The 90,556-nt window shown below is 71.9% G+C and carries 78 protein-coding genes and 1 pseudogene; 28 read left to right on the top strand and 51 right to left on the bottom strand.

The window, feature by feature from the left end; translation table 11 throughout:
• Positions 1-240 precede the first annotated feature (240 nt).
• Positions 241-1,866, top strand: a complete 1,626-nt coding sequence (locus tag ACH4FX_RS37165) for an alpha/beta fold hydrolase (RefSeq protein WP_398485898.1) — start codon at positions 241-243, stop codon at positions 1,864-1,866.
• 23 nt (positions 1,867-1,889) lie between these two features.
• Here ACH4FX_RS37165 and ACH4FX_RS37160 read toward each other — a convergent pair whose 3' ends face one another.
• The 4 genes from ACH4FX_RS37160 to ACH4FX_RS37145 are packed head-to-tail and all read right to left on the bottom strand — an operon-like array spanning position 1,890 to position 5,082.
• Positions 1,890-2,753 (bottom strand): amino acid ABC transporter permease, encoded by an 864-nt coding sequence (locus ACH4FX_RS37160; protein WP_398485897.1) that lies wholly within the window; start codon positions 2,751-2,753, stop codon positions 1,890-1,892.
• Complete coding sequence (locus ACH4FX_RS37155) at positions 2,750-3,394, bottom strand: amino acid ABC transporter permease (protein ID WP_398485896.1); 645 nt, start codon at positions 3,392-3,394, stop codon at positions 2,750-2,752. The genes ACH4FX_RS37160 and ACH4FX_RS37155 overlap by 4 nt, the downstream gene beginning before the upstream one ends.
• 15 nt (positions 3,395-3,409) lie before the next feature.
• The gene (locus tag ACH4FX_RS37150; RefSeq protein ID WP_398485895.1) at positions 3,410-4,324 is read right to left on the bottom strand and encodes a glutamate ABC transporter substrate-binding protein; all 915 of its coding nucleotides are present in this window, start codon (positions 4,322-4,324) and stop codon (positions 3,410-3,412) included.
• Positions 4,325-4,338: 14 nt separating this feature from the next.
• Positions 4,339-5,082 carry an amino acid ABC transporter ATP-binding protein gene (locus ACH4FX_RS37145; RefSeq protein ID WP_398485894.1) on the bottom strand — a complete coding sequence of 248 codons (744 nt, stop codon included), beginning with the start codon at positions 5,080-5,082 and terminating at the stop codon, positions 4,339-4,341.
• Between the two features lie 216 nt (positions 5,083-5,298).
• Here ACH4FX_RS37145 and ACH4FX_RS37140 point away from each other — a divergent pair, with 216 nt between their 5' ends.
• Positions 5,299-6,054, top strand: a complete 756-nt coding sequence (locus ACH4FX_RS37140) for a GntR family transcriptional regulator (protein WP_398485893.1) — start codon at positions 5,299-5,301, stop codon at positions 6,052-6,054.
• A 43-nt stretch (positions 6,055-6,097) separates the two neighbouring features.
• On the opposite strand, the gene ACH4FX_RS37135 is transcribed toward ACH4FX_RS37140, so the two are convergent.
• Positions 6,098-6,520, bottom strand: a complete 423-nt coding sequence (locus tag ACH4FX_RS37135; protein WP_398485892.1) for a DUF6278 family protein — start codon at positions 6,518-6,520, stop codon at positions 6,098-6,100.
• 158 nt (positions 6,521-6,678) lie between these two features.
• Here ACH4FX_RS37135 and ACH4FX_RS37130 point away from each other — a divergent pair, with 158 nt between their 5' ends.
• On the top strand, positions 6,679-8,475 hold the full coding sequence (locus tag ACH4FX_RS37130) for a GDSL-type esterase/lipase family protein (protein ID WP_398485891.1): 1,797 nt from the start codon (positions 6,679-6,681) through the stop codon (positions 8,473-8,475).
• A 57-nt stretch (positions 8,476-8,532) separates the two neighbouring features.
• On the opposite strand, the gene ACH4FX_RS37125 is transcribed toward ACH4FX_RS37130, so the two are convergent.
• From ACH4FX_RS37125 to ACH4FX_RS37110, 4 genes are all read right to left on the bottom strand, one after another.
• A complete protein-coding gene (locus ACH4FX_RS37125; RefSeq protein ID WP_398485890.1) occupies positions 8,533-9,312 on the bottom strand; it encodes an exodeoxyribonuclease III in 780 nt (259 codons plus the stop codon).
• 46 nt (positions 9,313-9,358) lie between these two features.
• Positions 9,359-10,012 carry an MBL fold metallo-hydrolase gene (locus tag ACH4FX_RS37120; protein WP_398485889.1) on the bottom strand — a complete coding sequence of 218 codons (654 nt, stop codon included), beginning with the start codon at positions 10,010-10,012 and terminating at the stop codon, positions 9,359-9,361.
• 96 nt (positions 10,013-10,108) lie between these two features.
• The gene (pcaC, locus tag ACH4FX_RS37115; protein WP_398485888.1) at positions 10,109-11,401 is read right to left on the bottom strand and encodes a 4-carboxymuconolactone decarboxylase; all 1,293 of its coding nucleotides are present in this window, start codon (positions 11,399-11,401) and stop codon (positions 10,109-10,111) included.
• A 303-nt stretch (positions 11,402-11,704) separates the two neighbouring features.
• The gene (locus tag ACH4FX_RS37110) at positions 11,705-12,994 is read right to left on the bottom strand and encodes a PAS domain S-box protein (RefSeq protein ID WP_398485887.1); all 1,290 of its coding nucleotides are present in this window, start codon (positions 12,992-12,994) and stop codon (positions 11,705-11,707) included.
• A 400-nt stretch (positions 12,995-13,394) separates the two neighbouring features.
• Here ACH4FX_RS37110 and ACH4FX_RS37105 point away from each other — a divergent pair, with 400 nt between their 5' ends.
• Genes ACH4FX_RS37105 through ACH4FX_RS37095 form a run of 3 tightly spaced genes read left to right on the top strand, consistent with a single transcriptional unit; the run spans position 13,395 to position 18,261 of the window.
• On the top strand, positions 13,395-14,873 hold the full coding sequence (locus ACH4FX_RS37105; protein ID WP_398485886.1) for an acetyl-CoA carboxylase biotin carboxylase subunit family protein: 1,479 nt from the start codon (positions 13,395-13,397) through the stop codon (positions 14,871-14,873).
• Positions 14,870-16,882: a PEP/pyruvate-binding domain-containing protein gene (locus tag ACH4FX_RS37100; protein WP_398485885.1), complete on the top strand. Its 2,013-nt coding sequence runs from the start codon at positions 14,870-14,872 to the stop codon at positions 16,880-16,882. The genes ACH4FX_RS37105 and ACH4FX_RS37100 overlap by 4 nt, the downstream gene beginning before the upstream one ends.
• Positions 16,879-18,261: an MFS transporter gene (locus ACH4FX_RS37095; RefSeq protein WP_398485884.1), complete on the top strand. Its 1,383-nt coding sequence runs from the start codon at positions 16,879-16,881 to the stop codon at positions 18,259-18,261. Before ACH4FX_RS37100 ends, ACH4FX_RS37095 begins: the two co-directional genes overlap by 4 nt.
• A 1,162-nt stretch (positions 18,262-19,423) precedes the next feature.
• On the opposite strand, the gene ACH4FX_RS37090 is transcribed toward ACH4FX_RS37095, so the two are convergent.
• From ACH4FX_RS37090 to ACH4FX_RS37045, 10 genes are all read right to left on the bottom strand, one after another.
• Positions 19,424-20,278 carry an ABC transporter ATP-binding protein gene (locus ACH4FX_RS37090; protein ID WP_398485883.1) on the bottom strand — a complete coding sequence of 285 codons (855 nt, stop codon included), beginning with the start codon at positions 20,276-20,278 and terminating at the stop codon, positions 19,424-19,426.
• Complete coding sequence (locus tag ACH4FX_RS37085) at positions 20,275-21,309, bottom strand: FecCD family ABC transporter permease (RefSeq protein WP_398485882.1); 1,035 nt, start codon at positions 21,307-21,309, stop codon at positions 20,275-20,277. The genes ACH4FX_RS37090 and ACH4FX_RS37085 overlap by 4 nt, the downstream gene beginning before the upstream one ends.
• Entirely contained in the window at positions 21,306-22,073 is a 768-nt protein-coding gene (locus tag ACH4FX_RS37080; protein WP_398485881.1) for a class I SAM-dependent methyltransferase, read from the bottom strand. The genes ACH4FX_RS37085 and ACH4FX_RS37080 overlap by 4 nt, the downstream gene beginning before the upstream one ends.
• Positions 22,074-22,104: 31 nt before the next feature.
• Positions 22,105-23,109, bottom strand: coding sequence for an ABC transporter substrate-binding protein (locus ACH4FX_RS37075; RefSeq protein WP_398485880.1), 1,005 nt, complete (start codon positions 23,107-23,109; stop codon positions 22,105-22,107).
• A 406-nt stretch (positions 23,110-23,515) separates the two neighbouring features.
• Positions 23,516-25,696, bottom strand: coding sequence for a hypothetical protein (locus ACH4FX_RS37070; protein WP_398485879.1), 2,181 nt, complete (start codon positions 25,694-25,696; stop codon positions 23,516-23,518).
• Positions 25,697-26,180: 484 nt separating this feature from the next.
• Positions 26,181-27,005, bottom strand: coding sequence for a SigB/SigF/SigG family RNA polymerase sigma factor (locus ACH4FX_RS37065; protein ID WP_398485878.1), 825 nt, complete (start codon positions 27,003-27,005; stop codon positions 26,181-26,183).
• 175 nt (positions 27,006-27,180) lie between these two features.
• Positions 27,181-29,106 carry a hypothetical protein gene (locus tag ACH4FX_RS37060; RefSeq protein WP_398485877.1) on the bottom strand — a complete coding sequence of 642 codons (1,926 nt, stop codon included), beginning with the start codon at positions 29,104-29,106 and terminating at the stop codon, positions 27,181-27,183.
• Positions 29,103-29,918: a hypothetical protein gene (locus ACH4FX_RS37055; protein WP_398485876.1), complete on the bottom strand. Its 816-nt coding sequence runs from the start codon at positions 29,916-29,918 to the stop codon at positions 29,103-29,105. Before ACH4FX_RS37055 ends, ACH4FX_RS37060 begins: the two co-directional genes overlap by 4 nt.
• 155 nt (positions 29,919-30,073) lie before the next feature.
• A complete protein-coding gene (locus ACH4FX_RS37050) occupies positions 30,074-30,733 on the bottom strand; it encodes a signal peptidase I (protein ID WP_398485875.1) in 660 nt (219 codons plus the stop codon).
• A gap of 93 nt (positions 30,734-30,826) precedes the next feature.
• Positions 30,827-31,513: a hypothetical protein gene (locus tag ACH4FX_RS37045; RefSeq protein ID WP_398485874.1), complete on the bottom strand. Its 687-nt coding sequence runs from the start codon at positions 31,511-31,513 to the stop codon at positions 30,827-30,829.
• 299 nt (positions 31,514-31,812) lie between these two features.
• Between ACH4FX_RS37045 and ACH4FX_RS37040 the strand changes: the two genes are divergently transcribed.
• Positions 31,813-32,688, top strand: coding sequence for a MurR/RpiR family transcriptional regulator (locus ACH4FX_RS37040; protein WP_398485873.1), 876 nt, complete (start codon positions 31,813-31,815; stop codon positions 32,686-32,688).
• 198 nt (positions 32,689-32,886) lie between these two features.
• On the opposite strand, the gene ACH4FX_RS37035 is transcribed toward ACH4FX_RS37040, so the two are convergent.
• Together ACH4FX_RS37035 and ACH4FX_RS37030 are read right to left on the bottom strand one after the other, a co-directional pair.
• Positions 32,887-33,366, bottom strand: a complete 480-nt coding sequence (locus ACH4FX_RS37035) for a hypothetical protein (RefSeq protein WP_398485872.1) — start codon at positions 33,364-33,366, stop codon at positions 32,887-32,889.
• A gap of 602 nt (positions 33,367-33,968) precedes the next feature.
• On the bottom strand, positions 33,969-35,441 hold the full coding sequence (locus tag ACH4FX_RS37030) for a PucR family transcriptional regulator (RefSeq protein WP_398485871.1): 1,473 nt from the start codon (positions 35,439-35,441) through the stop codon (positions 33,969-33,971).
• 533 nt (positions 35,442-35,974) lie between these two features.
• Here ACH4FX_RS37030 and ACH4FX_RS37025 point away from each other — a divergent pair.
• Both ACH4FX_RS37025 and ACH4FX_RS37020 read left to right on the top strand, forming a co-directional pair.
• Complete coding sequence (locus ACH4FX_RS37025) at positions 35,975-37,363, top strand: MFS transporter (RefSeq protein ID WP_398485870.1); 1,389 nt, start codon at positions 35,975-35,977, stop codon at positions 37,361-37,363.
• Between the two features lie 63 nt (positions 37,364-37,426).
• A complete protein-coding gene (locus ACH4FX_RS37020; RefSeq protein ID WP_398485869.1) occupies positions 37,427-39,079 on the top strand; it encodes an amidohydrolase in 1,653 nt (550 codons plus the stop codon).
• Between the two features lie 235 nt (positions 39,080-39,314).
• Here ACH4FX_RS37020 and ACH4FX_RS37015 read toward each other — a convergent pair whose 3' ends face one another.
• A complete protein-coding gene (locus ACH4FX_RS37015) occupies positions 39,315-40,541 on the bottom strand; it encodes a peptidoglycan-binding protein (protein ID WP_398485868.1) in 1,227 nt (408 codons plus the stop codon).
• Between the two features lie 1,556 nt (positions 40,542-42,097).
• Between ACH4FX_RS37015 and rph the strand changes: the two genes are divergently transcribed.
• On the top strand, positions 42,098-44,701 hold the full coding sequence (gene rph, locus ACH4FX_RS37010; protein WP_398485867.1) for a rifamycin-inactivating phosphotransferase: 2,604 nt from the start codon (positions 42,098-42,100) through the stop codon (positions 44,699-44,701).
• A 147-nt stretch (positions 44,702-44,848) separates the two neighbouring features.
• On the opposite strand, the gene ACH4FX_RS37005 is transcribed toward rph, so the two are convergent.
• Entirely contained in the window at positions 44,849-46,585 is a 1,737-nt protein-coding gene (locus ACH4FX_RS37005; RefSeq protein WP_398485866.1) for a nitrilase-related carbon-nitrogen hydrolase, read from the bottom strand.
• Between the two features lie 14 nt (positions 46,586-46,599).
• On the bottom strand, positions 46,600-48,030 hold the full coding sequence (locus tag ACH4FX_RS37000) for a cobyrinate a,c-diamide synthase (RefSeq protein ID WP_398485865.1): 1,431 nt from the start codon (positions 48,028-48,030) through the stop codon (positions 46,600-46,602).
• Between the two features lie 194 nt (positions 48,031-48,224).
• On the opposite strand from ACH4FX_RS37000, the gene ACH4FX_RS36995 reads away from it, so the two are divergent.
• Entirely contained in the window at positions 48,225-48,899 is a 675-nt protein-coding gene (locus ACH4FX_RS36995) for an SCO2322 family protein (protein WP_398485864.1), read from the top strand.
• A gap of 76 nt (positions 48,900-48,975) precedes the next feature.
• On the opposite strand, the gene ACH4FX_RS36990 is transcribed toward ACH4FX_RS36995, so the two are convergent.
• Positions 48,976-49,485 (bottom strand): ATP-binding protein, encoded by a 510-nt coding sequence (locus ACH4FX_RS36990; protein WP_398485863.1) that lies wholly within the window; start codon positions 49,483-49,485, stop codon positions 48,976-48,978.
• Between the two features lie 195 nt (positions 49,486-49,680).
• Here ACH4FX_RS36990 and ACH4FX_RS36985 point away from each other — a divergent pair, with 195 nt between their 5' ends.
• Together ACH4FX_RS36985 and ACH4FX_RS36980 are read left to right on the top strand one after the other, a co-directional pair.
• Complete coding sequence (locus ACH4FX_RS36985; RefSeq protein WP_398485862.1) at positions 49,681-49,923, top strand: DUF397 domain-containing protein; 243 nt, start codon at positions 49,681-49,683, stop codon at positions 49,921-49,923.
• Positions 49,924-50,012: 89 nt separating this feature from the next.
• Positions 50,013-50,921 (top strand): helix-turn-helix domain-containing protein, encoded by a 909-nt coding sequence (locus ACH4FX_RS36980; protein ID WP_398485861.1) that lies wholly within the window; start codon positions 50,013-50,015, stop codon positions 50,919-50,921.
• An 18-nt stretch (positions 50,922-50,939) separates the two neighbouring features.
• Here ACH4FX_RS36980 and ACH4FX_RS36975 read toward each other — a convergent pair whose 3' ends face one another.
• Positions 50,940-51,755 (bottom strand): SAM-dependent methyltransferase, encoded by an 816-nt coding sequence (locus tag ACH4FX_RS36975; protein WP_398485860.1) that lies wholly within the window; start codon positions 51,753-51,755, stop codon positions 50,940-50,942.
• Positions 51,756-52,031: 276 nt separating this feature from the next.
• The gene (locus tag ACH4FX_RS36970; RefSeq protein WP_398485859.1) at positions 52,032-53,087 is read right to left on the bottom strand and encodes a hypothetical protein; all 1,056 of its coding nucleotides are present in this window, start codon (positions 53,085-53,087) and stop codon (positions 52,032-52,034) included.
• Positions 53,088-53,198: 111 nt separating this feature from the next.
• Here ACH4FX_RS36970 and ACH4FX_RS36965 point away from each other — a divergent pair, with 111 nt between their 5' ends.
• Positions 53,199-53,843 (top strand): TetR/AcrR family transcriptional regulator, encoded by a 645-nt coding sequence (locus ACH4FX_RS36965; RefSeq protein WP_398485858.1) that lies wholly within the window; start codon positions 53,199-53,201, stop codon positions 53,841-53,843.
• Between the two features lie 49 nt (positions 53,844-53,892).
• Here the strand turns inward: ACH4FX_RS36965 and ACH4FX_RS36960 are convergent, their stop codons facing one another.
• The 11 genes from ACH4FX_RS36960 to ACH4FX_RS36910 all read right to left on the bottom strand — a co-directional run bounded on the left by ACH4FX_RS36960 (position 53,893) and on the right by ACH4FX_RS36910 (position 65,158).
• The gene (locus ACH4FX_RS36960) at positions 53,893-54,525 is read right to left on the bottom strand and encodes a hypothetical protein (protein ID WP_398485857.1); all 633 of its coding nucleotides are present in this window, start codon (positions 54,523-54,525) and stop codon (positions 53,893-53,895) included.
• A 20-nt stretch (positions 54,526-54,545) separates the two neighbouring features.
• Positions 54,546-55,667, bottom strand: a complete 1,122-nt coding sequence (locus ACH4FX_RS36955) for an ROK family glucokinase (protein WP_398485856.1) — start codon at positions 55,665-55,667, stop codon at positions 54,546-54,548.
• Positions 55,668-55,956: 289 nt separating this feature from the next.
• Entirely contained in the window at positions 55,957-56,874 is a 918-nt protein-coding gene (locus ACH4FX_RS36950; RefSeq protein WP_398485855.1) for an ATP-binding cassette domain-containing protein, read from the bottom strand.
• Positions 56,871-57,926: an ABC transporter permease gene (locus ACH4FX_RS36945; RefSeq protein ID WP_398485854.1), complete on the bottom strand. Its 1,056-nt coding sequence runs from the start codon at positions 57,924-57,926 to the stop codon at positions 56,871-56,873. Before ACH4FX_RS36945 ends, ACH4FX_RS36950 begins: the two co-directional genes overlap by 4 nt.
• Positions 57,923-58,936: a sugar ABC transporter substrate-binding protein gene (locus tag ACH4FX_RS36940; protein WP_398485853.1), complete on the bottom strand. Its 1,014-nt coding sequence runs from the start codon at positions 58,934-58,936 to the stop codon at positions 57,923-57,925. The genes ACH4FX_RS36945 and ACH4FX_RS36940 overlap by 4 nt, the downstream gene beginning before the upstream one ends.
• A gap of 124 nt (positions 58,937-59,060) precedes the next feature.
• A complete protein-coding gene (locus tag ACH4FX_RS36935; RefSeq protein ID WP_398485901.1) occupies positions 59,061-60,092 on the bottom strand; it encodes a sugar ABC transporter substrate-binding protein in 1,032 nt (343 codons plus the stop codon).
• 131 nt (positions 60,093-60,223) lie between these two features.
• A complete protein-coding gene (locus ACH4FX_RS36930; protein WP_398485900.1) occupies positions 60,224-60,943 on the bottom strand; it encodes a GntR family transcriptional regulator in 720 nt (239 codons plus the stop codon).
• Between the two features lie 223 nt (positions 60,944-61,166).
• Positions 61,167-62,018: a transporter substrate-binding domain-containing protein gene (locus ACH4FX_RS36925; protein WP_398485852.1), complete on the bottom strand. Its 852-nt coding sequence runs from the start codon at positions 62,016-62,018 to the stop codon at positions 61,167-61,169.
• A 226-nt stretch (positions 62,019-62,244) separates the two neighbouring features.
• Positions 62,245-63,456: a cytochrome P450 gene (locus tag ACH4FX_RS36920; RefSeq protein ID WP_398485851.1), complete on the bottom strand. Its 1,212-nt coding sequence runs from the start codon at positions 63,454-63,456 to the stop codon at positions 62,245-62,247.
• Between the two features lie 199 nt (positions 63,457-63,655).
• A complete protein-coding gene (locus tag ACH4FX_RS36915) occupies positions 63,656-64,324 on the bottom strand; it encodes a bifunctional 4-hydroxy-2-oxoglutarate aldolase/2-dehydro-3-deoxy-phosphogluconate aldolase (RefSeq protein WP_398485850.1) in 669 nt (222 codons plus the stop codon).
• Positions 64,325-64,714: 390 nt separating this feature from the next.
• Positions 64,715-65,158, bottom strand: a complete 444-nt coding sequence (locus tag ACH4FX_RS36910; protein ID WP_398485849.1) for a ribonuclease — start codon at positions 65,156-65,158, stop codon at positions 64,715-64,717.
• Positions 65,159-65,328: 170 nt separating this feature from the next.
• Here ACH4FX_RS36910 and ACH4FX_RS36905 point away from each other — a divergent pair, with 170 nt between their 5' ends.
• The 5 genes from ACH4FX_RS36905 to ACH4FX_RS36885 all read left to right on the top strand — a co-directional run bounded on the left by ACH4FX_RS36905 (position 65,329) and on the right by ACH4FX_RS36885 (position 69,686).
• Complete coding sequence (locus ACH4FX_RS36905; protein WP_398485848.1) at positions 65,329-65,958, top strand: helix-turn-helix domain-containing protein; 630 nt, start codon at positions 65,329-65,331, stop codon at positions 65,956-65,958.
• A 20-nt stretch (positions 65,959-65,978) separates the two neighbouring features.
• A complete protein-coding gene (locus ACH4FX_RS36900) occupies positions 65,979-66,155 on the top strand; it encodes a DUF6126 family protein (RefSeq protein WP_398485847.1) in 177 nt (58 codons plus the stop codon).
• Between the two features lie 163 nt (positions 66,156-66,318).
• Positions 66,319-68,298: a beta-N-acetylglucosaminidase domain-containing protein gene (locus ACH4FX_RS36895; protein ID WP_398485846.1), complete on the top strand. Its 1,980-nt coding sequence runs from the start codon at positions 66,319-66,321 to the stop codon at positions 68,296-68,298.
• Positions 68,299-68,423: 125 nt separating this feature from the next.
• Complete coding sequence (locus tag ACH4FX_RS36890) at positions 68,424-69,119, top strand: transcriptional regulator (RefSeq protein WP_398485845.1); 696 nt, start codon at positions 68,424-68,426, stop codon at positions 69,117-69,119.
• 123 nt (positions 69,120-69,242) lie between these two features.
• Complete coding sequence (locus ACH4FX_RS36885) at positions 69,243-69,686, top strand: DUF732 domain-containing protein (protein WP_398485844.1); 444 nt, start codon at positions 69,243-69,245, stop codon at positions 69,684-69,686.
• Positions 69,687-69,739: 53 nt separating this feature from the next.
• Here the strand turns inward: ACH4FX_RS36885 and ACH4FX_RS36880 are convergent, their stop codons facing one another.
• On the bottom strand, positions 69,740-70,225 hold the full coding sequence (locus ACH4FX_RS36880) for an RraA family protein (RefSeq protein ID WP_398485843.1): 486 nt from the start codon (positions 70,223-70,225) through the stop codon (positions 69,740-69,742).
• Positions 70,226-70,232: 7 nt separating this feature from the next.
• Positions 70,233-70,448: a hypothetical protein gene (locus ACH4FX_RS36875; protein WP_398485842.1), complete on the bottom strand. Its 216-nt coding sequence runs from the start codon at positions 70,446-70,448 to the stop codon at positions 70,233-70,235.
• Between the two features lie 111 nt (positions 70,449-70,559).
• Between ACH4FX_RS36875 and ACH4FX_RS36870 the strand changes: the two genes are divergently transcribed.
• On the top strand, positions 70,560-71,948 hold the full coding sequence (locus ACH4FX_RS36870; RefSeq protein ID WP_398485841.1) for an inositol monophosphatase family protein: 1,389 nt from the start codon (positions 70,560-70,562) through the stop codon (positions 71,946-71,948).
• Between the two features lie 16 nt (positions 71,949-71,964).
• Here ACH4FX_RS36870 and allB read toward each other — a convergent pair whose 3' ends face one another.
• Complete coding sequence (allB, locus tag ACH4FX_RS36865; RefSeq protein WP_398485840.1) at positions 71,965-73,329, bottom strand: allantoinase AllB; 1,365 nt, start codon at positions 73,327-73,329, stop codon at positions 71,965-71,967.
• Between the two features lie 410 nt (positions 73,330-73,739).
• Between allB and ACH4FX_RS36860 the strand changes: the two genes are divergently transcribed.
• Entirely contained in the window at positions 73,740-74,543 is an 804-nt protein-coding gene (locus tag ACH4FX_RS36860) for an IclR family transcriptional regulator (RefSeq protein WP_398485839.1), read from the top strand.
• Between the two features lie 49 nt (positions 74,544-74,592).
• Here the strand turns inward: ACH4FX_RS36860 and ACH4FX_RS36855 are convergent, their stop codons facing one another.
• Positions 74,593-74,910, bottom strand: a complete 318-nt coding sequence (locus ACH4FX_RS36855) for a DUF5955 family protein (RefSeq protein ID WP_398485838.1) — start codon at positions 74,908-74,910, stop codon at positions 74,593-74,595.
• Between the two features lie 215 nt (positions 74,911-75,125).
• Here ACH4FX_RS36855 and ACH4FX_RS36850 point away from each other — a divergent pair, with 215 nt between their 5' ends.
• The 3 genes from ACH4FX_RS36850 (at position 75,126) to ACH4FX_RS36840 (ending at position 78,547) form a co-directional block, all read left to right on the top strand.
• Positions 75,126-75,788 carry an NTP transferase domain-containing protein gene (locus tag ACH4FX_RS36850; RefSeq protein ID WP_398485837.1) on the top strand — a complete coding sequence of 221 codons (663 nt, stop codon included), beginning with the start codon at positions 75,126-75,128 and terminating at the stop codon, positions 75,786-75,788.
• A gap of 225 nt (positions 75,789-76,013) precedes the next feature.
• The gene (gene aceB, locus ACH4FX_RS36845) at positions 76,014-77,642 is read left to right on the top strand and encodes a malate synthase A (RefSeq protein WP_398485836.1); all 1,629 of its coding nucleotides are present in this window, start codon (positions 76,014-76,016) and stop codon (positions 77,640-77,642) included.
• Between the two features lie 128 nt (positions 77,643-77,770).
• On the top strand, positions 77,771-78,547 hold the full coding sequence (locus ACH4FX_RS36840) for a VOC family protein (RefSeq protein ID WP_398485835.1): 777 nt from the start codon (positions 77,771-77,773) through the stop codon (positions 78,545-78,547).
• 13 nt (positions 78,548-78,560) lie between these two features.
• Here the strand turns inward: ACH4FX_RS36840 and ACH4FX_RS36835 are convergent, their stop codons facing one another.
• Entirely contained in the window at positions 78,561-80,114 is a 1,554-nt protein-coding gene (locus ACH4FX_RS36835; protein WP_398485834.1) for a YfcC family protein, read from the bottom strand.
• A gap of 235 nt (positions 80,115-80,349) precedes the next feature.
• Here ACH4FX_RS36835 and ACH4FX_RS36830 point away from each other — a divergent pair, with 235 nt between their 5' ends.
• The 3 genes from ACH4FX_RS36830 (at position 80,350) to ACH4FX_RS36820 (ending at position 82,835) form a co-directional block, all read left to right on the top strand.
• Complete coding sequence (locus tag ACH4FX_RS36830; RefSeq protein WP_398485833.1) at positions 80,350-80,928, top strand: TetR/AcrR family transcriptional regulator; 579 nt, start codon at positions 80,350-80,352, stop codon at positions 80,926-80,928.
• 68 nt (positions 80,929-80,996) lie between these two features.
• Positions 80,997-81,866, top strand: a complete 870-nt coding sequence (locus tag ACH4FX_RS36825) for a GNAT family N-acetyltransferase (RefSeq protein WP_398485832.1) — start codon at positions 80,997-80,999, stop codon at positions 81,864-81,866.
• A gap of 102 nt (positions 81,867-81,968) precedes the next feature.
• Complete coding sequence (locus ACH4FX_RS36820; protein ID WP_398485831.1) at positions 81,969-82,835, top strand: chitosanase; 867 nt, start codon at positions 81,969-81,971, stop codon at positions 82,833-82,835.
• A gap of 62 nt (positions 82,836-82,897) precedes the next feature.
• On the opposite strand, the gene ACH4FX_RS36815 is transcribed toward ACH4FX_RS36820, so the two are convergent.
• The 8 genes from ACH4FX_RS36815 to ACH4FX_RS36780 form a co-directional block, all read right to left on the bottom strand.
• Positions 82,898-84,313 (bottom strand): nucleobase:cation symporter-2 family protein, encoded by a 1,416-nt coding sequence (locus tag ACH4FX_RS36815; RefSeq protein WP_398485830.1) that lies wholly within the window; start codon positions 84,311-84,313, stop codon positions 82,898-82,900.
• Positions 84,314-84,599: 286 nt separating this feature from the next.
• Entirely contained in the window at positions 84,600-86,003 is a 1,404-nt protein-coding gene (locus tag ACH4FX_RS36810) for an 8-oxoguanine deaminase (RefSeq protein WP_398485829.1), read from the bottom strand.
• Between the two features lie 76 nt (positions 86,004-86,079).
• The gene (locus ACH4FX_RS36805) at positions 86,080-87,486 is read right to left on the bottom strand and encodes a nucleobase:cation symporter-2 family protein (protein ID WP_398485828.1); all 1,407 of its coding nucleotides are present in this window, start codon (positions 87,484-87,486) and stop codon (positions 86,080-86,082) included.
• Positions 87,487-87,570: 84 nt separating this feature from the next.
• Complete coding sequence (gene pucL / locus ACH4FX_RS36800; protein ID WP_398485827.1) at positions 87,571-88,494, bottom strand: factor-independent urate hydroxylase; 924 nt, start codon at positions 88,492-88,494, stop codon at positions 87,571-87,573.
• Positions 88,495-88,501: 7 nt separating this feature from the next.
• The gene (gene uraH / locus ACH4FX_RS36795; protein ID WP_398485826.1) at positions 88,502-88,918 is read right to left on the bottom strand and encodes a hydroxyisourate hydrolase; all 417 of its coding nucleotides are present in this window, start codon (positions 88,916-88,918) and stop codon (positions 88,502-88,504) included.
• Positions 88,915-89,457, bottom strand: a complete 543-nt coding sequence (gene uraD, locus ACH4FX_RS36790; protein ID WP_398485825.1) for a 2-oxo-4-hydroxy-4-carboxy-5-ureidoimidazoline decarboxylase — start codon at positions 89,455-89,457, stop codon at positions 88,915-88,917. Before uraD ends, uraH begins: the two co-directional genes overlap by 4 nt.
• A 171-nt stretch (positions 89,458-89,628) precedes the next feature.
• Positions 89,629-90,009, bottom strand: a complete 381-nt coding sequence (locus ACH4FX_RS36785) for a helix-turn-helix domain-containing protein (protein ID WP_398485824.1) — start codon at positions 90,007-90,009, stop codon at positions 89,629-89,631.
• A complete protein-coding gene (locus tag ACH4FX_RS36780; RefSeq protein ID WP_398485899.1) occupies positions 90,006-90,266 on the bottom strand; it encodes a hypothetical protein in 261 nt (86 codons plus the stop codon). The genes ACH4FX_RS36785 and ACH4FX_RS36780 overlap by 4 nt, the downstream gene beginning before the upstream one ends.
• Before the next feature lie 183 nt (positions 90,267-90,449).
• On the opposite strand from ACH4FX_RS36780, the pseudogene ACH4FX_RS36775 reads away from it, so the two are divergent.
• A pseudogene (locus ACH4FX_RS36775) lies at positions 90,450-90,556 on the top strand (hydroxypyruvate isomerase); the annotation flags it as partial.

The raw sequence follows: 90,556 nt of genomic DNA, 5'->3' as shown, positions 1-90,556 counted from the left end.
GGCCCGCGCGGGGGGGGGGGCGTCCGGGGGGCGGACACCCCCTCCGGGGTGGGGGGGCGGGCCGGGGGCCTCTGAGCCCGCGGGGCGCCGGGCCCGCGGGCGGGGCCCACCACCGGACGGCCCGGTCCCGGACCGCACCACGTTACCCATCCGTAACCTACCGACGGGTTACCAGCGGTAAGAGCGACACCTTACTCTCCAGTCACTTCAGTCCCCCTCCTGGAGCACCTGGAGCAGTAGATGTCGCCCTCCCGCACCACGCTGCGCACCGCCGTCGGCACCGTATCCGCGGCCGTGCTCGCCACCTCCACCCTCGCGGGCGCCCCGGCGGCGAACTCCGCCGCGACCGCGCCCCCGGCCGGCGCGCGCGGCGGCGCCACGACGCAACAGGACCTCGCCGCCCGCTTCCCCGACGTGCGGTTCGTCGACATCACCGGCGACGGCGGCATCACCCTCAAGGCCAACGTCTTCACCCCGGGCGACGCCGTACCCGGCCGCCGCTACCCGCTCGTCGTGCTGCCCACCAGCTGGGCCATGCCGCAGATCGAGTACGTCGCGCAGGCCAAGAAGCTCGCCGACGCCGGGTACGTGGTGGTCGGCTACAACTCCCGGGGCTTCTGGCAGTCCGGCGGGCAGATCGAGACGGCCGGTCCCGCGGACATCGCCGACGCCTCCAAGGTCATCGACTGGGCGCTGGCGCACACCCCGGCCGACCCGGCCCAGGTGGGCATGGGCGGCGTGTCGTACGGCGCCGGGATCAGCCTGCTGACCGCCGCCTTCGACCGGCGGGTCAAGGCGGTCGCGGCGCTGAGCGGCTGGGCCGACCTGATCGACTCGATCTACAGCGGACGCACCCAGCACCTCCAGGCGGCGGCGATGCTCGGCGGCGCGGGCGCGCTCACCGGGCGGCCCGGCCCGGAACTGACCGGCATCCTCAAGGACTTCCTCGGCTCCAACCTGGCCAAGGAAGGCGAGATGATCAAGTGGGGCGCCCAGCGGTCCCCGGTCACCTACCTCGACAAGATCAACGCCAATGGCGCGGCGATCATGCTGGGCAACGCCTGGGGCGACTCGCTCTTCCCGCCCAACCAGTACGCCGACTTCTACGAGAAGCTCAAGGGGCCCAAGCGGCTGGAGTTCCGGCCCGGTGACCACGCCACCGCCGAGGGCCTGGGCCTGCTCGGCCTGCCGAACGACACCTGGGACCACACCAGGCGCTGGTTCGACCACTACCTCAAGGGCGCCGACAACGGCGTGGACCGGGAGGCCCCCGTACAGCTGAAATCCCGCTCCACCGGCGCCTATGAGGGCTACAAGAGCTGGCAGGACGTCCCCTCCGGGAACCGCCGGATCGAGCTGAACGGCACCCACCGCATCCGCACCGGCCGGGACTCCGGCGCCAACGGCGGCACGATCTTCCTCTCCAGCCTCCTGGACCAGTTCCTCCGGCTGCCGCCGATGGCCTCGATCCCGCTGCTGCCGCGCTCGGCCGCCGCCGTGTGGCAGTCCGAGCGGTACGCGAGCGCCCAGCACGTACGCGGCACGGCGAAGCTGCACACCACCGTCACCAGCACCGCCGGGAGCGGCACCGGCATCGCCTACCTGTACGACGTCGGACCGCTCGGCGTCGGCAAACTGGTCTCGCACGCGCCGTTCACGTTCCACGGCAAGACACCGGGCACACCGTTCGGCGTGGACCTGGAGCTGTTCTCGACGGCGTACGACGTCCCGGCGGGCCACCGGCTGGCGGTGGTCGTGGACTCCGTGGACCCGCTCTACATCGAGCACAACCCGTCCGGCGCCGAACTCACCTTCTCCTCCCCCGCGAGCGACCCGTCGTGGGTGTCGGTGCCGGTGCGCGACTGAGCGCGGGCCGGGCGGCCGGGGCGTCAGCGCTGCTGCTGCGCCCCCGGCAGCAGGGTCCCCGGCTCCGGCGCGTTCACGTCCACCGCTTTCGTCTTCAGGCTGCGGCGCTGCCACTTGGCGACCCGGTACGCGCACCACGACAGCAGCATGCACATGCCGATGTAGATCGGCGAGATGATCAGGACGACCGGGATGAACGGCAGGTCGTAGTCGAGGTTGGAGGCGATCAGCTTGCCGGCGTGCAGGAACTCCTCGTAGGTGATCAGGAAGCCGAGCGAGGTGTCCTTCAGGGCCACCACGAGCTGACTGATGATCGTGGGCAGCATGGCCCGGACCGCCTGCGGCACCAGGACGTGCGTCATCACCTGCGTCTTGCGCATGCCCAGCGCGTACGCGGCCTCCCGCTGCCCGCGGTCGACCGAGTGGACGCCGGCCCGGAACACCTCGGCCAGCACCGAGCCGTTGTACAGCGTCAGCCCGGCGACCAGCGCGTACAGCGGCTCGGCCTTCAGGGCCACGTAGATGAAGAAGATCATGACCAGTACGGGCATCGCGCGGAAGAACTCCACCAGCAGCGTGCTCACCCGGCGGACCGGCGCATGCTCCGAGAGCCGGCCGGCGGCCAGCACCGCGCCGAGGACGAGCGACAGCACCGCGGCGCAGGCGAACGCCTTGAGCGTGTTGGCCAGCCCTTCGAGCAGCAGTTCCTGGATGCCCTTGTAGGCGAACGGCGACCACTTGCGGGCGCTGAACTGCCCGGTGTCGATGAGCAGGTACACGGCCCAGGCCAGGACGGCCAGGATCACCACGGTCGCGGCCGCCCCGTAGAGCCGGTGCCGGCGCCGGGTCTGCGGGCCGGGGACGTCATAGAGGGCGGTGGCGGTCATCGGGGAACCCCCCAGCGCTTTTCCAGCACGTTGAACAGCGCGCTGATGGACAGGGTCACGATCAGGTAGCCGACGGCGATCCAGACGAACGACCAGATGATGCTGTAGCCCAGCTCGTTGAGCGTCTTGTAGGTGCCGAGGAGTTCGACGACGCTGAAGGAGCCGGCGATCGCGGAGTTCTTGGCGAGCGCGATGAGCGTGGAGCCGATGGGCGGGATGACGGTGCGGAACGCCTGCGGCAGCACCACGTCGCCCAGCGTCTGCGCGAAGGTCATGCCGAGGCTGCGGGCCGCCTCGCCCTGCCCCACCGGGACGGTGTTGATGCCGGAGCGCACCGCCTCGCAGATGAAGGCGGAGGTGTAGCAGCCCAGCGCCAGCACGGCGAACACCTTGAAGGGCAGCACGACGCCGAAGCGCGGCAGCCCCAGCAGCACCGCGAAGAACAGCAGCGTCAGCGGGGTGTTGCGCAGCACCATCACCCACACGGTGCCCAGCGCCCGCAGCGAGCCGACCGGCGCCACCCGGAAGCCCGCCATCAGCACCCCGACGACGAGCGCGAGCAGCGAGGCGAAGACGGTCAGTTCGACGGTGCCGAGCAGGCCCTTCCCGTAGAGGGAGAAGTTGTCCAGGAGCACGTTCATGGGCGGTCCTCGTCCTCAGCCCGCCGGGTAGCGGTCGATGGCGGGCGGTTGCGGGGCGGGGACGCCGGACAGGCCCAGCGTCGCGTCGTACGCCTTCTTCCAGTCGCCGTTCTTCTCGTGGGCGGCGAGGGCGTCGTCCAGCGCGAGGCGCAGCGCGGTGTCCCCGCGCGGCACGCCGATGCCGTACGGCTCCTCGGAGAACGGCTTCCCGGCCAGCTTCAGCTCGTCGGGCACCTTGGCCGCGTAGCCCATCAGGATCGCGTCGTCGGTGGTGACGGCGTCCACCTGGTACGTCAGCAGGTTGTCCACGCACACCGAGTACGTGTCGTAGGCGACCAGGTCGGCCTCGGGGTAGTCAGCCTGGATGCGCTGGTACGGCGTGGAGCCGGCCGCCGAGCAGACCTTCTTGCCCGCCAGGTCCCGCGGCCCGTCGATGCCCTTCTGGTCCTTGCGCACCAGCAGGCCCTGCCCCGCCATGTAGTACGGGCCGGCGAAGCCCACCTGCTGCTTGCGCTTGGCGTTGATGGTGTAGGTGCCGACGTAGTAGTCGATCTGGCCGTTCTGCAGGGCGGTCTCGCGGTTGGCGGAGGCGATGGTCTTGAACTGGACCGTCTTCGGGTCGAAGCCGAGGGAGGCGGACAGCATCCTGGCGATCTCGATGTCGAAGCCGGTGTACGTCCCGGAGGCCGGGTCCCGCTCCCCCATGTACGGCTGGTCCTCCTTGGCGCCGACCACCAGCCGGCCCCGGCTCCTGGCCTTGCGCCAGGTCGCGGAGGCGGGCAGCTGGAATCCCGTGGCGGTCGTGTAGCGGGGCAGCTGGCTGCCCTTGGGGCCTTTGACGGGCGGGCTGCCGGACTTGCCGCAGCCGGCGGCCAGCAGCGCGACGGCGGTCAGCGCGAGCGCCGCGAGGGCGGTTCGGGTCTGGTGCATGGCGGCGCCCCCGGTCAGTGCTTGAGGATCTTGGAGAGGAAGTCCCTGGCACGGTCGCTCTCGGGCGCGGTGAAGAACTCCTCCGGCGTACGGTCCTCGACGATCCGGCCGTCGGCCATGAAGACGACGCGGTTGGCGGCGGAGCGCGCGAACCCCATCTCGTGGGTGACGACGACCATCGTCATGCCCTCCTGCGCCAGCTGCTGCATGACCTCCAGCACCTCGTTGATCATCTCCGGGTCGAGGGCGGAGGTCGGCTCGTCGAAGAGCAGTGCCTGCGGTTCCATGGCGAGCGCGCGGGCGATGGCCACCCGCTGCTGCTGGCCGCCGGAGAGCTGCGCCGGGTACTTGTCGGCGTGCGCCGCCAGGCCCACCCGTTCCAGGAGTTGGCGGGCCCGCCGCTCGGCCTCCTCCTTCTTGCGCCCCCGGACCTTGACCGGTGCGAGCATCACGTTGGCCAGCACGGTCTTGTGCGCGAAGAGGTTGAAGGACTGGAAGACCATGCCGACTTCGGCACGCAGCCTGGCCAGTTCCCGCCCCTCCTCGGGGAGCGGGTGGCCGTTCAGGGTGATGGTGCCGGACTCGACCGGTTCGAGGCGGTTGATGGTGCGGCACAGGGTGGACTTGCCGGACCCGGAGGGCCCGATGACGACCACCACCTCGCCGCGGCCGACGGTCAGATCGATGTCCTGGAGGACATGCAGTTTCCCGTAGTGCTTGTTGACCCCGCGCAGCTCGATCAGCGCATCACCGGCCATGTGCAGCCCTGCTCACTCTCATCCGTCCAGCCAGGACACCGCAACCTACCCGCACGAAACCGGGCCTTCTCCGCTGACACGCACAGATGGCATGACAACCCCCGATTACCGGAGAAAATGTCCACGCGTGCCGGGTACGGGGACGGCCGGGCGGACGGCCGCCCCGCCGCCCTTCCCTAGGTACACAGAGCCTGCCTGCGTACCTAGCCTGTGGTCATGGGTGACAACCGACCTGTCTTCCAGCGCATCGCCGACGACCTGCGCCGCCAGATCGACGAAGGGGTGCTCCCCGTCGGCGCGCGCATCCCGTCCCGCTCCGAGCTGAAGCGGGCGTACGAGGCCAGCGACCAGACGGTGGACCGGGCGGTCCGCGTCCTGAAGGCCGCCGGCTACGCGGAAGGCCAGTTCGGTCGCGGGGTGTTCGTGGCCGACCGGGCGCCGATAGGCACCCTGCTGCGGTCCACGGGCGCCGTCGACTCCCCGTTCGCCGCCCGGATCACCCTGGAGGGCTCGCCCGACGGCGCGCCGCTGACCTGGGAGGCGTCCTCGACGACGGACGCCGCGTCCGACCGGGTGGCGCGGCGGCTGTGCATCGTGCCGGGCACCGGCGTGGTCCGGTCGGTGTACGAGTACCTGGCCAACCGGCAGCCGGTGCAACTCGCCACGAGCTGGGAGCCGCTCGCCATCACCGAGGGCACGGACGTCGTCTTCCCGGAGTGCGGGCCCTATGCCCGGCGTGGCGTCCGGGGGCGCATGGCGGCCATCGGCATCCGGGTGGTGCGCGCCGAGGAGCGCGTGGGGTCCCGGCCCGCTTCCAGTGCCGAGGCGGAGGCACTGGGCTGTTCACCCGGACAGTGCGTGACGGTCGTGGAACGCACCCACTTCGACGCGGACGGACGGGCCGTGGAGACCTCGGACATCGTCGTCCGGGCCGACCGGTGGCGGCTCGCGTACGACATCGGGTTCGTCTAGGCCGGGTCTTCCGAGATCGCAAGACCCGGGGCCGGGCGGCCGGTCAGTCCTCGGCGGCCTCCGCGTAGAGCTGGCACAGCTCGGGCGCGCCGGTGGCCGCCCAGTCCCGGCCCGCCGTCACCACGTCCACCTCCCGGCCGGACGCGAGCCGGACGACCGGCTCGCCGCCCGGCCACACCTTCCAGCTGGCGCCGGGCACCGTGCGCACCAGCACCGTGCCCAGGTAGAAGCCCGCGTCGTTGCCGAGCCAGGTCACCACCTCGGGGTCGTCGCGCCAGGCGGGACGCAGTTGGTCCAGGGCTTCCAACGAGTGCACCGTGTCGTCCAGTTCCACGCCTTCGGTCTGGGCCTGGGCGCGCAGCAGCTCGCACTCCGCGAGCAGCTCGGCCGCGCCTTCGGGGTCGCCTTCGACAGCAGGGATCGCTTCCGGCCGCTTGCGCCACTTGTCCAGGAAAGACATGTTCATGGGCGTAGCGTCCCACCCGGGCCGGGGCGGTGGCCACAGGCGCGCGGCAGGCCGGTGACCGGATCGCCGCTCCGGGCCGCCGGTTCCGGCCGGTCCTCGCGCCCGGCCTCGGGCCGGCCCTCGTGCCCGTCCTCGGTGTCCGCGGAAGGAATGACCGTATGCGCGTACGACTGTGGGGCGTGGCCCTCGCCCCGGTGCTCGCCCTGCCCCTGACGACCACGGCCGCCCCGGCGGCGCCCCAACAGGGCGCGTCGCCCGTGCCGTTGGAGCGGCTCTTCGACAACACGGCGGTCAGCGAGCCGTCCGCCCCGGAGTCGGCGGACTTCGACGGCGCGGGCAACTCGCTGTCCGCGCGGGACCTCGCCGCGGCGGGCTGGACGCCGGGGCGGGTGCTCACCCTCGACGCGGCCCGGCTCCGGTGGCCGCGCGCCGCCGCGGGCCGGCCGGACAACGTACGGGCCGACGGCCAGGCCGTACGGCTGCGCGGGCGCGGCGACGCCCTGTCGCTGCTGGTGGCCGCGACCGGCGGCACGGTGACCGGGACCGGCACGGTCCGCTACCGGGACGGGACGCGCAGCACGTACCGGCTGACCGCGCCGGACTGGCGCACGGGCCCGCTGAGCACCAAGGCCGTGGCGCTGCCGCACATCAACACACCGGGCGGCCAACGGGCGGAGCGCGCGCGGCTGTACGCGGTGGGCGTGCCGGTGGCGCGCGGGCGCGAGGTGGCCGCCGTCGTCCTGCCCCGGGACCCCGGGCCCGGGGCCGACCTGCATGTATTCGCTGCGGCGGTGCGCGACAACGGCGTCGGCTGGACGGGCAGTTGGGGTGCGAGTACGGGCGGGTACGCGAAGGCCGGGCCATGGCGCGACCAGACGCTGCGGCTGGTCGTGCACAGTGGCGCGGGCGGGTCGCGGGTCCGGATCCGGCTGGCGAACACGTTCGCCTCGGCGCCGGTGGACTTCGGGGCGGCGAGCGTGGCCGTACAGGGCGCGGGCGGCGGAGCCGGGGCCGCGGGGAAACCCGTGGCGCTGACGTTCGGCGGTCAGCGGGGCGTGCGCATCCCGGCCGGCGCCCAGGCGTACGCCGATCCGCTCCGCCTCACCGTGCCCGCGGGCCGGAACCTGCTGGTCAGCCTGTATCTGCCGGGGACGGTGACGGCCGCTCCCGTGCACCGGGAGTCCCGGCAGGTCTCCTACGCCGGCGTGCCGGGCGGCGGCGACCGTACGGGGGACGCCGGTGCCGCGTCGTACCCCGGCACGCTGACCGGCTGGCCGTTCCTGACCGGGGTGGAGGTGGCGGGCGGGCCGGGGACGGTCGTGACGCTCGGGGACTCGATCACCGACGGCTCGGGCTCGACGGCGGGCGCCGACCGGCGCTGGCCGGACGTACTGGCCCGCCGCCTCCGGGCACAGCACGGGGTGCCGCGCTACGGGGTGGTCAACAGCGGCATCGCGGCGAACCGGGTCGTCACCGACCGCTATCGGGGTGACGGGGTGAGCACCGACACCGGCGGCGTCAGCGCCGGGCACCGGCTGGAGCGGGACGTCCTGGCGCAGCCCTTGGTCCGTACGGTCGTGGTCTTTGAGGGGATCAACGACGTACGGGCCGGTACCCCGGCACACGAGGTCGTGGCGGGGCTGCGGGCCGTCGCCCGGCGCGCGCACGGGCGTGGGCTGCGGGTGGTGGCCGCGACCCTCGCGCCGTGCGAGGGCTTCGCGGACTGCACGGCGGCGGTCGAGGCGCGGCGTACCGCCGTGAACGCCGCCCTGCGGGCGCGCGGCGCGGACTTCGACGCCGTCCTGGACTTCGACGCGGTGCTGCGGGACCCCCGGCGCCCGCAGCGGCTGCGGCCCGCGTACGACAGCGGCGATCACCTGCATCCCGGGGACGCGGGCCTGCGGGCGCTCGGGGAGTCGGTGGACCTGCGCACGCTGGTGCCCACCGCCCCCTGAACCGGACCGGCGCGCGGCCTGCCGGGCCCCGGGCTCGGCCTGCCGCGCGCCCCCGGCTCAGACGTCCAGGTCCACGACCACCGGGGCGTGGTCCGAGGCGCCCTTGCCCTTGCGCTCCTCGCGGTCCACGTAGGCGTCCGAGACGGCCTTGGCGAACGGCTCGTTGCCGTAGACCAGGTCGATGCGCATGCCCTTGTTCTTCGGGAAGCAGAGCTGGCGGTAGTCCCAGTAGGTGAACGGCTTGTCGTACTTCAGCGGGCGCGGCACCACGTCCGACAGTCCGGCCTCCCGCAGGGCGCCCAGCGCCGCGCGCTCGGCGGGCGTCACATGCGTCATGCCCTCGAAGACGGAGGTGTCCCAGACGTCCTCGTCGGTCGGCGCGACGTTGAAGTCGCCGAGGACCGCGAAGGGCCGGGGGCCCGCCGCGTCCTCGGCCACGGCCGCCTTCAGCGCCTCGAACCACTGGAGCTTGTAGGCGAAGTGCGCGTGGTCGATCTCCCGGCCGTTGGGCACGTACACGGACCAGAGGCGGACCGGGCCGCAGGTCGCGGAGACGGCGCGGGGCTCCTGCACCCCTTCGTAGTCCGGGCCGCCGGCCAGGCCGGGGGTCACGTCCTCCAGGCCCACCCTGGACAGCAGCGCGACGCCGTTCCACCGGCCGGTGGCGTGCACCGCGGCCTCGTAGCCCAGCTCGCGCAGCTGGTCGTGGGGGAACTGCTCGGCCGAGCACTTGGTCTCCTGGACGCACAGCACATCCGTGCCGGTGTTCTCCAGCCAGGCCAGCAGCCTCGGGAGGCGGGCGGTGATCGAATTGACGTTCCAGGTCGCGATGCGCATATCCGTAAACCTACAGCGGGGGTGTGACAGTCGGAGCCGGTGGCTCTCAGTTCAGACCGGTGCGGTCACCGGGGGCCAGGCGGGTGTGATCGGTGCCGCCCAGCTTGTCGATCATGCCGTCGTAGACCGGGCGGGCGTGGTCCCGGAGCAGGCTGTCGTGCACGTCGACGGCGCGGCGCGGGCGGACCTCACGGAGGTAGTCGATGACCTCGGCGACCTTGTTCCAGGGCGCGTGCACCGGCAGCAGCAGCGTGTCGACCGTACGGCCCTCGGGGACGGTGAGCGCGTCACCCGGGTGGAAGACGGTGCCGCCGTCGTCCTCGGTGGTGATCAGGTAGCCGACGTTCGTGACGCGCGGGATGTCCGGGTGGATCACGGCGTGCAGCTGGCCGTGCACCTCGACGTCGAAGCCGGCGGCGGTGAACGTGTCGCCCTCGCCGACCGTGTGCACCCGCCCGGGGAAGGCCGCGGAGATCTTCTCGGCGACACTGGCCAGGGTCCAGATCTCGGCGCCGCGGTGGGCTTCCATGCCCGCGCGCAGCCGCTGCTCGTCGAAGTGGTCCGGGTGCTCGTGGGTGATCAGTATGGCGTCGGCGCCGACCGCCGCGTCCTCCTCGCTGAAGACACCGGGGTCGATGACGAGCACCTGCCCGTCCTTCTCCAGCCGGACACAGGCGTGGGTCTTCTTCGTGAGTTCCATGGTTCCCATCTTGCCGCGCGGGCGGGCGGCGGGCCCTGGAGGGCGCGCGGGCCCCACGGCGTACGGTCCGGGCGGGACGGAGCCCGGCCCCGGGGATCACGCCTCCGGGGTGGTCTCCTCACGGATGACACGCTGGGCCACGGCGAACGCGGAGTTGGCCGCGGGCACGCCGCAGTAGACCGCGGTGTGCAGCAGCACCTCTTTGATCTCCGTGGGCGTGAGCCCGTTGCGCAGCGCGGCACGGGTGTGCAGCGCCAGCTCGTCCTGGTGGCCGCGGGCGACCAGCGCGGTGAGCGTGACGATGCTGCGGGTACGCCGGTCCAGCCCCGGGCGGGTCCACGTCTCGCCCCACGCGTAGCGGGTGATGAACTCCTGGAAGTCCCCGGTGAAGTCGTCGGTCCCGGCCTCCACCCGGTCCACGTGCGCGTCGCCGAGCACCTCGCGGCGCACCTTGCTCCCCCGCTCGTACGCCCCGCCGCGGACCGCCTCCGGCTGGCTGAGACCGGACTCGATGGCCGGGGGCGCCGCGGGCGGGGGCGGCGCGGCGGTCAGCACCGGCTTGGGCGCGGCGGTGCCGATGGCGGTCTGCGTGGCACCGCCCGGCTTGTCGTGCCAGGCGGCGGTGAAGTGCCGGATGAGCAGTTCCGTGACGGCGGCGGGCTGCTCGACGGGCGCCAGATGAGAGGTGCCGGGCACGAGCGCGAGGCTCGCGTCCGGGATGCCGGCCACCAGGGTACGGGCGTCGGTGGTCGGAGTGACCTGGTCCTCGGAGCCGACGACGACGAGGGTGGGCACACCGATCCGCTGGAGCGAGGAGCGGACGTCGAAGGAGGCCATCGCCTCACAGGCGGCGATGTAGCAGCCCGGGTCGGTGGTACGGACCATCTGGACGGCCCACTCGACGATGGCGGGCTGGGCCCCCGCGAACCCGGGGGTGAACCAGCGCTCGGGCGAGGTGCGGGCGATCGGGTCCAGCCCGTTCGTACGGATCACCACGCCGCGCTGGCGCCAGGCGTCCGCGGTGCCGTAACGCGGCGAGGACGAGACCAGGGCCAGCGAGGTGACGCGCTGCGGCCGGGTGAGCGCCAGCTGGGCACCGATCGCACCACCGATGGAACAGCCCACGTACCCGAAGCGGTCCACCCCCAGCGCGTCGAGGGTGGCCACCAGCCGGTCCGCCAGCTCGGCGATGGAGGAGGCCGGATAGGCGGGCGACCCACCGTGCCCCGGCAGATCGAACCGCACGACACGCCAGTGGCGGGTCAGCTCGGGTATCTGCCGATCCCACATATGCCAAGTGGTCCCGAGCGCCGCACCCAAAACCAGACAAGGCGCGTCTTCCGGCCCGTCAGAGCGGTATTGCAGGGTCTTCACCGTCGTCTCACTCACCCGCCCGACCCTCTCATCTGTCACGACAGCCCCCATGAGCAGGGGTCTGACTGAACCTGTCCGACCACGTGGAAGACCTCCCGGGCAGCGTAGCGCTTGAGGCAACGGACGATTTCGCGCCGGGTCTTGTCCTCCAGGACCAGAAGAGTTCGGCATGGCCGGTCCGGCCGGTTGCGGGGTGGCCGGAGGGCAAGGGCGGGAGCGGGGAGCGGAGTCGGCGCGGGACTGACGCGGTGGCGGCGAGTCGCCGGCTTCGCTGCCTCCCGGCGGGCGGGCCCCGGCCACGGGCGCGGCCCGCGCGTCTCAGCGTGAGCTGAGCGGGTCGCGGGTCGCGGCCGGGCGCGGCGGCCAGGCGCGGGGGGCGAGGATGCCGAGGACGTAGGCACGGGCGACGAGGGCGGGCCTGGTCTCGGCGCCCAGCAGGTCCCGGAGCCGGCTGAGGTGGTAGTCGACCGCCTGCCGGGAGAGCTTGAGCGAGGTGGCGATCTCGCCGTTGGTGCGGCCGCCGGCGAGGAGGGACAGTATGCGGATCTGCGCGGCGGTGAGCGGCGGGTGGGCCTCGTGGGCGATGCTCTGGTCGGTGACGACGGCCCACACGTGCGCGACACGGCCGACGGGCCCGCTCACCGTGGACAGGTGGAGCTGCGCGCGGCGCTGGCGCCCCTCGGCGTCCAGGAGTACGGCGGAGGTCTCCGCCCGCCTGATGCGGCGGGTGATCAGCCCCTCCCAGGCGCGACGCAGGGGACGGAGGTCGGACGTGGCGGAGAGCAGGGTGTGCGCACGGCGGCCGACGAGGTCGGACAGGCGCGTCCGGAACAGTTCGGCGGCGGCCGTGCCCGCCTGTTCGATACGGCCGCCGACCGAGAGCAGCGCGCAGGGCAGACCGCTGTGATCCCGCAGCGCGCGCAGATTCTCCTCGGCCTCCCGGCGCTGGCTCGTCGCGCGGACGTGGTCGGTGATGTCGACGTAGATCCCGGCCACACAGGCCCGGCCGTTCTCCTGGACCGGGAAGCGGTGGCCGGCCGCCTGCCCTGTGCTGCCGTCCGAACGGTGATACCGCAGGTGGTGGCGGACCGGCTTGCCGCGGCGGAGGATCTCCTGGTCCAGGGCCCGGAACTGGGCGGCGTCGGAGGGGGTGTCGAGGTCCTCGATACGGCTGCCGACGATCCGCTCCGGTGTGGTGCCGTAGAGATGCGCGTAGGCGTGATTGGCCCATAAGTAGCAGCCGTCGCGGTCGCGGAGGAAGGCCGCGGCCGGCGCGAAGTCGGCGAAGTCCGCGAAGGCGGCGTACGGCCGGCCGCCCGCGGGCTGCGCACCGGCCTCCATCGCGAGCCCGCGCGTCCAGCCCCGGCTCCCGACCTGGGGCCATCTCACGGTAAAGGTCCGGCCGTCGAACCGGACCAGGCGGTGGCCGCCTTGGAGGGCTTCTCCCGGAGCGGACAGCTCTTGGCGCGCGCGGTCCAGGAAGCGCTGCGCGGTGGGCAGATCGGCGAGGGCCCCGCCGCCCCACTCCGTGACGCGCCCCTGCTCGTCGGCCTCCCACCAGGACACGGGGAGATGCTCCAGCAGTGCTCTGAGACCGGGATCGTCCACGACGGCCTTTCCGTCCATGTTCCCGTCGGGCGGCGGGAGGTGACATGGCGATGCCTATCCCGTGCGGCGGCCGGCCATGCTCGGTTATCGGCCGACTGCGAGACGTGAGCGCGTCGCCGGGGCAGCTTGCCATAGGTGATCGAAAACCTTCGCCGGCACTCCAACGATGTCCACGACTTTGGCATTTGCCTGATTGGCCCCCGCCTTCGGTGGCACTTTCGCCCTCCGCCTTCTGTTTCCCTTGTGTGTGTCACCGGTTACCCGTCGTGTTCTACGCGGGTTGCGTCACCGTGTCCCGGTCACGGCCGACGGGCGGCGCTGGGCCGGGCAGCGGGGCCGGACCCCGGCCCGACGCCCCGGACGGACGAGCGAACAGTCAAGCGATGGGAGACGAATTTCAGTGAGCACGGTGCTGTTGGTGCACGCCAAGGGCGGTCCGCCGCTCGGCCATGTCCTGTCCCGGGCAGCCGAGCGAGCGGACGTGCACCTGCTGGCGCTCAGCGCGCTTCCGCCGTCGGTCGCCGCGTCCGCGGAGCGTCTGTGCGCCTCGGTCGTGCTGCCCACCGACGCGGAGCGGTCCGATCTGGTCTCGTTGATCGTCTCGCGGGCCGAAGCCGTCGGCGCGGACGCGGTTCTCACCTTCTCCGAGTACGCGGTCGTGGCCGTCGCCGAGGCGTGCGAGGCGCTCGGTCTCGCCGGGGCGGGAGACGCCGCCGCGCTCGCCCGCGACAAGCGGATGATGCGGCACACCTGGCATCGGCACGGCCTGCCGCAGCCCGCGTTCCGCCCCGTCACCACGCAAGCGGACCTCCACGAAGCCGTCGCCACCCTGACCGCTCCCCTGCTGCTGAAGGCGGCCTGGAGCGCCGGCTCCACCGCCCATCAGATCATCGGCTCCCCGCAGGAGGCCGACACCGCCTGGCGGCGCTCGCGCGAGACCATGGCCCTGTCCGCCCGGCTGGGCTTCGCCGAACTCCATGTGGCCGAGGCGGCGGGACACTTCGTGGTCGAGGAGATCGTGACCGGCGACACCGCGGGGTGGTTCGACGAGCCCGGCTGGGGCGACTACGTCAGCGTCGAGGGCGTGGTGACCGGCGGCGTGTTCCGGCCGGTCTGCGTCAGCGGCCGGATGCCGACGGTGCGGCCGTTCACCGAGCGCGCCGGCATCACCCCCGCGCTGCTTCCCGCGGACCTCCAGGACCGCGTCGTGGCCCTGGCCCGGGAGGCCGTGGACGCCCTCGGCCTGCGCGACTGCGGCACCCACACCGAGATCAAGCTCGGCGCCGACGGGCGCATGTGGCTGATCGAGACGGCCGCCCGGTTCGGCGGCGCGATGACCGTCCCGCAGATCGAGGAGGTGTTCGGGCTCGATGTCGTCGGCATGCTCGTGGACCATCTCCTGGGCCGTCCGGTCGCCTGGCCCGAGCGGGTCCTCGGTCCGGAGCAGGCGCGGGGCGCCGCTGGTTCCCTCGTCGTCCTCGCGGTGGACGGCCACGGCGCGGCCTGGCGGGACCGCAGGCTCTGGGACTTCCCCGTGGTGCAGGAGACCGTAGCGCTGAGCGCGGGCAGCACCCTCTCGGTCGTACCGGAGAGTTCCCTGCCCGACGGCAGCACCGTGCCGGTCTACGACCCCGCCGGCGGGGCCAACACGATGGCGGCCCTGTGCCTGCTCTCCGCCACCGACGCGCGCACCGTGCTGCGCGACTTCACGGCTCTGGTGGACGCGCTGCCCGACGTGCTGCCACCCGCCGTACCCGCCGCGCCACGGCCCGGGCCCCCGGCCGGCCGGCCCCCGGCCACGGCCACGGCCACACCGTCAGCGTCCCCGGTCCGGCAGCGCCTCCGGCCGGCCGCACCGTCCGAGGGAGTCGCCGTATGACCGCCACTCCGCCCACCGTCGGCGTCGCGGACCCCACGACCGACCGCACGGTCGTCGGGGAGAACCTCTCGCTGCCGCTGTTCCGTACGCTGTCCGGGGTCCTGGCAGGCCACCCGTACCTGAAGGTCGTCGTCGACCGCGCCGAGGCCACCTGGCACCTGCTCGACACGGCCGCCCACCCCTTCCACGTCAACTACATCGCCACCCGCGTCCTCGGCATGGACCTCTCCGAACTCGACGCCCGGCTGGACGAGTTCAACGCCTCCGTCTACATGGACCCCGAGCGCCGCTTCCTGCTCGGGGTGCTGTCCCTGCACACCGACGAGGAACGGGAGGACCGCGAGCGCACCTTCCTCGTGCTGGAGACCACCGAGGCCGACACCATGCACGGGGAGTTGCTGGAGTTCTTCTACACCTTCGTCCGGGAGCGCGTCGACGGCAGGCTGCCGCTCCTGCTCAAGCCCGCCAACCACGGTCAGGAGGAGGCACTGGCCTCGGTCAGTGAGCAGCGGGTGCCGCGCATCCTCGGCCACCAGCTCTTCGGCTCCAGGGTCCGCGTGCCGCTCAACGCCGGGGAAGCCACCGGCCGGCTGCGCTGCTTCACGACCGTGGCGGAGTACGAGGCGGCGGCCGACGGGCTCGGCTGGTCGGACATCGTCGCCATGCCATGCCTGCCGGACGGCGTGCAGAGGGTGGCCGGGTTCATCAACACCGCGCCCATCACCCCGCTGTCCCACACCAACGTCCTCGCCTCCGGATGGGGCATCCCCAACGCGATCGTCCGCGATCTGGACCAGCTCGTCCAGAAGGACGGTCTGGACGGGGCCTGGGTCCGCTACCGGGTCCGCGAGGACGAGATCACCCTGGAGCGGCTGGAGCAGGCCCCCGAACTGCGGGCCCCGGCCTGGCACCAGCAGCGCATCCGTCTGGAACCACCGCTCCTGGAGGACGCGCCCGTCCTCTCCCTGCACCGGCTGCGCAGCGCCGACCGGGACCGCTACGGCACCAAGGCGGCCAACCTCGGAGAGCTGCACCACGTGCTCGACAGCCGCACGGCCGATCTCACCACGTTCTACGGCCGCCCCCGCCCGCCCCGTAAGCACCTGTACGGGCATCTCGCGGCCCGGCTCGGCCTGGACGCGCCCTCCGCCGCCGAACTCCGGGCGGCCGCGTCCTCCTTCGTCGCCGGCACCGTCGCGGCCCCCGAAGGGGTGGCCCTGCCGTTCTCCCTCCTGCACCGCTTCCTCACCTCCTCCCCCGCGCTCCAGCAGGGCATCGGCAAGCTGAAGATGGCGCTCGAACTCGACGCCATGGACGTCCTCGACCCGCTCTGCCTCCAGCTCCAGCACCTGATCCGGCACACCGCGCTGCCCGAATCCGTCGCCGGGGAGATCACCCGGTCCTTCCCCGCCCCGCTCGCCGCGGGCGGCCGTCTCGTGGTGCGCTCCTCCTCCAACGCCGAGGACCTGCCTGGCTTCTCCGCGGCCGGTGTCTACGACTCCGTCACCACCGTGCGCGGCACCGGCGAACTCCTGGACGCCGTGCGGCAGGTGTGGGCCTCCCTGCTCTCGCCGCGCAGTGTGCGGCTGCGCCACCAGGTGGGCATATCCCTGGACGACACCTACATGGGCGTGATCATCCAGAAGTACGTCCCCGCCGCGCTCGGCGGCGTCCTGGTGACCTGCGACCCCACCCGGCGCGAGGACTTCCGCAACGTCTACCTCAACTGTTCGCCGGGCTCGCCCGAACAGGTCGTCGAGGGCGAGGTGCTGCCGCAGCAGTACCTCTACAACACCGTCGAGGGCGGCGGGCGCACCCTCGCCCTCGGCTCCTGGAGCGAGGGCCTGCCCGCCGCCACACGGGCCCGGCTGGCGGACCTGTCCCTGACCGGCCGGCTGCTGCAGTCCCACTTCAGCGCCCCCGAGGTGGACGCTCCCCTGGACATCGAGTGGCTGCTGACCGACCAGGGCGACTTCCGCCTGGTCCAGATCCGCCCCTACGCGCTGTGAGCCCCCGCCCGCCGCGCTCTGCGGCACGGCCCGCGGCCACGCCCCCGACCGGCACCGCCCGCCGGATCATCCGCCTCAACTACGGCTTCCAGCTGCTGTTCAACCTGCTGTGGTGGATGCCGGTGTTCTACGCCTACCAGAAGGACGCCGGCCTCTCCGACGGGCAGATCTTCGGTATCCAGAGCATCTACTACGTGGCCTTCTGCCTCTTCGAGATCCCGACCGGACTGATCGCCGACCGCATCGGTACCCGCAACTGCCTGCGGGCCGGCGCCGTCGTGATGACCGCGGCGAACCTCGCCCCGGTGGTCAGTTCCTCGTACTCCGGTTTCCTCGTCCACTTCCTCGCCATCGCCGCCGGCCGCTCCCTCACCTCGGGTGCGGCCAGCGCCTACCTGTACGACGGGCTGCGGGCCGAGGGGTGCGAGCAGCACTACCTCAAGGCGGAGGGGACCGCCCGGGCCCTGGGACTCGCCGCGAAGATCCTGTGCTGGCCCCTGGTCGGGCCGCTGATGGTCCTCGTCCACCCGGCCCCGTACCTCCTGAGCGCCCTGAGCGCGGCGGGTTCCCTGCTCTGCGTCATCGCCCTGCCCCGGTCCGCAACGCCCTCCAGGATGCGCGCCACGACCGCGCCGGGCCGGACCCGAAAGCCCCGGGCGCCACGAGGCGGGCGCGGCACCTCGCTGGGCGAGGCGAAGGCCGCGCTGCGCTGCGTCGTCTCCTCGCCGTGGCTGGCGCTGGTCATGGTGCAGGGCGTGGCCGTGTTCACCCTGTCCAGGATCTGTCAGGTCAACCTCTTCCAGCCGATCCTGCTCGACCACGGCATCGGCGAGTCCGCGCACGGCGGGGTACTCGCCGCCATGACGGTGGCGGAGGCCGTGGGCTCGGCCCGCCCCCAGTGGCTGGGCCGCCGCCTGACACCGGTGGCCTGGGTCTCCGTCCTCACCCTCGTCCTCGCGGGCACCCTGGCGGGCATCACCCTCGGCGGTCCCTGGGCGGTCGTCGCTCTCCTCTGCGTCTTCGCCGCCGCGGCCGGCTTCGCCTATCCCATCCAGCGCAAGCTGGTCAACGATGCCGTACCCGTCGGCGCCCCGCGAGCGACGCTGCTGTCGGTCGAGTCGATCGTGGACCGCGCGGTGTGCGCGCTGGCGGCCGTCGCCGTGGGCGCCTACCTCTCCGCAGGCCGACTGGACGCCCTGCTCTGGCACAGCGCCCTGGCTACGGCGGTGCTGCTCGGCGTCCTGCACCTGGTGCTGCGCGGCAGGAGGGCGCGGCGCGGTGCGGATGGGATGACGGAGGGGGGTACGGCCCCGGCGGCGGAGCGGCCGTCGGCGGGGGAACCGTACGCCAGAGACTCGATCACCCGGACCGGGAGGTAGGCGGGACGGAAAGGCCGTCCGACCCGATAGGGCACGTAACCGAGCGAAGCCGCCACGTACGTCTCCTTGGCGGTCTCCCCCTCGTAGACGAGGCGACAGCCGTGCGCCGCGGCCTTGGCGCGCTTCCAGAGGACGGGCGCCGGCTTGCGCTCCGCCTCGGTGCGCGGAGTGAGAATCCGGTCGCCGAAATCCTCCCAGGCGAACGGAACGGGCCCCTTCCACGCGCCGCCGACCTCCTTCTTCAGGGCGGCAGCGCGCTCGGCATCCGTCGTGCCCCACGAGGACGGCACGTTGGTGATCAGCCCGACCTTGATGTGCCGCTCCCGTAGCGTGCGCAGGTACGCGGCTGCACCCGGCAGGTAGCCGATGCCGGAGTCCGCGGCCGTGTGCACCAGAGTCTCGCCCAGATCGAAGTAGACGATGGCACAGCCGCGCGCCGAAGGTGTCCGCGCCCCGACCGGAACGCCGTGCGACACGTCCGCCGGCACGGCCGCAGTCGCCGCGGCGCCCAGCATGGCCGACGCCACCGCGGCGGCCGGCAACACGAGACCCATACGGAAGAAGCCACGGAAGGAGGTTCTCTGCATGGCGTTCGGCGCCTCTCTCTTCGACGCGCCACACAGACGCGCCCCCCGTCATCGCTGCTTCCCGCCATACCCCTGAACAGCACACGCCACTCGCCGACACACCACCGAGCGGGACCCGTCCAGTTGGCCACCCCTGCCACGTTCGCGCCCTGCAAGCTCTCTCACGGGTTGGACGGGTACGTTTCCTGGAGTTGCCGCAGGACCGGGTGCTGACGCACCAGCCGACCGCGTGCGGCACGATGCCGAAGCCCAGCAGCGGGTGCCCGCCCGCGCGCCCGGTCCCACAGGTCCATCATCTGTAATCCGGTGTTGTAGCCCGAGCGGCGTAACCGTTCCCATCCCTTGACCGAGCGCAGCGACGAGGTGTACTTCGTCGCTCTGAGCGACTTCGGCTCCGACTTGCCGCCAGGCAAAGGAAACTGCCCCTTTCCGTGAGTGGGTCGGGTGCGCGTGGCGTGTTCCCGCGAGCCGCACTCGCCACACACGGAACCGAACGGACCAGCACCCTCTCACTGGCGCGGAGCCCACCGGTATGGCCGACTGCGCGGGCGACGCCGCGTGGAACGGTTCCCGCCCTAACGGGTTCCGGCCTGGCCAGGGCGCTCATCAGGCCGCGGGGCTGCTGGGGTGACAAGTTCCGTGGGGCCGCATCGCCGGGGCAGCGGGTCCAGGCGTATGTCCGGCCCGCCGTCCGCGTTCTTCCCTATCGTGGCCCGCACCCGGTAGACCCGCTCCAGCCGTTCCGCGGTGAGTACGTCGGCGGTGGGGCCTGCCGCGATGACACGGCCGTCGTGGAGGAGCACCAGGTGGTCGCAGTAGCGGGCTGCCAGGTCGAGTTCGTGCAGTGCCGCGACGACGGTGGTGTCCATGTGCGCCAGACGGCTCATCAGGTCCAGCCGGTGGCCGATGTCGAGATGATTCGTGGGTTCGTCGAGGAGGAGGACCGCGGTGTCCTGCGCCAGTGCCCGGGCGATGTTCACCCTCTGCCGCTCGCCGCCGGACAGGGCGGACCAGGAGCGGTCCGCGAGAGGCGCCACGTCCATGGCCGTCATGGCGCGTTCCACCACACGGGCGTCCTCTCCAGTGCCTGCCCAGCGGCCGCGGTGCACAGCCCTTCCCAGCAGGACGACGTCCCGCACGCTCATCTCGACGTCGGAGGCCGTCTCCTGGGGGACGAAGGCCAGTCGGCGGGCGACCGTACGCCTGCGCAGGGCCGAGACCTCGTCCCCGCCCAGCAGGACACTGCCGGACGTGGGGCGGAGCAACCCTGCGAGCAGGCGCAGCACGGTCGACTTGCCCGAGCCGTTCGGTCCGAGCAGGCCGGTGAAGGAACCGGGCGGCACGACGAACGACGCGGCGTCGACGACGGTCCGGCCGTTCGCCGTCCAGCTGAGGGTGCGGGCCGTGAGCGCCGGTTCCGGGCCTCTCATCGCACCCCCGTACGCCGGCGCAGCAGCACGGCGAAGGCCGGCACGCCGATCAGCGCGGTCAGCACGCCCACGGGGATCTCCCGCGAGCCGAAAGCGATCCGGGCGGCCGTGTCCACCCACACCATGAAGACCGCGCCGAGCGCGGCGGAGCAGGGCAGCAGCGTGCGGTGCGGCGCGCGGGTCAGGATCCGCGCGGCGTGCGGGACGAGGAGTCCGACGAAGCCGATGGCACCGCTTGCCGCGACGAGGGTGCCGGTGACGACGGCGGTCGCCGTGTACAGCACCATCTCGGCACGGCGGGGTGCGACCCCCACTGACGCCGCGGTTTCCCGGCCGAAGGAGAGAGCGTCGAGCTGGGCGGCGTACGCCAGGCAGAACGGCAGGCCGATGCCGACCGCCGCGGTGCCGGCGGCCACCGAGGTCCAGTTCGCGGAGGCGAGTGAGCCGAGCAGCCAGAAGGTCACCACCCTGGTGCGCTCGGCGTCGCCGGAGTGGACGACGATGAGACTGGTGAGGGCACTGAAGAGCTGGGAGACCACCACGCCCGAGAGGACCACCTTGGTCGCCGGGCCCGGCGACCGGCCGAGGAGGAGCAGGACGCAGCCGAAGGCCGCTATCGCGCCGGTGAAGGCTCCGGCGGGCAGGCCGAGGGAACCGGCGCCGAGGACCAGGACCAGGACGGCCCCCGTGGACGCTCCGGCCGATACACCGAGGAGGTAGGGGTCGGCGAGCGGGTTGCGGGTCAGCGCCTGCAGGACCGTGCCGCACACCGCCAGCCCCGCTCCCACCAGCCCGGCCAACAGCACGCGGGGCAGCCGCAGGTCCCACACGATGCTGTCGTGCAGCGGCGGGAGCGCCTCCCAGGGCATTCCGAGGTGGACCCCCAGGGTGCGGGCGACGTCGGCCGGGGGGATGTCGGCGCTGCCGGCGCCGACGGCGATCAGGACGGACAGCGGGAGCAGGGCGCCGCAGCAGGCGAGGAGGGCGGTGCTGCGGCGGAGTCTGCTTGCGGTGGTGAGCTTCGTCGTCATCGGCGGGCGAAGACGACGTGGTCGTCGAGGTACTGCCAGACCGTCCCCGCCTCGGTGAAGCCCGCGGTGCGCAGGGCCGACAGGTGGAAGTGCAGTGGTGCGAGCGGCTGCGGGGGCCGTTCGGCGAAGCGCAGCTCGCGCTCGATGACGAGCGGGGCCATCCCCGGCTGCGCCGTCGCGAGTGCGAACCACTCGTCCCAGGTGTCGCTACCGGCCTCGAACGCCGCACGCCGCACCTCGGCGTCGTGTCGTTCGGACAGGGCTTTCAGCGCCGTCTGCTGGGGCGCGTAGCGCAGGTGGTCCGCGTTGAGGAACACCGCTCCCGCCGGCATCAGGTCGGCCAGGGCGGTGTAGACCTGCAGGAGTTGCAGCGGGGAGAGCCAGTGCAGCGCCGTCGAGGAGACCACGGCGTCGATCTTCTCTCCGGCGAGAGGAGCGGCCCAGTCGGGGCGCACGAGATCGGTGTCCACGACGGTGACCCGCTGCCCGTGCTCCCCGAGCGCTTCGCCGGCGATGCGCAGCAGGACGGGGTCGTAGTCGACGGCGGTCACCCGCGCACCGGGGAAAGCCCGCAGGATGCGGTCGGTCAGGGAGCCGGGGCCGCAGGCGAGGTCGAGAGCGTGGAATCGCGCGGGAAGGTGCAGGCGCAGTACGTCCAGCATGGCCTGGAATCGCGACTCCCGGTGGGCTACGTAGGCGGCTTGCTGAGCGTCCCAGCGTTCCAGGAGCGCGCGCGGGGACAGCGTGGTGGTCGTCTCGGGCATACGTGTCCTTCCACACTGGGGGCGATAAAGGTCAGCCGTAGAGCCGCTTGAGGCCCTTGGAGAGTTCCTCGACGAGAGCCACGGCGCGGACCGAGGGGTCCATGGCCGATCCGGGCACCACGATGAAGCGGTTGGCGCGCACCGCGTCGAGTTTCGCGGTGACGGGGTTCGTCCTCAGGAACCGCTTCTTCGCCTCGGCGCTGTCGCCGTCCCCGCCACGCGTGAGATCGGCCAGGACGATGACGTCCGGGTTCCGCTCGGCGATCTCCTCCCAGTTGCCCTCCGGCCACTTCTGGCCGATGTCGTCGAAGACGTTGGCCACCCCGGTCAACTTGCTCACCGTGGACGGGAGACCGCCGCGGCCGGCGACGTAGGGCGTCGACGTGCCGGCGTAGTACCACATGACCTTCGCGTCGATGTCCTTCGGCGCCGCGGCCACCGCCCGTTCCAGCCGGTCCCGCAGGTCGCCGACGACCTTCTCACCGCGTTCGCCGACGCCGAAGACGGTGGCGATGTCCTTGATCTCGTCGAAGACCGCGTCGAAGGTCACCTTGTCGGGCGTGTGGCCGGGGTTCTCGCAGTCGTGCACGGAGAGGTAGGCCGGCACGCCGAGCTTCTGCCACGCGGCGCGGGAACCTGCGGCATCGTCCGCGAACGCCGAGGACAGGGTGGAGTAGAGGAAGTCGGGCTCCTTGGCGAGGGTCGCCTCGTGGTGCGCGTACTGCCGGGCCAGCACCGGGACCTTCTTGTACTGCGCGGCGAGGTGCGGAAGCACCGGGTCGGTCTGGTAAGAGGTGGCGACCATCCGGTCCTCCAGCCCCAGGCTGAGCATGATCTCCGTCGCGTTCTGCTCCAGCGAGATGGCCCGTTCGGGCGGGGCGGCCACCTTCAGCTTTCTGCCGCAGCTGGTCAGAACCGTGCTGGACGGGCGGGTCTCGCCGCCCTCGGCAGAGTCCGGCGCTCCGCTCGTCGCGCAGCCCGCCAGCGTCACCGCGAGGCCCGCCGCCACCAACCCTCTAATGAAAATGATTTTCATACTTTGAAGCGTACATGCACGCCACGGACCCGCCGCGCCCCCGAATCCGGGGTGCGGCTCTACCGGTGGCGCGTCAAGTCAGGTGCCGCATCAGGAAGTTCGCAGGCCTGACGCCCGACGCATCGAAAACCGCGCGCCCGTCATACGCATGACGTGACGAACGTCATATACGGAAAATTACTCCTTGTCCGCTCTATTTCCCCATGAAGCGGACGTACGGACACGAGTTCCCGCGCGGAGAGGTGCCGGCTCGCTACGAAGCCGACGCGTCATGCGGCAGCGCCATGCCGCTGTTGCTGCGGCAAAGGGCCGACAACAGCGGCATGGCACGGAATATCAGTCTCGATCGTTCTGTCGCGTCACCCCCACCACGGATGTCCTTGCCCATCTCCCCAAGACGACACTGCTACCGGCTTTCATCGGCGGCGGTCTCCGATTGCTTCGGCTCGGGCTCGGGTTCCGGCTTGGGTTCCGGCTTGGGCTGGGGGTTCTGCTGCGCGGCGCTGGAGGGTGTGGCCTTGCGGGTCCAGTCGTCGATGAAACGGACCTTGAAGGTGCCACCGAGCTTGCCGGGATCGATGCGCAGCTCGAAACTTCCGCTGCCGGAATACCCGGCCGCGTCGAACCACTTCCCATCAGCACCCAGGACCTGCATCTGCCCCTTGCCGTCCTCGTCGCCGAGGGCGGTGCCCTTGACCACGACCTGGCTGCCGGACCACGTCACCTCAGACACCTCCGGAGCCGGGTAGGCAAGGGGGACATCAACAACCGGCCCCGTTTCTCCGCTGGGGTAGAGCTGCCGGGCCTTGAGGTGCGCCCAGTCCCAGGACGACTTCCACTTTCCGAAGCGGTAGGAGTCCAAGATCTTCCCTTCGCTCGACGGATCGGTGGTGCTGTCGGCAGTTTCCCAACTACCGTCGGCCTTTTGGAACTGCACCTTCGTACCGGGCTGCCCGGTGCCGCTGAAGGTCCGGTTCGTGTCCCCGTTCTTGCCGGTCAGCTTCAGCTGAAGCGGGACGCGGTGGCGGAGTTCTCCGGATTCCGGTGTGCCTTTTCCGGTCCAGTCGTCGATGAAGCGGACCTTGAAGGTCTCACCGAGCTTGCCGGGGTCGATGCGCAGCTCGAAACTTCCGCTGCCGGAATACCCGCTCGCGTCGAACCACTTCCCATCAGCACCCAGGACCTGCATCTGCCCCTTGCCGTCCTCGTCACCGAGGGTGGTGCCTTTGACGACAACCTGACTGCCGGACCACGTCACCTCGGACACCTCCGGAGCCGGATAGGCATGGGGGACGTCAACAACCGGCCCCGTTTCTCCGCTGGGATAGAGCTGCCGGGCCTTGAGATGGGCCCAGTCCCAGGAGGACTTCCACTTTCCGAGGCGGTAGGCGTCGGAGATTTTCCCTCCGCTCGACGGGTCGGTATCGCCGGAAGAATTCGCCCAACTGCCGTCGGGCTTCTGGAACTGCACCTTTGCGCCGGGCTGCCCGGTGCCTTTGAAGAACCGGTTGCGGTTCCCGTTCTTGCCGGTCAACTTCAGTTCGAGCGGCAGGGTGGGCAGGATCTCGACGGGGATGCTATCGAAATTCGAGGGATTCCGCGGGTCGGAGACCACCAGGTTGGTCATGCCGGGGGGCACGTCGACCGGTACCCCGACTCCGTCCTTGCCGAACACGGCGGAGTTGCCGGAGCTGGAAGCCTTTCGGCTGGGGAGCGTGCCCAGAGAGAACTTCCGCCCCTCGGTCGCCAGGTACACCTCCACGTCGCCGATGGGCGGAGTGGAGTTGGTCCAGCCACGAACGTTCATCGTGTCGCCGGCTCGCGCCCGTGTGGTCGTCCTCGACACGTTCCACTGCACCTGCGACTTGTCGCCGTCGGTGATGAAAGTGATGGTGCGCTTGTCCTCGTGCCCGGGGAGCACGTCTTCCGCCACGTAGATGTCCTGCGTACCAACAGGCACCGCTTGGGGCGGGGTGGAGATGTACCAGGCGCCGGTGTCGTCCACACGCCCTCCCGTCTTGACCGATACCGGCTTCCGCTCCGGCCCGTAGGTCAGGGAGACGTGCGCTCCGGGTTCGCCGATGCCTGCGAAGTCGAGCTGGGTGAACGCCTGGGAAAGCGACGAACCCTCTCGCGGCGAGGTGAACAGGGCGGGCTGCGCACCCAGCTCGATGGTCAGGGTGATCGGTGACGAGTTCCGCTCCCGCCCCTCGGTCTTCTCGGCGACCCGGAATTCGAAGGGCCCCGCCGTCAGTTCTCCGGCGGAAAAGCGCGCGTTGACACCCCACGTCCCGTCCGGACCGACGAGCCCGGTGAAGCCCGTCAGCGTTTTCCAGGACTCGGTGCCCGCCTTGCGGTAGTCCAACGTCAGCGTGGCACCGGGCTCTCCGGTGCCTCCGAAGTTGATCCGGCCGAACATCCGGCCCACCTGAACCGTGGAGCCGTTCGCGGGCTTGGTGATCACGGGAGTGGCGATTCCCGGGCCGGACTCGCCTGCCGTCCCGAACGCGCCACCTCGTGCGGTCGCCGTCGCCATGGGTACGGCGCGGCCCGGAGTGGAAGTCAGCGTGAACAGCATCAGGGCCATGAGCGCGCCCAGACTCACGGCAGCGAAGGACCATCGCGTCCTGCCACGCCGCGCACGCCCACCGTGCAGCGGACCGCCTCTTGTGGTCGCGGCTGTGTGATGTCTCATCCTGCTCCTTTGCGCGGAACGGCAACCCCATTCAGCCGCCGGAAAAATGCCCCGGCGGCTTGGTCGCCCGATACGGCTTGTGCTGGCCCTCGGTACGGGTGCCCGGAAGTGGCACCACCGGCAGGCAGTCGTGCTCCCAGCAGACGGGGAACAGCGACGCGTGAGAGAGGGCTGCGAGGGCGCCTGTCGTTGTCTGCACGGGGCCAACCATGCATGCAACGATTGTTGCATATTCCTCTATTTACATGGGCAACGCCCTCCGGTGAACGCCTTCTTGGGCTCCCACTCGGTTCCGGAACATGACCCGTGCGCGGCCTGGCGCAGCGCGCCTCGAAAGTCCCGGCAGTTGTAGGTTCCAGGGGCGGCGTCCACAGGGTCAACTAGGCGCCCTTTTTCGCACCCCACCGCGTGCGGTCCTGTTCATTTCCTTGTGGAGGTGGGCGAGGGTACGGCGGAGAAGGCGTGAGATGTGCATCTGGGTGATTCCCAGTTCGGCGGCGATGTCTTTCTGGGTCAGGCCGGCGAAGAAACGCAGGTAGAGGATGCGGCGTTCGCGTTCGGGCAGACGTGCCAGGGCAGGTTTGACCGCCTCGCGGTCCTCGACGAGGGCGAATCCGGGATCGGTGGTGCCCATGCTGTGCAAGAGCGAGAAGTCGTTGGTGTCCTCCGGATCCGCGGCCGCATCGAGGGACAAGGAGCGATAGGCCTGGAGAGCTTCCAGTCCACGGACGATGTCGTCCTCGGCGAGGTAGGTGTGCGCGGCGAGTTGGGCCGAGGTGGGGTGGCAGCCGTCGAGGCCGGTGCTGAGCTCCTGTAAAGCGGCGCGGACCTTGTTGCGCGCCTCTTGGGTGCGCCGTGGGACGTGTACGTCCCAGGTGCAGTCCCGGAAGTGCCGTTTCAGTTCGCCGGTGATGGTCGGTATGGCGAACGGTTCGAAGGCCTCGGACTTTTCGGGGTCGAAGCGGTCGACGGCCTTGATCAGGCCGAGGGCGGCCACCTGCCGGAGGTCATCGAGGCTTTCACCGCGCCCGCGCATGCGCTGGGCCAGGCGGTGGGCCAGGGGCAGCCAGGCCGTGATCACTTCGCGGCGCAGTCTTTCCCTACGGGCACCGTCGGGGAGTGTGGCCAGGAGGCGGAACTGCGCCGAGGTGTCCGGGCGGTCGTGGCGGCGTCTGGTGCCTGAGGGCGCGGAATCCGGCATGGCGGTGCCTTTCCGGGAACTGGGCGGTGGTCGGGGGAACGGGGAGCGGAGACCGGACACTTCACCGGGCGTCGGCGGTACGGGGGCGGGGCGCGTGGCCTGCCGCTCGCCGGGGCCCGCCCGGTCCGGACGACGGCCAGTGGTCACGGCAGTGTCCGGACCGGACGGACGGCGGTCACTCTCCGTTGGCCGTAGACCGGTACTCGGGTGCCGAGCCGGACGTATCGGCGGGGTGGCCGTCCGCCTCGGCTTCGACGCGGACGGCGACCGCTGCCCGCTTGCCGGAATCCCGCCCGCCGTCCGCGGGGTACTCGCTCGCGCGGAGCTCACCCCGGCCGGTGGCCGTGGTGTCAGGGACGATGAGGGTGGTCCGCCAGGTGCCGTCCCGGCCGGCGGTCACGACGTTCTCGACGGACACCGGCTTCCCGTCCGCTCCCGGCAGCGACAGCGTGATACGCGCGCCGGGGGCGGCGGTGCCGGCGACCTTGAGCCGCCGGCCGGGGGCGATGACCGCCCCTTCGTTCGGGGACTCGATCCGCAGCGGCCGGTCCGAGGAGGTTCCCGGTTCTTCCGAGGCCTCCCTGGCTTCCGGAGTGCCCGCCTCGCCCGGTACGGAACTTCGCGCCGTGCTCCGACGCGGGGCGGGTGACGCCGGGGCGGCGGCCGGTGTGGGTGCGGAGTCCTTCCACTGGATGACGACGAGGCCGTCGCCGCCCTTGCCGTTGTCCTGATTACCGCCGCCTTGGCCTGCCCGGCCGGTGTACTGGTCGTCATCGGTACCGGCCGCTGCGCCGCCGCGCCTGCGTTCCTGGGCGGCGGCCCCCGCTGTCAGGTGGCCATCGGTCACCCTGGCCTGGTCGAGGTAGCCGGCTCCGCCGCCTCCTCCGCCACCGGCCAAGTCGGTGTAGACGGGCCCGCACCCGCCGCCGCCACCGCCGTACCAGCCGCCGCCACCTCCACCGCCGCCGTTCGGCACCCCGGAACGGTGAGGCTCCGTGCCGCCGTCCCCACCCTGCAGTTTGGCCCCGGGCTCGGGGGCGCGGGTGGTGCAGAGATCACCGGCGCCCGCGGCGCCGGGTGACGTCTGCGTGCCGGGCCCGCCTTGGCGGCTGTCGCTGTCCGGGACGGCGGAACCGCTCTCACCACCGCCTCCGCCGCCAGCGTTGACGGTGGAGTGCCATCCCTTCGTCACGTTGGCGGCCCCGCCTCCGCCGCCGGCGATGAGGAGGGGAGTCCGGCCGTCCCACAGGGCTCCCATACCGCCTCCGGAACCGGCCCAGTTGTTGCCGTCCCCGCTGGCGCCACCGCCACCGTACGTGCGCCCCGAATGGTGAGCGCCGCCCGCGCCCACCACTGCCCGCAAGTTCTGTCCCGCCGCTACGGACACAGTCCCGATGGCGCGGCCTCCGCCACCGCCACCACGCACATCCGCATAGTCGGAGCTTCCGCCTCCCGCGCCCCACAACCGCGCATCCACCTTGTGCACGTTCTGCGGAACGACGAAAGTCTGGTCCCCACCGGTGTACGTGAACCGCAGGCACCCGGCGAAGCCCGCCGAAGGGGCGCACGGGGCACCGTCCTTCTCACTGGTCACGGTGACCGGAGCGGAGTTCATCCGCAGGTCTCCTGCCGTCTGCCGGACGCGGAAGTCGAAGATGCCCGCGGTCAGCCCCGCCTTGACGAGCGGGGCGGCCTGCTTCCACCGCCCGTCGGAGGCGACCTGGGCCGAAAAGCCGTCGAGTTTCTTCCAGTCGGTGCCGCCGGTGGTCCGGTAATACAGTTCCAGTGAGGCTCCGGGCTGCCCGGTGCCGGTGAAGACGCTCGTGCCGCTCTTCCGGTCCGGCACGATCACCGAACCGTGCGCCGGGGTGCTGATCACCGGCTTGTCGACATGCGGGCCTGCCTTGTCCACGGCGCCGAAGGCACCTGAACGGGCGGTCGCCGTCGCGACGGGAGCGGCCTGGCCCGGTTCGGAAGCCGTCGCCAGGCATGCCGTGGCCACCGCCGCCGCGGAGGCCACCAGTGCCCGGCTGCCGCCCCGTGCTCGAAGACGCCCCTTGCCGTGGGCAGGACGCGAGCGATGGAGGCCGGCCGTCATCATGTCCCGTCCTCCTCACCGCGCGGGCGAGAGGACGAGGACGTAACGGCCCCCACGACGGGTCCGTCCGGCAAGGCTGCCGTGGTGTCCTGGTCCTGGTCTGCCTCGGATGTACGACGGCGGGCGGACCAGGCGGCGACACCGGCGACGATGGCCCCGAGGGCCAGCAGGGCCAGGCCCCACAGGTCGGCGCCGGTGCGGGCCAGGGCCCCGCCGGGCTTGTCGCTGCCGGTACCGGTGTCCCCTCCGGAGCCGTGGGACGTGCCCGCGCTGTCGTCGGCGGTGGTGTGCACGTCGCCGCCGTGCCCGTTCCGCCCGCCGCTGGTGCCTCCGGCCGTACCGCCGTGCCCGTCAGCGTCTGTGTGGTCGTCTCCGCCGGTCGCCGTGCCCGTGACCTTGAGCGTGACGCGGGCCGTCGTACCCTCCAGGCTGGACGGCAGGTCCGCGGGGACGGTGAAGGCCAGCTTCAGGTGCTGGGCCTCGTGGGGCGGCGCCGACCGGGTTCCCAGGTCGACCGCCTTGTTCAGGGCGGTCCCCGGGGCGGCGAGTTCCGTTCGTACGCCCGGGCAGTCGCCGCCCGTCCAAGGCTCCGAGCACTGCTCCACCCCGGCGCGCAGGCCGCCGCCGTCGGTGAGCCGGCCCGTGCCCCAGAGGGTCGCCGTCTCGGTCAGCGGTTCACTCCGACCGGAGATCACGTCCAGGTACCGGGTCACCTTGTCGCCGGGCCTGAGGCCGGGAGTATCGGCCGTCCACGCCGTTCCGGGACCCGACGTGATGTGCAGGGCGTCCGGCTTGTCGCCGGCATCCGAGGCCACTGCCTGCCCGGTCGCCGACCATGCAAGGGCCGCCAGGGTCGCGGCCGCCACTGTGGTGGCTCGTCCGCCACGGCGCAGCTGCCCCCGCGGTATTCGCCTCTGATTCACCGTCATGTACCTCTTTCCACCTGGCCCGCCCGGGCCCCGGTGTCTCGTCATCGGCTGCGTCGCCGCCGGGGCAGCAGCCGGCGCAGCCCCCAGCCCATGAGGAACAGACCGGCCAGTGCTCCCGCCACGGTGACCGGTCCCACGTGCGCCACCGCCTGCGCGGCGCGTCCCGCTCCCGGGACGATGTGGACGACACGCGCGTACGTGCCGGGCCCGGACAGGTCGATCTTCCAGGGGTCCGCGTCGTCGTTGGCGTCGCCCTTGGTCTGGATCACCCGCCCCGCGGCGTACGCGTCGTCCCGCACGACCCGGTGCACCACGGGCTTGCCGTCCTTCGGTGTCCAGGGCGGTGGCGGACGGAAGGCGATGATGTCGCCCGTCTTGATGTCCTCGGCGGCGACCGGTTGGGTCACCGCCAGGGAGCCCGCGGGCATCACCGGGGTCATCGACGGCGTCAGGATGGGCATGAACTGCATGTCATAGACCGTCCGCGCCACGCCCACCGCCAGCACCGCCAGCACGAAGGCGGTGACCAGCAGGGTCCACAGCGTCCGCAGGACAGCGCGGAGCACCCGTAGCGCGCCGCCGCTCCCGAGCCGTCGGTGGCGGGGCCGGTCGCCTGGACGCCGGGCGCCGGGGGACGGCAGTTCCCGGATCGTCGCCTCGGACGGCCGTGCTGCGGCCGGAGTGGGGGGCAGGTCGGTCACGTTCTCGTACTCTCTGGATCTCCGGAGCCGGTGTGGTGCGTCGGGCGGGGTCGGGGCTCAGCCGTGGCCGGCCCCGACCCGGTGCCCTCCGGCCTACTTGCTGTCGGCCCCGCCGTTGCCGGCGCCACCGTCATCGGCCGGGGTGCCGGTACCGGTGCCGGTGAAGCCGAAGCTGATCGAATCGATCATCTGGCTCTTCACCGCGTCCCAGTTCTGCTCGGTGCCGTCCTTCAGGTAGACGTGCAGGTCGACCGGAAGGTCGTTCTTCTCGAAGCTCTGGAGCTTGCCGCCGGCGGCGGAGAGGTCCACGGGCAGGGCGCCCTTCTGGGCGATCTCGGCGGCCGACAGGCCGGAGGCCACACGCTTGCCGCCGGCGTCCACGTCCACCAGGAGCTGCTTGGCCAGCCCCTCGTTCTGGTCGGTCTTGGCGTAGTTGACCTTCAGGCCGACGGTGTCGATGTCCTGCTTGCCGCCCGCCGTCAGGTGGACGACGGTCTCCGCGCCTTCGCCGTCGTTGGCCATCTTGGCGTTCGTCAGCTGCTTCGAGAGGTCGGCCGTCTGGTGGTGGTCGACCAGCAGCGAGACGTCGGTGTTCTTGTCCGGGTCACCGCCGTTGTGGTCGGCGGTGCCGAAGACACCGGACGTCGCCAGAGCGGTGGAGGTGGACAGCGCGTAACCGCCGGCCGCCAGCAGACCGGCACCCGCCACCAGGGCGACCGCGGCGACCGCCTTCTTCTTCTTCGGCATCCGCTGCTTCTCGTTCTCGGACGTAACCGTCATGAGGTTCTCCATATCTGCATTGCCATTCACATGGCGGATCGGCCGGCTTCTTCCGCCCGACGGCGGCCCTGAGGGGCGGGCCCACTGAGGGGCCGGAAGACAGCGGGCGATTGAGGGCATCTGCTGCCGGTTTCGGCGTGCACGACCCGCGCTGAACTCATTAGATCTGCAACGTTTGATGCAGTCAAATCCGTACGCAACATCCATTGCTTCCGTTGCCGACCTCGGAACGGCCACGCACACGGCGCCCCTAAACTGGGGTCATCGAAATCCCGCGCTCAGGTGCGGCTGTCTGGGAGGTGGGAAGGTCGCTCCAGGTACGCATCGCGGAACAGCTCGCGAACATGCCGCGCGGAAGTCAGGCCGCACGCGTCTTCGAGGTGCTGCAGACCAGTCCGGAGTTCGCTTCTTACGCCTCGGCCCGTGACATGGCCCAGCGGGCGGGGGTCAACGCCTCCACCGTCACCCGTGCCGCGCAGCAGATGGGGTTCTCGGGCTGGCCGGACCTCCAGCTCGAAGTCCGCAGCCAGTACCTCTCCGCCCTGTCCGGGCCCGAGGTGCTCAGCGAGCACACGAGCGCGATGAACGAGACGCCGACCCACTCGGCACTCCACCGGGACAGCGACCACCTGGCCAGGATGGCGCGGTCGCTCGACCCCGCCGAGGTGAAGGCGCTGGCCGACACCATCGGTGGCGCACCGCGGACGCTGGTCACCGCGTCCGGCAGCTTCTCCGCGCCGGCCATCGTCCTGTCCTACCTCGGCACCGCCATGGGCTTCGACATCCGCCTGGACACCATGGCCGGCACCGAGCGCACCACCCAGATCATCGCCCTGCCGCAGGGCAGCTGCCTGGTCATCTTCAATTTCTGGCGCACCCCGCGCGAGCTGATCGCGATCGCCGAGGCGTCCGCCCGGCGCGGGATCACCGTCTGCCTCGTCACCGACCGGCGCACCAGCCGCCTGGCCCAGGCCGCCGACCTGGTCGTGGCCGTTCCGAGCGAAGGCGCTTCGATCTTTCCTTCGATGACCCCCGCGGTCGCCATCAGCCACGCGATCCTGGCCGAACTCGCCGCAGCCCACCCCGAACAGGCCGCCCGCTCCATCAGCGGCATCGAGTCCCTGTGGACGGACATCGACCTCATGGACCGCTCCACCGGCCGCAACACCTCCTGACCGCGCGCCGCGCCCGCGTTCCCAAGTACCTCCCGACCGCGCGCTCGCGTTCCCGGCACCGTCAGCAGGCGCCGAGGTCAGCCGAGGGCGCTGCCCTTCCCGGCACAACCGCCGGGGATCGCCGGCCGGCGCGGGTTCCACGTACCGACGAGCGTGTTCGAGTACGGCGAGGGGGCACACCGCTTCGCGGACCGGTCCTCAGTCATCGAAGTACTGCGGATTGAGCGACCGCCCGGCATTGGACCACTCCCGGAGGTCATGGACTTCCGCCACGTCCTGCCCCGCGCCGCCCGAAAGGGCCGTGGAGAGCCAGGCGGCGAGGGCGGCAGCGGCAGCCGGGTCGGCCTGGGCCAGCCGGCCCACGAACTCCAGATGCGCACCGGACGTCGGCTGATCCGTACGCGCCAGAGCGGCCAGCAGCGCCGCGTGCGCCTGAACGGACGCCGGAAGCGCCGCCTTCGCAGCCGCTCGGGCGGCCGGATCGCCATAGTGGCCGGTCCGGGCGGCAAGGGCCCGGGCCAGCCAGGCATCGACGGCCGGAAGCTGAGAGCTGTTGCATACGGCGAGGAAGTCGCGCGCCGCCTCGTCTCCGCGCTTCGACATCTCGGTCGCGAGACGGCCGTCCTGCGCCAAGCGCTCCAGTTCGCCGGCCCGCTCGACGGTGCGCCATTCGCACAACGAGGCCTGGCGAGGCGTCTCCCGCCCCGCAGCATGCCGGTCCGGCCGGGTGGCGGCGCCGGTGTCCGGCCCACGGAAGCGAGGGTCGCCGACGGCCGGCCGGTGACCGTGCCCCCCTCCGTCGCCCCGGCAACAGCCGCCCTCGCAATCGTCGCGGAGCAGTTCCCGGCGAGCGCCGGAGCCACCGTCGGCGGGCGCATCGCGCCGGCCCGTGCGGCGACGCATCGAGAACCGCCTGTCGGCCGCCTGCCCGGCAGGTTCCTGTGCAGCGGTCGCCACAGGACCGCGCCGGGAACGCCACGGGGACAGATATCCGCCCATCAGAGCCTCACAGATCCAACCTCAGGGTGCCGCCCACGCCTTCGCGGACGCGCGACAGCGCTTGCACCGTGTCACCGGTGGACCCACGGCCGGCCTGGAGCAGCTACCCGTATGGTCCACCCATACCCCATTGAATACGCAACAAGCGTTGCATTGCAAGTTGTAGCGCAACAAAATATTGCTCGACGGGGAATCCCGCCACCCGGGCGGCGGCCCCGTCGGGCCGGCCATCGAGAAGGCCCGCCCGGGCCGCCTCCGCACCGGCCCGGCACGGAAGGGCGTCACGGCCGGTCGTTGCCGGTGTCGGCGCCGTCATGGAAAAGGAGCCACAGCCCGAAGGACGCGTCCGGCGCGTCCAGCCGGGCGCCGAGGAGCTTCTCGCAGCGTCGCAGCCGGTTGTTCAGGGTGTGGCGGTGCACGCCGAGCGCCGCCGAGGTGCGGTCGTTGCGGTATTCCTCGCGGACCCACGTGCGCAAGGTCTCCAACAGGACGTCGCCCCCGGGCGCCGCCTCCAGCGTCTCCAGGAGACGGGAGCGCAGCAACGCCACGCCGGCCAGGTCGATGGTCGCCGGCACCAGGTCCCGCCACTCCAGTTCACCGTGGGTCACCAGAGGCGTCTGCCGCCGCACGGCCTGGCGCGCGGCGGACCGGGCCTGCTCGTAGGCGACACCGAGTTCCGACCGGTGCTGGAGGATGGCCAGGCCCGCGTACACGGGACGGGCGAGGTGACCGATCAGGCCGTCGACGAGGGACCGGGCGTCCAGGAAGACCTCGGCACGCGCCACCAGAAGCATCCCCTCGGGGACTTCGCACGGCGTCACCCAACGCCCCAGCCCCCAGCACTCCTCCAGCGCGGCGGCGAGGAGCGGAGCCGGGGCTCCGGTGATCACCAGCATCGCGTACGGGCCTGCCTGCGGGAGCCGGAACTCCTCGACGACCTTGCTCCACACACTGCTCCGCAACGCGTGGCCGGCCAGCAGCCGGATTCCCGCCTGGAGCATGAGCAGTTCGTGCGGCGCGGGCGGGCGGCTCCTGTTGAAACGGTCGGCGAGTTCGGCCGCGGCTCGGTCGAGGCGTTCCAGGCGGGCCGCGTCGAGTGGACGGCCGGACACCAGCAGCACCGCCTGGACCTTGCCGCCCGCCGCGATGGACCGTACCCGCACGTGTCGGGAGCCGGAGGTCAGCACCGTGCGGAACATCGGGTCGTGGCCGGCGGCGGGCGGCACGTCGACCGGCAGCCATGACGTCGGCGCGTCATCCTGCGAGGGCGGCCCGGCCAGCGGGCGCAGCCGAGCAACCAGGACGTGAACCTCGGAATCGAGTTCGGTGCCCAGGTCACGGGACCAGCCGGCCAGGTCCGGCACGACCGGGCGCGTCCGGCGCAGCGCGGCGCGGACCTCCCTGGCCGGGTCCTGGCCCGGCACCGGAAGCCAGCGCACCACCGGCACTTCGTACTGCTCGGCCAGGGCGAGGAAGCCGATGGGTACCGCCTGGTCCGCGGCGGCCACCTCCAGAATCGCGAGCGGCACGTGCCGCAGGCGGGCGACGAGCGCGCGTTGCGCGTCCCGGTCGACCGGGACGGACGCCGCGTCCAGGGTGACGGCATGTCCGGGCGGCAGCGGGGACGCATCGGCCGGGGGCCGCCCCCGCAGGTCGGTCAGGCCGGCCACCTGCCGGTCCACTCCCCCGGCTCCGACCAGGAGCCGGGCCTGCGGGGAGAGATTTGCCAGCAATTGGACTGTCTGTACCGCCATGACCTCATTATTCCGTGCGATCTTCACCTACCGACCCCAGGGCCCGGCCCATCGGCGCGGTGGCGCGCATCACACCTCCCCTTCGGTCCCTCGTTACGGGGCCGTACGGCGAGCGCGCCGGAGGGCTTGAGTCCTGGACGCGTGGCCACCGTCGGAGGCGTGAAGCGCTGCGGCGTTCTCCTCGGGGGCGCGACACGGCCGGAGGCACCTGGCCGCATGGCCACCGGCACCCGCCCACGTCCCGGCGGGGCGAAAGTCCCGGCCTGCGGGCAGGACTTTCGGCGCCCTGTGCCGCGTCCGCAACGCCCCAGGCTGGAAGCGCAACGCACGAACACTCCGCCGGCCCGGGGAAGCCCCATCGCAGTCGCGGCACCCGGCACGGGCGGACCCTCCAGAGGAGATGACCGAGCATGCCAGGTCCTGCGGTTTCCACCGACCCACCGGTTCCACAGAGTTGGACACCCCGGATGCTGCGCAATCCTCGGCGGAGGCAGGCAGCACTGCTGGGAGTCAGCGCGGTCTCGACCATTCAGATGGTCGATCCGAGCCTGAACTCCACGGCCCTGCCCCGCGCCGCGACGGGCCTGGGCATGAGCTCGGGGACGATGACGCTGGCGGCGAGCATCGCCACGCTGCTGTTGGCCGCCTCGATGCTGGGGACCGGTTCCCTGGGGGACCTTCGCGGGCGACGCAAGGTCCTGCTGTGGGGTGCCGTGGCCACGGTCGTCGGCTGTCTGGTGACCGCGCTCGCCGCCAACGGCGCCGTCTTCCTCATCGGGCGGGTCATCACCGGTATCGGGACGGCGGCCGCCTTCGGCATGAGCCTGGCGATCATTCCGCTGCTGTTCCACCGGCACGAGCTGCCCCGGGCGTTCGGCATCTGGCTCGGCGTCCAGGGCATCATGATCGTCGTCGCCTGCGTCGGAGGCGGCGGGCTGGTCACGCACTTCGGCTGGCGGGTCGGCTACGTCGTCGTCCCGGTGATCGGTGTGATCGCCACCGTCTGGGCGTATCTGACGGTGCCCGACAGCCGGGCGGAGAGGGCCCGCCGTTTCGACACGGTGGGGGTGCTGCTCGCCGCTCTGGCGCTGATCTGCCTGATCGAAGGGTTCAGCCAGGTCGGTGCGCACGGCTGGCTCTCGCCCGTCACGCTGGGGCTGATGGCGGCCGCGGTGGCGCTGTTCGGGCTGTTCGCCGCCTGGGAGAGGCGGGTCGACGAACCGGCCTTCCCGATGGAGCTGTTCACCTCCCGGCCGTTCGTCGCGGCGATCGTGGTCGGCGTCGTCTTCAACCTCGGCAACGCGGCGGTGACGATGCAGTACCCGCTGATGGTCCAGCAGACGCTCGGCAAGTCGGCCTTCGTCTCCTCGATCGTGATCGCGATGTTCGGCGTGGGGTCGATCGGTGGCGCGTTCGGTGCCGGCGCCTTCCAGACCCGGCGGGGCACCAGCGACCGGGTGATGTTCGTCAGCGGGCTCGGCTTCATCGCCGTAGGGCTGCTGACCATGGCCTTCACCACCGAACACACCCCGCTGTGGCTGTTCCTGGCGACCTCGACGGTGATCGGCTTCGGTGTCACCTGGGCACAGAATCCGCAGTCCGCCGTGATGATGCGGTCCGCGCCGCCCTCGATGGTCGGCTCCGTGGGCGCGGTGAAGCCCGCGGTCGGCCAGATGGGCATGGGGCTCGGGCTGGGTGGTCTGATCCCGGTGGTCAGCTCCTTCACCGCCGCGTCCTCGGGCACGCCCCAGCACGCCGCCGCGCGCGGCTTCGGCCTCGGCATGCTGCTGGTCGCCGTCCTCCTCGTCGCCGCCGCGCTGATCATCTGGCGCATGATGCGGCCCCAGCCGGACGACCGTGCCGCGGCGGTTCAGGGACAGGGCACCGCCCAGCCCGTCGAGCAGCCCTCGGAAGCGGCCTGACAGAGGGCGTGCGCACGGCACCCGCCGGTACGCCTCCCCTACTCCCCTCACAGGAGGAACGACATGACCACCACCCCCGCACCCAAGTCCACCGGCCGCGTCCCCCAGCGGATCTTCGTGAACGCCGCCGTGATCACCGTCGATCCCGCCCGGCCACGGGCCGAGGCGCTCGCCGTCACCGACGGCCGTATCACCGCCGTCGGTGACGACGCGGAGATCCGCGCCCTGGCCGGCCCGGCGACCGATGTCGTCGACCTCGGCGGCCGCACGGTACTGCCCGGCTTCGTCGAGGCGCACGGCCACCCGAGCGTCAGCATGACCACCGACGGTCCCGACGTGGTGGACATCCGCCCCATGACCTGCCCCACCGCACGGTCCGTCATCGAGCGGATCGAGGAGACCGTCGCCGCCGCCGAGCCCGGTGTGCCGCTGGCCTTCGTGGGTTGGGACACCCTGCTCCAGGAGGGCCTCCAGGAGCCCACGCGCGCCTGGCTGGACGCCCTCGCCCCCGCCAACCCCGTCGCCATCCTCCAGAACTCCGCGCACATGTCCTGGGGCAACTCCCTGGCCATCGAGGCGATCGGGCTCACCCGCGACACCCCCGACCCGGCGGGCTGTCACTTCGAGCGCGATGCCACGGGCGAGCCCACCGGCAAGGCCGTCGAGGCCCCGGCCTCGCTGATCATGATGGGCGCGCCCCTGAGCCCGCCCACCGCCCGCGTCCCGGAGCTGCTGGCCCACGAACACCGGCTGCTGGCCTCGCGCGGCCTGACGACCTGCGGTGACCTCGGCCTCAAGGGCGACATGCGGGACGTCTGCGCCAGGTTCGCCCGCAGCCCGCTGGCCCGCGTACGGGTACGGGCCTACGAGATGTCCAACGGAGAGCTGCACACGGACGCCGAACCCGGCCAGGGGGACGCCATGTTCCGCCAGATCGGCATCAAGATGTGGGCCGACGGCAGCCCGTGGATCGGCAACATCGCCACCAGCTTCCCCTACCTCAGCAACGACCGGACCGCGGCGCTCGGGCTCGGCCCCGGCCACCGCGGCTGTGCCAACTACACCCCGGAACAGGCCCGCGCGATCGCCGAGGCGTACCTGCCCCGCGGCTGGCAGCTGGCGTGCCACATCCACGGTGACGTCGCGGTGGACATGATGCTCGACGTCTTCGAGAAGGTACTGGCCGAGCACGGCCGCCCGGATCACCGCACCCGCTTCGAACACTGCGGCACCATGACCCGCGAGCAGTACCGGCGGGCCGCCGAACTGGGCATCACCTGCAGCCTTTTCGTGGACCACATCTATTACTGGGGCGACGTGCTGGTGGAGAGCCTGTTCGGCGAGCGCGCCCATGACTGGGCCAACGCCCGGGCCGCCCTCGACGCCGGCATCCGCATCTCCTTCCACAACGACGCACCCGTCACGCCCGTCGAGCCGCTGCGCAACATCCAGGTCGCGGTCACCCGGCGCACTCGCTCGGGCGCACGGGTGCTGGGCCCGCAGAACCGCGTCACCCTGAGCGAAGCGATCCGCGCCCAGACCCTCGACGCCGCGTGGCAGTTGCAGAGTGAACACGAGGTCGGCTCCATCGAGGTGGGCAAGCACGCCGACCTGGTCGTCCTGAGCGACGACCCCTACACGGTCGACCCGGACGCCATCGGCGACATCGACGTACTCGCCACCTACTTGGACGGGCGGGCGACCTTCACCGCCTGAAGCGCACGGACGCCGCCTTCAGCGCCGCGGCCCCGCGGACCCGGTATTCCACCGGCGTCCGCGGGGCCGCGGCCCATCACCGCAAGGCGGTGGTGCCCGCCCGCGCTCCCGGCATCCCGGTCACGTGCGACTGCCACCGGTCACCCGTATGAACTGCGCCTTCTCGTCCAGCGTCCGGAAAGCCGGCTACGCGAGTTCGGCTCCGACCGGAAAACGCCGGCGATGCAGGCGCCCGTCAGCGGAACAGGCGTCGCCACGTCTCCGGACCCGGGTAGCCGTCCGCGTCGCCGCCTCGCCATCCCTGCGCGCGCTGGAACGCTTCGACATTGCGGCGGTCGCTTTCGGACCAACGAGGTCCGGGCCCCACCGCATAGTGGCCTCCGAAGCCTTTCTTCACGAGCTGCCGTCCGAGCTGGGTCACAAAGTCGTTCGACTGGCCCGGTCGAAAGACGCCGCGTCCGGGGAAACTCGGTGCGCCGCCCGCCTGTTCGGAGCCATGCGCCGCAGGAATGTCGTTGCCGGTTCCCTTGACCAGGCGCTGCCAGGTCTGCGGACCAGGGATGCCGTCGGCCTCCGCACCGCGCCAGCCCTGGGCGCGCTGGAACGCGGCAGTGGCTTGCTCGTCGGCCCGGCCCCAAGCAGGCCCGGGGCCCACGGTATAGAAGCGTGCGCCGCCGCGCTGTACCAGCATCCGGCCCAATTGCGTGACGTAGTCGTTGTGTTGCCCGGCACCGAACTTCCCGGCCCCGGGGAACGCGCCGCTTACGGGCCCGGACGACGTACCCGTATCACCCTGGCCGGCTCCACCAGCCGCGACCGCCCGCGACCGGTACGCCACATATCCCGACGTGTGGTTCCAGTACGGGAACGGAGTCACCCGCCGCAGCGCGTGCGGCTTGGTCAATTCGTAGGCCACGTACTTGGTTCGGGCGGAATTCGACCAGCCACCGAAGAGAACGACGTGCGAGCCATAGGTCGGATTCGCCGCATTGTGGTACAGGAGAATATCGCCCGGTTGCAGCTCGTCCTTGCCCACACGTATCCCGTAGGAGGCCAGGCTCCCGGTCCACTGGCTGCCGGACAGCCCCCACGCCATCGACACGAAGCCCGAGCAGTCCTGTCGGTACCCCTCGTAATAGCTGCTCATGCTGTACCGGACCCCGCGGTCCACCCAGTGCTGCGCGCGGCGCACGATCTCCGTCCGGCTCGTCACGGCCCCGTGGTACGAGGCGTATTGCCCAGTGTGCCGGGCGGCCGTGGCAGCGCTCGCCGCCGCGGCGGGCTGGGCGGAGAGCACCTGGGCGGCGCCGGCGACGGTGGTGACGGTCGCCATGGCAACCATCAGCGCCCCGGTCGCAGTGCGCCCCGCCCGCACCGAACGCGCCGCCTGCCGGGCCGCGTCGCAGTCGGGACAGCCGCAGTCGGCCGGGACGAGAACTTCTTGGAAGAGGGGGGTGGACATGGCCTTCACCTTCTGTGATCGGGAGGCTGCCACGTGGACGGGGCAGCCAGGTGGGAAAGGGACAGGGCACGGCTGGAGAACGCGACGTGGCGTGGGAAGGCGGCGGCGTTTCCGGGCACGTGGGAGCGGGGCCGGCGTCCCCCTCGACGGTGTCGTCACGTCAGGAGTGCGTCGCCGGGTGCGAGCGGCGGCCCGGTGCGCCGCCACGGCCGAAGGTCATCGTGTGGGGCCGCCGCGGCGGCCCGGGTACTCACCGGGGCACGCGGGGACGTTCCCCCGGCGCTCGGTCGCCGCGACCAGATGGCTCACGGTGCTGCCACTCGTGAGGGTCCGGGGCTCCGGCGGGCGGAACACCACGACGTGGATGCTCCTGATATCCGCGTCGGCGAGGGCCTGGTCACCGTCAGCGAGCCGACGGGCATGACGGAGGGCATCGACAGGGTGAGCACCGGCGGGAGCCGGGCGCCCTGAACGTCCAGGCATCGCCGGCCGACGATGTGTTGTCGCTACGGGGAAGCCGAAGGGACACGCGCGGGCTTGACGGCGGTCTTCCCCCCTCACCGCCGTGGGCCATCTTCGCGCCGGTCAGCTCACTCGGCGGATCGGCGCGCTATCGGTCGCCGCCCAGGACCGATGCGTGGAGGCTCGCGCCGAGGTCGGGGCCGTTGTCCTGTTCGCGCCGAAAACCGGACGCCGCCAGGCCGACCAGGCGAAGCCCCGACACGTAACCCTCCCCCAGCGAGCGGCCCAGCACCGACCACGACGTCCGGGCCCGCGATGAACTCCTTCTTGCGCGAGGGCCGCGTACTGGTCGCCTCGGTGTCCACGGCTTCCCAACTTTCAAGTGGTCATGAAAAGTTCTCGCCGGAGGCGCCCGATGGGGGGACGCGCGCCTCCGGCGACGGGCCGGGCCGCCAGCAGGCACCCCGCGCCCAGGTGAGCCCGGTACCGACAAGCGGCACAAGGCTCGCACGGCGGGATTTGGGGCGGATCAACCACAAACCCCGCGTTCGAGATCCATTAGAGACGCAACACTTGGCCACAGTCAAACCAACCTGCAACGAGCGTTGCAAAGTACGAACCGGCGTGCCCCGCGGTGCCGAACGCTGGTGGAGACCGCGATGACCGTCGCCGGACTGGAGCAGGCCCAGCGCCACTACGAAGCGCTGCCGGGAACCGAACCCACGTCCTGGGCCGGACACTGGGCTGTCGGGGCTGAGATCTTCGCCGCCTACGCGCATCGAGGCCGATCGGGACTTTCCGGGCCGTTCCCGATCGGGACTTTCCGGGCCGTTCCAGCGGGCGGCAAAAAGACAATGGCAAGGAGATATCTCCCTGCCACTCTCAACCTATAGCGCACCAGGGGGCTTGCGGCAAGGCCCGGGTGGCGGCGCAGAATCGTCGGCCAAGGCCACAACCTGCGGAAATGAGGGACACACCGTGCGTGTGTTGTTGTCGACGTACAAGGGACACGGTGCTGTCCGACCGATGGCCGTGCCGGTGATTCGACCGGCCGGCGGAGTGCAGTGGAGCAGGACGGCCCCGGAGGTGTCGCGGTGATCGAGCAGTACGTGCTGGACCTTCAGGAGATCGACGAGTCCCAGGTCGCGATTGCCGGTGGCAAGGGCGCGGGCTTGGGCGCGCTGTCGCGGATCGAAGGCATCGACGTGCCGGCCGGCTTCTGCGTGACGACGGACGCCTTCCGGCGGATCATGGCGGAAGCACCGTCGATCGACGAACTGCTCGATCGGCTGTCGCGCTCGGACCCGGACGACCGGGAGGCGGTCCGCGCGCTCGGCGCGGAGATCCGAAAGACCATCGAGGGCATCGCCATGCCCGACGACCTCGCGTCGGCGATCACCCGCGCGCTCGCCCGGCTCGGCGACCGGGCCGCCTACGCCGTCCGGTCCAGCGCCACGGCAGAGGACCTGCCGACGGCCTCCTTCGCCGGCCAGCAGGACACGTACCTGAACGTCGTGGGGCCTGCGACGATCCTCCAGCACGTCAGCAGGTGCTGGGCCTCGCTCTTCACCGAGCGGGCCGTGTCCTACCGCCGGCGGAACGGCATCGACCACCGTACGGTCCACATGGCCGTGGTCGTGCAGCGGATGGTCGTGCCGCGTGCGGCCGGTGTCCTGTTCACGGCCGACCCCGTCACGGGCGACCGGAAGGCCGCCACCGTGGACGCCGGATTCGGGCTCGGCGAGGCCCTGGTCTCCGGCCTGGTGAACCCGGACGTCTTCACGGTGCGGGACGGCGAAGTCGTCGCCAGGACGATCGCCGCCAAACAGCGTGCCGTACACGCCCTGCCGGCCGGCGGTACGCGGGAAGTGGCGATCGCCCCGCAGCGGCAGGAGCAGCCGGCGCTGACCGATGCGCAGGTCGTGCAGCTCGTGCGGCTCGGTCGGCGGATCGAGGCGTACTTCGGCCACCCGCAGGACATCGAGTGGTGCCTGGTCGACGACGGCTTCCGGATCGTGCAGAGCCGGCCGATCACGACCCTGTTCCCCGTCCCCGAGAGCGGCGACCAGGAGAATCACGTCTACGTCTCCGTCGGCCACCAGCAGATGATGACCGACCCCATGAAGCCCCTGGGACTCTCCATCTGGCAGCTGACGGCCATGGTGCCGATGCACGAGGCCGGCGGGAGGCTGTTCGTGGACGTCACCCGGCGCCTGGCCTCGCCCGCCAGCCGCGCGGGCCTCCTGGACCTCGTGGGGAGGGGCGATCCGCTGGTCAGGGACGCGCTGGAGACCGTCCTCGACCGCGGCGGCTTCGTCCCCTCGCTCCCGGACGCGGGCCCCGGCGGGCCGCCGGCCGGCGCCGCGCCCACCCCGGTCGGGACCGACCCGGCCATCGTCACCGAGCTGGTCGAGCGCAGCCGGGCGTCCGTCGCCGCCCTGGAGCGCGGCATCCGGTCGCAGAGCGGACCGGCGCTGTTCGACTTCCTGCTGGAGGCCTTCGAGGAGCACAAGCGGGTCCTCAGCGATCCGCTGAGCCTCCAGGTGATCATGGCGGGGATGGAGGCCACGTGGTGGCTCAACGACAAGCTGCACGAGTGGCTCGGTGAGAAGAACGCGGCCGACACGCTCACCCTGTCCGCCCCCGGCAACATCACCTCGGAGATGGGGCTGGCGCTGCTCGACGTCGCCGACGTGATCCGCTCGCGTCCGGAGGTGGTGGCGTTCCTCCAGGGCGTCGGCGCCGAGGACGAGGATTTCCTGGAGAAACTGCCGAAGCCGGCGGGCGGGGCCGAGGCGCGCGACGCCATCGAGGCATACCTCGACCGGTACGGCATGCGCTGCATCGGCGAGATCGACATCACGAGGCCACGTTGGCGCGAGCGCCCCACCACGCTCGTCCCCGTGATCCTCGACAACGTGCGGAACTTCGGGCCGGGCGCCGCCGGGCGCCGCTTCGAGGAAGGCCGGCAGGCGGCGCTGAAGAAGGAACAGGACGTGCTGTCCCGCTTGCGGGCCCTGCCCGACGGGGACCGGAAAGCCGACGAGACCAAGCGGATGATCGACCGGGTCCGCACCTTCATCGGATACCGGGAGTACCCGAAGTACGGCATCATCAGCCGCTACTTCATCTACAAGCAGGCCCTTCTGGAGGAGGCCGGGCGGCTCGTGCAGGCCGGCGTGCTTCCTGAGAAGGAGGACATCTTCTACCTCACGTTCCAGGAACTCCACGACGCCGTGCGCTCGCAGCAGGTGGACGGCCGGATCGTCCAGCAGCGCAAGGACGCGTTCCGGTCGTACCACGCGCTCACACCGCCCCGGGTGCTCACATCGGACGGCGAGGCCCTCACCGGGGCGTACCGGCGCGACGACGTACCGGACGGCGCCCTGGCCGGCCTCCCGGTGTCCGCCGGGACCGTCGAGGGGCGCGCCCGCGTCGTCCTCGACATGGCGGAGGCCGATCTCGAAGCGGGTGACATCCTGGTCACGACCTTCACGGACCCCAGCTGGTCGCCGCTGTTCGTCGGCATCGCGGGCCTGGTGACGGAGGTGGGCGGCCTGATGACCCACGGCGCGGTGATCGCCCGGGAGTACGGCTTGCCGGCCGTCGTGGGCGTGGAGCGGGCCACCCGGCTGATCCGTGACGGGCAGCGGATCCGTGTGCACGGAATCGACGGGTACGTCGAGATCCTGCCGTGACCGACTTCCGGCCGGCCTCGGTCGTCCGCTGATGACACGAGGCTGAGCGGACAGCCGAGCGTGTCCGGGCCGGCCCGCGCGGGCCGGCCCGGGCCTCAGGAGGTCATGTGAGGTGGTCAGAGCCCCGGTTCGCCGGTTCGTCCGGGGTCAGCAGGTGCGGGCTTCTTCCTGGCACGGCTTGAGGAGGGTGGTGGGGTCGAAGAAGCGGGCCGAGGGCTTGGCGCGGACATCGCCGGTGGTGATGTCGCGGATCACGGTGCCTTCGGCCTCGGTGAAGCTGGGATCCGCCTTGTAGCCGCCGAGGTAGACCCCTTCCGGGCCGGACTTGTTGGCGGTGACGATGTGCAGGTAGTCGCCGGTGCGGCTCTTCCAGAGGGCGCTGCGGACCGGGTCGCGCCAGTCGGTGTTCATCGCGACGACGTCGACTCCCATGCGGGCGAGGACGTGGGCGGTCTCGGGCGGCATCATGTCGACGTCCTGCATGAGGGCGAGCCGGGCGTAGTCGCGGTCGATGACCAGGTAGTCGTTCGACAGCCGGTCCTCGGGGAGTGTTTCGCCGCGCATGTGGTGAGTGCGCCGGTACTCGTAGGACTGTCCCGTCGAGGCGATCAGGGTGCTCTTGGGCACCTCGGTGGCGGTGGCCGGGTAGTGGATGAGCAGGTCGGTCCGGTGACTCGTGGCGAACGCTTTCAGCTTCGCGAGGCCCGCCGTGTCGGCGCCCGGGAAGTAGTCGGCCGGAAAGACGATCAGGCGCAGCTTCTTGCCGTCGGACTCGGCCCGGGACGTGGCCTTGGCCGCGGCATCGAGGGCGGCCTGCCAGGGTGTGGTGCTGGGACCGGGGTCGACAGCGGCGGCGGTGAAGGTGGTCGGGTCGGGCTGCTGGAACTGCTTCTGGGTATACGGCTCCAGAGTGTCCTGGCCCATCAGGGAATACATCGCGGGTTTGCGCTCCACCGGGAAGGTCCGTGACGTGCGCACCGGGACCTCGCCGTAGCCGATCTGATCGGACTGGCCGCTCACCTCCGCGAGGACCTTGCCGTCATGGGTCATGATGACGCTGCGCGACCCGAAATCGAAATCGTAGGGGAACGGCGATGGCACGGTGAAGGTTTCCTGCGTGAACACATCGGGCTTCGACCCCTTGGTGCCCTTGCCCCAGCGGTTCGCGACAATCATGGAGAAGTCGTTCTCGAAGGTCCGGACGCGGACGAAGTCCGTGTCGATCCCGACATTGGCGGGTGCGATCAGGATGTCCGCCCCCTGCACCGCGGCCGCTCTGGGGAACTGGGAGTTGAACATGTCGGAGCAGATGACCAGCGCCATCCTGCCGTATTCGGTGTCGAAGGTCGGGATCTGCTCGAAGCTCGACGCGTTGTACGAGGATTCGATCAGGTGGTTGCGCTTGTGATAGACGCCGCGGGTCCTGCCGTCCGGGCCGAGGAGAACGGCCGAGTTGTAGTACCGGCGCGTGTCGGGTTCGTAGACGGGCATGCCGAACGCTATGTAGGCGCGGTGCTGTCTGGCGACGGCGCCGAGTGCGTCGGTCGTTTCTCCGGGGACCTGCTCCGCGGCCTCGGCCATCTCCGCACGGCTGAAGAAGGAGTAGCCGCTGGTGGCCATCTCCGGCAGCACGATGAGTTTGGCACCTTTGCCGGCTGCCTCGTCGGCCAGCTCGACCATCTTGGCGCGGTTGTTCGCCACCTTTCCTTCTTCCGGGGCGAAGTGGATGGTCGCGGTCTTGAGGGACTTGGGTGCCGGTGAGGCGTTCGACGCGGCGGCGCTCGTGGGCTCCTGGCCCGGCAGCAGGGGAATCAGCCCCGCCAGAACGGCCGCCATCGCGACCGACCGGAGCCGGCGGCGACGGAACAGCGTGATCCGCTTCAAGGTTTTCTCCGATCTCATACGGCGGGCGCCGTCTTCGCGTACCTCAGAGCGGCGCTCAGGAAATTGCGCGGGATTTCCGGGTGCAGGGCGAAATGGAGATGGATGTAGCCGGCCGCCACGTTGTTGAGCAGGAACCCTGCACGGCGGCGTTCGCCCGTGCTCGTGGTCACCTCGTACAGATTCGGCTCGATCCCGGCATCGGTGATGCGGGACTGGTGGAACTCCTGACCACGGGCTCGCTGATTCGCCTCACCGAGCGGGGACGGCGCCTGCGTGCGCACATCGACGTAATGGATGGAGAGGTACTGGCGGTCCATCACCACATCGATCGGGAGGACGCCGGTCATGGTCGCGCGCTCTCCGTCGAAGCCGGTGAGGGACCGGGCGAGGTACATCATCCCGCCGCACTCCGCGTAGATCGGCATTCCGTGCTCGGCGCGGGTCCTCAGCTCTCGCGCCAGTGAGCGGTTTGCGGCCAGCTCGGCGGTGAAGCTCTCCGGATAGCCGCCGCCGAGGTAGACCGCGTCCACGTCATCCGGCAGCCGCGGATCGACGGTGGGCCGGAAGGGCACCAGTGTGAACCCCGTGTCCTCCAACGCGCGCAGATTCTCCTCGTAGTAGAAACAGAACGCGGCGTCACGGGCCACCGCCAGCCGCGCGCGGGGCACACCGGGGCCAGTTCGGCGTGGTGGGTGGGGTGCGGGTGTTTCGGCGGGGTGGGGCAATGCGGTGCGGGTGGCCGCCAGCAGCGCGTCCATATCCACCGTGCGGCCGGAAGCGGCCTGTGCGCGGGCGCGTTCCGCGGCGCCGGTCGGATTTTCCTCGACCGTGGTCAGTCCGAGGTGCCGCTCGTCGACACGCAAATGCTCGCTCCGCTCGACCCAGCCGGCCACGAGCTCGCGCAGATGGTCCGGCAGCGCGGTGAGCACCATCTCGGCGTGGGTGCGGCTGCCGACCTGGTTCAGGACGCACGCCGCGATCCGGACCTCGGGGTCGAAGGCCAGCAGGCCGCCGAGGACGGCTCCGGACGTGCGCGTCATGCCCCACACGTCCATGACGACCACGACGGGAAGGCCGAGGAGCTTGGCGAGGTGCGCCGCGCTTCCCCTCTCCGTGCCGTTCTCCCCGTCGTACAGGCCGCCCATGGCCTCGATCACGCATACGTCCGCCTCCGCGGACCAGCGGTTGTAGGAGCGACGTACCCCCTCGGCCCCCATCATCCAGAGGTCCAGATTGATCGACGGGCGTCCGGTGATCTCCCGGTGATATCCGGGGTCGATGAAGTCGGGGCCGATTTTGAAGGCCTGTACCCGCAGCCCGCGTTCGCGCAAGAGGCGCAGCAGAATGGCCGTGACGGTCGTCTTGCCGGCGCTGCTGTGCGTCGCAGCCACAACGAATGCGGGCCGCGACCGCGGTGCGGGGTCGGCGTCGTCCGTCTTCTCCACTGCTGCCCCTCCAGAATGAGCCGGATTTCCCGTGCAGTGACGCAGAGTACAGCCGGCTTCCGGGCAGGCACCGCCAGGAGTGGCCCGTCGGACACCCTTCGCTGCGTACACTCCCCTTCCGGCACGCACCAAGGGATGCCCCGGAAATTCCCGCGCTACGCAGCGGCCCGCACCAGGCAGACGGAAGACACACGGTGAAACTCAGCGTCAGACCCCTCGGCCGTGGCCTGGCCACGGCGGCCACCGCCGCGACGCTCGCGCTGGCCCCCGCGGCGCCCGCCCACGCCGACGCCTTCCGCTACTGGTCGCTGCGGCACGGGGACGACGGCACCTGGCGCACCACGGCCGAGGGCCCGGGTACCTACCGCCCGGCCGACGGCGCCGTGGAAGGGTTGCGCTTCGCCGTCTTCCAGGCGGACACGAAGGCATCCGTCGTCCCCCGTGCTCCCGCCGACTTCGAAGCGGTCTGCGCCGCCACCCCGGCGAAGGCGGGCACCAAGCGGGTCGCCCTGGTCCTGGACTTCGGCACAGCGCAGGACGCCCCGTCCGGAGAGAAGCCCCCGGCGGTGCGTTCGCACTGCGTGCAGTTGCCGCCGCAAGCCACCACCGCGGAGGCGCTGGCCAAGGCTGCGCCGCCCCTGCGGTACGGATCCTCGGGGTTGCTGTGCGCCATCGCGGGCTATCCGCGGCGCGGCTGCGGAGAAGCGGTGGCCGACGGCTCCGGACCCGCGAGCGGCACCAACAGCCCTCGCGATGACGGGGGTTCGGGCGGTGGTCCGTCCGCAGGGCTGCTGCTCGGAGGTGGCATCGTCGTCGCTCTGGTCGGCGCGGCCGTATGGCAGGCCCGACGCCGACGCGGCGCCGTGTGAACGTGCCGCACCCGGTGATGTCATTGCCGGTGCACCGTCGCCAAGGCACTACGGCCTGACGGCCCCCACCGCAGGCTCACCCGGCAGACCTGGTGATCGGCAGTTGGGCCCAGACCGTCTTGCCCGTACGGTCCGGAGGGGTCCAGCCCCAGCACTCGCTGAGCCGGTCGATTATCCACAGGCCGCGTCCCCCTTCCGCCAGGGGGTCCGGGGCTGCCAGGGCGGGGACGGCCCGGCTGGAGTCGGAGACGGCGCACAGGATGCTGGAGTCCTGATGGGCCAGGGCCAGCCAGGCCGCACACACCGCGTCCGGCCGGGGTGTGCCGGTGTCCGTGTCCCTGGGGGTGGCGTGGCGCAGGGCGTTGCCGACCAGTTCGGAGACCACCAGGACCGCGTCCGAGACGACCGACGCGTGGACGCCCCACCCTTCGAGCGTGGTGGTGGTGAAGCGGCGAGCGCGTGCCGCGGTGCTGTAGGAGCCGCCGAGCGCGCACACGGCGAAGAGACTGAGGCCGCCCATCGCCTGGTCCTCACCCGCTTCCTCACGGAGGACGTTGTGCACGGCCGGTGCAGGATGTGTAGTCATCGCACTCTCCGCCATGGGGGCAAGTCAGGGGCTGGGCCGCCCGGTTCGGGAGGGCTAATATCCTCGTCGGCCGCCCGCTGCTGCAAGTACATCTGCAATTGCATCGGCGGGAACGGCTGCGCGGGGCTCGTTTCACGCCACGCGCGCAGGGTCCGTGCGGGCCGGAGGACGATCGTCCAGCAAGGAGAGCAGCTCATGAAGTCATTACCCAATGGCATATGCGCCAGTGCGATCGAGGGCGCGGTGTGGCGCAAGAGCTCCCGCAGCAACCCCAACGGGAACTGCGTCGAGCTGGCCCTTCTCGCCGACGGCGGGGTGGCGGTGCGCAACTCCCGGCACCCGGAGGGGCCGGCGTTGATCTACACACGGGCCGAGATCGCGGCCTTCGTCCAAGGCGCCAGGGACGGGGACTTCGACGAGATGGCCGGACTCGGATGACGCATATGTCGGCCGGATAGTCACCGCTGCTGTACGAACAGTTCGGGCGGTGGGAGACTGGCCGTTCATCCGACAACAGGGGAGACAGCATGGTCGCCGCGCAGCCGGGCCGCATCCCGCCCCCGCGCCCGCACATCGACCATCCCCGCGGCGGACCGACGGTCCTGCGCATCATCCTGGGAACGCAGTTGCGCCGGCTGCGGGAGGCGGCGGGCATCACCCGTGAGGCGGCCGGGGAGGCCATCCGCGGCTCGCACGCCAAGATGTGCCGCCTGGAGCTGGGCCGCGTCGGCTGCAAGGAGCGCGATGTGGCCGACCTCCTGACGCTCTACAAGGTCACGGACGAGGACGAACGCGCCGGCTTCCTGGCGCTGGCCCGCGGCACCAGCACTCCCGGCTGGTGGCACCGGTACAGCGATGTGCTGCCCGGCTGGTTCGAAACCCTCATCGGCCTGGAGGAGGCCGCCTCCGTCATCCGTACCTACGAAGTGCAGTTCATCCCGGGCCTGTTGCAGACGGCGGACTACGCCCGTGCGGTGTGCCGGCTCGGGAGTCTGTCCAGGACGGAGATCGAGCGCCGGGTGGAGCTGCGTCTGCAACGGCAGGCGCTGCTCACCGCGCCCGGCGCGCCCCGGCTGTGGGCGGTGATAGACGAGGCGTCGCTACGGCGCCCGCTCGGCGGCCCCGGCGTCATGCCGGCCCAGTTGCGGCACCTGCTGGAGATGGCGCGGCGGCCCAACATCACCGTCCAGGTCGCCCCGTTCCACCTCGGCGGGCACGCGGCGGCGGGCGGTCCGATCACCATCCTGCGGTTCCTGGAGCCGGACCTGCCCGACATCGTCTATCTGGAGCAGCTGACCAGCGCGCTGTATCTGGACAAGCGCGACGACGTGGACCATTACCTCGCCGTGATGGACCGGCTCAGCGCGCAGTCCGAATCGCCCCGGACGACCCAGGCCATCCTGGAAGAACTGGTCGAGGCCGCGGAAGCGCGCTGACCGGCGGGGCCCCCGCCGCTACCACTTGCGGGCGACGCCGCCGTACTCGATCCACTCCATGGTGCGCTGCTTGGGCCCGATGTCCGCGTCCGGCTTCCAGGTCGAGACCTCCACCAGGCCCGGTTCGAGGATCTCCAAGCCGTCCAGGAAGGCCGCGAGTTCGGCGGCCGTGCGCACCCGGCCCCACTGGCCGTGGGTGCTCACCCGCATGAACTCGGTGACGAAGTCACGGGTGGCCTGGTCCTCGCTGACGAGCTGGCAGACGACCAGGAAGCTTCCCGGGGCCAGGCGTTCGGCGACCCGCCTGATCAGGGCGGCGGGGTCGTCGGCGTCCGGGATGCAGTGCAGGACGGACACGAACAGCGCGGCCACCGGCCGGCCGAAGTCGATCAGCCGCCGCACCTCGGGGTGGCCCATGATGCCTTCGGTGTCGCGCATGTCGGCCTGGATGACCGCGGTGTTGTCGTTCTCCTCCAGCAGCGCGCGGCCGTGGGCGAGCACGATGGGGTCGTTGTCGACGTAGACCACCCGCGCGTCCGGGTCGACCCGCTGGGCGACCTGGTGGACGTTGTCCTGGGTGGGCAGGCCCGAGCCGTGGTCGATGAACTGCCGTACGCCCTGTTCCTGCGCCAGCCAGCGGACCACCCGCCGCAGGAACCGGCGGTTGTTGACCGCCAGGACCTGCGTGCTGGGCACGACCTTGCTCAGCTCCTCGCACGCCGCACGGTCCACGGCGTAGTTGTCCTTGCCGCCGAGGTAGTAGTCGTACATCCGCGCCACGCTCGGCACGCTGACGTCAACGGTGCTGGACTGAGGCCGCACGTCCTGGCTCATTTGCCTGCTCTCCCGTCGCTCGGGCACCCCGCCGAGGCACCACGGCCGGCCGCTCCACGGGATCGTGACCGCGCCGGTTCGGCGTCCAACATACCCAGCTACAGGGGGGTGTTGCAGGTTCGCGGGCGCACTCCGTCCCGTACCGGCCGGGATACTCCGGGAAACGGCCGGGGTGTTGGCCAGGGCCGAGTGGCCCTGATTGTTCTGCACGAAAAGCTTGCGGAGGGTACGGATCCGGCCGTCGCGCGGCCCGGCCCCGGACGGGGACGGCGGCCGTCAGGTGTGTGCGCCGGCGGCCCGCGGCGGCCGGCCGCGATAGTGGCCGGCGACGGCGGCGAAGGCGGCCTTGGGCTCCCAGGGCAGGTCCGGGTAGGTGTCTCCGTGACGGCCTTCGAGGACCTTGACGATGCCGGGACCGGCGAGGTCGAGGTCGTCGCGGGGATCGCCGTCCGGGCGGTGGGGCAGGTTGTAGAGGGCTAGGAGGAACACGAAGGCACTGTCGACGCCCTCGCTGTCGAAGATCTCCAGCAGCTCGCTCAGGTACGCCGCCTGACCGGCTTCGTCGCGCTCGTACTCCCCCGTCAGCCGGAGCGGTGCGCCGGTGACCGCGTCGTACTCGACGATCTCCATGCTGCGGGGTGCGATGTCACCGGCGCCGCGCCACGCGGCCGTGCCGAAACCGGTGACGGCGACCGGCTTGGACCGGGCGACGAGGCTGCGCACGCCGTCCCGGAACCGGTCGGCCACCTCCGCGGACCGGATGAGTTCGTAGGTGGTGAAGTCGAACAGGTCCCAGTCGACGCCTTCGAACGGGATGGCCGCGTAGGTGACCTTGCCGTGGAAGCGCTCGCGGACCACCGCCACGGCCGCGCGGAGGAAGGCGTCGAGACGGGTGCGGAGGGCGGCGAACCGTTCGGGCCGGCGGTCCGGGTCGCCCAGCAGCCGGCCGAGCCGCTCCTGGGTGCTGTCCCCTTCGAGGAACCCCCGGTTCATGACGCTCAGCTCGACGCCCGTGACGAACACGACCTCGGCTCCCTGCGCCCGGACCCTCTCTGCCCGCTCCGCGCAGTCGGCGAACAGGGCGAGGATCTCGTCGGCCGTCAGTTCCAGCGGGTAGGGCGAGAACCAGATCTCCAGCCCGAGCGCGGCGGCGTGCCGGGCGGCGAGCTCCAGGCGCTCCGGGTCGCCGCCGGTGAGGTGGACGGCGTTGCAGTGCAGATCGTCGCGGATGACGGTCAGTTCCTTCTCGACCAGGCCGGAATCGAAGCGCTCCCGGGAGGTTCCGCCGCCGCGGACGAAGCCGGTGTCGTAACAGATGCCCTTGGCTCGCATGGCGCCTGACCCTTCTGTCGGGGGTTCGAGGGTACGAGCAAAAAATGCGTGCTCGCAATATTTCGTGTACGCAAGTTTGCGCGCACGCAGCCGAGCTGGGATGCTGCGCGGGTGACGACGAGGCGGACCGGGCTGCGCGAACAGAAGAAGCAGGCCACCCGAGTGGCGTTGCGCGAGGCGGCGCTACGGCTGGCGCTCCGGCATGGGCCCGACCGGGTCCGCGTCGATGACATCGCGGAGGCCGCCGGGGTCTCGCCGCGGACCTACAACAACTACTTCTCCAGCCGCGAACAGGCGATCGTCGCCGCCGTCACCGCGGAACGCGAAGCGCGGGTCGCCGCGGCGGTGGCGGCCGGGCCCGCCCACGACCGCCTCGCCGACGCCCTGACGGAAGCGGTCCTGGAGCAGTACACCGCACCGCGGGCGCACGACGAGCTGCGACTGATCACCGCCAGTCCCGGGCTGCGGGACGCGTTCCTCGACACCACCGCGGCGATCGAGGATCCGCTCGCCACCGCGATCGGCGAGCGCCTCGGCGACACCGGCACGCCCACTGCCCGCGTGCTCGCGGCGAGTGTGGCCGCCGCGGTGCGGGTCGCGCTCCAGCAGTGGCTCCGGTCTCCGGACGCGCTCCCGGCAAGCGCGGGGCTCGTCGTGCCGTCGGGATCGCTGCCTGACCTGCTGCGCTCCGCGCTCGCCGTACTCGCGCCCGCACTGGACGCCGCAGAGGAACAGGCACGGCGCTCGCAGCAGTGAGTGCAGGTCAGTGCCAGGGGCAGGGGGCCTCGGGCCCGCCGTACGGCCTTCAGCGCTTGAAGGCAACCGTCGAGACGACGTAGACGACCGGGTGCCCCGGCTCGTCGAAGTTCACGGTGATGCGCTGGCTCGGTCCCGGGTCCTCGTTCTTGATGGACGTACCGGCCCACTGGCCGCCGCTGGCCAGGTCCCAGCCGACCTTCGCCGCCTGTGCCCCGGTGATGGTGATCTCGCCGTCCTTGAGGGCGGCGCGGCTGGTGCCGGCCCACTTCAGGTAGTGGTCCAGGCCCCATTCGTTGGTGCGGAATTGGACGTAGAGAGAGCTGCGGTGCCAGGCGTTGGCCTCGTAGTAGTAGACCGGCGTGGACCCGGCCGGGACCGGGACGTTGTAGATGCGCTGCTGCACCTTGGAGGGGTAGTCGTTGTAGAGGCCGGTGGCGGCGGCTTCCTCCTCCTTGCTCTGGCCGCTGTCCCGGCTCTGCTCGGCGGAGATGACGATGTAGCCCGCCGGGATGGCGATCAACAGGAAGATGACCAGCGCGGTGAGCCAGCGGCGGCGCCGGCTCGCCCGGGCCGGCGCGGGCGCCTCGGCCCGGGCCCCGGCCTCCGGCCCGGGCCGCTCCGACGCCTCGCGCACCGCCTGCCCCGGCTCCGGCCGCGCCGGCTCCTGTTCGTCGGTCATGGGTGGGGTGTCCAGCTCCGTCATCGCCGGCCCGATCGTTCATACCGCTCATAGCGTTCCACGCGCCGGCGGTTGGCGCGCCGGAAGCGGCGGGCCACCAGCCGGGCCAGGTCGGCGGCGCCGACCATGCCGGCCTCGGGGCCCAGCTGGGCCTTGGCGATCCGGGCCTCGGGGCGGTAGCCGCGGCCGGTCAGGGTCCGCCGGAAGGCGTCCCGGGCCGGGCCGATCAGCAGGTCGTCGGCGGCGCTGACGCCGCCGCCGATCACGAAGCAGGAGGGGTCCAGCGCGGCGGCCAGGTTGGCGATGCCGACGCCCAGCCACTGGCCGATGTCCTGGAGCAGCTCGACGCACATGGCGTCGCCCTCGCGGGCCAGCTCGGTGATGAGCGGTCCGGTGATGTCGGAGACGCGCCCGCCGACCCGGTCGATGATGTTGTACGCGACCGGGGAGTCCGCGGCGGCCAGCTCGCGGGCCTCGCGGACCAGGGCGTTGCCGGAGCTGTACTGCTCCCAGCAGCCGCGGTTGCCGCACGGGCAGCGGTGCCCGGCCGGGACGACCTGCATATGGCCGAACTCGCCGGCCACGCCGTACTTGCCGCGCTTGACCGCGCCGTCCTCCAGGATCGCGCCGCCGATGCCGGTGCCGAGCGTGATCATGACGAGGTGGTCCTCGCCGCGGCCGGCGCCGAAGCGCCACTCGGCCCAGGCGGCGGTGTTGGCGTCGTTGTCGACCATGACGGGGACCGCCAGGCGGCCCGCGAGGCGGTCCCGCAGCGGCTCGTTGCGCCAGTTCAGGTGGGGGGCGAAGAGCACCCGGCTGCGCTCCGCGTCGACCCAGCCGGCCGCGCCGATGCCCACCGCGTGCACGTCGTGCCGGTCGGAGAGGTCCAGCACCAGTTCGGTGATGACGTCCTCGACGACCTTGGGGCTCTTGGACTTGTCGGGGGTCTCGGTGCGGACCTTCTCCAGGATCGTGCCGTCCGCGTCGACGACGCCGGCCATCACCTTCGTCCCGCCGATGTCGATGCCGACGGTCGGCACCCGGGGCGCGCTCAGGTGGGAGCGCCGCTCGCGGGTGCCCACCGTGCGCAGCACGGTCGCTCTGGCGGACCCCCGGTGCACCCGGTCCCGGTACGTGCTCATCGACCCACCTCTTCGCCGTTGCGGTGGCGGCGGCTGCGTGCTCGCAAGAGTCGTCTCGTCCCTGCGGGTGTCGGGAGGCCGGGGCCTCGGGCGTGCATGGTCCGGTGTCGTGCTCGTTCGGTGTCGTACGGGTCCGGGCGCCGGTTGGGGGCGGGCCCCGGGGCGCGCGGTGCCGTGCCGGCGGCGGTGACGTGCACGGTCCGGTGCGATTGTGCCCTACCCGCGGCAGGGCGCGCATGGCGGCGCGGGCCCGCCGGAACCGGCGCCACCGGCCGCGGGCGCGCCCCGGTCAATGCGTGGGGTGGCCGCCGAGGTGGCCGGGGGCGGGCGCGTGGGCCAGCTCGTGGCTGAGCTGTTCCAGCTCGCTGCCGCCCGCCATCTGGCGCGTCAGCTCCTCCAGGGCGATCTCGGACCGGGTGTGGCTGCCGGCCATCGCCCCGCGCTTGAGGAGGACGAAACGATTGCCCACGAGGTAGGCGTGGTGCGGGTTGTGGGTGATCAACACCACGCCGAGCCCGGCGTCCCGGGCCGCCGCCACGTACTTCAGCACGACGCCGGACTGCTTGACGCCCAGCGCCGCCGTCGGCTCGTCCAGGACCAGCACCTTCGCGCCGAAATACACGGCGCGGGCGATGGCCACGCACTGCCGCTCGCCGCCGGAGAGGGTGCCGATGGGCTGGTCCACGTCGCGCAGGTCGATGCCCATGCGCAGCAGTTCGGCACGGGTCGTCTCGCGCATCAGCTGCACGTCGAGCCGCTTGAAGGGGCCGGCGCCCTTCGTGGGCTCGGAGCCGAGGAAGAAGTTGCGCCAGACCGGCATCAGGGGCACCACGGCCAGGTCCTGGTAGACGGTGGCGATGCCGCGGTCCAGCGCCTCGCGCGGGGAGGACAGCCGGGCCGGTTCGCCCTCGATCGCGAAGCGGCCCTCGTCGTGCTGGTGCAGCCCCGCGATGATCTTGATGAGGGTGGACTTGCCCGCGCCGTTGTCGCCGAGCACACAGGTGATCTCCCCGGCGTGCACCTCCAGCGAGACGCCCTCCAGGGCCTTGATGTTGCCGTAGAACTTGCTGACGTCCGTCAGCTCGACCAGGGGCGGGGCGGCGTCGGCGGGCGGCGGGGCGTCCGCCGCCGTGACGGCCTCGGGCGTGTCCGCGCCCTCGGCGCCCGCCGGCTGCTCCGGCTTCTGCGGCTTCTCCGGGCTGCTCATTTCGTCGCCTCCGCCCGCTTGCGGACCCATGCGTTCAGGAGCGTGGCCAGCAGCAGCATCGCCCCGAGGAAGAACTTGTACCAGTCCGGGTTCCACTGCGCGTACACGATGCCCTTGCTGGCCATGCCGAAGATGAAGGCGCCGACGGCGGCGCCGATCGCCGAGCCGTAGCCGCCGGTCATCAGGCAGCCGCCGACCGCGGCGGCGATGATGTAGAGGAACTCGTTGCCGACGCCGTCGCCGGACTGGATCGCGTCGTACGAGAACAGCAGGTGCTGGCCGGAGATCCAGGCCGCCAGCGCCACGCCCATGTACAGGCCGATCTTGGTCTTGATGACCGGGACGCCGACCGCCCGCGCGGCGTCCGCGCCGCCGCCCACCGCGAAGATCCAGTTGCCGGCGCGGGTACGCAGCAAAATCCAGGTGGCGAGCGCGACCAGGCCGATCCACCACAGGATCGTGACCTGGATGTCCACACCGCCGATGCTCAGGTGGGACGCGAAGAGCACCCGGGCCGAGTCGAAGCCCTCCATGTCGGCGATGGTCTTCGTCGAGACGGTGCCGCTGATCAGCTTGGTGAAGCCCAGGTTCAGGCCGGTCAGCATGAAGAACGTACCGAGCGTGATGATGAAGCTGGGCAGCTTCGTCCGGGTCAGCAGGAAGCCGTTGAAGACCCCGATGGCCAGGGTGACCAGCAGGGACACCCCGACGCCCACCCAGACGTTGGCCGTCATCTGGTAGCTGAACATGGACGAGACCAGCGCCGAGCTGACGACCATGACACCGGCCGACAGGTCGAACTCGCCGCCGATCATCAGCAGCGCCACCGGCACCGCCATGATCCCGATCGTGGACGACGCGTACAGCACGGTCGAGAGGCTGGAGGCGCGCAGGAAGGTGTCGGCGGCGAAGGAGAAGAAGAGGAAGACCGCGGCGGCGCCGACCACCGCGCCCAGCTCGGGGCGGCTCATCAGGCGGCGCGCCAGCGACCGGTGCACCAGCCGCTCGTCCGGGCCGCCGTGCTGCTCCACCGGTGTGTCCGTGGTGCTCATCGGGTCCCCCGCTTCGTGTACTCCTGCAGGGCCGCGGCGTCCTTCTTGGTGATCACCTGGGGGCCGGTGAAGACCGGCTTGCCGCCGCCGAGGACGTCGGCGTTGTACTTGTAGAGCCACAGCAGGTCGACGGCCTGGTAGCCCTGGAGGTACGGCTGCTGGTCGACGGCGAAGCCGAGCGAGCCGTCCTCAAGGCCGTCGGCGACCTTCGCGTTCAGGTCGAAGGTGTCGATCTCGGCGTCGCTGCCGGCCTGTTCCTTGGCCTTGACGGCGGTCGGCGCGAACGGCGCGCCCAGCGTCACCACGGAGTCGATGTCCCGGTCGGACTGGAGCTTGGCCTCGATGGTGGACTGCACGTCGGGCATGTTGGTGCCCTCCACGTACAGCTTCTGCATGTCGCCCTTGAAGGTCTTCCGCGCGCCGTCGCAGCGCTGCTCGTGGCCGACGTTGCCCTGCTCGTGCAGGACGCACAGGGCCTTCTTGCGGCCCCGCTCGTTCAGCTCCTCGCCGACGGCCTCGCCGGCCATGGTCTCGTCCTGGCCGACGTGGGTCAGGGCGCCGAACGCCTTGGAGACCTCGGCGCCGGAATTCACCGTGATCACCGGGATGCCGGCCTTCTCGGCCTTGGCCACCACGTCCTTCATGGCGTCGGGCTTGGCCAGGGTGACGATCAGGCCGTCCACCTTCTGGTCGATGTAGGACTGCACCAGCTGGCTCTGCCGCTGGGCCTCCTTGTCGTGCCCGTAGACGAACTTGATGTTGTCCTTGCGGGCGGCCTGCTGGGCGCCGTTCTGCACGATGTCCCAGAAGGTGTCGCCATCGCCCGAGTGGGTGACCATCGCGAAGGTCCACCTCGGGGTGTTGACGGCCGCCTTGCCGCCGGCGGTCTGGGCGGCGCGCGCTTCCTCGGCGCGCTTGCCGCCGGTGCTGCTGCACCCCGCCAGGGACGCGGCCAGCACCGCTGCCAGCACCGCGGTCACCGCGCGTGCCCCTGTCCGAACCCTTGCCACGAGGTCGTGCCCTTCTCGTTGCTGTCGCTGCTGTCACTGTGCGCCTGGGGCGCTCTGCCGGGTTTGGGCCGAAAATCATCGGTCCCGGCCGCCCAAGTATCCGTTACGCCTGTTCCGTGTGGGGTCATCGGGTCCCGCGCCCGGTGTACTCCTCCAGCTTCGGCACGTCCTTGCCGGTGACGATGGCCGGGCCGGTCAGCACCGGTTTGCCGCCGCCGAGGACGTTGCCGTTGGCCTTGTGCAGCCACAGCAGGTCCACCGCCTCGTACCCCTGGAGGTAGGGCTGCTGATCGACGGCGAAGTCGACGGCCTTCTTCTTCAGCAGCCCGACCACGGAGGGATTCAGGTCGAAGGTGCCGATCCGGGCCTTGCTGCCGGCCTCGTCGCGGGCCTTGCCGGCCAGGGCGGCCATCGGCGCGCCGAGGGTGACGACGGAGTCGATGTCCCGGTCCGACTGGAGCTCGGCCTGGACGGAGGACTGGGAGGCGGGCGCGTTGGTGCCGTCCACGTTCAGGTTCTCCACACGGCCGGGGAAGGTCGCGCGGATCCCGGCGCAGCGGTCCTCCAGGGAGACGTTGCCCTGCTCGTGGACGACGCACAGCGCCTTCTTGAAGCCGCGCCGCTTCAGCTCCTCGCCGACGGCACGGCCCGCCACGGTCTCGTCCTGGCCGATGTGAGTCAGGGCCCCGTACGCGGCCGAGAAATGCCCGCCGGAGTTGATCGTGATCACCGGGACGCCCTGCGCGACGGCCTTGCGGACGACGGCCGCCAGTGCCCGCGGTTTGGCGAGCGTGACGATCAGCCCGTCGACCTTTTGGTCGAGGTAGGACTGCACCAGCTCGGCCTGCTTGCCGCCCTCCTTGTCGTTGGCGTACAGGAACTTCACGTTGTCCTTGGCGGCGGCCTGCTCCGCGCCGTTCTGGACGATGTCCCAGAAGGTGTCGCCCTCGCCGGAGTGGCTGACCATGCCGATCGTCATGCGGGGCGTGTCGACCGGCCGCCCGCCGGCGTGGTCCGCGTCCTCGGCGCCCTTGCCGCCGGAGCCGCTGCACCCGGCGAGGAGCAGGAGGGCGGCGACGGCCGCCGGGAGTCCGGCCCTGCGGGACCGGACGGTCCGGGTTCCGGTGGTGGTACGGGCCTTGCGCACGGTACGCATCATGGAACCGCCCTCTCTCCCGTGCCGCCCGATGGGCGGCTGGAGGAGTTCTAGCGGCGCGCGCCGAGCCCCGTCAATGGTTTGTCAGAACATTCTTACCCGCACAGTGGGCCCGGTGGCCGGCGGCGAGGTCAGGGCCGTACGAGCAGCTGGAATTCGAAGGCGTATCGCGAGGCCCGGTAGACGTGCGAGCCGAACTCGACCGCCCGGCCGGTGTCGTCGAAGGTCGTCCGCTGCATCGTCAGCAGCGGGGCACCCTCCGGCTCGCCGAGCCGTGCGCCCTCCTCTGCCGTGGCGGCGCGCGCGCCGACGGCCTGGCGGGCGCTGTGCAGAGTGATGCCGGCCGCCCGCATCAGGCGGTACAGACCGGTCTCCTCCAGCCGCTCGGTGGTGAGGTCGAGCAGCCCTGCGGGGAGGTGATTGCGCAGGTGGGCGACGGGTTCACCGTGTGTGAGCCGCAGCCGCTCGACGAGCGCCACCTCCGCGCCCTCCGCGATCCCGAGCGCGGCGGCGACCTCGGCGGTGGCCTCGGTGGTGGTGTTGAGGAGCACGCGGGTGGCGGGCTTCTGCCCGGCGGCCTCCAGGTCGTCGTAGAGGCTGCTCAGCTCCAGCGGGCGCTTGACCTGGCTGTGCACGACCTGCGTGCCGATGCCGCGGCGCCGCACCAGCAGCCCCTTGTCCACCAGCGACTGGATGGCCTGGCGGACGGTCGGCCGGGACAGCCCGAGGCGCCCGGCCAGCTCGATCTCGTTGCCGAGCAGGCTGCCCGGGGCCAGCTTGCCGGTCTCGATGGCCGTCTCCAGCTGCTGGGACAACTGGAAGTACAGCGGGACCGGACTGCTCCGGTCCACGCTGAACCGGACGGGGCTCTCGGCGCCCTTGGAGTCTGTATCGCGTTTCCCCACGGCTGGGAGCGTATCCGGCCGGGCAGATGACGGGAAGTCCGGAGGTCACATTGTCCGGACAAGCGCCGGCCCCTGCCTGCCGTGCCGGGTGACCGCGCCCGGCCCCGGGCCCGGCCCCGGCGGTCCGCCGGCCGTTCCCCGGCCGCGCGCCGGTGACGCGTTCACTTCTTCACTTGGCCATCCAGGCGTCCTCGTACTTCTTGTACGTGCCGTCGTGCTTCGCCAGGTGGACCCACTGGTCGACGTACTCCTTGAAGGGGAAGTCGGCGCGCGGTACGGCGTACGCCTTCTCGGAGAAGGTGAAGGGCCGGTCCGGGTGCACGGCGCACAGTTCGGGGTGGATCTTGGCCTGGTAGCGGGTCTCGCTCGCGTCCGTCATCATCACGTCCGCGCGGCCCGCGATGATCTCGTCGAAGACGGTGGTGTTGTCGGGGTGCACCCTGAGGGTCGCGTGTTTGACGACCGAGCGGGCGAACTGCTCGTTGGTGCCGCCGGGGTTGACGATGACGGTGGTGCCCGGGCGGTCGATCTGCTCCAGGGTGCGGTACCGGTCCCGGTCTCCGCAGCGGACGATGGGGGTCTTCCCGTCGGTCCGGGTGGGTTCGGCGAAGGCCGCCTTGCGGGCGCGCGGGAGGGTGACCGACACCCCGCCCATCGCGATGTCGCAGCGCCCCGCCGCCAGGTCGTCGACCAGCTTCGCCCAGGTCGTGGCCACGAACCTGGGGTTCGCTTCCAGGCTCGCGGCGAGATCGCGGGCCATGGAGACGTCCACGCCGCGGTACGCCCCCGACGCGGGGTCGCGGTGGGTGAAGGGGCGGTAGTCACCCGTGGTGCAGACACGGAGCACACCGCGGCGGGGGACGGTGTCGAGGAGCGTGGCCGGGCGGGTGGGATGGGCCGCGGCGGACGCCAGGCCCGCGCGGGCGGCCGGGACCGCGGGGGCGGCCGGGACGGTCGTCGGTGCGGCGGTGACGAGGGCGAGGGCGCAGGTCAGGGCGGAGAGGACGGCGGCGCGGCGCATGAGCGGCTCCTGTACGCGGCGGGGCGTGAGCGGCGGGCGGAACGAGCCGTCAGCGTGACAGAGGGCGGGGACGGGTGAGAAGGGCGTGATCGGCTGGTGGGACGGGAGAGAGGGCCGTGACCGGCTGGCGGGACGGCTCATGGGCCGTCGTTCCGTCCACATACCCTTACGCCGCGCCCTCCCCGTACGCCGCCGCTACCGCCCCCCCTCTACGAACGCCGGGCGCCTACCGCCACCGCACCGGAAGCTGCTGGGGGCCGCGGATCGTCAGCCCCGGGCGCCACGTCAGCGCCTCGGCGTCGGCGTCCAGGGCCAGGTCCGGACAGCGGTCCAGGAGGGTGCGGACCGCGATGCGGCCCTCGGTCCTGGCCAGCGGGGCGCCGAGACAGAAGTGGATGCCGTGGCCGAAGGCGACGTGGCCGCGGGTCTCGCGGGTGATGTCGAAGGTGTCGGGGGCCGCGAAGCGCTCCTGGTCACGGCCCGCCGCCGCCAGGCCGACCAGGACGACCTCGCCGGCCGGGACCACCGTGCCGCCGATCTCGACCGGCTCGGTGGTGAACCGCCAGGTGGCGTTCTCCACGGGGCCGTCGTAGCGCAGCATCTCCTCGACGGCGTTGTCCAGGAGGGCGGGGTCGGCGCGCAGCGCGGCCAGTTGCGCCGGGTGCCGGAGCAGCGCGCGGACCCCGTTGGCGATCAGGTTCACGGTGGTTTCGTGGCCGGCGACCAGCAGGAGGAAGGCCATGCCGAGCAGTTCCTGCTGGGAGAGCCGGTCGCCGTCCTCGTCGCTCGTGCGCACCAGGGCGCTCAGCAGGTCCTCGCCCGGCGACCGCCGCTTGGCCTCGATCAGGCCGTCCAGATAGGCGGCCATGTCGCGGGCGGCGGTCATCGTCGCTTCCTGGCCGGTCGGCGAGACCAGTTCGTTGGACCAGGCGCGGAAGGTCTCCCGCTCGATGTCGGGCACGCCGAGCAGTTCGCAGATGACGGTCATCGGGAGCGGGAAGGCGAGCGCCTCGACGAGGTCGGCGCGGCCGTCGGGGGCGGCCAGCATGGCGTCGAGGAGTTCGTCGGTGATCTGCTGGACGCGCGGGCGCAGCGCCTCGACGCGGCGGGTGGTGAACTCCCGGGCCACCAGCTTGCGCAGCCGGGTGTGCTGCGGCGGGTCGGCGTCGAGCATGTTCATCAGCTGCCACTCGGCCAGCGCCTCGGAGTCGTTGAGGGGGGCGGGGGCGCGGGTCCAGTCCTTGGCGAGCCGGTGGTCGGCCAGCGCGGCCCGCACTTCCTCGTATCCGACGACGAGCCAGACGTCCTGGGCCCAGGACTCGGACTCCGGGAGGCGGACCCGGTGGACCGGCCCCTGGGCGCGCAGCTTGGCGTAGTAGGGATGCGGGTCGGCGACGAAATCCGGGCCGTACGCGCCCAGATCGATGATGTCCGGCATGGTCCTGTCCGCCCCTCGTAGGTTTTTCGGTCACCGTACGTACACCGCGGGCGGGCGGCATCGGCCCCACGGAGGAGTCGGACGGGCGCACCTCCTCCATGGGGAGTGCTTCACCTGCGGTACCGCGGGGCGGGGCGGCCTCGGATGCGGTACCGCGCGGCGAGGGGGCTTCGGGTGCCGTACCGCGGGGCGGGCGGCCTCAGATGTCGTAGAGGCCCGCGGTGTCCGGTCCGGCCGGCGGCTGCGGCGCGGCGTCCGCGAGGCGGGCGAGCAGGTCGGTGGCCCGCTTGGCGACGGTCTCCCGGTCGCCTTCCGAGAGCGCCGCGCCCATCCCCACGGCCACCGCGCCGGCGGCTATCCACTCGGGCGCGCTGTCGACCGTCACACCGCCGGTGGGCAGCACGGGCGCCTGCGGCAGGGCGGCGCGGACGTCCCGCAGCCAGTCCGGGCGGTGGGCGGAGGCGGGGAAGAGCTTGAGCGCGTCGGCGCCCAGCTCCAGGGCGCGCACCATCTCGGTGGGCGTGGCCACGCCGGGGAAGACCGGGACGCCGTAGCGGTGGCCGGTGCGGATGACCTCGGCGTCCAGGCTCGGGGAGACCAGGAAGCGGGCCCCGGCGTCCACCGCCATCCGGGCCGAGACGGCGTCCAGGACCGTGCCGGCGCCGATGACGGCGTCGTCGCCCAGCTCGCGGCTGAGGGTGGTGACCGCCTCCAGCGCGAACGGCGTGGTCAGGGAGATCTCCAGGCTGGTGATCCCGGCGGACAGCAGCGTGTCGGCGGTGGCGCTGGCCTCGTCGTACGTCTCGCTGCGGACGACGGCGAACACACGCTGCGCCAGAGCGGCCCGGGTGATCTCCCAGCGGTACACGGCAGTTCGCCGCCTTCCTGTCTCAATCGACGTCTCAATCGACGGAAAACCCTTCGCCGCGCCCCCGCGGAACAGCCGGGCGCCCGGCGTCTCCTGGGCCGCACCGCGCCGCAGGTGACCACCTCCTGGTCCCTTTGCCACCGTTGCCCGCCCATTCGTCGTTTCCACCGAAACGCTACCGGGAGGCGCTGACAATGCTCCCGCGGGGGTGTGCCCCGGTGTCCGCCGTACGCCGGATCCACGGGCTCACCGGGCCCGCCGGGCGCACCGGGCCCGCGTACTCACCGGGCCCGCCGGGCCCACCGGCCACAGAGCCCACCGGCCCCGGACGCACGGCGGCGGAGGCCGGGAAACCGCCCCGTCCTCCGCCGCCCCGACCGGCCAACCGTTTCAGCAGCCCCGGTCGACCAGGTCGAACGACTTGTAGTGGTCGGCGGTGTAGTAGTCCTCGTCCTTCTTCTCACCGGTCACGATGCGCCGGGCCCCGCGGTCCGGGGAGCCCGGCGTCTTCACGGTGTACTCGTGGTAGTAGCCGCTCTGCTGCTTGGGGAGGACGCCCTCCCGGTTGCTGAAGACCGTCCCGTCCTTCGGGTACGGGAAGGGGCCGCCCTTGGCGATCAGGTCCAGGGTGTCGTGGGCCTGCGAGGGCAGCTTCGAGTAACAGATGTCGCCGACCGCCGCGAACTGCGCGGCGGGACGGACGGTGGCCGTGTGCGCCACGGGGGCGGCGGCCGTCGTGGTGGGTGTGGCGGCGACGGCGGGCCCGCCGACGAGCAGGGCCGACGCGAGGGCGCCGACGGCGCCGAACCGGGTGATACGTGGGGGGATCTTCATGGACACAGCATGACGCGCGTAGACAGGTACCTGTCAATGCCAAGGGGCGGATGTTTCCCGCGAGTTCACCGGAGAGCGCCCGGTCGGCCGGGCGGTACGTCCCGAAATGATCCACTTGCCTGTGGGGCAAAACTTTTGCCCGAGAGGCGAAAGCTGGCTATACCGGGGACATGAGCGACACCGCTGCCGGACCCGCCCCGGGCGAGCCGCCCGAGGAACTGCCCTCCGTCGCGCCCCGGCTGCGCGAACTGCGGCGCCGTACCGGCCTCACGCTGGAGACGGCCGCCCGGCGGGTGGGGCTGTCGCCCGCGCACCTGTCCCGGCTGGAGACCAACCAGCGCCAGCCGTCGCTCCCGATGCTGCTCGCGCTGGCACGCATGTACGGAACGACGGTATCCGATCTGCTGGGCGAGGCCGTACCGGAACGGGACCCGGTCATCCGGGCCGCCCGCGCCGAGCCGTCCGCGGCGGGCGGCTGGACGTACTGGACGGTGGGCGGCGCCGGGCGGGCCATGCAGGCGCTGCGGGTGCATGTGCCCCAGCGCGCGCAGGGCGACCTGGTACGGGTGCATCCGGGCGAGGAGTGGCTGTACGTCCTCAAGGGACGGCTGCGGCTCACGCTGGGCGAGACGGTCCACGTGCTCGACCCCGGCGACGCGGCCCACTTCGACTCGCTCACCCCGCACCGCATCGCCGCCGCCACCCGCGGCGGCACGGAGCTGCTGTTCGTCCACACGCTGCTGCAGAGCGGCGCGGCCGAGCTGTGCCTCGGCGACGCCACACCGCGCCGCGGCCTGTGACCGAGGAAGGAACCCCTGCCATGTCCGACGACCCCACTCCCCAGGCCGCCCCCGCCGCCGCACCGGCGCCCGCCCGCAAGTACGTGGAGAACAAGCCGCCGCGCGGCGTCTACGTGCGCGTCTTCATCTATGTCGTGGCCACCCACGCCCTGCTGGCCTTCATGAGCCTCATCTTCATCATCGCCAAGAACCGCTGACCGGCGCCGCACGGCGCCCGCACGGGCGCTTCCGGCCGGAACGTCCCTCCACCCGACGCGAAAATCCATTGTCCTCCGCCCGCACCGGGTGAAACCTGCTGTCGCTCGTCACGCACGCACCACGCCGGTTTCGCAACCTCGTCGTACCGAGGAGGACCGAAGGATGCACCGTACGCGCACGGCGGTCACCGCCGCCCTCGCCCTGGCCCTGGCCGTCGTCCCGCTCACCGGCCCGCCCGCCGGGGCCACCGGGGCCGCCGGCTCCGGCGACGGCCGGGCGGCACCGCCGGGCGCCGGGCCCGCCATCAGCCCGGCGCCGCAGTCCGTCCGCCCCCTCGACGGCCCGGTCACCATCACCCCCACCGTCACGGTCGTCGCCGGGCCCCGGGCCGACCGCCCGGCCCTGGAGGTCGTCGAGCGCTCCCTGCTGCGGGCGGGCGCCGACCGGGTCGTACGGGCCGCCCGCGCACCCGGCGGCCGGAACCTGACCGTCTACGTGGACGGCGCGGGCGCCGCGCGGACCCTGGCGGACCTCGGTGCGCGCGGCACCGCCGGACTGCCCGCCGAGGGGTACGCGCTGGCCGTCGGCGGCGGCCGGATCGCGCTGGCCGGCGCGGACGCGACCGGCACGTACTACGCCGCCCAGTCGCTGCGCCAGCTGCTCCCGCACCGCGAGCGCCCCGGCGCCCGGGTCCGCGGCACCACCGTCCGCGACTGGCCCGCCACCCCGCTGCGCGGCGTCATCGAGGGCTTCTACGGCACCCCCTGGTCCCACGCCGCGCGCCTGGACCAGCTCGACTTCTACGGCGCGCACAAGATGAACACCTACGTCTACTCGCCCAAGGACGACCCGTACCTGCGCGAGAAGTGGCGCTCGCCCTACCCGGCGGACCGGCTCGCCCAGCTCAAGGAGCTGGTGGACCGGGCGCGGGCCCGGCACGTGCGGTTCAGCTACGCGCTCTCGCCCGGCCTGTCCGTCTGCTACAGCTCGGACGCCGACCTGAAGGCGCTGACCGGCAAGTTCCAGACTCTGTGGGACATCGGCGTACGGACCTTCGCAGTGCCGCTGGACGACATCAGCTACACGGACTGGAACTGCGCGGCGGACAAGGAGCGGTTCGGTACGGGCGGTGGAGCCGCGGGGGCCGCGCAGGCGCACCTCCTCAACCGGGTCAACCGCGCATTCATCGCCGCCCACCGGGACGAAGGAGCGCAGCGGCTCCAGATGGTGCCGACCGAGTACTACGACGTGCGGCCGACGCCCTACAAGGCGGCGCTGAAGACGCGGCTGGACCCGGACGTGCTCGTGGAGTGGACCGGTGTCGGGGTCATCGCGACGGTCATGACCGTCGCCCAGGCCGACGCGGCCCGACGGGTCTTCGGACATCCGATCCTGACCTGGGACAACTACCCGGTCAACGACTATGTGTCCAACCGGCTGCTGCTCGGCCCGTTCAACGGGCGGGAGCGGGGGCTGCCCGCCCGGCTGGCCGGGATCACGGCCAACCCCATGATCCAGCCCGCCGCCTCGAAGATCGCCCTGTTCACGGTCGCCGACTACGCCTGGAACGACCGGGCCTACGACGCCCGTTCCTCCTGGGCCGCGGCGCTCAGGGAGCTGTCCGGCGGCGCCCCGCGCACCGAACGCGCCCTGCGCGCCTTCGCCGACGCCCACTACGGCTCCGCCCTCAACCCGCGGCAGGCCCCCGAACTCGCCGCCGCCATACGCCGCTTCTGGGAGGGCGGGAGGGCGGAACGCCTCGACGCGTCCCTGCGCGGGCTCCGGCACGCGCCGGGAGTACTGCGCGCTTCCCTCCCCGACCGCGGCTTCATCGACGACAGCGGGCCGTGGCTGGACGCAACCGCCGCGTGGGGCCGTGCCGCCCGTACGGCACTGCGCATGGTGCAGGCGTCCCGCGCGGGCGACGAGACGACGGCGCAGCGCCTGCGCGACCGGCTCCCGGCCCTGGTCGAGGCGGCGAAGTCGTACGTCTACGTCGACCTGAACGGCAGGCGCGTACCGGTCCTCGTCGCCAACGGCGTGGTGGACACCTTCGTCGCGGACGCCATCGCGGAGCACGACGGCGCGCGCGGGGCGACCGCGCGGCGGGACCGTACAGCAGGCGCCTCGGCCCTCCGCTGACCGATCCGGCCTTCCGCTGACCGGTCCGGCCTCCCCCGTGCGGGGCGCACGGCGTCCTAGACTCGCCGGTACGTACGCGCTCGGCAGGTCCACCCCCACCGGCCCGCACACGGGGAGGCACCATCATGACCCGGGAGAACGACGCGTCCGCCGCGGAGCAGCCGGGCACGCCCACCGCCGACGGCATCCTGGCGGACGCGGTGCGCGCGTCGGCGCCCGGGGCGGCCGGCAACCCGCTGGTGGCGCGGATCGCCGCGGGCGAGGCGCCGCGCGAGGTGTTCACCGTGCTCGCCCTCGAACAGCGGCTGATCATCGATTCCGACCGGCGCAGCTTCCACCACCTGGCGCGCCGCGCCGAGGCCGATCCGCCGGTGGCGGCGTATTTCGGGGCGCTGGCCGACGGCGAGTCGGCGGCGCTCGACGCGCTGCGGGGGCTCGCGGACGCCTGCGGGCCGGCCGCGGACGCCGTGCGGGACCATGAGCCGCGGGCGGGGTGCCAGGCGTACCCGTCGTATGTGGCCCGGCTGGCGCTGGGCGCGGAGCCCGCCGACGTGGTGATCGCGCTGCACGGCGGTTTCGCGGCGTGGGGCGGCTACTGCGCCACCGTCGCGCACGCCCTGCGGACCCGTTACGCCTTTCCCGATGCGGCGTGCGCCTTCTTCGACCTCTTCGCCGGGCCCGGCACGGAACTCGCCGGGCTCGCCCGTGCCGCGGTGGGCCACGGCCTCGCCACGTCACGGGTCACGCCGCGCCTCGCGCACCGTTACGGGCGGCTGCTCCAGGCGTACGAGGCGATGTTCTGGGCGGCGCTCGCGGAATGACCGGCCGGCCTCGGCACACTGCGGCACCGGGAAACAGGGAGCTTTGTTTTTTCCAATTCCCCTTAGCGTCAGGCGCTTTCCCTGTCAGAATGACCGCTCATGTCCACAGGTCAGGGGAGAATCGTGAACCACCGCACCGCCATCGCCTTGTCCGCCGCCCTCGTCGCCGCCGCGGGACTCACCGCGTGCGGTGGCGGCGCCAAGGGCGAGAGCCGGCCGTCCGCGGCGCCGACCGGGGCCGGTACCCCGTCGGCGGAGCAGGCGCCTTCCAAGGCGATCGCCGACGCGGAGGCGCGGCTGGGAATTCCCCCGAAGCCGGACGCCGCGACACAGGCCCGCTACATAGCCGCGCTCGACGCGATTTCCCGGGACATCGTGAACGGCAAGCCGGAACGCGCGGTGAGCCGCGGCAGAAGCACCTGCGGCACGATCCACTCCTTCCCGAAGGACCACGCCAAGCAGGTGGACCAGGCGCGGCAGCGTTTCTCCGGTGCGACGCAATTCAGCGCCGCCCAGGCGGAGAAGATTCTGCAGGCCGTGCACACCCATCTGTGTCCGAAGAATTGAGTGCGGCGGGCCTTTCCCGCCGCACACGTTCCGTGTGCCGGGGCACCGGGCCGTCATTCCTCGACGGCCCCGCCCACGGCCCGCAGATGGTCACGGAACGTCAGAGCGGGGTCCTGCCGGCGCGCGGCGAGATAGGCGGTGAACTCCACCTGCCGGCGCAGCGGGACCCCGGCCCGCATCCGGTCGGCCTGGCGGCGTTCGGTGTCGCGGATCGATTCCGCGAGCGCGAAGAGGTCTCCGGCGCCGTCGGCGGGCAGGAAGAGGACGCCGTCGTCGTCGCCCAGCACGAGGTCGGCGCGGCCGACCGTCCACTCCCCCACCGCGGCACTGTCCAGCGCTCCGTCCGGGCGGGCGTCCAGGCGCCGCGGGCCGGTCGGCGTCGCGCCCAGGCTGAAGACCGGCAGCCCGATCTCCCGTAGGTCGGCGGTGTCGCGGTGCAGGCCCCAGATGACGATGCCGCCCAGCCCGGCGGCCTGCGCCTCCAGGGCCACGAGGTCGCCGACGCAGCTCTCGTCGGTCCGGCCGCTGTTGTCGGCCACCAGCACGTCACCGGGGGGCGCCGGATTCCAGCGCTTCGAGGAAGACGTCGACGCTTCCGGCGTGCCGGGCGGGCAGCACCCGGCCGGCCAGCCGGTCGCCCGGGGTGAGGGCCCGCAGGGACGGCGGCGCGCAGCGCACCGGCGTCCGGGCGCGCAGACACGCGTCCGCCAGATGGGCCGTGGTCAGCGCCGCGAACCGCCGTCGCAGCTCCTCGTGTTCCATACCGCACTCCTCACCCGGGCGGGTCCGGGCGCCCGGTGCCGGACGGACAACGTGGACATACCTTCCAACGTCGCCGCCCCCGCGCGCCAGGGCCTGTGGCAGGCTCGCGTCATGGATCACAGCACCGGCGCCCCGCCCGTCTCCCAGGAGTTGTTCACCTTCGCGGTCCGCCTCGCCACGCGCGCAGGGCAGATGAGTGCCGAGGCGTGCCACGGCGGCGGGTCGCCGTCCGTACACCAGGTGGACGACGCCGGGGCGACCGCGGTGGGCCTCGCCGTCGAGGATTCCGTACGGAAGGAACTGGCCGCGGCGTTCCCGGCGGACGCGGTGCTCGGGGAGGGAGCCGGGACGTCCGGGCGGCGCTGGGTGACCGCCCCGGGCGACGGCGCCCGGCAGTTCGCCGACCGGGCACCGGCGTTCTCCTGCGGCCTGGCGTACGAGGACGAACACGGGCCCGCGATCGGTGTGGTGAACCTGCCGCTGAGCCGCCGGACGGTGGCGGCCGGGCGCGGCCTCGGCTGCTGGCTGCTGCTCGGCGAGGCCCCGGACCCGCTGGAAGCGCTGCGCTCGGGCCGCGGGCGGCTGCACGCCGACGGGCGTACGGACCTGACCGGCGCCCGTACGCAGGCGCACACCATCGCGGGGTGGCCGGAGCCCCTGCTGACGGCGCTGCACCGGCGGGTGTCTCTCGTACCGACCGGCGGCGGCGTGCTGGACGTCCTCACCGGGCGGGCGGACGCCTGGGTGATCGCGGGCCCCCCGATGGCCTACGAGGACCTCGCCCCGCTGGCGGTGATCATGGCGGAGGGCGGCGGCCGGATCACCGACCTCACGGGGGCGCCGGTCCTGGAGGGCGACGGCTCGGCGCTGGTCACGAACGGGCACCTGCACGACGCGTTCCTGGAGGTCGTGGCGGAGGCCGTGCAGGAGGGCAGCACGCGTGCGGTCCTGGTCGACGCGCATCCGGGCTGGGCGGCCGAAGGGGCGGCGCTCACCGCGGAGTTGCTGGCCCTGCTCGCGCCGGTGGCCCGGCGGGCCGAGCACATCGGGAGTACGTCCGTTCCCGGTATGGCGGCCAAACCGGTCTTCGACCTCCAGGTGAGCGTGGCGGACCTGGCGGAGGCCGCGGACGCCTTCGACGCGCCGCTGGCCGCCCGGGGATTCGTCCGCTCGCGGCATGAGAGCGACCACGTACCGGCGGGCCGGGACGATGATCCGGCCCGGTGGGCGAAGCGCCTGTGGACGCGGCGCGGCGGCCCCGGACCGGACGTCAACCTGCACGTCCGGCGCGTCGGTTCGCCCAACGAGCGGCTGGCGCTGCTGTTCCGCGACTGGTTCCGCGCCCATCCGGAGGCGGTGCCGGCGTACGCCCGCTTCAAGCGCGAACTCGCGTACCGTACGGCGGACAGCGGCAGCTACGCGGAGACCAAGGACCCGGTCGTCGACCTGGTGGTGGAGGTCGCGGAGGGGTGGGCGAAGGAGACGGGGTGGCGCCCCTGAGGGGCGCCACGAAGCCTTACGGCTGCCGGACCAGCAGTTCCCCCGACGGCTCGGCCAGCGTCCCGCCGTCGTTGATCCGCCGGCCGCGCAGCCAGGTGGACCGTACGACGCCGTGCAGCGTGCGCCCCGCGTACGCGGTGATCTTGTTGCGGTGCTGGAGCCCGGCCGGATCGACGGTGAACGTCGCGTCCGGGTCGAGCACCGCGAAGTCCGCGTCCCGGCCGGGCTCGATGGCGCCCTTGTGGTGCAGGCCGACGAGCGCTGCCGGGGCGGTGGCCATCCAGCGGGCCACGTCCTCCAGGGTGTGGCCGCGCCCGCGGGCGGCGGTCCAGATGGCGGGCAGGCCGAGCTGGAGGGAGGAGATGCCGCCCCAGGCGTCGCCGAAGTCCGGGGTCTTCAGGTCGGCGGTGGACGGCGAGTGGTCGGAGACGATGCAGTCGATCGTGCCGTCGGCCAGGCCCTGCCACAGCGCGTCCTGGTTGGCCGCCTCGCGGATCGGCGGGCAGCACTTGAACTCGGTGGCGCCGTCCGGGATCTCCTCGGCGGTCAGGGTGAGGAAGTGCGGGCAGGTCTCGACGGTGATCCGGACGCCCTCGGCGCGGGCGGCGGCGATCAGCGGCAGCGCGTCCGAGGAGGACAGGTGCAGGACGTGCACCCGCGCGTCGAGCCGCCGGACGAGCGCGATCAGGCCGGCGATCGCGTCGTTCTCCGACGCCCGGGGCCGGGAGGCGAGGAAGTCGGCGTACTTCGGGCCGTGCGGCTGCGGCGCGGCGGCCAGGTGGTCCGGGTCCTCGGCGTGCACGATCAGCAGGCCGCCGAAGCCGGCTATCTCGCCGAGCGCGGCGGCCAGCTGCTCCTGGTCCAGCTGCGGGAACTCGTCCACGCCGGACGGGGACAGGAAGCACTTGAAGCCGAAGACCCCGGCGTCGTGCAGCGGGCGCAGGTCCTTGACGTTGCCGGGCACGGCGCCGCCCCAGAAACCGACGTCGATGTGCGCCTTGGGGCCCGCGACCCCGCGCTTGGTGTGCAGGTTGGCCTCGGTGGTGGTCGGCGGCAGGCTGTTGAGGGGCATGTCGACGAGGGTGGTGATGCCGCCGGCCGCCGCCGCGCGGGTGGCGGTCCAGAACCCCTCCCACTCGGTGCGGCCCGGGTCGTTGACGTGCACGTGGGTGTCGACCAGGCCGGGCAGCAGCACATCGTCGCCGCAGTCCGCGATCCGGGCCCCGGCCGGTACGGGCGCGTCGTGCGGGAGCACCGCCGCGATCCTGCCGTCCCGGACGGTGACGGACGCCGCGCGCGTCCCCTGCGGGGTGACGACGCGCGTGGAGCGCAGCACCAGATCGATCTCGGACACCCGGTCCCCTCCTCGTACGCTTCCCATGGGCGGCGCACCACGGATTTCAACGTTCTGTTGAAGGAGTCTTCACTCGGGATCCCACCCCGTCAACCCCCCTTCCAGCGGGGCGCGGTGGTACGGATTCCGCCGCCCGCCCGTACCGCGCGGGCGGTTTCCTGACGAGAACGGGTACCTCGGGCTACGTTTGGAGGTTTCCACAGAATGGATACCGAATTTCGCCCAGCAGAACGTAGCTCCGGCCAGTGGCCGCCTCCGGAGATCGCGGGCAGCACCCGGTCCCGACCGGAGCATGGGCGCTGACCGGCGGGAACGAGTGTGCGACAGGCCGTGTGTCCGCCCGGGGGGACCGGTAGGCTGCTCGGCGTCGGTCCCGGCACCCGTACGTCACAGCCCTGCGCCGAGCCCGCCACCACCTGCCCCGAAAGGAACGCGTCGTGCCGCCGTCCAGCGCCAGCACTTCCGCCGCCGCAGCCAGGCCCGCAGCCGCCGGCGGTGGCGTCCAGTCCCTTGAGCGCGCCTTCGACCTGCTGGAGCGGATGGCCGACGCCGGCGGCGAGGTCGGTCTGAGCGAGCTGTCCACCAGCAGCGGCCTGCCGCTGCCCACGATCCACCGGCTCATGCGCACGCTCGTCGCCTGCGGGTACGTCCGCCAGCAGCCGAACCGCCGGTACGCCCTCGGCCCCCGGCTGATCCGGCTCGGCGAGAGCGCCTCGCGGCTGCTCGGCACCTGGGCCCGGCCGTACCTGGCGCGTGCGGTCGAGGAGACCGGTGAGACCGCCAACATGGCGCTGCTCGACGGCGACGAGATCGTGTACGTGGCACAGGTGCCGTCCCGGCACGCGGTGCGGATGTTCACCGAGGTCGGCCGCCGGGTGCTGCCGCACTCGACGGGCGTGGGCAAGGCCCTGCTGGCGGGCCACCCGCCACAGGAGGTCCGGGCGCTGCTCGGCCGTACCGGCATGCCGGCCGCGACCGAGAAGACGATCACCGATCCGGACGCGTTCCTGGACGCCCTCGAAGAGGTGCGCAGGGCCGGGTACGCGATGGACGACAACGAGCAGGAGATCGGCGTCCGGTGCATCGCGGTGCCGGTGCCCGACTCGCCCACCGCGGCGGCCATCTCCATCTCCGGCCCGACGGGGCGGGTGACCGAGGCATCCATCGACAAGATCGTCCCGGTGCTCCAGGAGATCGCGGGCGAACTCTCCGTGGCCCTGGCCAACCAGAACCCGGCATAGCCCCGCGACCCGGCGCAGCCCCCGGCCCCGGCCGCCGGACGGCCGGGGCTCAGTGCCGGCGCGGCAGCCTCCCGTACAGGTCGATCAGGTCCCGTACGTCCCGCAGCGCGGACGCCAGCGCGCTGACCGAGCCGACCGCGCCCGCGATCAGCAGCAGCGAGCGGCGCAGCCGGTACACATCGGGGTCACCGGCGCTCACCAGGGCGTACAGTGCGGCCAGTTCGTCGTCGGCCGCCGCGCGGTCGGGCAACTCCGCCGGCAGCAGGGCCAGTTCCCGGCGCAGCCGGGCCACCGCACCGCACAGGGCGACGGCCCGTGGGTCGTCCCCGGCTCCTGCGACTCGCCTGTGCTGCCGCCTCTGCTCCACAACGACGGTACCCTCCACGGCCGTTGGCCCCGCTCCGCGATCGCGGGCCAGTTAACGCCACCCTGCGCGCTCCGCGCCATACGGAGAGCGAAATCAGGATCACCGAATTCCGACGGGCGTCCGGCGGCGTCTTGCGGTACGGTCCGCCACCCGGCCCCGCCGCCACGCCCGGCCCGCGCCGCCCGCCGCGCCCGGCCATGGGGTAAGCAGGCCTCATGGCACACACCTCATCACCCGCCCCGGCCCCCTCCCCCGCCCGCCGCCCGGTCGCCGGGCTGCTGCTCGCCGCGGGCGGCGGGCGGCGGCTGGGCGGCCGCCCCAAGGCCCTGCTGGATTTCCGCGGCCGGCCGCTGGTCGAGAACGCGGCCCGGGTGCTGCGGGAGGGCGGCTGCGATCCGGTGCACATCGTCCTGGGCGCGGCGGCCGGCGCCGTACGGGAACGGGCCGACCTCGCGGCGTACGAGACGGCCGAGAACCCGGACTGGGCCCGGGGCATGGGCTCCTCGCTGCGCGTCGGACTGGCCTCCCTGGCGGGCACCGGGGCGGGTGCCGCACTGGTCTCGCTGGTGGACCAGCCGGGCATCGGCACGGCGGCGGTGGCGCGCGTGATCGCCGCGTACGAGCGCGGAGCCGATCTGGTGGCGGCGGCGTACGGCGGGCGGCGCGGACATCCGGTGCTGTTCGGGGCGAGGCGGTGGGAGGCGGTGGCGGCCGGGGCGGCCGGGGACCGCGGGGCACGCGCGTATCTGGAGGAGAACGAGGCCGACCTCACGCTCGTCGAGTGCGCGGACGTGGCCGAGCCGTACGACATCGACACCCCGCGGGACCTGTTCCGCCTGGCGTCGCCGGGCGCGGCGCGGGCAGACGAAGGACGGTGACCGCGGTGGCACCGGGAGTCATCCGGGCACCCCTTCTGTCGACGGAGAGAATCTCGACATCAACAAACCATTGAAGTTCCGCGATAAGGAAACTACTCTCCACTGGTCAGAAGCGCCCTGCACCCGAACGGCGCCCGCGACCGCCGGTCACGGCCTGTGGCACCCCGTGCCGCACCCGCGTCCCGCCGGACGCCCGGGCACCGCCGCTGAATGGAGTGACAGCTCATGTCCGCACCAGCGCCGTCCCCGCTGGCCATCGTCGACGTCGGCCCCGGCAAGGCCCCGGCCCGCCAGGACGAGATCCTCACGGAGGCCGCGCTGGCCTTCGTCGCCGCACTCCACCGCCGGTTCACCCCGCGCCGCGACGAGCTGCTCGCCCGCCGCGACGCGCGCCGCGCCGAGATCGCCCGCACCGGCACCCTGGACTTCCTGCCGGAGACCGCGCACATCCGTGCCGACGACAGCTGGCGCGTGGCCCCCGCGCCCGCCGCGCTGAACGACCGCCGGGTGGAGATCACCGGTCCCACCGACCGCAAGATGACCATCAACGCGCTCAACTCCGGCGCCCGGGTCTGGCTCGCCGACTTCGAGGACGCCTCCGCCCCCACCTGGGAAAACGTCATCGGCGGCCAGGTCAACCTGATCGACGCCTACGAGCGCCGGATCGACTTCACCGACCCGGCCAGCGGCAAGTCGTACGCCCTCAGGCCCGCCGAGGAGCTGGCGACGGTCGTCGTGCGCCCGCGCGGCTGGCACCTCGACGAGCGCCACCTTCGGCTCGACGGCAGGCCCGTCCCCGGCGCCCTGGTCGACTTCGGCCTGTACTTCTTCCACAACGCCCAGCGCCTGCTGGACCTCGGCAAGGGCCCGTACTTCTACCTGCCGAAGACCGAGTCGCACCTGGAGGCCCGCCTCTGGAACGAAATCTTCGTCTTCGCGCAGGACTACATGGGAATCGCCCGGGGCACCATCCGCGCCACCGTCCTCATCGAGACCATCACCGCCGCCTACGAGATGGAGGAGATCCTCTACGAGCTGCGCGATCACGCCTCGGGCCTGAACGCGGGCCGCTGGGACTACCTGTTCTCGATCGTGAAGAACTTCCGCGACGGCGGCGAGAAGTTCGTGCTGCCGGACCGCAACGCGGTCACCATGACGGCGCCCTTCATGCGCGCGTACACCGAACTCCTCGTGCGCACCTGCCACAAGCGCGGCGCGCACGCGATCGGCGGCATGGCGGCGTTCATCCCCAACCGCCGCGACCCGGAGGCCAACGAGAAGGCGCTGGCCAAGGTCCGCGCGGACAAGGACCGGGAGGCCGGGGACGGTTTCGACGGCTCCTGGGTCGCCCACCCCGACCTGGTCCCGGTGGCCCGCGCCTCCTTCGACGCGGTGCTCGGCGACCGGCCGCACCAGAAGGACCGGCTGCGCGAGGACGTGTCGGTCTCGGCCGCCGACCTGATCGCCGTCGACTCCCTGGACGCCCGGCCCACCTACCAGGGCCTGGTGGACGCGGTCCGGGTCGGCACCCGCTACATCGAGGCGTGGTTGCGCGGCCTGGGCGCGGTCGCCATCTTCGGCCTGATGGAGGACGCGGCCACCGCCGAGATCTCCCGGTCGCAGATCTGGCAGTGGGTGGACGCGGGCGTCGTGTTCGAGAACGGCGAGAAGGCCACCGCCGACCTCGTCCGCAGGATCGCCGACGAGGAACTCGCCGCCATCCGCGCGGAGACCGGCGACGAGGCGTTCGCCGCCGGCGCCTGGCAGCAGGCCCACGACCTGCTGCTGAAGGTCTCCCTGGACACCGATTACGCGGCGTTCCTGACCCTTCCGGCATACGAGTTGCTGGACTGACGGACGCGCTCCCCCGGAGGGCCTGTGCACACCGGAACGCCGGTGCGCACAGGCCCTTCGCACACCGCGAGTGAACCTCTCCGGAGAGTTTCGGTTAGGCTCACCTAACCAACTCGGGGAGGATGTCCATGACCGCCACGCAGCCGATCCGCACCCCGGATCTCCGTCCGACGGAAGCGCCGCGCTTCGACCATCTCCTGCACTGCGTACCGGATGTGGCCGCGGCCGTGCGGGACTACACAGCGGCCGGGCTGCCCGCCCACACCAACCCGGTGCACGAGGGATTCCAGAACGGCGCCTGGCGGCTGGACGACCGGTACATCGAGATCCTCACCATCGTCGACCACGCGGTGTACGCGCCCTCCCCGTTCGGACGGGCGACGGCCGGCTGGCAGGCCCGTATCGACGGGCTGGTGGCGGCCGGCGGCGGTCCGCTGAACTTCGCGGTCCACGTCGCGGACACCGGGGCCACCGCCGAGCGACTGCGCCGCGCGGGCCACGAGGTCGAGGTGCACGACTTCTCCTTCCAGGAGGGCCGGGTCACCTTCCGGGAAGCGATCCTGACGAGCCCCGGCGTCCCGCCCTGGGCCCCGTTCTTCATCACCGTCCGTGCCGACCCCGCCCTCCGCCGCGAGCACGAGGCCGCCGGCCGGATCGACCGCGGCGCCTTCGACCTCGCGGGCTTCCTCATCGAGACGCCCGACCCGCGCCGCGCCGCCGGCTGGCTCAGCGCGGTCACCGGCGTTCCGACGGACGCGGGCGGCACCGTCGTACCGCTCGAAGGCGGCGCGGCGCACTTCACCGCGGGACCGGCCGACCGCATCACCACCCTGCTGCTGACGGGTGATCAGCCGCCGCACACCGAGATCGCCGGGCTGTGGGTACGCGGCCTGGACGGCGTCTGAGCGCCGCGCCGGCTCAGCTCATCGCCGCCCCCAGTCCCACGAAGGCGCAGATCAGGACGGCGAGGAGGGCCAGCAGGGGCCATACGAAGCGCAGGTAGCGGTCGTAGCCGACCTTGGCCAGCGACACACCGCCCATGATGACGGCGGTGGTGGGCACCCACAGGTTCATCCAGCCGCTGGCCGCCTGCCAGGCCGTGACGGCCACCGCGCGGGGGACGTCCGCGAAGTCGGCCAGCGGCGCCAGGACCGGCATGGCGAGGGTGGCGTGGCCGGAGGTGGAGGGGATGAGGAAGGCCAGCGGCAGGTTGACGACGTAGACCATGATGCCGAACAGGGCCGACGGGGTGCCGGACACGGTGCCCTCGACGGCGTGCAGAACGGTGTCCGTGATCTTCGCATTGTTCATGATCGTCGTGACGCCGCGGGCCAGCACGATCACCAGGGCCGGGGAGACGAACTCGGCGACGCCCTGCACGAAGGTCGCGCTCAGCCGCTGCTCTCCCATCCGCGCGATGACTCCGACGAGGATCGACGCCGCGAGGAACAGCGCCGCCAACTGGGGGAAGGACCACCCCAGTTCGAACGCGTACGGCGCGGCGCCGGCGTCCCCGGTGAGCGCCCCGGACCACGGGATCACCGAGAAGATCATGAAGGCGAAGACCAGCGCCACGGTGATCAGCACGGTGGTGTGCAGCCCGGTCAGCGGCGGTGGCGCCGCCCGGCCCCCGGCGGCCCGCGCCCGGTCCCGGTCACCGGGCAGGAAGCCGACCAGGGAACGGTCCGGGTCGGCCCGTACGCGGCGCGCGTAGCGCACCACGTAGCCGATGGTGACGCCGGTGAGCACCAGCCACATCAGCACCCGCAGCCCGATGCCGTCGCCGAGCGAGACGTCGGCGGCGGAGGAGGCGACGCCGGTGGCGAAGGGGTTGACGGTGGAGCACAGGACGCCGATGCCGGCGCCGAGGATGATCGTCGCGGTGGCCACCATCCGGTCGTAGCCGAGGGCGAGCATCAGGGGGACGACCAGGCCGTAGAAGCCGAGCGTCTCCTCGGCGAAGCCCTCGACCGTGCCGAGCAGCGAGAAGACCGCCATCACGCCGGCGATCAGCAGCGCGCCGCGGTCGCGCAGGCGGTGGGCCAGCCGGGCGATGCCGCGGTCCAGCGCGCCGGTGGAGAAGACGACCGTGATGAACGCGCCGATGGCCAGCACGAAGAGGAACACGCCCGCGCTGCCGTACAGTTCGCCGGTCAGCGTCGGGCCGACCTGCCCGGTCTTCGGGTCCTGCACCCCGTACAGCCCGTTGACCGGCGAGAGGAAGAGGTCGCCCAGCCGGTCGGTGAAGGACTGGCCGGAGGGCGTGCGGTGGTAGGTGCCCTGGAGCGGGGTGCCCGCGTCGTCGCGGTCGTAGCCGCCGGAGGGGATGACGAAGGCCAGCACCCAGACCGCGAGCGTCACGATCACCAGGACGGTCAGGGCGCTGGGGAAGGTGAACGCGCGCCGGGGCCCCGCCGGACCGTCGTCGGGTGCCGCTTCGGCGGGCGGCGGCTGCTGGGCGTTCGGGTCCACCGCGGAACCCCTCTCCGTGGCGCCGGGCGCGCACTGACTCTCTTTCAGGTGCCAATGCAGCATATCGGGCAAATCGCCAACGTCTCGGCCTTCACCCGCGCCGCGCCCGAGGGGCGTCGTGCGACGTCGCCGCCGGGCCCGCACCGCCGCACCGGCACGGCGCCACCGCCACGTCCGCCCGGTACTATGTCCGTAGTAGACCGGCACTACGGACTGGACAAGAGGAACACGCAGGGTGGCACGACGGCGGGACCAGGTCCTGGACGCGGCGATCGAGGTGCTGGGCGCGGCGGGGCCGCGGCGGCTGACCTACCAGGCGGTGGACGCCGCCGCGGGCGTGCCGTCCGGCACCACCTCCAACTACTTCCGCAACCGTGCCGCGCTGATCGACGGCATCGTGGGCCACCTGGAAGCGCTGGAGCGGCGGGACTGGGAGGAGTTCGCCCGGCAGGCCGCGCCCGCCGACGTACCGGAGCTGGCAGCCGCCGTGACACGGTTCGTCCAGCACGCGGCCGGCCCCGGACGCGCCAGGACCGCCGCCCGCCACGCCCTCTCCCTGGAAGCCGCGGCCCGCCCCGAACTGCGCCCGCCCCTCGCCCGGGGCCGCGAGGCCGTCGTCGGCTGGGGCACCGAGTGGCTGGGGCGCTTCGGCTCGCCGGCGCCCCGGCGGCACTGCGAGATCCTCCTCGGCTACCTCGACGGCGTCATCTTCCGCCAACTCGCCTTTCCGGACGACGGATTCGACCCGGGACCGGGCATCGGGGAACTGCTCGCCGGGCTGCTCGGCGCCGCGGAGCAGCCCGCCGCGCCCTGATCCCGGCCGCGCCACGCCACGGCCGAATTCGATGGCCGTCGCCGCCGGGCTGTGGTGGAGTGACGCCGGTGACGACACCGGACACCGAGTCAGAACGGGCCGCCGGCTACCGCGCGGCGTACGACGAACAGATGCGGGACCGCGGGTTCGCGCCCGGCGCACCGGACACCGAACGGGTCGGGCCCGTGGTGCGCAGAACGCTCCCCGGCCAGGGCGGGCTGATCCTCTACCGGGACCTCGGCGGACTCGACGGGGACGCGCTGGACGCCTTCATCGCCGCCCAGCGCGACCACTTCGCCGCCCGCGGCCTGCCGGTCGAGTGGAAGTACCACGGCAGCGACCTCCCCACCGACCTGCCGGACCGGCTCACCGCGGCCGGTTTCACGCCCGGCGAGCGGGAGACGGTCGTCATCGGGGAGGCGGCGGAGATCGCCGGGCCGCCCGGCGGGCCGCCGCTGCCCGAGGGCGTACGGCTGCGCGACGTCACCGGACGGGCGGACCTCGACCGCATCGGGGAACTGGCCGCGACCGTCTGGGCCGACGACCGCGGCTGGCTGGCGCCGGCCCTGGAGGAGTGGGTGGCGGGCCGGGACGGCGATGCCTGTGTGGTGACCGTGGCGGAGTCGCTGGCGGGCGAGGTCGTCTCGGCGGCGTGGGTGCGCTTCCACCAGGGCACCGAGTTCGCCTCCCTGTGGGGCGGCTCGACGCTGCCCAACTGGCGCGGGAAGGGCGTCTACCGTGCGCTGGTCGCGCACCGGGCGGCGCTCGCGGTGGCGCGCGGGTTCCGGTACGTACAGGTCGACGCCCTGGAGACGAGCCGTCCCGTGCTCAACCGGCTGGGTCTGCTCAGCGCCGCCACGACCGTCCCGTACGTATGGCAGCCGCCCGCCGGGGCCCGCGCAAGCACCTCTGATACGCCGGGGGTTGGCGGAGACTGATGGGTTACGGTCCGCCACGGAGTCTGGTAGGAAAGGTTCCTAACGATTGGGATCCCTCACCGCACCACGGCCATTCGGCCCGCTCCCCACTGGAGGACAACCATGCGTGCCCGATCCATAGGCAAGGCGATCCGCAGACCCACCACCGGCCTGGCCCTCGGTCTGGCCCTGCTCGTGGTACCGGCGACCGCCGTCGCCGGCCCGGCCTTCGCCGGCGGCGGCCCGGCACCCGCCGCGGCCCACGGCGTCACCAAGGCCGCCAGCGGGCTGGACGACCCGGCGAAGAAGGAGATCGCCATGAAGCTGGTCTCCAGTGCCGAGAACTCCTCGCTGGAGTGGAAGAAGCAGTACGCCTACATCGAGGACATCAAGGACGGCCGCGGCTACACCGCCGGCATCATCGGCTTCTGTTCCGGCACGGGCGACATGCTGGACCTGGTCGAGCTGTACACCAAGCGCAAGCCCGGCAACATCCTGGCGAAGTACCTGCCCGCGCTGCGCAAGGTCAACGGCAGCGACTCGCACGAAGGCCTGGACCCGAACTACAAGAAGGACTGGAAGAAGGCGGCCCAGGACCCGGCCTTCCAGCAGGCCCAGAACGACGAGCGGGACCGGGTGTACTTCGACCCGGCGGTCAAGCAGGGCAAGGCCGACAAGGTCGGTGTGCTGGGCCAGTTCGCGTACTACGACGCGATCGTCATGCACGGGGACGGCAGCGACAAGACGAGTTTCTCGAACATCCGCAAGCGGGCGATGGCCAAGGCCAAGACGCCCGCCCAGGGCGGTGACGAGAAGACGTACCTCAACGCCTTCCTGGACGCGCGGGTGTGGGCGATGAAGCAGGAGGAGGCGCACAGCGACACCAGCCGCGTGGACACCGCGCAGCGCGTCTTCCTCAAGAAGGGCAACCTGAACCTGGACCCGCCGCTGGACTGGAAGGTCTACGGCGAGCCGTTCCACATCGGCTGAGCGGCCCGCGGCCCGTACCGTGCCGGAATCCCGGTGCGGTACGGGCCGCCGGCACCGGCGGGTCAGTGTGCAGGAGCCGCCTCCTGGCCCGCCGCTCCCCGCTCCGGCTGTTGCGGGACCACCTCCAGCGGCGGCTCGCCGCGCCGCCTGCCGAGGTGGTTGAAGGCCAGGTTGAGCACGATGGCGATGATGCAGCCGGTGCTGATGCCGGAGTCCAGGACGACCAGCATGTCCTTGGGGAAGTCGTGGTAGAACTGCGGCGCCGCGATGGGTATCAGGCCGATGCCCACCGACGCCGCGACGATCAGCGCGTTCTCGCCCTTCTCCAGCGCGGCGGTGGCCAGGGTCTGGATGCCGCTGGCGGCGACCGACCCGAACAGCACGATGCCCGCGCCGCCCAGGACCGGCAGCGGCACCAGGGAGATCACCGAGGCGGCGACCGGGCACAGGCCCAGCACGATCAGGATCAGCCCGCCGGTGGCGACGACGAACCGGCTGCGCACCCGGGTCATCGCGACCAGGCCGATGTTCTGTGCGAAGGCGCTGTTGGCGAAGCCGTTGAAGAGCGGGCTGAGCGCGGTGCCGAGGGTGTCGGCGCGCAGTCCGCCCTCGATGGTGCGCTCGTCGGCCGGCCGGTCCACGATCTTGCCGAGGGCGAGCATGTCGGCGGTGGACTCGGTCATGCACACCAGCATGACGATGCACATGCTGACGATGGCGGCCACGTCGAACTGCGGTGCGCCGAAGTGGAACGGGACCGGGAAGCCGACCGGGGCCGCCTCCGCGAGGGCCGCGAAGTCGGTGATGCCGACGGGTATCGCGATCAGCGTGCCGGCGACCAGGCCGAGCAGGATCGAGATCTGCTGGAGGAAGCCGCGCAGCACCCGGCGCAGCACCAGCACGATGACGAAGGTGAGTGCCGCCATGCCGATGTTGGTCAGCGAACCGTGGTCTCGTGCACCGGCGTCGCCGCCCTGGGACCAGTTGAAGGCGACGGGCAGCAGGGACACACCGATCAGGGTGATGACGGTGCCGGTGACGACCGGGGGGAAGAACCGCACCAGTTTGGAGAAGTAGGGCGCGAGCAGGAAGCCGAGGACGCCCGCGACGATCACCGCGCCGAAGATGACGGGCAGCGCGTCACCGGGGCCCTGGGCCTTGCCGATGGCGACCATCGGGGTGACGCCGGCGAACGAGACGCCGTTGACGAACGGCAGCCTGGCGCCGATCTTCCAGAAACCGAGCGTCTGCAACAAGGTGGCGATGCCCGCGGTGAAGAGGCTGGCGCCCATCAGGAAGGCGGTCCCGGTGGCGTCGAGCCCGCAGGCCGGGCCGAGGATCATGGGCGGGGCCACCACGCCCGCGTACATCGCGGCCACATGCTGCAGGCCGCTGGTGAACATCTTGAAGGGTGGCAGGGTCTCGTCGACCGGGTGCTTGCGGTCGCCCTGCGCCGTCCGCCCTGGGGGTGCGGCCACTGCGGGCCTCCTTCGATTTCTGCGCCGCAGGGGGCGGCGGCACGAGGCTGTCACGGAGGTCGTGCGTCGGTGCGGTGGAGCAGCGGTCCGCGCTCGTGGCGCGTGCAGGATGTGACGGGTCGTCACCTGAAGACGGAGTAATAATGCGCAGCATTACCGGACCGGGGGCACGGAGACTGCGCTCCGTGCCCCCGGGTTCCGGCGCTTGTGGACCCCGCTCGGATCCACAAGCCCCCGGCCGGGGCCGTCCCCCCGGCCGAGTCCTCGGGGTACCGCCGGGCGGGGATCAGCCCTCGGCGGCGATGCGGGCCAGGCGCTGCGCCTCGGCCCGTGCGGTACGGGCGACGGTCTCCTCGTCCACCCGGGTCAGCCGGCCGTCCTCGACCACCGGGGCGCCGCCGACCAGGGAGAGGGTGACCGGCGCCGGGGCGCCGAAGACCAGGGCGGTGACCGGGTCGGCGATGGTGGAGTGGGCCAGCCCGTCCAGCTTCCACAGCACCAGGTCGGCCAGCTTGCCGGCCTCCAGGGAGCCGATCTCGGCCGTCCGGCCCAGCACCCGGGCGCCGCCGTAGGTGCCCAGGCGCAGCGCCTTGCGGGCGTCGAGGGCGGCTTCCCGGTGCGCGCCGAGCCGGTTGATCAGCAGCGCGTTGCGCAGCTCGGTGTGCAGCTCACCGCTCTCGTTGGAGGCGGTGCCGTCCACGCCGAGGCCGACCGGTACGCCCGCCGCGAGCATGTCGGGTACACGGGCGATGCCGGCGGCGAGCCGCGCGTTGGAGGACGGGCAGTGCGCCACGCCGGTCCCCGTCCGGGCGAAGGCGTCGATGTCGGAGTCGTTCATGTGGACGCAGTGCGCCATCCACACGTCCTCGCCGAGCCAGCCGGTGGACTCGAAGTAGTCGGTCGGGCCCATGCCGAACAGCTCGTGGCAGAACTTCTCCTCCTCGACCGTCTCCGAGCCGTGGGTGTGCATCCGCACGCCCTTGCGGCGGGCCAGTGCGGCACCCTCGCGCAGCAGCTCGGTGGAGATGGAGAACGGGGAGCAGGGCGCCACGGCGATGTGCACCATCGAGCCGAAGGACGCGTCGTGGTGGGTGTCGATGGCCTCTTCCGTGGCCTTCAGCGCGCCCTCGGTGGTCTCCACCGCGAAGTCCGGCGGCAGCCCGCCGTCCTTGACGCTGCGGTCCATCGACCCGCGGGCCAGGGTGATCCGGGCGCCGATCTCGCGGACGGCGGCCAGTTCGGCGCCGACCAGGTCGCCGGAGCCCCGCGGGAAGACGTAGTGGTGATCGCAGGCGGTGGTGACGCCGCCCTTGACCATCATGGCCAGCGAGCCCTGGGTGGCCGCGGCGAGCATCGGCGCGTCGATGCGGGCCCAGGTCGGGTACAGGGCCACCAGCCAGTTGAACAGGTTGTGGTCGGTGGCCAGCCCGCGGGTGATCCACTGGTAGAAGTGGTGGTGGGTGTTGATCAGGCCGGGGGTGACGAGGTGGCCGGTGCCGTCGATACGGCGCACGACGTTCGCCAGGCCCGCGGGGGCCGGGCCCGCGCCCACCGATTCGATGAGGTCACCGGCGACGACGACGTGCCCCGAGGCGTACTCGGTGTCGTCGGCGTCGACGGTCGCGATCGCGCAGTTCTCGATGACGGTGCGCTGCGTCGCCGCGCTGTCAGGGGCTGCCGGTGCTGCCATGGTGCTTCTCCTCGGGACATGTGGCATCGGGTTCCCCTTCGCCCCTCGCGGGCTCCGGGGAGGGCACGGCAAGGCCCTACGGAATTTGAGTGCCGGAGCCGGGCGAGGCGGCTGACAGTACCGCTGCCCCCTTGGTGCTCCGGGTGCCGAGATGGTGGAAGAACAGGTTGAGCAGGACCGCGACGAGCGCCCCGGCGCTGATGCCGGAGCCGAGCACGGTCTGTGCCCAGGCGGGGAAGTCCTCGTAGAAGGTCGGGGCGGCGAGCGGGATGATGCCCGCGCCCAGCGAGACGGCCACGAGGATGATGTTGGAGCTGTCGTCGAGGCCGGCCTCGGAGAGCGTACGGATGCCGCTGACCGCGATCGAACCGAACAGCACGATGCCGGCGCCGCCGAGCACGGGCATCGGCACGAGGTTGACCACCGCGCCGAGGACCGGGAAGGCGCCGAGCACGAGGAGGGTGGCGCCCGCGACGGCGACGACGTAGCGGCTGCGCACCCGGGTCAGTGAGACCACGCCGACGTTCTGCGCGAAGGCGCTGGTGGGAAAGCCGCCGAAGACCGGCCCCAGGAGGGTGGCGATGCCGTCCGTACGCAGCCCGCGGGTGATCGTCTGCCGCGTCGTGCGCCGTTCGCAGATCTCGCCGAGGGCGAGCATCCCGGCCGCGGACTCGGTCATCAGGACCAGCATGACGATGCACAGGGACAGCACGGCGGCGGGCTGGAACTCCGGCGCGCCGAAGGCGAAGGGGGTGGGCAGCGCGACGACCGGCGACTCGCGCAGCGCGTCGAAGCTCGCCATGCCGAACGGAAGCGCGGCCAGGGTGCCCGCGACCAGGCCCAGGAGCAGCGCTATCTGCTTGACGAAGCCGCGGGTGAAGCGCTGGATCAGCAGGATCACCACGAGCGTGAAGGCGGCCAGCGCGAGGTACTTCATGGAGCCGAAGTCGGCGGCCTCCTTGTCGCCGCCCTGGGCCCAGCCGACCGGTACGGGCATCAGGGTGACGCCGATGAGGGTGATGACGACGCCGGTGACCAGCGGCGGGAAGTACCGCAGCAGTCTGCCGAAGAACGGGCCGACGGCCAGGCAGAAGGCACCGGCGACCATCACCGCACCGTAGATGGCGGGCAGTTGGTGGCCCTTGGCGGTGGTTTCGGCGATGGCGAGCATCGGGGTGATGCCGGCCGAGGAGGCGGCGTTGACGAACGGCAGCCGGTTGCCGGCGAACCGGCCGGCGCCGAGGGTCTGCAGGAGGGTCGCGAGCCCGGCGATCAGCAGGCTGGCGGCGATCAGCCGGGTGCGGCCCGCGGTGTCCAGGCCGGTGGCCTGGCCGATGATGAGCGGAGGGGTGACGACGCCGGCGTACATGGCGGCGATGTGCTGGAGCGCGGCGGGGACGAGCCGCTTGGGGGCCGGCTTCTCGTCCACCGGGTGGACCGGTGGGACGGGGTGGTGCTCAACGTGCGGTGGGTGTGCAGCCATGGGGCGTTCCCCTCAGGATTCGCGGGCCCCTCCCCGCTGCGGGACGGGGAGGGGCGGCGCGGCACGGCGCTGCGTCGGTAGCCGTCAGAGGTTGGTCAGATCCGTCGGGATCCCGGCTTCGACACCGTCGCGCAGGACAGTGGCTTCTATCAGGCCGTACGGGCGGTCCGCCGCGTAGTAGACCTCGTGGTCGTTCTTGAGCCCGAACGGCTCCAGATCCACCAGGAAGTGGTGCTTGTTCGGCAGCGAGAACCGCACCTCGTCGATCTCCGCGCGGTTGTTGATGATCCGCGAGCCCATCTGGTACAGGGTCTGCTGGAGCGAGAGGCTGTAGGTCTCCGCGAAGGCGTGCATCAGGTGCTTCTTGACCTGGTCGTAGGAGCGTTCCCAGTTGGGCATCCGCTGGTCGTCGTCGGTCCAGTTGAACCGCCAGCGGCCGGAGACCTCGGTGGCCAGGATGCGGTCGTACGCCTCCTTGAGCGTGGTGTAGCGGTCCTTGATGTAGCCCCAGAACTCGGAGTTGGTGGAGTTCATCACGACGAGGTCCTTCAGACCGGAGATGACCTGCCACTTCTCGCCGTCGTAGGTGACCTGGGTCAGCCGGGTCTCCTGGCCCTTGCGGACGAAGGAGTGCCTGACCTCGTCGGCGCCGATGAACTGCGCGGCGGCCTCGGAGGTCTCGATGCGCTCCCAGGCGTACTCCTCGATGCGGATGCGGGCCCGGTGGATCGGCTCCTGGCTGGTGACGAAGTGCCGGGCCAGGTGGATGCCGAACTGCTCGGCCGACTCGATGCCGTGCTCCTTGGCGAAGGCGTACACGGTGTTCTTGGTCGTGTCGGTGGGCAGGCAGTGGGCGTTGGAGCCGGAGAGGTGGACCTCTTCGAGGTCGCCGGAGAGCGCGACCGAGACGTTGAGGTCCTTGATGTGGTGGGTGTCCCCGTCCCGGGTGATCTTGACGACGCGGTTTTCCGCCTTGCCGTACTGGTTCTGGCCGAGAATCGTGGGCATGTCGGTGCTAGCTCCCTCGGTATACGGAGTAGCCGAACGGGTTGAGCAGCAGCGGTACGTGATAGTGCTCGCCCGGCTTGACGGCAAAGGTGATTGCCACCTCCGGGAAGAAAGCTCCGCTGTCCCTTGCGCGGGGGGCGTCCTGCTGTTCCTCGGCTTGCTGGTCGGCCGTTTCGGCCTTGCTGGCGAGGTACGCCTCGGTCGCGAAGTCCAGGCGTACGTGGGTGGTGCCCGCCGGCAGGCCCGGCAGGTCCTTGCAGCGCCCGTCCGCATCGGTCCTGGAGGAACCGTGCGCGCTCCAGTCCGCGTCGCGTCCGGAACGTACCGAGAGCGTGAGGGCGACACCCTCCGCGGGGCGGCCCACGCTGGTGTCCAGGATGTGCGTGGACACCGACGTCTCGGGCCCGGCCGTCTCGCTGCTCATGGTCTGGCTCCTTCTGCGGCGTCTGCCGGGTCCGCCGCGTCCTCGACGAGGCGGCCCAGCCGGATGCGGTTGATCTTGCCCAGCTCGGTACGGACGATCTCGCGTTCACGTTCCGGCGAGTTGTCCAGACGGTTACGGGCGGCGTCCCGCATCTGCTCGCCGGTCAGTCCGGTGGCGCAGATCAGGAAGACGTGCCCGAACTTCTCCTGGTACGCCAGGTTCAGTTCGAGCATCTCCGCCTTGAGGTCCGCGCCGGCGCCGGACATCCCGCGCTGTTCGCGCGAGGAGGTCGCGTCGCCCGGCGTGGGCCGGCCGATGGGCGGGTGCCCGGCCATCGCCTCGGCCAGGTCCGCCGCGGTCAGCTCGGCCATGGCGGCGTCGCTGGCGGCGAACAGGGCGTCGGCGGTGGCGTACGGGCGGTGGGCGAGGATGCGGCTGCCCCACGCTTCGCTGGCGCACGCCTCGTGCAGTGCGGCACGGGCCTCACTGTCGGCCGCGGCGTTGAACCGGGCGAGGCCCGGCGTCGGATTCGAAGACACGGGTAGCCTCCGTGGCCTGGTGCGGTACGGGCTCTGCTTGGCTGGAAACAGCTAAGACCTCCGGCAACATCACGTCAACACTTTGTTGAAAACTCGGAGACGAGAAAGCCGCCGTCCGGCGAACCGGACGGCGGCATGCACAGCTTCCCCCCAAAGGGCCCCGCTACCGCGTCAGTCGGCATCCTTCGCGGCATTCTCCCTGTTCAGGTAGTTGTAAACGGTGAAGCGGCTGACGCCGAGCGCGCCGGCCACCGTCTCGACCCCGTGCCGCACCGAGAACGCGCCGCGCGCCTCCAGGACGCGCACCACCGACTGCTTGGTGCGGCGGTCCAGGTCCGACAGCGGCATGCCGTGCCGCCGCTGGAGCTCGGCGAGGAGGTGGTCCAGTGAGTCGGACAGGTGCGGCAGCCGTACGGCCACCCGGTCCCGCCCCTCCCAGGCCAGGACGACATCGTCGCCCTGGGCCTGCTCCGGCGCAACCATCTCCGCGCCCATGGCGTCCACCAGCGGCTTGACCGCCTGGACGAACGGGTGGTCGGCGGGCTCGGTCACGTGGCGTCCTCCCCGGCCGGCGCGAGCACGTTGACCTGGAGGGAGACCCGGGTGGCCCCGGCCTCCAGGGACTTGCGCAACAGCGCGTCCACCGCGGAGAGCACCTTCTCGCCGTCCCCCTCGGCGGTGTTGCCGAACGGGCCGACGTCGACGGCGTCCAGCCCGGCGCCCGTGATGATCTCGCGCCCCACCACCGCATGGGCGGGCGCTTCGTCCAGGTCGAACGGTTCCGTCGTGAATTCCACTCGCAATCGCACCATGCCACCAAACTATCGCCGCCGGACCGCGCCGTTCCCCGGGCCTGCGGACATCGTCGGCGCACCCCGCCCCCGCACGCCCGCCCGGCGACCGCCCCACCTCTTGACAGGTCGCGAGATCCGCAGGCAATGTTCCAATCAGCAGAAATAAAGTTCCGCAATACGGAAGGTCGCTCACCCCTCATGGGCTTCTCGGACGCGCGTTTCGCTGTCAATCTGTCGATTCTGTTCACCGAGCTGCCGCTGCTGGAACGCCCGGCGGCCGCCGCCGCGGCCGGGTTCGGCGCGGT

Source organism: Streptomyces sp. NPDC018019 (assembly GCF_044327805.1).
Classification (GTDB): domain Bacteria; phylum Actinomycetota; class Actinomycetes; order Streptomycetales; family Streptomycetaceae; genus Streptomyces.
The sequence above is the reverse complement of the archived record's forward strand: the minus strand, read 5'-3'. Positions and strand labels throughout refer to the sequence as shown.

Bases quoted from the DNA above. Each gene is read 5' to 3' on its own strand.
- ACH4FX_RS37165 (WP_398485898.1), top strand. From the start codon at position 241: ATGTCGCCCTCCCGCACCACGCTGCGCACCGCCGTCGGCACCGTATCC.
- ACH4FX_RS37160 (WP_398485897.1), bottom strand. From the start codon at position 2,753: ATGACCGCCACCGCCCTCTATGACGTCCCCGGCCCGCAGACCCGGCGC.
- ACH4FX_RS37155 (WP_398485896.1), bottom strand. From the start codon at position 3,394: ATGAACGTGCTCCTGGACAACTTCTCCCTCTACGGGAAGGGCCTGCTC.
- ACH4FX_RS37150 (WP_398485895.1), bottom strand. From the start codon at position 4,324: ATGCACCAGACCCGAACCGCCCTCGCGGCGCTCGCGCTGACCGCCGTC.
- ACH4FX_RS37145 (WP_398485894.1), bottom strand. From the start codon at position 5,082: ATGGCCGGTGATGCGCTGATCGAGCTGCGCGGGGTCAACAAGCACTAC.
- ACH4FX_RS37140 (WP_398485893.1), top strand. From the start codon at position 5,299: ATGGGTGACAACCGACCTGTCTTCCAGCGCATCGCCGACGACCTGCGC.
- ACH4FX_RS37135 (WP_398485892.1), bottom strand. From the start codon at position 6,520: ATGAACATGTCTTTCCTGGACAAGTGGCGCAAGCGGCCGGAAGCGATC.
- ACH4FX_RS37130 (WP_398485891.1), top strand. From the start codon at position 6,679: ATGCGCGTACGACTGTGGGGCGTGGCCCTCGCCCCGGTGCTCGCCCTG.
- ACH4FX_RS37125 (WP_398485890.1), bottom strand. From the start codon at position 9,312: ATGCGCATCGCGACCTGGAACGTCAATTCGATCACCGCCCGCCTCCCG.
- ACH4FX_RS37120 (WP_398485889.1), bottom strand. From the start codon at position 10,012: ATGGAACTCACGAAGAAGACCCACGCCTGTGTCCGGCTGGAGAAGGAC.
- ACH4FX_RS37100 (WP_398485885.1), top strand. From the start codon at position 14,870: ATGACCGCCACTCCGCCCACCGTCGGCGTCGCGGACCCCACGACCGAC.
- ACH4FX_RS37090 (WP_398485883.1), bottom strand. From the start codon at position 20,278: ATGAGAGGCCCGGAACCGGCGCTCACGGCCCGCACCCTCAGCTGGACG.
- ACH4FX_RS37085 (WP_398485882.1), bottom strand. From the start codon at position 21,309: ATGACGACGAAGCTCACCACCGCAAGCAGACTCCGCCGCAGCACCGCC.
- ACH4FX_RS37080 (WP_398485881.1), bottom strand. From the start codon at position 22,073: ATGCCCGAGACGACCACCACGCTGTCCCCGCGCGCGCTCCTGGAACGC.
- ACH4FX_RS37075 (WP_398485880.1), bottom strand. From the start codon at position 23,109: ATGAAAATCATTTTCATTAGAGGGTTGGTGGCGGCGGGCCTCGCGGTG.
- ACH4FX_RS37070 (WP_398485879.1), bottom strand. From the start codon at position 25,696: ATGGCCCTGATGCTGTTCACGCTGACTTCCACTCCGGGCCGCGCCGTA.
- ACH4FX_RS37065 (WP_398485878.1), bottom strand. From the start codon at position 27,005: ATGCCGGATTCCGCGCCCTCAGGCACCAGACGCCGCCACGACCGCCCG.
- ACH4FX_RS37060 (WP_398485877.1), bottom strand. From the start codon at position 29,106: ATGATGACGGCCGGCCTCCATCGCTCGCGTCCTGCCCACGGCAAGGGG.
- ACH4FX_RS37045 (WP_398485874.1), bottom strand. From the start codon at position 31,513: ATGACGGTTACGTCCGAGAACGAGAAGCAGCGGATGCCGAAGAAGAAG.
- ACH4FX_RS37030 (WP_398485871.1), bottom strand. From the start codon at position 35,441: ATGGCGGTACAGACAGTCCAATTGCTGGCAAATCTCTCCCCGCAGGCC.
- ACH4FX_RS37025 (WP_398485870.1), top strand. From the start codon at position 35,975: ATGGTCGATCCGAGCCTGAACTCCACGGCCCTGCCCCGCGCCGCGACG.
- ACH4FX_RS37020 (WP_398485869.1), top strand. From the start codon at position 37,427: ATGACCACCACCCCCGCACCCAAGTCCACCGGCCGCGTCCCCCAGCGG.
- ACH4FX_RS37015 (WP_398485868.1), bottom strand. From the start codon at position 40,541: ATGTCCACCCCCCTCTTCCAAGAAGTTCTCGTCCCGGCCGACTGCGGC.
- ACH4FX_RS36990 (WP_398485863.1), bottom strand. From the start codon at position 49,485: ATGACTACACATCCTGCACCGGCCGTGCACAACGTCCTCCGTGAGGAA.
- ACH4FX_RS36985 (WP_398485862.1), top strand. From the start codon at position 49,681: ATGAAGTCATTACCCAATGGCATATGCGCCAGTGCGATCGAGGGCGCG.
- ACH4FX_RS36980 (WP_398485861.1), top strand. From the start codon at position 50,013: ATGGTCGCCGCGCAGCCGGGCCGCATCCCGCCCCCGCGCCCGCACATC.
- ACH4FX_RS36975 (WP_398485860.1), bottom strand. From the start codon at position 51,755: ATGAGCCAGGACGTGCGGCCTCAGTCCAGCACCGTTGACGTCAGCGTG.
- ACH4FX_RS36970 (WP_398485859.1), bottom strand. From the start codon at position 53,087: ATGCGAGCCAAGGGCATCTGTTACGACACCGGCTTCGTCCGCGGCGGC.
- ACH4FX_RS36960 (WP_398485857.1), bottom strand. From the start codon at position 54,525: ATGACCGACGAACAGGAGCCGGCGCGGCCGGAGCCGGGGCAGGCGGTG.
- ACH4FX_RS36955 (WP_398485856.1), bottom strand. From the start codon at position 55,667: ATGAGCACGTACCGGGACCGGGTGCACCGGGGGTCCGCCAGAGCGACC.
- ACH4FX_RS36950 (WP_398485855.1), bottom strand. From the start codon at position 56,874: ATGAGCAGCCCGGAGAAGCCGCAGAAGCCGGAGCAGCCGGCGGGCGCC.
- ACH4FX_RS36945 (WP_398485854.1), bottom strand. From the start codon at position 57,926: ATGAGCACCACGGACACACCGGTGGAGCAGCACGGCGGCCCGGACGAG.
- ACH4FX_RS36935 (WP_398485901.1), bottom strand. From the start codon at position 60,092: ATGCGTACCGTGCGCAAGGCCCGTACCACCACCGGAACCCGGACCGTC.
- ACH4FX_RS36925 (WP_398485852.1), bottom strand. From the start codon at position 62,018: ATGCGCCGCGCCGCCGTCCTCTCCGCCCTGACCTGCGCCCTCGCCCTC.
- ACH4FX_RS36920 (WP_398485851.1), bottom strand. From the start codon at position 63,456: ATGCCGGACATCATCGATCTGGGCGCGTACGGCCCGGATTTCGTCGCC.
- ACH4FX_RS36910 (WP_398485849.1), bottom strand. From the start codon at position 65,158: ATGAAGATCCCCCCACGTATCACCCGGTTCGGCGCCGTCGGCGCCCTC.
- ACH4FX_RS36905 (WP_398485848.1), top strand. From the start codon at position 65,329: ATGAGCGACACCGCTGCCGGACCCGCCCCGGGCGAGCCGCCCGAGGAA.
- ACH4FX_RS36900 (WP_398485847.1), top strand. From the start codon at position 65,979: ATGTCCGACGACCCCACTCCCCAGGCCGCCCCCGCCGCCGCACCGGCG.
- ACH4FX_RS36895 (WP_398485846.1), top strand. From the start codon at position 66,319: ATGCACCGTACGCGCACGGCGGTCACCGCCGCCCTCGCCCTGGCCCTG.
- ACH4FX_RS36890 (WP_398485845.1), top strand. From the start codon at position 68,424: ATGACCCGGGAGAACGACGCGTCCGCCGCGGAGCAGCCGGGCACGCCC.
- ACH4FX_RS36875 (WP_398485842.1), bottom strand. From the start codon at position 70,448: ATGGAACACGAGGAGCTGCGACGGCGGTTCGCGGCGCTGACCACGGCC.
- ACH4FX_RS36870 (WP_398485841.1), top strand. From the start codon at position 70,560: ATGGATCACAGCACCGGCGCCCCGCCCGTCTCCCAGGAGTTGTTCACC.
- allB (WP_398485840.1), bottom strand. From the start codon at position 73,329: ATGGGAAGCGTACGAGGAGGGGACCGGGTGTCCGAGATCGATCTGGTG.
- ACH4FX_RS36850 (WP_398485837.1), top strand. From the start codon at position 75,126: ATGGCACACACCTCATCACCCGCCCCGGCCCCCTCCCCCGCCCGCCGC.
- aceB (WP_398485836.1), top strand. From the start codon at position 76,014: ATGTCCGCACCAGCGCCGTCCCCGCTGGCCATCGTCGACGTCGGCCCC.
- ACH4FX_RS36840 (WP_398485835.1), top strand. From the start codon at position 77,771: ATGACCGCCACGCAGCCGATCCGCACCCCGGATCTCCGTCCGACGGAA.
- ACH4FX_RS36820 (WP_398485831.1), top strand. From the start codon at position 81,969: ATGCGTGCCCGATCCATAGGCAAGGCGATCCGCAGACCCACCACCGGC.
- ACH4FX_RS36810 (WP_398485829.1), bottom strand. From the start codon at position 86,003: ATGGCAGCACCGGCAGCCCCTGACAGCGCGGCGACGCAGCGCACCGTC.
- ACH4FX_RS36805 (WP_398485828.1), bottom strand. From the start codon at position 87,486: ATGGCTGCACACCCACCGCACGTTGAGCACCACCCCGTCCCACCGGTC.
- pucL (WP_398485827.1), bottom strand. From the start codon at position 88,494: ATGCCCACGATTCTCGGCCAGAACCAGTACGGCAAGGCGGAAAACCGC.
- uraH (WP_398485826.1), bottom strand. From the start codon at position 88,918: ATGAGCAGCGAGACGGCCGGGCCCGAGACGTCGGTGTCCACGCACATC.